Origin of the sequence: Streptomyces sp. 7-21, assembly GCF_016741785.1 — a bacterium.
Classification (GTDB): Bacteria; Actinomycetota; Actinomycetes; order Streptomycetales; family Streptomycetaceae; genus Streptomyces.
This window is the reverse complement of the sequence record NZ_JAERRL010000006.1, coordinates 1-113548: the sequence shown is the minus strand read 5'-3', so window position 1 is coordinate 113548 and position 113548 is coordinate 1. Positions and strand designations below refer to the sequence as shown.

Genomic DNA, 113548 nt, shown 5'->3' with positions numbered 1-113548 from the left:
GGGGACGAGGGCGTCCTCGCCCACACCTACCTCGGCAACTCGCTCACCGGCGTCTGGGTCGACGGCGTCCGCGCCAGCGAAGGGCTGCTCAACTCCCTGGTAGCCGCGGAGTACGGCACGCCCGTCGTCCTGGTCACCGGCGACGACCGCGCCTGCGCCGACGCCCGCGGCTACGCCCCCCGGGCCGAGACCGTCGCCGTGAAGGACTACGTCTCCCGCTACGCCGCCGTCTGCCGCCCGCCCGCCCGCACCGCCGCCGACATCCGCGAGGCCGCGCGCCGCGCCGCCGCCCTGGCCGTGCGCCACGAGCCCGCGCCGCCCCGCCGCCGCACGATCGAGATCGAGTTCGACGCCGAACACCTGGCGGGCGCCGCCGCGGTCGTGCCGGGCGTGTCCCAGACCGGGCCGCGCCGCGTCGCCTACGAGGCGGACGGCATGTACGAGGGAATCCGCTGTTTCAAGACCGTCACCACGATGGTCTCCGCCGCCGTGGAGGAATGGTATGGCTGAGCCGGCCGGCCAGCGCACCGCGCACATCGACGACACCGCCCTGGCCGAGGCCGTGCGGTTCACCTCCGACCTGATCCGCCTCGACACCACCAACCGCGGCCAGGGCGACGCCCGCGAGCGCCCCGCGGCCGAGTACGTCGCCGCCCAGCTGGCGGACGCGGGCGCCGAGCCCCACCTGCTGGAGAAGGCCCCCGGGCGCACCAACGTCGTGGCGCGCCTGCCCGGCACCGACCCGGACGCGGACGCGCTGCTGGTCCACGGCCACCTCGACGTCGTGCCCGCCGACCCGGCCGAGTGGAGCGTCCACCCGTTCTCCGGGGAGGTCCGCGACGGGGTGGTGTGGGGGCGCGGCGCCGTGGACATGAAGAACGCGGACGCCATGGTGCTGGCCGTCGTCCGCGCCTGGGCCCGCGCCGGGATCCGGCCGCGCCGCGACATCGTGCTGGCGTTCACCGCCGATGAGGAGGACACCGCCGCCTACGGCTCGGGCTTCCTCGTCACCGAGCACGCCGGGCTGTTCGACGGCTGCACCGAGGCGCTCGGCGAGTCCGGCGCGTTCACCTTCCACCCCGGCGACGGCCGCCGCCTGTACCCGGTCGCGGCGGGGGAGCGCGGCACCGCCTGGCTGACGCTGACCGCGCGCGGCAGGGCCGGGCACGGCTCCAAGATCAACCGCGAGAACGCCGTCACCCGCCTCGCCGCCGCCGTCGCCCGCATCGGCGCCCACGAGTGGCCGGTGCGGCTGACCCCCACGGTCCGCGCCGCTCTCACCGAACTGGCGGCCGTCTACGGCGAACCGCTGCCCGACCTCGACCAGGACGACCCCAAGGCCCTGACCCGCGCGGTCGACGGCCTGCTGGAGCGCCTCGGCCCGGCCGCTGCCCTGATCGCCCCCACCGTCCGCAACAGCGCCTCCCCCACCATGCTGGACGCCGGGTACAAGGTGAACGTCATCCCCGGCCTGGGCACCGCCGGCGTCGACGGCCGGGTGCTGCCGGGCGGGCAGGAGGAGTTCACCGCCACCCTCGACGCGCTCACCGGCCCGGACGTCGACTGGGACTACGCGCATCACGAGGTCCCGCTCAGCGCCCCGGTCACCGGCCCGGCGTTCGCCGCGCTCCGCGAGGCGCTGCTGCACTTCGACCCCGGCGCGCACGTCATCCCGTACTGCATGTCCGGCGGCACCGACGCCAAGCAGTTCTCCCGCCTCGGCATCGCCGGGTACGGCTTCATGCCGCTGCGGCTGCCCGAGGGCTTCGACTACCAGGCGCTGTTCCACGGCGTGGACGAGCGCGTGCCGGTCGACGCCCTCCACTTCGGCACGCGCGTGCTGGACCGGGCCCTCCGCGCCCTCTAAGCACCCCCGCTGGCACTCTCGTCACCGGCGTCCCGGACCGACCACAGGAGCACACACCATGCCTCAGGCCCCCTACGGCACCTGGCCCTCCGCCATCACCGCCGACATGGTCGCCGCGCACGACGGCAAGCCCGAGTACCTCGGCGCCGTCGGCGACGAGCTGTGGTGGACCGCGCCGCGCCCCGCCGAGGGCGGTCGGCGCACGCTCATGCGCCTGCGTCCCGGCGCGGACGGCGGGGCGGGGACGCCCGAGAGCGTGCTGCCGCCGCCGTGGAACGTCCGCAACCGGGTCATCGAGTACGGCGGGCAGCCCTGGGCCGGCGTCCCCGGCGCCGCCGGGCCGCTGATCGTCTTCACCGACTTCGGCGACCAGCGCCTGTACGCCGTCGAGCCCGACGCCCCCGGCGGGCCGCGGCCGCGCCCGCTCACGCCGGTGTCGCCCACCGGCGGCGGGCTGCGCTGGTGCGACCCGGTCATCCTGCCGGAGCGCGGCGAGGTGTGGTGCGTCCTCGAGGAGTTCACCGGCCCGGCGCCGACGGACGTGCGGCGGGTGCCGGCGGCCGTGCCGCTGGACGGCTCGGCCGCGGACGACCGGACAGCCGTGCGCGAACTGGACGGCGACCGGCACCGCTTCGTCACCGGGCCGCGCCTGTCGCCGGACGGCACCCAGGCGGCGTGGCTGGCGTGGGACCACCCGCGCATGCCGTGGGAGGGCACCGAGCTGAAGCTGGCCCGCGTCACGGCCGGGGCGTTCGAGGACGTCCGCACCGTCGCGGGCGGTCCGGGAGAGTCACTCGTCCAGGCGGAGTGGGCGCCCGACGGCTCGCTGCTGGTGCTCAGCGACCGCGCCGGCTGGTGGCAGCCCTACCGGCTGGACCCCGCCACCGGGAAGGCCGCCGGACTGTGTGACCGGGACGAGGAGTTCGCCGACGCGCTGTGGCGGATCGGGGCCCGCTGGTGCGCCCCGCTCGGCGACGGCACGGTCGCCGTGCTGCACGGCAGGGGCGCGCTGCGCCTGGGGGTCCTGGACCCGGCCACCGGCCGGATCACGGACGCGGCCGGACCGTGGACGGAGTGGGCGCCGTCCCTCGCCGTGCGCGGCACCACCGTCTCCGGCATCGCCGCCGCACCCGACCGGGACTGGGAGATCGTGCGCCTGGAGACGTCCACGGGGCAGTGCCGCGCCGTCGCCGAGCACCACCGGGACGCCGTCGATCCGGCCTGGTACCCGGTGCCGCAGGTCCGCGAGTTCACCGGCCCCGGCGGCCGGGAGATCCACGCGCAGGTGTACCCGCCGCGCCACCCGGAGCTGACCGGGCCCGCGGACCAGGCGCCGCCGTACGTGATCTGGGCGCATGGCGGCCCCACCTCGCGGGCGCCGCTGGTGCTCGACCTGGAGATCGCCTACTTCACCTCGCGCGGCATCGGCGTCGCGGAGGTCAACTACGGCGGCTCCACGGGATACGGCCGCGCCTACCGGGACCGGCTGCGGGAATCCTGGGGGGTCACCGACGTCGAGGACTGCGCGGCCGTGGCGCGGGCCCTGGCCGCCGAGGGCGCGGCCGACCCGGCGCGCCTGGCGATCCGCGGCGGCAGCGCGGGCGGCTGGACCACCGCCGCCTCGCTGGTCTCCCCGGCGGCCGAGGGGCTGTACGCGTGCGGCTGCATCTCGTACCCGATCCTCGACCTGACCGCGTGGAGCGGCGACGACACGCACGACTTCGAGTCGCGCTACCTGGAGTACCTCGTCGGGGACCCGCAGGCGGTGCCCGAGCGCTACCGTGAGCGCTCACCCGTGCACCGTGCCGAGCGGATCACCGCGCCGTTCCTGCTGCTCCAGGGGCTGGACGACGTGATCTGCCCGCCCGAGCAGGCGGAACGGCTGCTGGCGGCCGTCGCGGGGCGGGGCGTGCCGCACGCCTACCTGTCGTTCGCCGGCGAGGGGCACGGCTTCCGCCGGGCGGACACCATCCGGCGCACGGTCGAGGCGGAACTCGCCCTGTACGTGCAGGCGTTCGGGCTGGCGCGGGACGACGTGCCGCCGCTGCCGATGCGCCGGTGACCGGGCCCCGGACCGTGCCCGCGGATCCCGGGGGGCGTGCGTGCATACATCGTCCCGGGCCGGAGACCCGGAACGAGAGCACCGTGACCTCCGAAACGCTCATGCGAGGAGAGATCCCATGACCACGCCCCAGACCACCGCGGCCGACATCATGAACCCCGAGGCGCAGTGGATACCCGAGACCGAGACCCTGGACCGGGCGGCGCAGCTCATGCGCGACCACGACGTCGGCGCCCTGCCGGTCGGCGACGCCGACGAGCGGATGTGCGGCATCGTGACCGACCGTGACATCGTCGTGCGCTGCGTGGCCGCCGGACGCGACCCGTCCCAGGTCACCGCGGGGGAGCTGTGCGAGGGCACACCCCGCTGGACCACCACCGACTCCAGCGTCGGCGACGTGCTGCGCGAGATGGAGTCGCACCAGATCCGGCGCCTGCCGGTCATCGACGAGAACAAGCGCCTGGCCGGCATGATCAGCGAGGCCGACCTGGCGCGGAACCTGTCCGATTCCCAGATCGCCGAGTTCGCCGAGCAGGTGTACGCGCCGTCGTAGGACACCGGGCTCATCCCCGGGCTCATCCCCTCCCAGGCGTCCGTCCCGCGCGCGGGACGGACGCCGCGCGCATGCTGGGACTATGTACGCACGAACGACCCGACCGCGGGGCGAGGGCCCGGCGCCCTTCTTCACGCCGGGACGCGTGGCGCTGCTGGTGATCGCCGCGCTGACCCTCCTCTTCATCTTCGGGAACACCCGCGAAACCAAGATCAGGCTGCTGCTCCCCGAGGTGTCGATGCCGCTGTGGCTGGCGCTGTTCTTCACCGGCCTGATCGGCGTCCTGTGCGGACGCTACCTGGGGCGCCGCCACCGCTGACGCTACGCGTCCCGCGGAGACGCTCGCGCATGCGTCCGAGCCGCCGGCGGATGGCCGCCCGCGGCCCGGGCGGCTTGACTCACCGGCATGACGATCCTTGCCGTGCTCGCCGCCGTGTCGGCGCTGGTGTCCGCCGCCCTGATGGCCGGGGTGTTCTCCGCCTTCTCGGTGGCCGTCATGCCCGGCCTGAACGCCGTGCCGCCCGGCGCGGCCGTGGCCGCGATGCGGTCGGTCAACGAGCGCATCCTCAACCCGGCGTTCCTCGGCCCGTTCGTGCTGGTCCCGCTCGCCGGCGCCGCCGCCGGTGCGCTGCTGCTGGTGCTGGGACACCGCAGGGCCGCCGCCGCGTTCCTCGCGGCGGCGGCCGTGTACCTGCTGGGCGCCTTCCTGCCGACCGCCGCCGTCAACGTGCCGCTGAACGACGCGCTCGCCGCGGCGGGCGATCCGGCCCAGGCCGCCCGCGCGGCGGCGGCCTGGGCCGCCTACGCGCCGCGCTGGACCGCCTGGAACCACGTGCGCGCCGCCGCCAGTGTGCTGAGCCTGCTGCTGGCCGCCGCCGGCCTGGCCGTGTGGGCCCGGGGCCGGTGACGGCGGGCCGGGCGGCCGCGTCAGGCCCGGCAGAGCACCTCGCCGTGGAGGACGGAGAACCAGCCGTCCGGCTCCCGGCCCCAGGCGCGCCACGCCCCGGCGATCCGTGCCAGGTCCGCCTCGGTGGCGTGGCCGCCGCCGGCCGCCAGGCGGGCGTAGCGGGAGGCCGTCGTCCGCTCCGCCCACAGCCCGCTCCACCAGGCGCGCTCCTCGTCCGTGGCGAAGCACCACGCCGAGGCCGACGCGGTGACGTCGGTGAACCCGGCCCGGCGCGCCCAGGCCGCGAGCCGCCGCCCGGCGTCCGGCTCCCCGCCGCTGGCCCGCGCCACGCGGCGGTACAGGGCGAGCCAGGCGTCCAGGCCGTCCGTCTGCGGGTACCAGGTCATGGCGGCGTAGTCGCAGTCCCGGGCCGCCACCACCCCGCCGGGCGCGCACACCCGCCGCATCTCGCGCAGCGCGGCCACCGGGTCGCCGAGGTGCTGGAGCACCTGGTGGGAGTGGACGACGTCGAAGGAGCCGTCCGGCAGCGCCAGGCGCTGGGCGTCGGCCTGCCGGAACCGGATGTTGGTCAGCCCCCGCTCCTCGGCCACGGCGCGCGCCTCCGCGAGCACGCCCGCGTCGGCGTCGACGGCGAGCACCCGGCCCGGCGCCACGCGGGCGGCCAGGTCCGCGGTGAGGGTGCCGGGGCCGCAGCCGATGTCCAGCAGCGACAGGCCGGGCCGCAGCCGGGGGAGCAGATAGGCGGCGGAGTTCCCGGCGGTCCGCCAGCGGTGGGAGCGCAGCACCGCGTCGTGATGCCCATGGGTGTACACGGCGTCCGTCATGCCGCTCACTCTTTCCCGTGGCCGGCGTTCCGCTCAACGCCGTCCCGGGATCCGGATGACCCGGATGACGGGGCCGCGGGCGCGGCCGGCGGGCGCAGGCGGCGCCACACGCCGGGGGCCGCCGCGATCAGCACCGTCAGCGCGACGGCGGCGGCGACGCCCTGCCAGGGGTGCGGGAAGACGGCCCCGCCCAGCAGGCCGATGAGCTGGTACGCCGCCGCCCACCCCAGCGCCGCGGCGGCGGCGCCCCGCAGGTAGAGCCGGGGGGACATCCCCGCCAGCAGGCAGGCGAGCATGACGGGCACCCGGCCCGCCGGCACCAGCCGGGACACCACCAGCAGCGCGGTCCCCCGGTGCGCCAGCCGCTGCCGCGCCCGCGCCAGCTGCTGCGGCGGCACCTGGCCCGAGATCCACGCCAGCCAGCGTGAGCCGCCGCGCGAGCGCACCCCGCGCCGCCCCAGCGCGAACAGCAGCGCGTCCCCGCCGAAGGCGGCACCGGCCGCCACCGCGAACACCAGCAGCGACGACGCCACCGGATCGCTGTGGTGGAACGCCACGGCGGCGGCCGAACTCACCAGCGCGCCCGTGGGCACGACCGGGACCAGCGCCCCCACCAGGACCAGCAGGAACAGCGTGGGATAGCCGATGGCCTGCTGCGTCGCCTCCGGGGCACCGCCGCCCGTGGCCGCCAGCGCGCACGGCGCGCAGGCCAGGCCCGTCATCCGGTCACCGCCAGCCGCACGCTCTCGCCGTGCGCCAGCCGGTGCACCCGCACCTGGGGTGCCAGCCGTGCCGCGTGCCGCACGAACTCGTCACCGGGCGCGTGGAACTCGTGCGGCCGCACCGCCGCCATGCCCACCGGCCAGTACGTTCCGTAGTGCACCGGGACCGCGCCCGCCGGGCGCAGCCGCGCCAGCGCCTCGGCGGCCCGCTCCGCGTTGAGGTGGCCGTGCCCCAGCCGGGGGCCCCAGCCGCCCACCGGCAGCAGCGCCAGGTCCACGGGCCCGGTCTCGCGCGCCATCGACTCGAACAGGTCGGTGTCGCCGGCGTAGTACGTGCGCGCTTCGCCCTCCAGCACGTAGCCGAGCGCCGCGGCGTGCCGCGGGCCGACCGGCAGCCGCCGCCCGTCGTGCGCGGCCGGGACGGCGCGGACCCGCAGCGCCCCCACCGGGAGCGACTCGCCCGGCGCAATCTCCCTGATCTGCAGCCGCCGCGCCAGCCGCCGCAGCCCGGCCACCGCCCGGGGCGCGCCGCGCGGCACCACCAGCAGGGTGCCGGGCGCCAGCCGCGCCAGCGAGCGCAGGTGCAGGTGGTCGGCGTGCAGGTGCGTGACGAGCGCCGCGTCGGGGGCCCAGACCGAGGGCGGCGGCAGCGGGCCGCGCCGCCGCAGCAGGTGGGCGCAGCGGCGCGTCAGCAGCGGGTCCGTCAGCACGGTCGTGCCGGAGTCGCGCACGGTCGCGGTGGCATGCCCCCACCAGGTGATGTCCACCGCCACCGGAACTCCTTCCGCCGTCCGGCCGTTCCCGGCCCCGTACCGCTCACCCCCTGGAAGCCTACGGCGCGTGCCGGGCGGCCGCGCGGAAACCCGGCGGATCTGGAATACGTGGAGAATTGGTACCCGCGGCCCGGCCGCAGGCACGCGCGGCGGGGGCACGCGGAGTCCGCGGGGACCGCAGGGAACACGGGTCACCCCGGCAACGCTGCGGACGCCGGGAAGACCGGAAGCCCCGGGAACGCCCGGAAACCTGGCACACCGGGAACACCCACCGGGAAAGGAGAGATGCGGTTGCGGTGGACGGCCTGGCGCGGTGCGGGCGCCGCCCTGCTGCGGGTGCTCGCGGTGTGGGCGGTGAGCGCCGTCACCATGGTGCTGCTGGCCCTCGTGCTGCCGGACTTCCGCCTCCAGTCCGCCGACGGCGACAGCTTCACGCGCACTGGCCTGACCGCGGCGCTGGTCGCGGCAGCGTTCGGCCTGCTGCACGCCCTGGTCTGGCCGTGGCTGGTGCGGGCCCTGCTGCTCGTCCCGGCCCTGGCGCTGGCGCTGCTGGTGTTCCTGCTCAACGGCTGGCTGCTGTGGCTGGCGCTCAGCGCGGTGCCCCACGGGCGCGGCCAGACGACGCCCCAGACCGCCGTCCTGGTGGCCGCCGCCCTGTCGCTGGCCTCCTCCGCCACGGGCACCTTCCTGGCCGTGCGGGACCGGAACGCCGAGGCCCGCAGGCTGCGGCGGATGGCGGGGCTCGGCCGCCGGCTCCGGAAGGGCCCGCCGCCCGGCGCGCGCACCCCCGGCACCGTCTTCCTCCAGCTGGACGGCGTCGGCTACGACGTGCTCCGCGAGGCGATGGCGGGCGAGCGCCCGGTGATGCCCACGCTGGCGGCCCTGGCCGGGAGCACGCACCGGCTGACGCTGTGGGAGACGGACTGGTCGAGCCAGACCGGCGCCTCCCAGCTGGCGCTGCTGCACGGCAGCAACGAGGACGTGCCCGCCTTCCGCTGGTACGAGAAGGAGACCGGCGAGGTCATCGTCACCAACCGGCCCTCCAGCGCAGCCGAGCTCCAGCGCCGCGCCGCCGCCCGCACCGGCGACCCCGGGCTGCTGGCCGGCGACGGCGCCTCGCGCGGCAACCTCTTCACCGGCGGGGCGGGGCAGGCGGCGCTGGTGCTGTCGGTGGCGGTCCGCCGCCGCCGCGGCGAGCGGTCCCGGGCCGGGTACTTCGCGTACTTCTCCGACCCGGCGCACGCGGGGCGCACCGCGCTGTCGTTCGCCGCCGAGGTCGTCCGGGAGGTGGCCCAGTCGCTGCGGGCGCGGCTGCGGGGGGAGCGGCCGCGGGTGAGCCGGGGCGGACTGTACCCGTTCATCCGGGCGTTCGCGACCGTGGTGCAGCGTGACGTGGTCACCGCCGCCGTGATCGGTGACGTCCTCACCGGCCGCACGGCCGTCTACGCCGACCTGGTCGCCTACGACGAGGTCGCCCACCACAGCGGGCCGCGCAGCCGGGACACCCGGCAGGTCCTGGCCCGGCTGGACCGGTGCGTCGCGCTGATCCTGCGCGCCATGGAGCACGCGCCGCGCCCGTACCGCCTGGTGCTGCTGTCCGACCACGGCCAGAGCTGGGGCGAGACGTTCGAGGCCGCCTACGGGCAGTCGCTGGAGGAGCTGGTCCACGCCGCCTGCGGCCGGCCGGTGCGGCGGCTGCCCAGACGCCCCGAGTCGGGCGCGGAGGCCCGGGGCACCGCCCGGGCCGCGCTGAAGCGCCCGGAGGAGCCGCCGCTGCCGCCGCCCGCCGCCGCGGGGGAGAGCGAGGGCGGCACGGCGGGTGCGGCGGGGCGCCGTACCGCGCCCGTCGTGCTGGCCTCGGGGAACCTGGGTCTGGTCTCCTTCCCCGATCTGCTGGGGCGGGCGAGCCGCCAGGCCATCGAGCACCGCTACCCCGGGCTGCTCGCCGCGCTCGCCGGCCACCCGGGCATCGGTTTCCTGCTGGTGCACGACGAGCGGCACGGCCCGGTCGTGCTGGGCGGGGACGGCGCCGAGCACCGCCTGGAGACCGGTGAGGTCCTGGGCGCTGACCCGCTGGCGCCGTACGGCCCGCACGCGGCGGCGGCCGTCCGCCGGACCGCGCGGTTCCGCCACGCGGCGGACATCATGGTCAACTCGGCGGTCGATCCGGTCACCGGCGAGGTGCACGCCTTCGAGGACCAGATCGGCTCGCACGGGGGCCTGGGCGGCGAGCAGAGCCGCGCCTTCCTGATGTCGCCGCTGCTGCTGTCGGCGCCCGCGCCGGCGGGCGGGACGCTGCGCGGTGCCGAGGCCGTGCACCGGGTGCTGCGGCGCTGGCTGGCGGAGGCCGCGGACGAACCGGCGCCGCGTGAAGGGGCGCCGGCCCCGGCCGCGCCGTAGGGTGGAGCCGGGCGACGACCGGCCGTGAGACGGCGGCTGAGAACGACGGCTGAACGGCGGTTGCGACGACGGTGACACGACGCTGAGAGGAGCGCTCATGGCTGCCCGGCCCCTGAACGAGCTGGAGATCTCCGAGGCCCTCAGCGGCCTGCCGGGCTGGGCCGCGGCCGACAACCGGCTGGTGCGGTCCTACACGCTCGGCGGGCACCTGGCGGCGGTGGCGCTGCTGGTGCACATCGCCACCGTGCAGGAGGAGCTGAACCACCACGCCGATCTGACGCTGGGTTACAACCGGCTCGGCGTCTCGGTGACGACGCACAGCGCCGGCAACCGGATCACCGACTTCGACACCCGGCTCGCGCAGCGCATCGAGGAGCTGGCCGCGGCGCACGGCGCTTCCTGACCGGCGCGGACCGGCGGGGGACGAAGCGCCGTCGTCCCCGCCGGCCCGCCGGTGCCGGTCAGCTCCAGTCGAAGGTGTCGGGGTCGGCGCCGAAGCGGGTGCCCCGGTCGAGGGCCGCGATGGCGTCCATGTCCGACTCATCGAGGTCGAAGCCGAACACGTCGATGTTCTCCCGGATCCGGGACGGCGTGACGGACTTCGGGATCACGACGCTGCCGATGTTCAGGTGCCAGCGCAGCACCACCTGCGCGGGGGTCTTGCCGTGCTTGTCGGCGATCCGCCGCAGCTCGGGGTCGTCCAGCAGGCCCTTGCCCTGGCCCAGCGGCGACCAGTCCTCGGTGACGATGCCGTGCTCGGCGTGGAGCGCGCGGGTCTCGCGCTGCTGGAGGTAGGGGTGCAGCTCGATCTGGTTGACGGCCGGCACCAGCCCGGTCTCCTCGATGGCCCGGCGCAGGTGGGCGGGCTTGAAGTTGGACACGCCCACGGCGCGGGCGCGGCCGCTGCTTCCGATCTCCTTGAACGCCTCAAGGATGCGCAGGTAGTCGTCGCGCATCGGGCGCGGCCAGTGGATCAGGTAGAGGTCCACGTAGTCCAGGCCCAGCCGCGTCAGGGAGGCGTCGAACTCCCGCAGCACGGCGTCGCGGGTCCAGGTCTGGGAGGCGCTGTTCCACAGCTTGGTGGTGATGAACAGCTCCTCGCGGGGCACTCCCGAGGCGCGCAGCGCCCGCCCCACACCCTCCTCGTTGCCGTAGATCTGCGCGGTGTCGATGCTGCGGTACCCGGCCTGCAGCGCCTCGGCGACGGCGGTCTCCGCCTGGTCGTCGGGCACCTGCCAGACGCCGAAGCCCAGCTGGGGCATCTCAGTGCCGCTGTTGAGGGTGACGGTGGGGACCTGGGGAGCGGTGCTCACGTGCGAATCTGTCCTTCTCGTGTCTGAATCTCGTGTGTTCCTGTCCGACAATGGCGAGAAAACGTCTGACGTTCGTCGGCTATTCCATCGTCCATGATCTGCCCCGCCCGCGCACGACCGGGGGCCGGTGGAGAGAATGTCCGGCGTGCGACAGCGTGTCTGGTTCCCCGACCCCTACATCCTGCTGCTGCTCGGGACGGTGGCGGTGGCCGCCCTGCTCCCCGCGCGCGGCGCGGCGGCCGGGGTGGCGGACGGCGCCGCGACCGGCGTCATCGCGGTGCTGTTCTTCCTGTACGGGGCGCGCCTGTCGACCCGGGAGACGCTGGACGGGCTGCGCCACTGGCGGCTCCACCTGACCATCCTCGCCTGCACCTTCGCCGTCTTCCCGCTCTTCGGGCTCGCCGCGCGGGCCCTGGTGCCCTGGCTGGTGACCGAGGACCTGTACGAGGGGCTGCTCTTCCTGTGCGTGGTGCCCTCCACCGTGCAGTCCTCCATCGCGTTCACCTCGCTGGCGAAGGGCAACGTCGCCGCCGCGATCGCCGCCGGGTCCTTCTCCAGCCTGTTCGGTGTCGTGCTCACCCCGCTGCTCGCCGGCGCCCTCATCGGCGCCAGCGGCGGGTTCAGCGCCGACTCGCTGCTGTCCATCGGCGGCCAGCTGCTGCTGCCGTTCCTCCTGGGCCAGCTGCTGCGCCGCTGGATCGGCGGCTTCCTCGCCCGGCACCGCTCCCGGCTGTCGCTGGTGGACCGCGCCTCCATCCTCATCGTCGTCTACGCCGCGTTCAGCGAGGGCATGAACCAGGGCATCTGGGACGAGGTCAGCGCAGGGCGGCTGCTCGCCCTGCTCGGCGTGGAGGGCGTGCTCCTGGCGTTCATGCTGGCGCTCACCGCCACCGGCTCCCGCTGGCTGGGGTTCCCGCCGGCCGACCGCACCGCCATCGTCTTCGCCGGCTCCAAGAAGTCGCTGGCCGCCGGACTGCCCATGGCGGGCGTGCTGTTCGGCGAGCAGACGGCGCTGGCCGTGCTGCCGCTGATGATGTACCACCAGCTCCAGCTGATCGTCTGCGCCGTGCTGGCGCGCCGGTGGTCACGGCGCAAAGGCGGCGGCCAGCCGGCCGGTCAGCCCCCGGCGGGCTGAGCGGGCAGCGGGCCGTCCGGCGCGAGGCGCCACGCCCCCGCGTAGACGTTCATCGACGCGCCGCGCAGGAAACCGATCAGCGTCAGGCCCGCCTCCTCGGCCAGGTCCACCGCCAGCGACGACGGCGCCGACACCGCCGCCAGCACCGGGACGCCGGCCATCACCGCCTTCTGCGCCAGCTCGAACGACGCCCGCCCCGACACCAGCAGCACCCGGTCCGACAGCGGCAGGTCGCCGCGCTCCAGCGCCCGCCCGACGACCTTGTCCACCGCGTTGTGGCGGCCGACGTCCTCCCGGACGTCCAGCAGCTGACCCGACGCCGTGCACAGCGCCGCCGCGTGCAGCCCGCCGGTGCGGTCGAAGACGCGCTGGGCCGCCCGGAGCCGGTCCGGCAGCTGCGCGAGCACGCCCGTGTCCAGCCGCGGCCCGCCCGCCAGCGGCAGCGGCCAGCGGGCCGTGGTGCGCACCGCGTCCAGGCTGGCCTTGCCGCACAGCCCGCACGAGGAGGTCGTGTACACCCGGCGCTCCAGGCCCTCCCAGAACTCCCCGGACGGCTCGGCTCCCGGGGCCAGCCGCACGTCCACCACGTTGTACGCCGCCGCGCCGGCCGGGCCCGTGCCGGTGCAGTACGTCACCCGGGCCACCTCCCCGGGGGCGGCGACCACGCCCTCGCTCACCAGGAAGCCGGTGGCCAGGGCGAAGTCGTCGCCCGGCGTGCGCATCGTCACCGCGAGCCGCCGCCCGTTGACGCGGATCTCCAGCGGCTCCTCCCCGGCCAGCGTGTCCGCGCGCTCGCTGCGCGCCCCGTCCCTGATCCGCAGCACCCTGCGGCGCTCGGTGACACGTCCCATCCGCCTCATCCCTCCCTGACGGCCCCGGACTCACCCAGCCGCGCCACGAGCCGGTGCAGCAGCGCGGCCAGCAGCTCGTCGTCCCCGCCGCCGGGCAGCCGCTCCCAGCTCGCGCGCACCCGGGCGTCCAGCGCCCGCCACCGCTGCAGGCCGCGCGGGGTGAGGAACGCCAGGATCCGGCGGCGGTCCAGCGGATCGACCCGGCGGTGCACCAGCCCGTCGTCCACCAGCTGGTCCATCAGCCGCGTCAGCGTCGGCGGCGGCAGCAGCGCCCACTCGGAGATCGCCGTCATGCCGTGCCCCTCGCCGTCCGCCAGCAGCGACATCACCCGCCACGCGCCCAGCGAACAGCCGGACTCCGCCAGCACGTCCCGCAGCCGGCGGGCCGCCAGCCGTTCGGCGCGCGCCAGCAGGGTCAGCACGTGGTGGGGGCCCGGCTCGGGCGGTTCAGCCATGGTGCTCCGCATCGTGGGACGAACGGCCGGAATTCCCGCCATCCTACGGTCCGCCATCATGGGGCGGTGACCGATGCCAAGCCGCTGACCGCCGAGCCCGGGGTGCTGCACGTCGCGCTCGTGGTGCCGCGGCAGGGCCCCGCCGGCATCTTCGGCCCCGCCTGCGAGCTGTGCGCGCGGCTGGCGGCCGAGGAGGTCAACGCGGCCGGCGGCGTCCTGGGCCGCGAACTGCGCCTGGTCACCGTGGACGGCGGCGCGCCGCCCGCCGCCGTGGCCGCCGAGGTGGAGGCGCTGGTGTCGGCCGGCATCGTCAGCGGCGTCACCGGCTGGCACATCTCCTCGGTCCGCCAGGCCGTGGCGCCGCGCGTGGCGGGCCGCGTGCCGTATGTGTACACGGCCCTGTACGAGGGCGGGGAGGACTCGGCGGGCGTGTTCCTCACCAGCGAGACGCCCGACGGGCAGCTGCGGCCCGCCATGCGGCTGCTGGCCGCCGAGCGGCGGGTGCGCCGCTGGTACGTCGTCGGCAACGACTACGTCTGGCCGCGCCGCACCGCGCTCGCCGCCCGCCGTTACGCCCGCGAGAGCGGGGGCCGCGTCTGCGGCGAGAGCTACCTGCCGCTGGGCACCGGCGACTTCGCGGCCACGCTGCGGCGCGTCATCCAACGGGAGGCAGACGCCGTGCTGATGCTGCTGGTCGGCAGCGACGCGGTGCGCTTCAACCGGGCCTTCGCCGCCGCCGGGCTCGACGCGCGCTGCCTGCGGCTGACCACGCTCATGGACGAGAACATGCTCGCCGCCAGCGGCCCCGACGCCACCCGCGGCCTGTGGGCCACCGCCGGCTTCTTCGAGGCCCTCGCCACCGCCGACACCCTGGACTTCCACGGCCGTTACGCCGCCCGTTTCGGCCTCACCGCGCCCGCACCCAGCGCCCTGGGCGAGTCCTGCTACGAGGGCGTGCTGCTGCTCGCCGCGCTCGTCGGCCGGGCCGGGTCGCTGAGCGTGCCGGCCATCGAGGCGGCCGCCGGGGGAGTCCGCTACGAGGGGGCCAGAGGGCTGCTGGGCCTGTCCGGGCGCCACGTCCGCCAGCGCATCTACCTCGCCGAGGCCGACGGCGCCGACTTCGCCGTCACCGCCGACCTCGACGCCTGGAGCGGCGCCGGCCCGTGAGGACGGCCGCCGATGCTTCCGGACGGAAGTATTAATGGCCGCGAAATCCCGGGGAAACGACGCGAACTGAAGCTGTGGCGTGTTCCTGTCGGGCGGCGCGCGGGCCCGGCACACCCGCTCCAGGAGGTCCCGACATGCCCAGATCCCGGGGACGCCCGCTGCTCGCGTGCCTGCTGGCGTTGGTCACCGCCCTCGCCGCCGCGGGCTGCGGAGCGCGCACCGGCGACCCGCGCCCCGGCGGCGCCGCCCAGGTCGACGTCTCGGCCGGCACCGTCAAGGTCGGCCTGCTCAACTCCCTCTCCGGCACGATGGCCATCAGCGAGGTCACCGTCCGCGACGCCCTGATGCTGGCCATCGAGGAGATCAACGCCGCCGGCGGCGTCCTGGGCCGGCAGATCGAGCCCATCAGCGAGGACGGCGCTTCGGACTGGGCGACGTTCGCCGACAAGGCGGGCAAGCTCATCCAGGAGGACCACGTCGCCGCGGTGTTCGGCTGCTGGACCTCGGCCAGCCGCAAGGCCGTGCAGCCGGTCTTCGAGCAGAACCGCTCCCTGCTGTTCTACCCCGTGCAGTACGAGGGTATGGAGCAGTCGCCGTACATCTTCTACACCGGCGCCACCACCAACCAGCAGATCGTGCCCGCGCTCGACTACCTGCGCGGCCAGGGCGTCGAGTCGCTCTACCTGGTCGGCAGCGACTACGTCTTCCCGCGCGTCGCCAACCGCGTCATCCGCGCCTACGCCGAGGCGCACGGCATGGACATCGCCGGCGAGGACTACGTGCCCCTGGGGTCCACGGAGTTCGCGACCATCGCCAACAAGATCGAGTCCTCCGGCGCCGACGCGGTCTTCAACACCCTCAACGGCGACAGCAACGTCTCCTTCTTCAAGGAGTACACCTCCACCGGCCTGACCGCCGGGACCATGCCGGTGATGTCGGTGTCGATCGCCGAGGAAGAGGTCCGGTCCATCGGCCCGCAGTACCTGGAGGGCCAGCTGACGTCCTGGAACTACTACCAGACCACGGAGGGCCCGGCCAACGAGCGGTTCGTGACCGCCTACCAGGACCGCTACGGCGCCAGCCGCCCCACCTCCGACCCCATGGAGGCCGCCTACACCTCCGTCTACCTGTGGAAGGCGCTGGTGGAGGCCGCCGGCTCCTTCGAGATCGACGACGTCAGGGCCGCCGCGGCCTCCGGCACTGTCACCGTCGAGGCGCCCGAGGGCACCGTCACGGTCGACGGCGACACCCAGCATGTGCACAAGACCGCCCGCATCGGCCGGATCGGCGGCGACGGCGCCATCACCGAGGTGTGGTCCTCGCCCGAACCGATCGAGCCCGATCCGTTCCTGACCGGCTACGACTGGGCGGCGGACCTGTCGGCGGGAGCACGCGCGTGACCGTTCTGCTCAACCAGTCCTTCACCGGCATCAGCATCGGTGCCGTCCTGCTCCTCATCGCCCTGGGCCTGTCCCTGACGTTCGGGCAGATGGGCGTGATCAACATGGCGCACGGCGAGTTCATCATGGCGGGCGCCTACACCGTCTACCTGCTCCAGGGGCCGCTCGGCTCGCCCGGGCTCTCGCTGCTGGCCGCGCTGCCCGTTGCGTTCCTGGTGGCCGGGGCGATGGGCGCGCTGCTGGAATGGCTCCTCATCCGCCGCCTGTACGCCCGGCCGCTGGACACCCTGCTCGTGACCTGGGGCGTGTCGCTGCTGCTCCAGCAGCTGGCGCGCGACCTGTTCGGGGCGCCCAACGTGCAGACGGAGGCGCCCGGCTGGCTCACCGGCCGCGTCACCCTCGCCGGCGGCGACGACCCGCTCACGCTGCCGTACTCCCGGCTGTTCATCCTCGGCCTCGCGGTCGCCGCCGTCGCCGCCGTCACGCTGACGCTGCGGCGCACCCCGCTCGGCCGCCGCATCCGCGCGGTCGTGCAGCACCGGGAGCTGGCGGAGGCGTCCGGCGTGCCCACCGCGCGCGTGGACCGGATGACGTTCTTCCTCGGCTCCGGGCTCGCCGGGATCGCCGGCGTCGCCCTCACCCTGACCGGCCCGATCGGGCCCGCCATGGGCACCAACGTCATCATCGACGCCTTCCTCGTCATCGTCGTCGGCGGCATCGGCCAGCTGCGCGGCGCCGTCGTCGCCGCGTTCGCCCTCGGCGTCCTGCAATCGGTGGCGGAGTACGGCACGACCGTCAGCCTCGCCCGCGTCACCGTGCTGGTCGCGATCGTCGCCTTCCTCCAGTGGCGGCCCCAAGGCATCTACACCCTGCGCACCCGGAGCCTGGCATGACACCTGGCATACCCCCCGCATCCCGCACCGCCCCGCCCGCCGCCGCGCGGTGGCGCGCCCCCGCCGGATACGCCCTCGCCGCCGCGGCCCTGTTCCTGCTCGCGCCCGCCGTGCTGAGCGACTTCCGGCTCGGCCAGCTCTCCCGTTACCTGTGCTTTGCGATCGTCGCGGTCGGCATCTCCCTGGCGTGGGGCAGGGGCGGCATGCTCGTGCTCGGGCAGGGCCTGTTCTTCGGCCTCGGCGGCTACGCCATGGCCATGCACCTCAAGCTCGCCGACGCCGGACCCGGCCAGCTGCCGGACTTCATGGTGCTCTTCGGCGCCAGCGGCGGCCTGCCGTGGTGGTGGGAGCCGTTCCGCTCGCCCGTGGTGACGCTGCTGGCCGTGCCGCTGCTGCCGATGGTGCTCGCCGCCCTCATCGGCTTCCTCGTCTTCCGGCGCGGGGTGCGCGGCGCCTACTTCGCGATCCTCAGCCAGGCGCTCGCCGCCGCCTTCGCGATCCTCCTCACGGGTGCCCAGGCCGCCACCGGCGGCAGCAACGGCCTGACCAACTTCCAGGGCTTCTTCGGCCTGGCGCTGTGGGACCCGGCCAACCGGCGCGTGGTGTACTTCCTCACCGCCGCCGTGCTGCTGGCGCTGATGCTGCTGACCCGCCAGCTGTTCCGCAGCCGCTACGGCGAACTCCTCGTCGCCGTCCGCGACGCCGAGGAACGCGTCCGCTTCCTCGGCTACGACCCGGCCCGGGTCAAGCTCGCCGCCTACGTGGCCGCCGCCGGCATGGCCGGCATCGCGGGCGCCCTGTTCGTGCCGGCGATGGGGATCATCTCGCCCGAGATGGTAGGCATCGTGCCGTCCGTCGAGTTCCTCATCGGCGCGGCCATCGGCGGCCGGGCCAGCCTGGCGGGCGCCGTCCTCGGCGCGGTAGCCGTGTGCGCGGCGCAGACCACGCTGTCGGAGTCGTTCCCCGCGGCCTGGACGTACTTCCAGGCGGGGCTGTTCATCGCCGTCATCGCCTTCCTGCCCGGCGGCCTCGCCTCCGCCGGCCGGCTGCTGCCCTGGCGGCGCGGGAAGAAACCGGAACCGGCCACCGAAGGGGCGGTGCTGACCGCATGACCACCACGGCAACCACTCAGCCGGGCGCGCCCGGAACGGCCGGCCCCGGCGGCGCGGGCGGCGGCGAGCTCGCCGTTGCGGACCTGACCGTCACCTTCGACGGCGTCGCCGCCGTGGACGGCGTCAGCCTGCGCGTGCGCCCCGGCGAGGTGCGTTTCCTCATCGGCCCCAACGGCGCCGGCAAGACCACCCTCGTCGACGCCCTCACCGGCCTCGTCCCCGCCCGCGGCTCCGTCCGCTTCGGCGGCACCGAGCTGCTCGGGCGCCCGGTGCACCGCATCGCCCGGCTCGGCGTCGGCCGGACGTTCCAGACCGCCACGGTCTTCGAGAACCTCAGCGTCCTGGCCAACCTCGACATCGCCGCAGGCGCCGCACGCCCGGCCCGCACCCTGCTGCGGCGGCGCCGGCGCGTCCCCGAAGCCGTCGAACAGGCCCTGGAGACCACCGGGCTGGCGGCCCACCGCGACCGGCCCGCGGGCGCCCTGGCTCACGGCCAGAAGCAGTGGCTGGAGATCGGGATGCTGCTGGTGCAGGACGTCCGGCTGCTGCTGCTCGACGAGCCCGTGGCCGGCATGAGCCACGAGGAACGGGAGACCACCGGCGCGCTGCTGCGGCGCGTCGCGGACGACCGCACCGTCGTCGTCATCGAGCACGACATGGAGTTCATGCGCGCCGTCGCCACCAGCGTCACCGTCCTGCACGCCGGGCGCGTGCTCAGCGAGGGCAGCGTCGCCGACGTCCGCGCCGACCCCCGGGTCCAGGAGGTCTACCTCGGCCACCCCGCCACCGCACAGGAGGAGGCGTGATGCTGCGCATCGAGGGCCTGCGCGCGGGATACGGCCGCGCCACCGTGCTCCACGGCGTCTCGCTGGCCGTGCCCGAGGCCGGCGTCGCCGCCGTCCTCGGCCACAACGGCGCCGGCAAGTCCACGCTGCTGCGCGCCGCGCTCGGCCTGCTGCGGCCCCGCACGGGCCGCGTCCTCTTCGGCGGCGCGGACGTCACCGGCCTGCCGGCGCACGAACGGGTGCGCCGCGGCATGGCCTACGTGCCGCAGGGCCAGCAGAGCTTCCCGCGCCTGACCACCCTGGAGAACCTGCGGCTGGTCGCCGAGGCCCACCACGGCGGCGCGGCCGTGCGGGCCGCCGTGGACGAGGCGCTGGACCGCTTCCCCGCACTGCGCGAGGCCGCCGCCCGCCCCGCCGGGCTGCTGTCCGGCGGCCAGCGGCAGCAGCTCGCGCTCGCCCGCGCCCTGGTGACCCGGCCCCGGCTGCTGCTGCTCGACGAGCCGACCGAGGGCATCCAGCCGTCGGTCGTCGCCCAGATCCAGCGCACGGTCACCGCGCTCGCCGGGGAGGGCCTGGCGGTGCTGCTGGTCGAGCAGCACCTGGACTTCGCGCTGCGGGCCGCCTCCCGTTACTACGTGCTGGCGGCCGGCCGCGTCACCGCCTCCGGAGAGGGCTCCGGCGACGGCTCCGGCGAGGGCGGCGCCGCGGCGCGGGAGGAGGTGAGCCGGGCGCTGCGGGTGTGAAGCCGGCACGCCCGGCCGTCAGCTGGCAGGCCGGGCGTGCGGCGCCTGCGGTCCTCCGCGCGCCGTCAGCCGGCGCGGAGGCTCTCCGGCGGCCCCAGGTAGCTGGGCCGCAGACCGCCGGTGTCGACCACCAGCTTCTGGAGCACCACGGTCGGGTCCACCATCCAGAACCGCAGCACGTGCCTGCCGGGCGCGCCGACGGTGTGGACGGTGGCGGTGACGGTGGCGTTGTCCGAGGTGTTGCGCGCCCACTGCGGGTTCATGTCGGTGTCGTCGGCCCCGGTGACGGCCGTGACGTTGACGGTCACGGGCGCGCCGTCGTCGAGCGAGACCGCGTACCGCAGCCCCTCGGTGGGCAGCACGTTGTTCCGCGGCGACAGGTAGGCCCAGACCGTCACCTCGCCCGCGCGCCACAGCGTCATCGTGTACTCCAGGCGCGGCCCGTCCCCGCCCGGCTCGCGGCTGGGCGCGGTGACGGGGAACGGCGTCATGCCGTCGCCGGTCCGGCCCAGGTCGGGTATCCGCCGCCACGTCACCCCGCCGGAGTCCACCGCGCGCGAGTAGTGGGACGCCTCCATCGACACGTAGCCGTTGGCCTCGACGAAGCCGTCGAGCTGCCGCAGCGGGATGCCCGGGTTGTCCACCTCGGCCAGCACCTCGACGGTGGCGCCCTCCGGGCCGGTCACCGTGATCGGCACGGTCGTGGTGCCGAGGGGCGCACGGTCGAAGTCCACGTGCACCTCGGCGCGGATCTGTGTGGTGACGGTGCCGCGCGCCCGCGTGACGCGCACCCAGTCCTCGGCGGGCTCGATGCGGTAGCGGAACGGTTCGGTGCCCCGGTTGAACACCTCGATGTACTGGGCGGGCTGGCTCTGGTACGGGCTGAACACCGGCAGCCGCGCCGGGCCCTGGGCCTCAGGCCACCACTGGTCGGAGCCGTCCACTGCCACGCCCATCTCCGCGACCGGCGGCAGCTCCAGCCGGCGCACCGGCGGGAACACCTCGTCGGGCAGGGCGACGTGGTCCGGCGTCTGCGGCTGCTGCCAGCCGGCGTCGGGGCCGTACCGCTCGACGTCGCCGTAGCCGATCTTCGGCTGGGTCTGGAAGCCCTCCCATTTTCCGTCCGCCAGGCGGGTGTTGTAGTACTCCGACATCGCCTGGTCGTCGGCGAAGCGGGCGTCGGTCGCGTCGGCCAGCTCGTTCGCGGACGCCCTGCCCTGCCTGGCGTAGTGGAGGTTGGTGAACTCGGCCAGCCGCAGCGCGTAGAGGTTGGCCGTGGCCTCCACCTGGTACTGCACGAGCTGGTAGTACGCGTCGTGCCAGGCGGCCGGCAGCTCCTGGCCGATGCGCTCGGCGCGCGCGTCGAGCCGCTCCCACTCGGCCGTGACCCGCTCGATCTCCCGGTAGTCGGTGAGGCTGAACGGGCTGGCCTCGTCGTCGTACACCACCGCCGCCGGGTCGGTCGCCGGGTCCTTGTCCGGGTCCAGGGTGATGCGCCGGTTCAGCAGCTCGGGCTTGCGGCGGGCCTGGAGCACGCCGTAGGTGTGCAGCACCTCGGCGATGGCCCCGGCGTGGTGCGGGCCGAAGCTCTGCTCGGCGTAGCGCCGCTCCCACTCGCCGAGCCGGTCGATGTCCCACGCCTCGGGGTCCCAGGCGTAGTCCAGGAAGAACTGGAGCGGCATCTCCTCGGACTTCAGGTCACCGCAGTTGACGACCCACAGCCGGTCGATGCCGGTGGCGTACGCCAGGTGCAGCTGCTCCCAGGTGGAGGCGAGGTTGATGGTGTCGACCCACTTGTAGTTGCGGCCGGCGCCCACGTAGTCGAAGTGGTAGTACAGGCCGTAGCCGCCGGACCGCTCGGGGAGCGACGGGTCGGGCACCTTGCGGAGGTTGCCCCAGTTGTCGTCGCAGAAGATGACGGTGACGTCGTCCGGCAGCCGCATGCCGCGGTCCCAGTAGCGCTGCACCTCCTTGTAGAGGGTGAACACCTGCGGGATGTCCGTCAGCGGGGTGTCGCCGGTCTCCTCGTCGAGGATCCGCCGCTGGCTCGCGATGATCGACTCCATCAGCTCGATGCCGTCGCCGTCGGGCAGGCTGACGTCGCCGTTGCCGCGCATGCCGAGGGTGACCACGCCCTCGAAGCCCTCGTCGGCCATGCGGCGCACGCCGTCGCGCCAGTACGCCTCGATGGCCTCCCGGTTGCGGCGGTAGCTCCACTCACCGGTGCCGCCGTAGGGGTCCTCGCCGGGGGTGACGATGGCGCCGTCCTCGTCGCGCTCGGCGGGCACCGCGTGCCGGTTCCACTCCTCGATGCCGCGCATCATCGGCGCCTCGTGGGAGGTGCCGATCACGATGCCGTACGCGGCGGCGGTGGCGTGGTTGGCCGGATCGTCCTCGGCGAAGGCACGGCCCCAGACCGCGGGCCACAGGTAGTTGGCCTTCAGCCGCAGCATGACCTCGAACACCTTCGCGTAGAAGGCGCTGTTGAAGCCCTCGGGATAGCCGGGGGCGTGGCCCTCGCCGAAGAACCCCGGGGCCCAGGTGCCCAGCGCCGGGTTCTCGTCGTTGATGAAGAAGCCGCGGTACTTCACTGCGGGGGTGCCCTGGGTGTACCGGCCGGGCAGCGCGTACACCTCGTCGAGGTGCGGCACCGGCACGTCGTCCCACCAGTACCAGGGGGAGACGCCCATCTGCCGCGACACCTCGTACACCCCGAAGATGGTGCCGCGCTGGTCGCTGCCGGCGATGACGAACGCCCGCTTCACCCCCGGCAGCGGGCTGGTGACGAGCTGCTGGCGGGAGGTCTCCCAGCGCCCGGCGATCCGGTCGGTGTCCAGCCGCCCGTCCTCGGCGATGCGGTCGACCAGCGGGCTGGCGCCGAGCGTGCCGATGAGGATCACCTCGTCCTGCCCGCGCGGCGCCCGGTCGTGGACAACGGGCGGCGCCACGCCGGTCACCCGCTCGATGTCGGCCGCGAGGTCGTCGGCGACGCGCAGCACCCCGGGGTGGTCGCGGGAGCTGACCACGATGGGCAGCGCCGTGCCCCGTCCGGCCAGCCTCAGGCTTCCCGGGCGCCAGGTGGGGGAGATGAAGCGGTCGTGGCGGCTCCGGCCGTTCCCCCGCGGCAGGGCGGGCCGGGCCGGTGCGGCGGCGTCGGCCGGCGTGGCGGCGGTGGTGGCGGTGGTGGCGGCGACGCTCATCGGCAGCAGACCCAGGAACGCGCGGCGGCTCGTCATGTCGGGCTGTCTCCCAGCGAACGGGGGCGGGGACCGGAGCGAGGCTGAAAAGTTTTCGGACGTGTTCCGGAAGCGTGCCGGAAGGCTAATCAGGCGCCCAGGGCAGGTCAATACTCCGGTGGCCCGTCAATTCCCCGCTGTCACCTGCCGTTTCCCCGTCCGTCCGGGGCGCGGTGCCCCCCCGGGCGCACCCGGCGCCCGCCTTCTGGGCCTGGTACGGCACAGCAGACCGCCCGCTGCCGTCGCGTGCGTGACGCGACGGCAGCGGGCGGGGGAGCGAAGGCGAGCGGTGCGGCCCGGCGGCCCTCAGGCGCGCGACGGGGTCACCGCCCACAGCTGGTTCGCGCCGGAGCTGGGCGGCCACACGGAGACCGGGGCGCCGTCGTGAGTGGCCTGCCCGGTGACGTCGAGCACGTGGCCGGTGGCGGCGTTGACGAAGGTGAAGGTGCCGTCGCCGGTGGTCGAGGAGATCCACTGGGCGGCCGCGTCCGGGCGGCCCTGGCGCGGCTGGAGCACCAGCTCCCCGTCGCGCACCGCCAGCTGCCCCAGGCCGGCGCCGCTGGACAGCTCGTAGCGCTGCTGGTTGTCGTGGCCGCGGGTCAGCTTCCGCACCCGCCACGACTGCGAGGGGTCGGCGGGGTCGGCGTCCCGGATGACCACGGTGCCGTCGTCGTCCGCCGCCAGTGCCCGGCCGCTCTGCACGCCGGTCAGCTGGTACTCCTGGCCCGGCTGGAAGGCGGCGGCGTCCGGCGCCACGCCCGCGACACCGTCGATCAGGAACGTCGTCACGGACTCGGCGGGCACGGTGACCGTCGCGGAGCCGCCGGTCACCGGCACGGGAGCCTGCTCGGCGAGCGCGCCGCTGGCGTCGGTGACGACCGGGGTGACGGTGGCGCCGGGCGCCACGCGGCCGAACTTCGACAGGTCCAGCGTGACCTCGCGCGCCTCGTCGGTGCCGTTGACGTGGACGACGGTGGCGCCCCGGCCGTCCGCGGTGACGGCGGCGGTGCTCGACGGCTCGTCCGTCGCGATCAGCCGGTCGCCGGGCTGGATGTAGTGGGTGAAGTTCCGCGCGGTGTCGAACTTGGTGTTGGTGCGGATGGGGCAGGTTTCAAGGGTGTCGCCGGCCGTGCAGTCGAACGGAATCTGGATGGAGCCCCAGTTGCCGCCTTCGGGGAACTCGCCGCCCGGCGCCATGTTGTTGTAGTCCTCGACCGGCTGCCAGAACACCCAGGCGGTGGGCTCCAGTTCGCGCAGGTCGTCGGTGATGTGCTGGGCCAGGCCGAGGCCGGAGGCCATGTCCGTGAAGTCCTGGCCGTCCGGGTCCCAGTCGCCGCCGACCTCGCTCATCCACAGCGGCGCGCCCTGGGCCTTGGCGATGTCGCGCACGGCGGTGCGGCCGCTGGTGCCGTAGGTGTGGACGTTGAGCTGGCCGACCAGGTCACGCACCTCGGCGGGGTACGACTCCCAGTTGGCGGCGAACGTCGCCGGGTTGGTCTCGTCCATCGCCGAGATGACGGCGCCGGTCTCCGAGGCGCGCAGCTCCCCGGCGAGGGCGCGGATGACGCGCTGCTGGAGCTCGGGCCCCATGTGCGCACCCTCCTGCCTGCCGCCTACCGGCTCGCCGTCGGGGCCGAGCTGGGTGCCCCAGTAGTCGGTGTTGGGCTCGTTGAACGGGTCGAGGGTGTCCACCTCGATGCCGTGTGCCTCCTCCAGCCGCTCCACCACGCCGGTGAGGTAGGCGGCGAAGTCCGCCACGGCGTCGGGCCGCAGCTGGTCGGTGCCGGGGTCGAAGCCGCCGGAGACGTAGCCGCTGACGGTCATGAACCACGGCGGCGAGTTGCTGAACGCCTCCCAGTGGTCGATCTCGTCCTTGATGCGCTCCACCCACCAGCGCTGGGTGGCGTCCGCGTCCGGGTTCCAGTCGTCCGGGTCATCCGCGCTCCACCAGTCGGTGTCCTCGCGCGTGGTGCCCTCGGGCGCGCGCCACCAGCCCTCGACGGCGCCGCCGGCGCGCAGGTAGTCGGCGACGTCCGGGGCGTTGCCGCCGCCGATGTTGTACCGGGCGATGTTCAACGCCAGGCCCTCGTCGCTGAAGAGCAGGCGCGCCAGCTCCTCGCGGATCTCGTCGGGGTAGTCGCCGGTGGCGTTGGCGAACCACACCAGGCTGGTGCCCCAGCCCTCGAACGGCTGGCCCTGGTAGGAGGGATCGGGGGTGACGGTGACGCCGTTCGCGGCCCCGGCGCCGGCCGCGGGCTCGGCCGCGCCCGCGCCCGGAAGCGGCCCCGCGGCGAGGAGCCCGGTGGTGGCGAGCGCCGCGGCGGCTGCGGCGGCCAGGCGGGGCGCGGACCGGGGTTTCAGGGGCATGACAGCATCCTTCGCTGAGCGGTTCTGATGGATGTTGACGTAAACATGGGGGAGTCTGCGTGATGTCTACCGGTGCCCCGACCGGGCGTCAAGGGGTGCGGCGCCGCCGGATGGCCCGCCGCACCGGCACGCCGGGCACGCTGGCGCCGGGGCTGCCGGACGCACGGCACGGCCCAACCCGGCAGCGGAAGCGCGGGTTGGGCCGTGCTGGAGCAGCCGCCGCTCGCCGCACCGGCGCGGTGGCCGGGGCCGGCGGTGCGCCGGCGGTAGTCCGGGCCCCCGGTCCCCGGACCGCCGCCGCCCTCCCGCCCGCCGGCCACACGCCGCGCCGGGCCGGTGGCGCGGACCGGTCAGGCGCCCGGCCGGTTCGCCGAGGCACCGGAGGCCGGGCCGAACGCGGGCTCGGGCACCTCGTCTGGCTCCAGCAGCACGCTCTCGCGTCCGTCGGGGCCGACCGCGCGGTCGCCGTCGATCGTCACGCGGCGCAGCACCCGCCGGTGGTCACCGGAGTCGTCCACGCCGTAGTGCTGGGTGGCCCGGTTGTCCCACAGGGCGACGTCGCCGGGCCGCCACTGCCAGCGCACCGTGTTCTCCGGCCGCTCGATGTGACCCTGGAACAGGTCGAACAGCAGCCGCGAGTCGCGCGGCGGCACACCCTCGATCCGGCGCACGAAGTTGCCCAGCAGCAGGCCGCGCTCACCGGTCTCGGGGTGGACGCGCACCACCGGGTGCTCGGTGCGGAACCGGATGGAGGTGAACACCTCGCGGTACCGGGCGAGCTGGTCGGCGCTGGCGTCGGGGTGGAGGGCCGCGTAGTCGAACTCGTTGGAGTGCACGGCCCTAAGCCCGTCGGCCAGGGCGCGCAGCGGCTCGGCCAGCTCCTCGTAGGCGGTGACGGTGTTGGCCCACAGCGTGTTGCCGCCGTAGGGCGGCACCGTGACCGCGCGCAGGACGGAGAAGGCCGGGTAGGCGGGCACGAACGACACGTCGGTGTGCCACTGGTTGGCCCGGCCGCCGACCCCGGAGTCGACGGCGAACGCGTACCGGCCGTCGGCCGAGGGCACGGTGGGGTGCGCGACCGGCGTGCCCAGCAGGCGGGCGAACGCCTCGTGGCGTTCCTCGTTGAGGTGCTCCTGGCCCCGGAAGAACACCACCTTGTAGCGGAGGACGGCGGCGCGGATGGCGGCGACCGTCTCGGCGGGCAGGTCGCCGCCGAGGCGCACCCCCTCGATCACGGCGCCGATGCGGCCGCCGAGGCGGGTGGTGAGCAGGCCGTGGGGCGCGGGCACGGACCCGGCTGAGGACGGAGCGGAGGACGGCGAAGCGGCCGTGGTCATGGCGGTATCCCTTCGCTGCGGCATCGCGGGGAATGCGGTCGCCGCATGGTGCGGCGGACCGCGGCACCGCCCAGGTCACCGCCGGGCGGGTGCCCGCGTCAACCGGAAACGGCCCGGTTCGCCCGATTGTTCACGTGACTGCACAACGCGCACACCCGGCCGCAATGTGACGAACCGTCAGCACGTCAGGTATACAGCCGCTCGATCTCCTCGGCGTACACCTCGGTGACTACCTGCCGCTTGACCTTCAGCGAGGGTGTCAGCATGCCGTTCTCCTCCGTGAACTCGCCGGGCAGCAGCCGGAACGCGCGGATCGATTCCGCCCGGGAGACCGCTTCGTTGGCGTAGTCCACGGCCCGCTGCACGTCCGCCCGCAGTTCGGGGTCCTCGCACAGCTCCTCGAGCGGGGTGTCGCGCGGCCGCTTGCGGACCGCCAGCCAGTGCGCGACCGCGTCGCGTTCCAGGGTGATCAGGGCGGCGACGAACGGCCGGCCTTCGCCGACGACCACGCACTGCCCGACCGGGGGCCGGCTGCGCAGCCGGTCCTCCAGGACAGCGGGGGAGACGTTCTTGCCGCCGGAGGTGATGAGGATGTCCTTCTTGCGCCCGGTCAGGGTGAGATAGCCGTCGTCGTCGAGCCGGCCGAGGTCGCCCGTGGCCAGCCATTCCCCGGTCCGCGCGGGCTGGTTCTCGTAGCCGGCGCTGACGAGCGGGCCGCGCACCAGCACCTCGCCGTCGTCGGCCAGCCGCACCGCCGTGCCGGGCAGCGGGTGGCCGACCGTGCCGGGGCGGGGCGCCAGCGGCGGGACCAGCGTGGCGGCCGAGGTGGTCTCCGTCAGGCCATAGCCCTCGTACACCAGCACGCCGCAGCCCAGGAAGAACAGGCTCAGCCGCCGGTCCAGCGGCGAGCCCCCGCTGATGGCGTAGCGGATGCGGCCGCCGAGCGCCGCCCGGACGCGGCGGTACACCAGCAGGTCGTACAGCCCTCTGGCCAGCCGCAGGCCGAGCGACGGGCCGGGGCCGGTGCCCTCGTACCAGCGCAGCAGCGCCTCGCCGTACGCCACGGCCACGCGGTCGGCCCGGTCGAACGACGCGCCCCGCCCCATGGTCTCGGCCATGGCGCGCGCCGTGTCGTGGATCTTCTCGAACAGGTACGGCACGCCGACGAGGAACGTCGGGCGGAACGAGGCGAGCTGGGGCCGCAGTTCGTCGGGCTTGATGCTGGGGCACTGGCCGGTGACGATGCGGGCGCGCAGGCAGGCGATCTGGATGGTGCGGCCCAGCACGTGCGCCAGCGGCAGGAAGACCAGAGTGGACGGCTGCTGCCGGGAGATCTCCTCGAAGACGGGCTTCAGCAGCGCGGTGAGGGTGGCGGTCTCCGCGTGCAGGTTGGCGTGGGTGATCACGCAGCCCTTGGGGCGCCCGGTGGTGCCGGAGGTGTAGATCAGCGTCGCGGTGTCCTGCGGCGACAGCGCGGCGCGCCGGGCGGTGATCTCGGACTCGGGCACGTTCTCGCCGAGCGCGGAAAGCTCGGCCATGGCGCCGGCATCCAGCTGCCAGGTCCGGGGCGCGGGGCACGCGCCGGCCAGTTCGGCGGCGGCCGCCTTGGCCGTGGCGGCGTGCTCCGCGGTCTCCACGATGAGGAACCGCGCGCCGGAGTCCCGCAGGATCCAGGCGAGCTGCTCGGCCGAGGAAGTGGCATAGACGGGGACGCTCTGCCCGCCCGCCGCCCAGATGGCGAAGTCGAGCACCGTCCACTCGTAGCGGGTGCGGGACATCAGCGCGACGCGGTCGCCCGGTGCCAGGCCCGCCGCGACCAGGCCGCGCGCCGCGGCGGTGACCTCGCGGGCGAAGGCGGCGGCGGTGACGGGCAGCCAGCCGCCGGCCGCGGCGCGGCGGACCACCACCTCGTCCGGCGCCTCGGCCGCGTTGGTGTACGGGACGTCGGCCATGCTGCCCTGAGCCAGCGGCTCGATGAGCGGCCCGGTCCGCACCTCCCGCACCGCGCCGTCCTCGCGTACCACCTCGGTGGTGACGCGGGACGCGAGGTCGCGCCGCCGCTTCGCCCGTTTCAGGTCCTGGCGTATGCCCATCGGTCGCCTCCGGTAGGGGTGTCGGGTGTGGGGGGTGGGGGACCGCCGGGATCGCCGCGCTAGCGCTCCAGGATCGCGGTGACGCCCTGGCCGCCCGCGGCGCAGATGGAGATCAGGCCGCGCGCCGTGACGGTGCCGTCGTCGGCCGGTCCGCCGCGCTCGGTCACGCGCTCGTGCAGCAGCTTGGCGAGGGTGGCCACGATCCGGCCGCCGGTGGCGGCGAACGGATGGCCCGTCGCCAGCGAGGACCCGGTCACGTTCAGGCGCGTGCGGTCCACCGGTCCCAGCGGCCCGGGCAGGCCGAGCCGCTGCTCGCAGAAGCCGGGGTCCTCCCAGGCGGCGAGCGTGGCCAGCACCTGGGAGGCGAACGCCTCGTGGATCTCCACCAGGTCCAGGTCGGCCAGCTTCAGCCCGGCCGCCTCAAGCAGCCGCGGCACGGCGTAGGAGGGCGCCATCAGCAGGCCGTCCTCGCCGCTGGTGAAGTCGACGGCGGCGGTGCGGGCGTGGCTGAGCCAGGCCAGCACCGGCAGGCCGCGCGCCGCCGCCCACTCCTCGCTGGCCAGCAGCACGACCGCGGCGCCGTCGGTGAGCGGGGTGGAGTTGCCCGCCGTCATCGTCGCGTCCTCGCCGCGGCCGAAGACCGGGCGCAGCCGGGCCAGGGTCTCCGGGGTGCAGTCAGGACGGAGGTTCTGGTCGCGCTCCAGGCCGCGGAAGGGCGTGAGGAGGTCGTCGAAGAAGCCGCGTGCGTAGGCGGCGGCCAGGCGCTGGTGGCTGGCCGCCGCCAGCTCGTCCTGCGCCCGCCGCGTCACCCCCCACTCGCGGGCGGTGCGGGCCGCGTGCTCGCCCATGGACAGGCCCGTCCTGGGCTCGGCGTTGCGCGGGATGTCCGGCACCAGGTGGCGCGGCCGCAGGCCGGCGAGCGCGCGCAGCCGCCGCGGCAGGCCGCGGGCGCGGCGGGCGCGCAGCAGCAGGCGGCGCAGGTCGTCGTTGAGCGCCAGCGGGGCGTCGCTCGCGGTGTCCACGCCGCCCGCGACGCCGCAGTCGATCTGGCCCAGCGCGATCTTGTTGGCGACCAGCAGCACGGCCTCAAGCCCCGTGCCGCACGCCATCTGCACGTCGCAGGCGGGCGTGCGGGGGTCGAGCGCGCTGCCGAGCACGGTCTCGCGGGTGAGGTTGAAGTCCCTGCTGTGTTTGAGCACCGCGCCCGCCGCGACCTGTCCGAGGACCTCGCCGCCCAGGCCGAACCGTTCCACCAGGCCCGAAAGCGCGGCGCCGAGCATCTCCTGGTTGGAGGCCGTCGCGTACGGCCCGTCCGCCCGCGCGAACGGCACGCGGTTGCCGCCGACGATCGCCACGCGGCGCGCCGTTCCTGCCATCGCCGTCTCCGTCTCCCTGTGGCTTGTGCCGGCCCGCGCCGGACCGGACACTTAACTTTTCAGTAGACTTACCAATGGGTAAGGAGGAAATCAATGGCCGACCGCTACCAGAGGTTCGTCTCCAGCCGGACCGGCGCCTTCCTCGCGCGCCGCCTGGGCCTGCCGCGTCCCGTGCCGCTGCGCCGCTACCAGCCGGGACAGCCCGTGCTGGCCGGCCCCGTGACGCTCGGCCAGGCCGAGGGCGCCCGCGCGCACAAGGCGCTGCGCGCCGTGCTCGACGCCTGCGGCGCCACGGTCGCCGACGGCGGCGAGCGGCCCGCCGCGCTGGTCTACGACGCCACCGGCATCGAGGAACCCGCCCAGCTCGCCGGCCTCCACGCGTTCTTCCACCCCCGCATCCGGTCGCTGGCCGCCTGCGGCCGGCTCGTCGTCCTCGGCACCCCGCCCGAGGCCGCGGCCACCCCCGGGCAGGCCGCCGCCCAGCGCGCGCTGGAGGGCTTCGTCCGCTCCGCCGGCAAGGAGCTGCGCAACGGCGCCACCGCCCACCTGCTCTACCTCGCCCCCGGCGCCGAGGAGGCGATGGAGTCCACGCTGCGGTTCGTGCTCTCCGCCCGCTCCGCCTATGTCTCCGGGCAGGCGCTGCGGCTGGCGGCGACGGACCACGCCGCCGCGCCCGGCGACTGGGACCGCCCGCTGGCGGGCTCCACCGCCGTCATCACCGGAGCCGCGCGCGGCATCGGCGAGGCCATCGCCACGGTGCTGCGGCGCGACGGCGCGCGGGTGCTGTGCGTCGACGTGCCCGCCCAGGCCGAGGCGCTGCGCCGCGTCGCCGGGCGGCTGGAGGGCGAGCACCTGGAGCTGGACATCACCGCACCCGACGCCGGGTCCCGGCTCGCCGACCGCCTCGGCGCCATGGACGGCGGCCCGGTCACCGTCGTGCACAACGCGGGCATCACCCGCGACAAGACGCTCGGCCGCATGGACGCCGACCGCTTCAACGCGGTCCTCAGCGTCAACCTCCTCGCCGCCCAGCGGCTCACTGACGCCCTGCTCCCGCTGCTCGGCGAGCGGAGCCGGATCGTGGCCGTCTCCTCCATGAACGGCATCGCGGGCGCCGCCGGCCAGACCAACTACGCCGCCAGCAAGGCCGGCCTGATCGGGCTGGTGCAGGCGCTCGCCCCCCGGCTCGCCGACCAGGGCGTCACCGTCAACGCCGTCGCCCCCGGCTTCATCGAGACCGCCATGACCGCCGCCATGCCGCTCATCCCGCGCCAGGCCGGGCGCCGCCTCAACAGCCTCAGCCAGGGCGGCCTGCCCGTGGACGTCGCCGAGGCCGTGGCCTACTTCGCCTCGCCCGGCAGCGCGGGCGTCACCGGCCAGGTGCTGCGGGTCTGCGGCCAGTCGCTGCTGGGAGCGTGAGGCCCGTGGCCACCGTGGAGTTCCGCACCCCGCCCCGGCTCGGGCCGAGCTACGCCCGCGCCCTGCTGCCGCGCCGCCGCACGGGCGGGCCGCTGCCCGGCGACCGGCTGGTGCTGCCGCACGCCGCCGCCGACCCGCGCCGCCTGGCGCGCTACGCCGAGGTCTGCGGCTTCCCCGCCGGCCCGGGCGGGCCGATGCCCGCCACCTATCCGCACGTGATGGCGTTCCCGCTGGCCATGGCGCTGATGGCGCGGCGGGACTTCCCGCACGCCCTGCCCGGGCTGCGGCACATCGCCCTCCGCCTGGAGCAGCGGCGGCCGATCGGCGCGGACGAGCGCCTGGACCTCGCCGTCTACGCCAGCGGCACGCGGCCGCACCACCGCGGCACGGCGTTCGACGTGCACGCCGAGGCGGCCGACGCCTCGGGCACGGCCGTCTGGCGGTCCGTCAGCACCTACCTCGCTCCCGGCGCGCCGCCGCCGGGGACGGCGCCGGCCCCCGCGCCCGGCGGCGGGGCCGACGAGACGCCGGACGGCGGCTGGGTCACCGATGAGGTGTGGGACGTGCCCGCCGCCACCGGCCGCCGGTACGCGGCGGTCTCCGGCGACCGCAACCCGATCCACCTCCACGCCCTGGCGGCGCGCCCGTTCGGCTTCCGCCGCGCCATCGCGCACGGCATGTGGACCGCGGCCCGCTGCCTGGCCGCCCTGGCGCCCCGGCAGCAGGACGCCCTCACGCTCGACGTCCGCTTCCGCGCGCCGGTGATGCTGCCCGGCCGGGTGCGGTTCCTCGCCGCCGCCGGCGCGTTCCAGCTCCGCCCCGCGGACAGTCCGGCCGGCGGCGCCGGGCGCCCGCACCTGTCCGGCACGGTGGGCGCCCCGGCGGACTGAGCGCAGCGGTCAGCCCCGCGGCTGCGCGGCGCCGGAGGGCTCCCAGACCTGGCCGGCCAGCACGTTCCGCATGCCCACCCAGACCATGTTCATCAGCCGCCGCGTCATGGCCTCCGGGGTCTGGCCGGGGTGACGGTCCATCCAGTCCGTGAGCGAGTCGGCCGCCCCCACCAGCGCGTGGGCGACGAACTCCGCGTCCGTGTCGCCGAGGACCACCGGGCCGCCCGACCCGCGCTCGATGCCGTCGCGCACCAGCGCCGTGACCTCGGCCATCACCGACTGCCGGGCCTGTGCCATCGCCGCGGCGATCGCCTCGCCCTGCTGCGGTGCCTGCCGGTGCAGCAGCACCCAGCTGTCGCGGTGCTCGGCGACGAAGGTGAAGAACGCCGTCAGCCCGGCCCGCAGCCGCTGCTCCGGATCGGGGCCGGCCAGGTCCGCCGCCTGCCGGAAGGCCGCGGCCAGCCGCTCCGACTCCCGCCGCACGCAGGCGATGAACAGGCCCTCTTTGGAGCCGAGATACAGGTACACCATCGGTTTGGAGATACCGGCCAGCTCCGCGATCTCCTCGACCACCGCCGCGTGGTACCCGCGCCCGGCGAACACCTGGAGCGCCGCGTCGATGATCTCCTGCTCGCGGACGCTCCGTGGGAGCCGCCGCCGGGGCCTGCCATCACTCACACTTGCCAGCCTAACTGCCCCCGGACTAATCTTACTCGCAGGTAAGTTTACCGACGAGTCAAATGAGTCAGCTGAGGAGACCCGATGGCCGACGCCGTGCCCGATCTGGCGAGCCTCGATTTCGCGAGCGTGACACCCCAGGAGTTCGCCGTCCTGGTCAAGCGGACCCCGGCCAAGGAGCTGGCCGCCTTCCTGCGCGGCGAGCCCCGCGCCCGGGTGCTGGCGGAGGTCTTCGGGCGCATGGAGCGCCAGTTCCGGCCCGAGAACGCCGGCTCGCTGGACACCGTGATCCGCTGGCGCATCACCGGCGCCGACGGCGAGCCGGAGGCCGTGTACGAGACGGCCATCTCAGGCGGCCGCTGCACCGTGCGTGAGGGGGCCTCGGACGCCGAGCCGCGCGTCACCCTGACCATGACCGACACGGAGTTCCTCCGGCTCGTCTCCGGCAACGGCAACCCCGTGACGATGTTCATGACGCGCAAGCTGAAGGTCAGCGGCGACATCGGGCTCGCCTCCGGCCTCACCCGGCTGTTCGACATTCCGAAGGCGTGAGCGGCATGAGTGCGTTTTCCCTTGCCCTGACCGAGGAGCAGCGCGACCTGCGCGACTGGGTGCACGGCTTCGCCGCCGACGTGGTGCGCCCCGCCGCCGCCGAGTGGGACGAGCGCGAGGAGACCCCCTGGCCGGTCATCCAGGAGGCCGCCAAGATCGGCCTGTACGGCTTCGAGTCTCTCGCCGAGATGTTCGGCGACCCCACCGGCATCACCCTCCAGATCGCCAATGAGGAGCTGTTCTGGGGCGACGCGGGCATCGGCATGGCCCTGTTCGGCACCTCCCTCGCCGTCGCGGGCATCTTCGCCGCGGGCACCCCCGAACAGCTCGCCGAGTGGGTGCCGCAGTGCTTCGGCGACGAGTCGTCACCGCAGGTCGCGGCGTTCTGCGTCTCCGAACCCGAGGCCGGGTCCGACGTCTCCGCCATGCGCACCCGCGCCCGCTACGACGAGGCGCGCGACGAGTGGGTGCTCAACGGCCAGAAGGCGTGGATCACCAACGGCGGCATCGCCAACGTGCACGTCGTCGTCGCCTCCGTCGAGCCGGAGCTGGGCGCGCGCGGCCAGGCCGCGTTCATCGTGCCGCCCGGCACGCCGGGGCTTACCGGCGCCCGCAAGATCAAGAAGCTGGGCCTGCGCGCCTCCCACACCGCCGACGTCTTCCTCGACGACGTGCGCGTCCCCGGGCACTGCCTGCTCGGCGGCAAGGAGCGCCTCGACCGCCGCCTCGCCCGCGCCCGCGAGAACGCGCAGGGCAAGGACAGCAGGGACCGCAAGGACGGCAAGGGCGCCAAGGGCGGCCGGCAGGCGGCCATGGCCACGTTCGAGATCAGCCGCCCCACCGTCGGCGCCCAGGCCCTGGGTATCGCCCGCGCCGCCTACGAGTACGCCCTGGAGTACGCCGGGGAGCGGCGGGCGTTCGGCCGGCCCATCATCGACAACCAGGCCATCGCCTTCGCCCTGGCCGACCTGCGCACCGAGATCGACGCCGTGCGCCTGCTGATCTGGCGCGCGGCCTGGATGGCCCGCAACGAGGTGCCGTTCACCGCCGGGGAGGGCTCGATGGCCAAGCTCCGCGCGGGTGAGCTCGCCGTGGCCGCCACCGAGAAGGCCATCCAGATCCTCGGCGGCGCCGGCTACAGCCGCGAGCACCCGGTGGAGCGCATGTACCGCGACGCCAAGATCTACACCATTTTTGAGGGCACCAGCGAGATCCAGCGTCTCGTCATCGCCCGCGCCATCTCGGGCCGCCACATCCCGTGACGTCCGCCGGGTGCCCCGCCGAGCGCGGCGGGGCACCCGGGCCGCGGGATCACTCCCCGCTGTCCGCCGGCTCCGTCGCGGCGCCGCCGTCCTGGCCGGCGGGCCGGCCGGCCGCACCGCCGCGGGGGCGGTTGTCGATGACGATCCGCGTCACGGGCCCCGGGGGATCGTCCGTGGCGGGCGACATCTCCTGGAGCGCCTCGCTGACGCGCTGGTACACCTCGGCGGCCAGGGCCCGCGTCCCGGCCGGTGTGGCCGGCGCGGTCCGCGTCCGCCACAGCGCGCCGATGACGGCGATGAGACTGCGGCCGGACAGGTCTGCCTCGAGGGTGCCGTCCGGTTTCTCCCTGACGTCTCCCGGCAGCCGGAAGTGCTCGTCCCGCGCGGTCTGTTCGACGAGAAATGCCCACGTGTCGCGATGGCAGGCGATCTCCGCGTAGGCGACGCCGGCGGCGAGTTCCAGCAGATCGTCGTGGTCGCCCGGGCCGGACGTCGCCGCCGGCTCTTGGCCGGGCGGCGGAGTCCCGCCGGCACCGGCCTCCTGGCGTCCGGCCGTGAGGGCGTCGGCGCGGGCCTCGGCGGCCTCCTGGCGGAGCACCGCGATCTCCCGCAGCACCTCGCTGGCGTTCGTGCGTTCGCGTGCCAGGAGGCCGTTCATCTCGTTCAGCAGTACGCGCAGTTCCGCGAGGCCGCCCCTGGTCGCCTCCGACAGCTCGTTTCGCTGCTGCCGGTGCTCCTGCCGGAGATCCGCGAACCCCCTCAGGATGAGATCGGTGAGTTCGCTGCGCACCGCGTCGATCTTGCTGTCTAAAGCCGAGCGCAGCCCGTTCACTGCGCGTTCGAGCTGGTCGATCTGCTGCTGGAAGTCCCGCCTCGCCACGAATCGCCCCCTTGGCTGCCGTCGCCGTGTAGCGGTGGCATCTCTTTCCGTGACCGCGCGCGGTAAAGCAGCGTTTTCCAGACGATCCGGTGACGGCCTCATCAACCGCACGCCGCTGCGTGGCACGACGCGGGGACGGCGGCCGGGATGTTCCGGGAAAGACACGCGAAGCGCCCTACGCTCAGCACAGTGGATTCCCTTCAGCAACCGGCGGCCTGGCGGCGGTCCGGGCGGCCCGTGGCCAATGCGGCGCGGGGAGCGGTCAGCCTGCTGCTCGCGTGTCATCCCGGGCCCGTCGCCATCGTCACGCTGCTGTCCGGCGGTCTGGCCGTGGCGGCGGGGGCAGACGGGCCCGGAACGGTGCGGGTTGCCGCGGCAGTGCTGGCCGGCCAGCTGTCGGTCGGCTGGGGCAACGACGCCGTGGACGCGCGGCGCGACCGCGCCGCCGGGCGGCGCGGCAAGCCCGTGGCGGCCGGGGCGGTGAGCGCCCGGGGCGTGGGCCTTGCCGCAGCCGTGGCGCTGTGCCTGTGCGTGCCGCTGTCCCTGGCCTGCGGGGTGCGGGCCGGGCTCATCCATCTCCTCGGCGTCGCTGCCGGGTGGGCCTACAACCTGGGGGTGAAGGCCACCGCGCTGTCGTGGCTGCCGTACGCGGCGGGCTTCGGGGTGCTGCCGGCGTTCGCCGCGCTGGCCGCGCCGGCGGGTGCGTGGCCGGGGTGGTGGGCGGTCACCGCGGCGGCGCTGCTGGGCGTGGCCGCGCACCTGGGCAACGTGCTGCCTGACATCCCCGCCGACCTGGCCACCGGTGTGCGGGGCTGGCCGCAGCGGCTCGGCCCGGCGGCGGCACGGCTGCTGCTGCCCGCGCCGCTGGTCGCGGCCACGGCCGTGCTGGCGCTGGGGCGGCCCGGCCCGGGCGCCCTGGCCGCGCTGGCGCTCGCGGTGCCGGTGTCCTTCGCGGGCGTGGTGGCCGGGCGCCGGCACGACGGGGCGCCCTTCGCCGCCGCGGTCGTCGTGGCGGGCGCCGATGTGATGCTGCTGCTGGGCCGGGGCACCTCGCTCGGCTGACCGGCGGGACCGGTGCCCGGCCCGGCGCCCAGCCGGGCGGCGTTCAGCGCCGCGTGGCGTTCTCCGGCCACGGGGCGACGCGTTCGGGATTGTCCTCCGGCACGGTCCGGCCGCAGGAGGAGCATTCCCACTGCGGATTGTCCATCAGGTAACCGTCGTTGGTGAGATGGACCTCGCGGGCCAGCGTGCCCGTGGCGCACCGGCAGCCGATGGCCTCAACAATCGTGCGCATGCGCCCCACGCTAGTGCGGTGGGCGCCCGCGCGTAAGGGCGCGCGGCGCGTGAGCGCGGAGCGCGCGCTCGTTCCGTGCCGCCGGCCGCGTCCCCGCGGCCCAGCGGAACCGCGGGAACACGGCGCGTAGGGTTACATGACGTCAGGACCGGCCAGCGGTACGGGACTTGCCGCGCACGGCGGCCAGCCAGGCGCGGCGCAGCCGGTCCAGTTCGGCGCGTTCCGCCGCGTTCCACGGGCGGTCGCCGTGGTCGAGCACGTAGCGGCGGATCGCCTCGTTGGCGGCGGCGGCGTCCCGGGTTCCCGGCGCCGTGGGGGCGGCGGTCAGCGGCATGACGGTGTCTCCCCTCCGCTCGGGTCGTCCTCCGGTTGCTCCGGCTTCCCGGGCCGGTCCACGGCCGTCCCGGGGGCATCGGCGGCTCATCCGGGGGCCGCCACCAGAGGTGGCGGCGGGACGCTGGGCCGGTTGTGCCCGCCCGCTGGGTCGCCGGGACGGCGCGGGCACCCCAGGCAGCGGTACGCGGCGGGCCCGCCGTCCCCGGCCTCCCGCACGCGCGGCCGGGAGCCGGGGCCCAACGGCGCGATGCGGTGCAGCCGCCGGCCCAGGCGGCGCTCCACGGCCTCGGCGGACCAGTGCCGCGCCAGCTCGCCGGTGGTCACGCCCATGGCCTCCGCGATCCGCCGCTGCGTCGCCCGCCGGTCCCTGGCCTGGCGCACCAGCACCGCCTGGAGGTCCGTCAGCTCACGGAGCAGGTCCCGGACCAGCCTGAGCGACGTCAGCGGGGTGTCGGCGCAGCACAGGTCGTCGGCCCGCGCGTGCCGGGACACCTCGGTCAGCCGCCGCGCCGCGTCCTCGGCGAGGCGCCCGGCGCAGTCCGCGTACCACTCGTCCCGGGGCGTGGGCGCCGGCCCGGCGCGGTACGCCGCGTCGCGGCAGCGCTTGGTGCAGTACTCCCGGGGGCGGCCCGTGCGGTTGGGCTCGAACTGCGCCCCGCACCGGGGGTTCTTGCAGGTCATCACCGCCGCTCACCCCGCAGTAAGTCACTGGCATAGGACGCGGTGGTTTCACCGGCCGCCCCATGCGGAATACTGCGGGCAGCACGTCGCTGCGGCCGCTCCGCCATGAGCAGCCGCCGTGGCGTTATGCGATCAGGAGGCATCCCAAATCCTTCCTGTTTCGTATGGACATCGCTCAGAAGAGAGCCCGGCTCGGGCGCCAACCGTGGGCCGGGCTCCTTCGTAGCCGGGACGGTACACGCCCACCCTCCGCTGTGCCAGGGTCACCAGACGCAATCAAGCTCTGAGCGTCAGCACAGCGGCGAAAGGTGTCAGAAGTGAAAAAGGGCCGATCAAAGTCGGCCTGAATGCGGCATCTTACGGCCATTCCGGAGCAGGGCTCGACGGCGACCGCAGGGCAGGAAAGGGGAGGGGAGAGGGAGGGGAAGAACGGCCCGCTCCCGGCGGCGGCTCAGCTCTCGTAGCCCTCGACCTCGCGCGGCGAACGCAGCGCCGCCTCGTCCGGATCGCCGCCGTACTCGCTGCGTGCCCGCCGCTGCCGCAGCAGGTCCCAGCACTGGTCGAGCTGCACCTCCAGGCCGTCCAGCCGGCTCCGTTCCTCGGCCGACAGGCCCTGCCCCGTGGCACGGTCCCGCAGCACGCGCTCCTCGGCCACCAGGCCGCCGACGCGGGCGAGGATGTCCTTGTCGTCCATGGTCCCCAGGCTAGGCAGCGGCTCGCCGGGCCGCATCCGCTGCACGGCCCGGCGCACCCCCGGCAGATCCCCCCCGGCAGCCGGGGCCGTGGCCGCGGCGCGCGCACGGCCCCGTCACCGCCGCAACGGCCCACCGGGGCGGTCAGCCCAGCAGGGCCGCCACGTAGGCGTTGCGGAACGTGCCCTCCGGGTCGAGCTCCCCGGTCAGCCGGCGGAAATCCGCCAGGCGCGGGTAGCGCGCCGCGATGTCAGCGGGCGCGGCCGTGGTCAGCTTGCCCCAGTGCGGCCGGGCCCCCAGCGGCAGCAGCCGCGCCTCGACCTCCGCGAGCACCGGCAGCACCGCCGCCGTGTCCTTGACCCAGGTGAAGTGGAAGGCCGCCGAGTCCCGGCCGTACGCGGGGCTCAGCCACTGCTCCTCCGCCGCGATCGTGCGTATCTCCGTGACCTGGAGCACCCCGGCGAACGCCGGCGCCAGCTCCCGCAGGGCCGCCACCGCCTCGGGCGCCGCCTCCCGCGGCACGAAGAGCTCGGACTGCAACTCCTCGCCGTGGCTGGGCGTGAACTCGGACCTGAAGTGCGGCAGCCGCTCGTGCCACGGCCCCGGCACGCCGAGCTGCTGGGTGCAGTACGTGGCCGGCATCCCGGCGATGGGGTGCCACGGCTCGCTGGCCAGCCGCCCGCCGAGCCAGCCCTCGCCCGGGTGGTCCGCGCCGTCCCGGTCGGTGCGCCGCTTCAGCACGACGGTGGCCGTGCCGTCCTCCCACCTGGTGAACGTGCTGACGCTGTAGGCCGCGCCCGACACCGCCGGGAACGACTCCCTCACCGCCTCCAGCGGCACCCCGAGGTACACCCACTGCGCCACCTCGTAGGCGGGCTCGATGTCGAGGGTGAGCGCGGTGACGATGCCCAGCGCGCCCAGGCTGACGACTGCGCCCGGGAACCGGTCCGGGTCGGCCTGGCGGTCCAGCCGCAGCAGCTCCCCGCCCGCGCCGACGATCTCCACGGCCGACACCGCCGACGCCAGGCCCGGCTGCCGGTCGCCCGAGCCGTGCGTGCCGGTCGCGACGGAACCGGCCACCGTGATGTGCGGCAGCGAGGCCATGTTGGCCAGCGCGAAGCCCTCCGCGTGCAGTGCGGCCGCGACCTCCGCGTACCGCATCCCGCCCGCGACGGTCACGCGGCGGCGCGCCGCGTCGATCTCGGCCCGCCGGGGCAGGCCGTCGGTGCGCACCAGGTCGCCGGTGGTGTCCGCGATCAGGTTGAACGAGTGCCCGGTGCCCAGGGCCCGGACCGGGCCGGACGCCTCGGCCACGAGGCGCCGCAGCTCCTCCACGGAGGCGGGACGGTGGACGCGCTTGGCGCCGAAGGTGACGTTTCCCGCCCAGTTGCGTGCGGGGGTACCGCTGTTCAGCATGGGCCCGACCGTAATACAGCCCCGGCCGCCGAGAAAGGGCCGTCCGGCCCGTCGAACCGCTCGTGACCAGGCGTTTCCCTCCGCTTACGCGGCCGTGCAGGCTCCGCCGGGGGCGCCGCGCAGCCAATATCGCTCCGGCGTACGGGCGGCCGGTCCAGCCCGTGGATGTCCATAGCTTTGGAAGCAGATGGTCCTCGGCGGCGTCGATCTCAATGGGCTTGCGAGGATCATTACCGGACTCACGGGCCCACCCGCCGGGGCTAATAGCGAGGTGCCCATGAGGCGCCGGGTGCGGCGAGGGCGCGTTCGACGGCGGTGGCAAAGGCCGCCAAGCCTGCGTCGCGGCGGCGCGGTCGCCATCGAGCGCAGCGGCGTTGACGAGGGTGGCCTGGTAGTAGGCGGTGACTCGCAGGTTGTCCAGGCTGCGGGCGGTGTGCACGCACGCCTACGCACGCCTCGAATGGCCGTCCGGCGGCGGGTGGTCGGTGGCCTGTGGTCTCCAACCGCCAACAGGCGTCAGCCCTGGCATTCCCTGCAACCGCGCCAGACCCTGATGGCGCGGCGCCGCCGTCAGCGCGATGATGCCTGGCTTGCACCGCCGCAAAGGCAGAGCCGCACTGCTGACCGCATCACGCCCGGAGCTAGTCCCTTCGACGCGTGCAACGAACGACATCGGGGGAAATGTGGGCCGGGCCGGTCCCCCGCCCGGCCCGGCGTCTCCCGGCGCTGGCATGGAAGCCCATCCCTAGGGTCACGCGCTGGTGCGCTGGAGAAAGTCCCGGACGACGGCGGTGTCTTGGTGGATGGCGAGCTGACCGCGTAGGTTGGCCAGGGTAGAACTGCCGCGTGCGGAGGCCACGCCGCCGAGCTGGCTGACGGCGCGGTGGGCGGCGTGTACGGCGGCGTCGAGGTCGCCGAGGGCGAGGTGGGCCTCGGCGGTGCGCGCTAGGCGCAGGGCCGCGGCACGGGGATAGGCGTCGTGTTCGTAGCCCTCGGCCTGGTGTGCGGCGGGGATGGCCTCAAAATGCGTCAGCGCGGTTCGGGGGTCGCCGAGATTGATGGCGTTGGTGGCTGCCCAGCTCTCCAGCTCGCCGAGGTTCACCCAGTACACCGCGTCAGGTTCTTCAGCCACATCGTGGTCGCGGGCGCGGTCGTAAGCGGCGAACGCAGCGTTTTGGGCACGGGCGGTGGCGCGGCGGTCGCCGGCCTTGGCGTAGGCGCGGGCGCGGCGCGCATGGAGGACGGCCTCCAGCCGGGGGGAGTCGAAACGCCTGGCGTGCCGGAGGGCTTCCTCAGCGAGGGCGACGGAGGCGCCGGTGCTGGCTTCGGCCACCGCCGCGCTGGACGCCGCGTACCTGGCACCGGTGGCCGGGCGGCGTCTCCATCTGACCGGGCACGGTGGAGACGTCGTTCTGGATGCCTCCAGCGCGGTGTGGCCTGACCTCGTCGCCCGTGGCAGCGCCGCGCCGCCCGCCGAGGCGTCACGGCGACGGCCCGGCGCCGCAATGCCGCCGTCCGCCCTCACTGGCGGCACGCCTGCGCACAGGCCTCCCTTACCTACCCTGAAGCTCTTCACGCCGCTGCCGACCTGGTGCTTGCGGGCAGGACGCCTGCGGCCCCGACCGGGTGGTCGTGGGTGCCACTCAGCGCGGCGTCGACCTGGCTGACCCCCACTGGCCGGGCGGTGGTCGCTGCCCGGCTGCGCCAGGCAGCTGACGCAGCTCCACCCGGGGAACTCCCAGGTGCATGGGACGACGTGACGGCGCTGCGCGTCACGGCCGCCGAGTGCCGCGACCACCACCCGCTCTGCACCGCGCTCGGCGTCAACCCCACGCATCCGTTCCTGGACAACACGGTGGTCCGCGCTGCCTTCGCTATTCCCGCCCGGCACCACCGTGTAGAGGGGCGGCCGAAAGCTTTGCTGCCGGTAGCGCTCCCTGCGCTGCCGCGCTGGCTGACCTCCCGGACGTCGAAGGGGAGTTTCGGCCCGATGCTGATCACGGGCTTGCGTCGGCATCGCGCCGCGCTGCACCGCTTGCTCGCCTCGCATCCGCTCGTGCGGGCCGGGCTGATCGATCCCGGCGCTGCCCGCGCGACGCTGGACGCGGCGGCCGATGGCAGCGCGGGTGGCCAGCTGGCGGACGTCCATCACCTGCTGGCTATCGGGTTGTGGGCTGCCAGCTGCCCGGCGGAGGCGGCCTGACCTTGCACTCGCACCCGCTGATGACCGCCGTCCGCCTTGCGGACGGCACGATCGCCGCGCTGGATGTCGTCCGCGACCGATGGCTGTGGCTTAGCCCGGACGCCGTCCATGTGCTGGACACGGTGCTGTGCCACGGCAGTACCGTCCCGCTGGCAAAGGCCCTTACCGCTCAGGGCCAGGATGAGGTCCGCGTCCGTACCGCGCTGGCCGACGCTGCGGAGGGGCTGGCCGCCGCCGGGCTGCTGCCCGCACCGCCCGGCACGAAGCCGCTCACGGAAGCTGCAACGGTGGCCGGGCCGCCTCCGCTGGCTGGACGGGTGCGGTGGCGTCACCGCCTGGTGGCCGCGGTCGGGCTGGCGGTGGCCGTTGCCGTGGTGAAGGTACTGCCCCTGTGCCGGCTGCTGGCCCTGCTTGCCGCGGTGCGGCATCTGCCGCCGGCGACGGCACGGCAGGCCGCGACGCTGCACGCCGCCGTCCTGGCTGCCCGTCCCGTGTGGTGGCCTGGCCGCTTGGCCTGCCTGGAAGTCGCCACGGCCACGACGGTCGCGGCGGCGCTGACGGGCCGCCGTGTCCACCTGGTGCTCGGCGCCAGGCCGTTGCCGAACGAGGCCCACGCCTGGGTGACTACCCCGGCCGGGAGCGCGGTCGGCGCTTATGCCCCCGACAGGCCCTGGGCCCCGGTCCACGCCGTCCCGCCCCTTCCGGACAATCACGCAAACGAGTGAACATCAGGGCGGCGGTGTTGACGCTGCTGGCTGGTGACCAGCGCCTACACCCTGCCGTGCGCCAAATTGCGTTGCCGCCTCCTCCCGGTTCTCGCGCTGATGGGGTGCATGACCACACCCACGCCCCGCCTGGCCGCCGACGCGCACCATCAGCAGGTCGTGCAGATGACGACGACCGCGGTAGCCGCCCGCTTGCCAGCCACACTCGGCCGCGCCGCGGCTCTCGCCTGGCGAGCCGACCGGCGCGCCGTCCTCGTCGTTCTCGGCGGCCAGGCCCTGGCCGCCGTGGCAGCGGCCATCGGGCTGCTGGCCGTCTCCGGCGCCCTCGGACACCTTCTGCAAGACGGCCCCGCCAGTGAGCGCGCCCGCGCCGCCGCACCGGCGCTGGCCGCCATCGTCGTCGTGCTGCTGGTGCGGTACGCGGCGGACGCGGCCGCCCGGCTCGCCGCCGCCCGCGTCGCCCCCGTATGCGTGCGCGAGGCCGACCTCGCCGTGCTCGCTGCCGCGACCAGCATGGAACTGGCCGCCTACGAGAACCCCGGCGTCGACGACGCTCTGGAAGCCGCTGGCGACGGCGCCCAGGCCATGACCGAACTCGTCGAGGACGCCCAGGCGACCCTGGCCGCGCTCGCGCAGATCGCCGCGGCGGCCACAATTCTGACCGCGCTGCACCCGGTGCTCATCCCGCTACTGGTGGCCGCCGCGCTCCCGCGTGCCGTCGCCGCGGTAGGCGCGGCCCGCACCGAGCACGCCGCCACCCACCGCACCCTGTCCGACCGGCGACTGCGCGGCACCCTGCGCGGCTACATCACCGACCGCAACACCGGCGCCGAGGTGCGCACCAACCTCATGGCGGACTTCCTCACCAGCCGCTACCGGGACATCTCGCTGCGCCTGGAGAACGAGGCCCTGGCCGCCGTCCGCCAGAGCGAACGGGTCCGTGCCGCCGGAGACCTCGCGGCGGCCGGAGCGCAGCTCGCTGCCTGGGCCACACTCGCCGCTCTCGCCGTGACCGGCCGCCTCGGCCTGGCGGCGGCCGGCTCAGCGGTAGTCGCCCTGCGCCTGGCCAACGCCACGCTCACAGCTGCCATGCGCACCGCCGCCCGGCTGTTCCGCACCAGCCTGTACCTGGACGACTGGTGCCACTTCATCGCCCTGGCCAGCCGGCACGCCACCCGCCGGGGCACCATCGCCATCCGTGACCAGGGCCCGAAACGGATCGAGCTGGACCACGTCACCTACACCTACCCCGGTACCACCACGCCAGCCGTAGCAGACGTGTCCCTGACGGCCGAACCCGGCGAAGTCATCGCGCTCGTCGGCGAGAACGGCTCCGGCAAGACCACCCTCACCCGGCTCATCACCGGCCTGTTCCTCCCTGGTACCGGCACCGTCCGCTGGGACGACACGGACCTGGCCGACGCCGACCCGGCAACCGTGTGGCGCCACGTCGCGCTCGTGCCCCAGGACTACACCCGCTGGCCGCTCACCGCCCGGGAGAACATCAACCTTGGTGCCCCGCGTCCGGAGGGCGACGCGGCGGTACACACCGCCGCCACGGCGGCCCGCGCGGACACCGTGCTCGCCGCCCTTCCCCATGGCCTCGACACCTCCCTGGCGCGGTCCTGGTGGGGCGGACACGACCTCTCCGGCGGCCAGTGGCAGCGCATCGCCCTGGCACGGGCCTTCCACCGCGACACCCAGGTCCTCGTCATGGACGAGCCCACCTCCGCCCTCGACGCCCGCGCCGAAGCCGCCCTGTTTGCCTCCCTACGGGTTCTGGCGGCCAACCGGATCACGTTCCTCGTCACCCACCGGCTAGCCAGCACCCGCCACGCCGATCGCATCATCGTGCTCGACCACGGCCGCGTGGCCGAGACCGGTTCCTACGCGCAGCTCACAGCGAAGCCCTCGGTCTTCGCTGAGCTGCTGGCCCTTCAAGAGGGACAGGATGACGCCACCGTCGCTGCCTCGGCGCGCACGGAGTGAAACCGATGCGGACGTCGCGAGCGGATCCACCCTGCCGCCCGGCCCCCAGCGCGTGCATGGCGGGGCGCCCGCTGAGGCAGGTATCCGGCTGCAAGCCCCGCCGGAACGACCGGACGTCACACGGGACCGCACGACAGGACGGACACACGTGACCGCGCACGCCGCCGAACCGGGCGACCGCTGGATCCGCCGGTTCCACCCCCGCCCCGACTGCCGCCTCCGCCTGGTCTGCCTGCCGCACGCGGGCGGCTCCGCCAGCTACTTCCACGCCATGTCCCGCCTGATGCCCCCCGGCGCGGAGCTGCTCGCGGTCCAGTACCCCGGGCGCCAGGACCGCCGCGCCGAGGAGCCCATCGACGTCGTGCAGGACCTGGCCGACGCCGTCTACGCGGCGCTGCTGCCGTTCACCGACCGGCCGGTCGCCCTCTTCGGCCACAGCATGGGCTCGCTCGTCGCCTACGAACTGGCCCGGCGGCTGGAGGCGGACGCCGGCACCGTGCCCGCCGTGCTGGCGGTCTCCGGGCGCCGGGCGCCCACCGTGACGCAGTCGGAGGACGTGCACAAGCGGGACGATGACGGGATCGTCGCCGAACTCCTCGCCCTCGACGGCACCCAGGCGCAGGTGCTGGCCGACCCGGACCTGCGGAGCCTGGTGCTGCCCGCCGTCCGCGCCGACTACCGGGCCGCCGAGACCTACCGGCACCGCCCCGGGCACCAGCTGCGCTGCCCCGTGCTCGCGCTCACCGGTGACCGCGACCCGAAGGCGGCGCCGGAGGAGGTGGCGCAGTGGCGCGAGATGACCAGCGGCCCGTTCGGCCTGCGCGTCTATCCCGGCGGGCACTTCTACCTGGCCGACCACCAGGAGCGGGTCGTGGCGGACCTCACCGGGCCGCTGCTGGCCCGCCCCCCGGCCTGACGCCCTGCCACACCCCCGGCCCTACCGGGACCCGGCGGCGGGCAGCCCGGCCACCGAGACCAGCCCGTCGGGCCAGCGCACCGTGACCTGGTGGCCGCCCGCGTCGCCCGTCACGGCCGTGATCTCGGGCAGCTCCTCCCCGGCGGCGCCGGCGTCCCCGGCCCCCGCTGCCGCTGCGCCGCGGCGCAGCGACACCACCGCCGCCAGCACCTCGCCGAGCGGCACGGTGCCGCCGGTCGCCAGCCACGGCACGGCGGTGTGGGTGCCCAGCGGGCTGGTGTCCCGTTCCACTGCCACGCCCGAGTCGGGGAAGCCGAGCAGCGCCACCACCCGCGAGACCAGCCCGCCGGCGGTGGCGGCCCGCGCCCCGGGGCCGGTGCGCGGCGGCTCGTCGGAGGAGACCGGCCAGCCGCCCAGCCGCACCTCCCGCCAGGCGGGCGGCACGGAGCCCGGGTGGTCCACGCGCGCCAGCCGGACCTCCGTGGTGCCGCGCAGCAGCGACGCGACCGTGAGCACCGGCCCGGGGGTGCTGCGCCCCGGCCTGCCCGAGCCGTGGTCGGGCACGTCCTCCTCGCCGCTGGTGTCCACCCAGCGCACCGGCCCCGACGAAGCGGCCGCCAGCACCCCGCCGTCGAGTTCGCGGGCGTACAGCGGCGTGAACCCGGCGCGGTGCGTGGCCCGTCCCGCCGTGTCGAGGACGACCACCGCGTTGTCGAGCGGATCGGCGACCGTCGGGCCGGTCTGCGGCGGCAGCGTCGCCGTCGAGTAGCCGAGCCGCGCGTACAGCGGCGCGTCGGTCTCCTCGGAGCTGGGCGCGGCGTGGTCGGTGCCGTGATTGAGCACCACCGCCACGCCCTCGTCCCGCCGGGCGCCCACCAGCCAGCCGGGCGCCGCGATCACGCGCGCCACGTCGCCGGTCTCCACCGGCAGCGGCTCCTCCGTGGCGGTCCACACCGGGTGGCCGGCGGGCAGGGCCAGACCGAGCATGCCCTTGGCGGCCCAGTACGGCGACGCGGGGCCCGAGTACGACTGCCGCATCGCGGGCCACGCCCGGTGCCAGCCCAGCGTCAGCAGGCCGTCGCCGTCCGGCGCGCCGCGGTCCGCGAAGTGCCGCAGCATGCCGCTGGCCGCCCGGCGCACCAGCCCCGGCGCGGGCCCGCCGGCGCCGGTGTAGGCGGCGGTCCACAGCGGGGCCGCGGCGGCGAAGCGGTACACCAGGCTGCGGCCCTGGAGCAGCGGTGAGCCGTCCGCGCCGACCAGGCACACCGCGTCGGCCAGGTAGCGGCGCAGGTCCGCGGCCCACGTCGCGCGCAGCTCCGGGCTGATCAGCGATCCGGTGACGTCGAACAGATCCGCCCACAGCAGCGGGTACAGGTGCAGCGCCCAGCCCGTGTAGTGGTCGTAGGCGCGCAGGCCGTCGCCGTCCGTCAGCCAGCCGTCCGCGCGCCGCAGCGAGGCGTGGACCGCCAGGTCCTCCTCGATGTCCGCGGCCGACCACGGGCCGCCCGCCTCGCGCAGGAACGACTCGACGACGATACGGAACCACACCCAGTTGATCGGCGGGTACTCCTGCCCGATCACGGTCGCCAGCCAGGCCACGGTCCGCTCGCGCACGCCCTCGTCCAGCCGGTCCCACAGCCAGGGCCGCGTCATCTGGAGCACCAGCGCGACCGAGGCGGCCTCGACCTTGGCCTGGCCGAGCACGTCGGGGCGCGGCCAGTACTCGGGCGAGCCCGGGTCGGTGCCCGCCGCCAGCCCAGCCGCGTACGTCTCCAGCAGGCGGGTCGCGACCGCGCCCTCGCCGCGTTCGCCGGTGATCCGGAAGCCCGCCAGCAGGAACGACCGGGCGTAGCCCTCCAGCGCGTCCGAGTCCGGCCCCGACCGGCTGGCGGGCCCCGGCAGCACCACGCGCGCGCCGCCGGGGGAGCGGTAGGGCTCCAGCGCGGCCAGCATCCGGTCGGCCAGCGCGGTCCAGTGCGCCCGCGTCCAGCCGGTGTACGGCGAAAGCGTCCGGTCCTCAGGCGCCGGGTCCGTGCCGTCTGTCATGCCGTCTCCGTCCTCGTGTTGCCGTGGTCGCTGTCCTTGCCGCGGTCTGCTGCGGCCGTGGGCGCGCGGTTTGTCACGCCCATACCGCCATAGCCTCCCTGGGAACCGGGTCCAGCGGCGGCAGCCCGGCCGCGTAGCGCTCCAGTTCGGTCAGCGCGGCCGCCGCCATGCGGCGCGTCTCCGAGCCGAGCGACCCGGCGATGTGCGGCGTGATCACCACGTTCGGCAGGTCGTACAGCGGGGACCCGGCGGGCAGCGGCTCGGGATCCGTGACGTCGAGGATGGCGTGCAGCCGCCCGTCCTGGCACGCCGCTTCGAGCGCGGCGGTGTCCACCAGCGCGCCGCGCGCGGTGTTGATCAGCACGGCGCCGGGCGGCAGCGCCGCCAGCTCGGCCGCGCCGATCAGGTGCCGGGTCTCCGGCAGGGCCGGGGCGTGCAGGCTGAGCACGTCGGCCTGCGGCAGCGCCTCGGCCAGCGCCACCGGCTCGGCGCCGGCCGCCCGGACCGCCGCCGGGTCGGCCACCGGGTCGACGACGAGCACGCGCGCCAGGCCGCCGTCGACCAGCAGCCGCGTCACGCGCCGGCCGATCCGGGAGAAGCCGACGAGCACCACCGTCCGGTCCACGGCGGACAGTTCGCCGCGCCGCTCCCGGTAGGACCAGTCCTCGCGGTGGCGCCGGGCGTCGGCGGCGAGGAACGGCACCTTCTTGAACGCCCACAGCACCGCCGCGAGCGTGTACTGCGCGACGGGCACCGCGTTGGCCTCCGCCGCCGTCGTCACGAGGATCCCGCGGTCGAACACCGCCGGTGAGACGTGCGCGCGCACCGATCCCGCCGCGTGCAGCACCGCCCGCAGCCGCGGGGCGCGGCCGAGCACCTCTTCGTCGAGCGCCGGGCAGCCCCAGGAGGTCAGCAGCACCTCCGCCCCGGCCAGCGCCCGCCGCGCGGCGGGGGAGTGCAGCTCGTGCACGGCCAGCGGCTCGCCGAGCGTGGCGGCCGCCCGCAGCCGGGCCAGCTCCGCCTCGCCGAACTGCGTGCGCAGCGTGGGCTCGTCCATCGCCAGCAGCGTGCGCGGCCGCCGCCCGCCCGTCACTTCACGCTCCCGGCGGCCAGGCCGGACCGCCACTGCCGCTGGAGCACGACGAACGCGGCGATCAGCGGCACCACCGCGAGCAGCGAACCGGTGATGACGAGCGGGTTGTACTGGGGGAACTGGCTCACGCGGGTGCTCCACTGGAACAGGCCGAGGGTGACGGGGAACAGGTCCGGATCGGTGAGCATCACCAGCGGCAGGAAGAAGTTGTTCCAGATGCCGACGAACTGGAACAGCAGGACGGTGACCACGCCCGGCACCATCATCGGCAGTGCCACGGTGAAGAACGTCCGCAGCTCGCCCGCGCCGTCCATCCGCGCGGCCTCCAGCACCTCGTCCGGCACGGCCGCCTCGGCGTAGGCGCGGGCCAGGTACACGCCGAACGGGTTGGTCAGCAGCGGCAGGAAGACCGCCCAGAAGGTGTCCACCAGCCGCAGGTCCGTCGCCAGCAGGTACAGCGGCAGCGCCAGCGCCGTGGTCGGCACGAGCACGCCGGTCAGCGTCACGGCGAACAGCAGCCGCCGGCCCGGGAAGTCGAGCTTGGCGATGGCGTAGCCGCAGGCGGCGCAGACCAGCGCCCCGAGCACGGCGCCGACGCCCGCGTACAGCAGGGAGTTGCGCACCCATGCCAGGAAGACGCCGTCCTCCTCGGCGAACAGGTCGCCGATGTTGGCGAAGAGATTCCAGTCGCCCAGCTCGAAGGCGCTGGTGGTGGAGAAGTCGCCCATGGACTTCGTGGCGGATGTGACCAGCCACACCAGCGGCAGCACGCTGTACAGCGCCGCCAGCACCAGCAACAGGTGGACAGCCCCCCGCGACGTCCAGCGCGAGGCGGAGGCGGGCCGCCCTCGGGCCGGGGCGGTGCGTGCCGTGCTCATCGTGACCTCCGGGCGGACAGGCGCATCACCAGCGCGGACAGCAGGGCCGAGGCCAGCGCCAGCAGGATGGATGCGGCGGCGGCGCGGCCGTAGTCGTTGCTGATGAACGCCGACTGGTAGACGTACAGGCTGGGCGTCCAGGTCGTGGTGACCGAGCTGGTGAAGTTGCCCAGCACCAGCGGCTCGGTGAACAGCTGGAGCGAGCCGATGACGGTGAACACCAGCGCCACGAACACGCTGGGCCGGATCACCGGCACCTTCACGGACAGCGCGGTGCGCACCGGGCCCGCGCCGTCCACGCGCGCCGCCTCGACCAGCTCGCGCGGCACCGTCCGCAGCGCCGTGTAGAAGATGATCATGTTGTAGCCGACCCACTGCCAGGTGCCCATGTTCACCAGCGAGAACAGCACGCCGCCGCTGCTGAACGGGTCGAACCACAGCAGGCCGGTGACCGGCCCGATGTCCGGGCTGTACAGGTAGGCCCAGATCAGGCCTGCGATGACGCCGGGCACCGCGTACGGCAGGAACACCGCGAGCGACCACACCTGCCGCAGCCGCACCACCGCGCTGTCGAGCAGCAGCGCCAGCACCAGCGCCGCGCCCAGCATCACCGGCACGTGCACCAGCGCGTACCGGGCGACGTTGGCCACGCTCTCCCGGAAGGCCGCGTCGCCCAGCACGTCGGCGTAGTTGCCGAACCACACGAACACCTCGCGCGGCCCGTCGAAGCCGAGCCCCGACAGCCGCTCGGTGAACAGGCTCAGGTAGAGCGCGTAGCCGACCGGCACCAGCACGGTGCCCGTCAGCAGCAGCGCGAACGGCCCGGCCAGCAGCGCGGCGGCGAGCGCGGGGCGCCGCCCGCTCCGCCGCCGCGGCGGCTCGGGGCTGCCGCCCGTCTCGTCAGTCCCGGCGCGCGCCGGGGACACCACGGTCACGCGGTCCTCCCTTCCGTGGCGGCATCGCGCACCGCGAGGCCGCGTTCCCGCATGTCGGACACCGCGGCGTCGTGCACCCGCCGCACGGCCGCCGGGATCGAACCGCTGCCGGCGGCCACCCGGCCCAGCTCGTCGGCGGTGACGGAGAACATCCCGAGCGCGTTCGGCCCCCAGGTCCACTCCGGCACCCGCTCAGCCGCCTCGTCCAGCACGTCGTAGACCGGCTCGCCGACGAAGTAGTCGCTGGTGAACGCCTCCCGGGCCACCTCGCGGCTCGGCAGGTAGGCGGGGAACGGCGAGGTGAACGTCGAACCCACGCGCGGCACTTCGGGATCGGTGCTCAGCCAGCGCAGGAACGTCAGCGCCTCCTCGGCCACCCCCGACTCGGCCGAGATGCCGAAGGCCGTGCCGCCCTGGATGCCGTTGGCGGGCTCACCGCCCCACGTCGGCATCGTCGTGACCGCCCACCGTCCGGTGTCGTCGGGGATGGACTTGTTCAGCGTCCCCACGCTCCACGACGCGCCCAGCAGCCCCCACAGCCGGCCCTGGTGCACCGCGCCGATCCACTCCTGGGTGCCGGTGGGCATGGAACGCACGAGGCCGGAGGAGATCATCTCCTGCCAGAACTCGGCGGTCCGCAGCGTGCCCTCGCTGGCGATGTCCACGACCCACGTCTCGTCCTCGATGCGCCACCACTGCTGGCCGGTCTGCCAGCACATCCCGGCAAAGAACGACCCGTCGTTGAGCGGGAACGTCGTGATGCGCGCGTCCGGGTCGGCCTCGCGCACCGCCTGCGCGGCGTCGCGGAACTCGTCCCAGGTCTGCGGCACCGGAATGCCGTGCTCGTCGAAGAGATCCTTGCGGTAGTAGAACGCCATCGGCGCCAGGTCCATCGGCACCGCCCACGTCCGGCCGTCCGGCCGGACCCCGCGCCAGGCCGCCTCGGAGTAGCCGCTGGCCAGGTCGGCCATGTCCGCGGTGAGTTCGCGCAGGCCGCCGCTGACCATGATCTGCACCAGGCCCTGGTACTCGACGTGCAGGATGTCGGGCGCGTTGTGCGCCTTGATGGCGTTGGTCTGCTGGGCGTAGCCGCCCGACAGACCCGCCGCGATGACGCTCAGCTCGACGTGGATGTCGCGCTGCGCGGCGTTGAACGCGGCGACGTACTGATCCATACCGGTCATCCACGACCAGATCCGAACGGTCGTGGCCCCGGACGCGGCCTGCGACGAACAGCCCGCGAGCCCTGTGCCGCCCGCCGCGAGGGCCGCCGCCCCCGCCGAGGCGCGCAGGAACGTCCGGCGCGAAACGCCGGTACGACGTGCCATGGCTGCCTGCCTCCCCTCTCTTCTCGTCCCGGTACGGGTGGTGCAGGCAACTCCAACCTGTGCGAGAGTGCGTGGTCAATCAGTCCGAAGCGCATCGATCAGAATCGATCGGAAACGATACGAGCGGAGGGTGACCGACCATGCTCGCCTCGCGACGGCACGAGATCATCCTGGCCGAGGTGCGACGGCACGGCACCGTGCGGCTGGCCGATCTGGTCGAGCGGCTCGGCGTCTCGGCCGTGACCGTGCGCCGCGACGTCACCGCCCTCGCCGACCGCGGCCTCGTGGTGCGGGTGCACGGCGGGATCACGCTGCCCTACACCGCCGACCAGCGCGCTCCCGTCCCCGGCGGCACGCTCGTCGGCATGGTCGTCCCCTCGGTCGAGTACTACTGGCCGCACGTCGTCCAGGGCGCCCAGGCCGCCGTCGCCGCCGCCGGGGGCCGCCTGGTGCTGCGCGCCTCCAGCTACGACCCCGCCGAGGACCGCCGCCAGATCACCAAGCTGCTGGAGCGCGGCGTGCGGACCGTGCTCGCCGCGCCCACGGTCGCCGGGTCCGCCGGAGCCGACCTGCTGCGGTGGCTGGGCGGCCTGCCCGTCCCCGTCGTGCTCGTCGAGCGCCTGCCGCCGCCCGAGCTGCCCACGCTCGCCCTGGACGCCGTCACCACCGCGCACAGCCTGGGCGCCGGCCTGGCCGTGCGCCACCTCGTCACGCTGGGGCACCGCTCCATCGCGCTGGTCACCACCCGCTCCAGCCCCACCACCCGCGCCCTGCGCGCGGGCTGGCGCGAGACCACGGCCGAGCTGGGCCTGGTGCCCCCGGAGGGCATGGCGGCCCTCGATCACGAGGTCCCCTCCTACGGTTCCCCCGGCTGGGCCGCCGCCTACGACGACGTCCTCGACCGCTGCCAGGACCAGGGCACGGCGGCGCTGCTGGTCCACTCCGACCGCGAGGCGATCGGCATGGTCGAGCGCGCCCTGGACCGCGGCATCGCCGTGCCCGGCGAACTGGCCGTCGTCTCCTACGACGACGAGGTCGCCGCCGCCTCCGACCCGCCGCTGACCGCCGTGCGCCCCGACAAGCACCGCCTCGGCACGGTCGCCGCCGACCTGGCCCTCACCCGGGCCGCCACCACCTCGGTCCACCCCGTCCACCGCGTCCAGATCTGGCCGACCCTCGCGGTGCGCGACTCCTGCGGCGCCTCCCGGCCCTCTCTCTGACCACCGGGGCGGCCGGCCTGCCCGCAGGCTTGGTATGGTGGGGTCATACCGCTGTCCGGGTGGCGGAATGGCAGACGCGCTAGCTTGAGGTGCTAGTGCCCGTTTAAGGGCGTGGGGGTTCAAGTCCCCCTCCGGACACTCGAAAGACCGTGTCTGGCCCGCGGTTTCTCTCTCGGTGAGGGTTCTAAGAGGCCCTTACATGGCCAACCGCGTGGCCAACGGATGATCTTGCTGGATCAGGCGACCGTGGCCAGCCCCGATGCGGGCGGCGCTCACGGTGGCCAGCTTCTTCGCTGAGTCGGCCCGGCGGCAACCTCATCAAGGGTGAGCATCGTGGGCAGGGCTGGCTCCTCTCAGCGTCTCGGACCAGACTTCCGCTCCGTCGCGCCACACGACGCGGGTCACTCCGGCTGCTTCGAGCCGTGGCAGGCACCGGCAGCAGGTTTCGCGGGTGACGTAGACGGTGCCGCCGCCGAGGTCTTCGCGGCGGGCGTGGAGCAGTGGGGAGGCGCCTGCGGAGTACCGGACCTCGACCGCGGCGTTGTGTGCGCAGATCCATGCATCGCCCAGGGGCGTTCTTACGTCATCGGCGACCTTGGACAGGCCGGGCAGTCGGCGAGGCCGGCTTTGGTGAGCTTGTGGACTCGGGTGGCGAAGGAGGTCACCGGGATGGGCGGTCGGACGAGCCAGGTGCCGGCTGCCCCGGCGTCGAGGCTTCCGTCTCGGATGGGGGGGAGGACCGTGACCTCTGCCAGGTCGGGAGGGATCGCCCCGTTGCCTTCGACGTCAACGGCCAACAACCGGGGCCATGCGTTGCATGTCATAAGTATGTTTGTCCCGATAGGGTGCGAAAGTCACCAGCCATGCACGGAGAAGGGTTCGCCCTTCAGGTAGTGAGCAATTCCGAGCGCGTTGTACGGCTCGGTGTTCCCCGGGAGATGGTCAGCGGGGTGCCATGCGATTCCTGCGCACTTGTGCGGCTCGGCATTGATCGGCGTCCCTGCCCACACCCTGGTGGCGAAGAACCACCCGATCCGTGGTTGACCTTCGCGGTTGCGGTAGTGCGAGACATGCACGGGCCGCAAGGCGTCGGGCCGGATAGTCACACCGACTTCCTCCCGTGCTTCGCGCACGGCAGCGTCAAGGACGCTTTCCCCTGGGTCAACCTTTCCACTGGGAAGGTTGAGGAGTCCGTCTGCGTAGCCGGTACCGGAGCGTTCAGCGAGCAGAATGTGCCTGTCGCGCTCCAGAATGATCAATGCGTCGATGATGGTGTGGGGCTGCATGGGTCCCTCCGGCGTGGTGAATGGGGCGGCAGCCTAGCAGCTGAGCGGCAGTCAGTTGTCGAGGAGTCCCCGGTGATTAACCTGGTCCGCTGTCCAGCGGACACGTTCTGCGGTGCCGAGGCCGGTGGGAAGTTCGGTCAGGGGGACGTGGCTCTCCTGGCACGCTTGATAGACGGCGTGGTCCGCGTCGTCCTGGAGACCGAGCACCTTGTCTCGGAAGCGGTCGCCGCCGGCCCGTTGGCCGAAGTGGTCGCGGCAGCAGACCACCAGGTCGTAGGCGGCCGGCATCCACGCCCGGCGCAGATCCTTCATAGCGGCGGGAGTGTCCGCGGTGCTGGGGTCGGTGCTGTCGAGAACCAGGCGGGCCAGGGCGAGGACGTTGGCCGGGGTCTTACTCAGTGATGAGGAGGCGCTGGTTGCGCGCGGCGCGCAGGGGGGTGGTGAGCTGGAGGGCGAAGAGGCCGAGTGCGGCGGGGGGGGGTCGAAGGTGCCCGTGCCGTGGAGGACGATCGTTTCCAGGTATGGGCTTTCGCGGGCGGGCTCGCCGGTGCATGCGACGTTGACGGAATGTTCGCGGAAGTGGGCCGTTAAGGCGTGGACCAGGGTGGTCTTTCCAGCGGCCTGAGTGCCGTCGATAGCGATCACGGCACAGTCGCGGATGGGCACGGGGCTCCTACGGAATTGTGGAAGGTGGGCGAGTCGGGCCAGGACCAGGCCCCGGTGATGCCGCTGGCGAGGATGCGGTTAACGTTCACACCGCTGGTGTCCCAGCGGCCGAGCCCGGAGGCGAGCGTACCCGGGGGTCGTTTTCGAACCGACGCATTCCGTGCATTACAAGTGCATCCGATCTTCCGCTGGCGTACCCGGGCTATCTGGACGTGCAATCAGTGCTCGCCCAGTTTCTTCTTGCTCCCTCCGCGGCCTCGAAAGGTCATCCCGTTCCAGGCAGGCGAAAACGGCGCATCTCCGGGACCATTCACACTCTTCGGAGTTGGGAACGATACGGATGCGGACGTAGCCTTCATGGAGTCGGTCGCAGGCACGACCTTCAATGACGACGCCCTCACCCTCCGTCGCCTGAACCGCTTGCACAGGAATCTTGCTGAGGCTGCTCTTTCGCAGGAAGATAGCCTTGAGCTGGTCGAACGCATCCAGAGAGACGATCTGAGATGAACACACGGGCCGACCTGTACGCGGCCGACCTCCGGACCGCCAACTGGAGGAAGAGTTCGTACACGGCGAACAACGGCAACTGCGTCGAGGTGACCGAGATCCCCGGCGTCGCTGGCATGGCCGTCCGCGACTCGAAGAACGTGGACATCCCAGCCGCCCGCGTCTCCCGGGGCGCGTGGGCCCAGTTCCTCAGCGCCGTCGCTGGCGAGAGCTTCGTGCCAGTGGAGATGTGATCGTGCAGCGGAGCAAGGGAGACCTCTACGCTCTCGACCTCAGCGATGCCGTCTGGCTCAGTGCGCCTGGGAGCACTGCGGAGGACCGATTCGGGATCGCCAAGCTGCCAGGAGGAGCCGTTGCGTTGCGTAACCCTGCTGACTCTCATGGCACGGTGCTCCGCTACACGGCAGCCGAGTGGGAGGCGTTCGAGCGCGGAGTCCGAGACGGTGAGTTCGGACCGACCACCTGACCAGCGGTTCACCGTCGGCACGTTCGTGTGCGGCCTGCACCGGCCACCGGTGTGGGCCGCCGCTGTCTTTGGGGGACGGCTCCTCCCGCCGGTTGCCTCCGCCGCAGTGAATGAATGAATCATTGTTCGGCGACTGACGGTGGGCTCCTGCCCGCCTCGCGTGGCCAACGCGTGGCCAACAGCGGTCCGCATTCGTAAAGACCCAGGTAGAGGCCATGAAGACCAGCCTTGCTGCATCCGCTGTGTGTTCGAGGAACCGCAGGTCAGGGGCCTGGTGGCCTACTACCCGGGGTGGCAGTTCAAGTCCCCCTCCGGACACCACGGGTGGTGCGGGTACCGCCCGAGCCGAACGTGTGCTCCGTAAGGACCTGGAGTAGGGGTTCGTCGCGCACGGTGAGGGGGAGCGCGCCGCTGCCGCGCCGCGCGGGCTGATGCGGTGTCTGGCCAGCCCCTTCCCCCGCTCCGCGAGGGAAGGAGTCCGATGCCCTCCTCTTCATCGACATCGTCGGCTTCGCCGATCGCCTCGGTCCTGTTCGTCTGCGTGCACAACGCCGGTCACCCGGCCCGTGCAGGCCGCAACGCTGCGGGGCGTTCTGAGCGAGACGGTGCTGAGGAGGCCAGCCGGCGGTCACGACGTCATGGTCAGGCAGCTCACGCGGATGGTCGAAATGTCGGAGCGGCGAACGTACACCTTCGGGTTGTGCCCTTTCATGCCGGGTCCATCAAGGGGTACTCACAGGTCAGTTCGGCATCCTGCGGTTTCCGGAGACGGGGACTGGCGCGGAGTCCGAACCTCCTGCCGTCTATGCCGATGGCTGCACTGGGGATCTGTACCTGGACAAACGAAGGAGGTAACCCGTTACGACGGTGCGTTCGCCGGCATCTGGCGCACGGCGCTCAAAGAGACAAGCAGCCGAGGTCTTCTCTCGCACGCGGTAGGGAGCTATGCCTCACATGACGGACGGTGGCGGAAGCCGAGCTACAGCAACGGGCAGTCAGTGTGTGTGGAGGTAGCGGAACGGTGCCTTCGGTGCTGTCCCTGTCCGGGACAGCAAGGCGCCGGCCCGTGGCCATGTGGGCGGTCCGGGCGGACGCCCGGCAGGCGTTCATCGCTGCCCTGGAGGCCGGTAAATGGCGTCTGATCATCACATGCCCCCGCCGGCCAGGCGGGCGGGGGCTTCGGGCAGTGCGGGCCCTGCGGACCGGTCCGCCGCGTACCGTACGTGACGTACGGGCGGGCCCACGGCGGTCTTCCCCCGCTCGTGACCTCCTCGCGCTGGCCTCGTTGTCCGAGCAGAGGCCATTCACCCGCCGTGTCAATGGATGCCCGGTCAGTGACGGCTGAGCCGGCACCAGGACGGGCGGGCCTGCCAACTGGGGGCGAGGGGAGGAGCGATGACGAACGGCTCGCGTACCGTGCTCATGTCCCGGGTCACCCTGGGCCGGGCCCTGCGGCGGCTGCGCGACGAGGAGCACGGACTGACGCTGGCGGAAGCCGCCAAGGCGCTGGGCTGCGACGATTCCCTGCTGAGCCGGATCGAGAACGGCAAGCGGGCCTGCTCCCCGCAGACGTTCGGCAAGCTGATGGACCTCTACCGCGTGCCGCAGGAGCAGCGGGAGGAACTGGCCCGGCTCCAGGCGTCGTCGAACACGAGAAAGGCGCCGTGGTGGGCGCGGTACCGCGACGCCCTCACGTCCTCCTACGAGCAGTACCTCGCCTTCGAGGACGCCGCGCACAGCGTCTTCGAGTTCCAGCTGGCTCTGCTGCCCGGCCTGGTGCAGACCGAGGACTACGCCAGGGCCGTGACCGCGAACCGCTTCTCGTCGCTGGGACCGGACCAGGTCGACAGCCTGGTCGAGGTCCGCATGGAGCGCCAGCGGCGCCGGCTGCACGAGACCGCCGAGCCGCTCCAGTGCGACTACGTCCTCACCCAGGCGGCGCTGGAGTTCCGCGTCGGCGGGCCGGCCGCGTACCGCCGGCAGCTCGACCGGCTCCTGGAGGTGTCGGACCACCCCAGCGTGACCGTGCGCGTCATTCCCTATGCCAAGGGCGAAGAAGGAAGCCAGACCGCCCCGTTCAGCATCTTCCGGTTCCCCGGTGACCTCCCGGACGTGGCCTTCGGCGAGTTTGTCGCTGGCAGTCTCACGATGGACGATCCACGCGATCTGCGCCGCTTGCACCGCCTGTTCCGCGGGGTCGCCGGTGCCGCGCTCAGTCCCGCCGCGACACGCGATCTCGTGGCAGGCATCAGGGACAGGGGAGAGTGATGGACAAGCACGAGCTGTACGCGATCGACCCGGCCACGCTCGTCTGGCAGAAGAGCGGCCTGACGGCTGACAGCGGTCAGTGCTTCGAGCTGGCGCCCCTCCCGGACGGCGGCGTGGCGGTCCGGGACGATGAAGCACCCCTCCCGGGGCCACCTGTGTTTCACGGCGGGGGAGCGGGCCGCCTTCCAGGGCGGTGTGCTGCACGGCGACTTCGGCAGCCTGTGATGCGCCAGCGGCCAGCGGCAGGCGCGGCGGGGTGAGATCCCGCGCGATCTCACCCCGCCGCCTTCCGGTGCGGCCCGGGCCGTTGACCGGCCCGGCCGCCCGGGTCAGTGGGCGGGCCGGGACCCGGGCTCCGCGCCCGGATCCGTGCCCGTGCCGCAGCCGGACTCGCTCACCCCGGCCGCGTAGCGGATGCCGCCGAGCAGATGGGCGAGGAAGTCCTCGTCGGCGAAGGACTCGGCGGTGTGCCCCAGCCCGGTGTAGAACGACCGGCCGCCCTCGTACTCCTGGCACCAGGCGATCGGGTGGTCGCCGTTCATCGTGCCGCCGCTGTAGCTCTCCTCGTCCAGCGAGGCCAGGACATGGACGCTGTCCCGCGGATTGGAGCGGTAGTTGTACCACTCGTCCATGCGCTCCCAGGCGTCCGGCAGATGCGCGGTGGCCTCGTGCTCGTGGTCCTCGACCACCACGGTGGCGGTCTGGATCTCCGGGTGCGAGGCGAAGTACGCGCCGACCAGTTCGCCGTAGAACGGCCAGTCGTACTCGGTGTCGGCAGCGGCGTGGACGCCGGCGTAGCCGCCGCCCTGCGCGATGTACTGCTCGAACGCCGCCTGCTGGTCGTCGTTGAGGACGTCGCCGGTGGTGGACAGGAACACGACGGCGTCGTACTGGGCGAGGTTGCCGGCCGTGAAGGCGCCCGCGTCCTCCGTGGCGGTCACGGCCAGGCCGCTGGCCTCGCCGGCCTCCTCGATCGCGGCGACTCCCGCCTCGATGGAGTCGTGGCGGAAGCCCGCCGTCGCCGAGAAGACGAGGACGCTGGCCTCGGCGTCATCCTCCTGCGCCAATCCGGCGCCGTGGGCGGGCAGGGCGGGCAGCGCGGCGGCGCACAGCGCCGTTCCCGCCGCCAGCCCGGCCAGCCGCCTCGCGCGTGGCGTCATGACGGTCACTCCTCTCCGCCGGTGGTGAACGTGAAGTCGTCCAGCGTGAACAGGGTCGCGTCCGTGTCGCCGGTGAAGACCAGGCAGAGCGTCGTCGTGCCCTCCGGAGCGCCCGACAGCTCGGTGCTCACCTCCTGGAACGACCCGTCACCGCCAGCGGGCACGTCCACGGTGCCCAGCAGCGTGCCGTCGGGGCCGCCGGCGCGGACCTCGATCGTGCCGCCGGCGTCGTCGCCGCCGGCCGCGGCCCGGGCCGTGAACGCGGTGGCGTCCGCGAGCACGTACGGCTCGAACGCGATCCAGTCGCCGTCGTGGATGCCGCCCACGGCCTGGCCGCCGTGCGCGCCGTCCGGGTAGGTGACCTCGACGCCGCTGGCGTCACCGAAGTGCTCGGCCTGCCGCTGGCTGGTCTGCGTCAGGTGCTGATCGTGGCCGGTCAGCCCGCCGCTGTCGGTGTACTGCGCGTCCCACACCCCGAAAATGTTGGCGTTGGGGTCGTGCTCGCCGTCGGACAGCGTCTGGAGCGTGCCGGAGCAGCCGGTGGCGGACGTCAGCTCGTGGCCGTGGTCGTCGTGGCCGAGGATGAACCGCAGGGTGACCCGGGAGCAGTCGATGTCGTCGCCGTCCTCGGGGTCGGTGACGGTGATCTCAAACGGCACCTCGTCGCCGAAGTCGACGATCTGGCCGTCGGCCGGCAGGTTGAGCTCAACGGTCGGCGCGGTGTTCCCGACGGTGAGGTACACGGAGGCGCTGGCGGTCAGGCCGGTGGTGTCCTCGACCGTCAGGGTGGCGGTGTACTCGCCCTCCTCGGTGTAGGTGTGCGTCGGGTTGGCCTCGGTGGAGGTGGCGCCGTCGCCGAAGTCCCAGCTGTAGCTCAGCTCGTCGCCGTCGGGGTCGCTGCTGCCCTCGGAGGAGAACGCGACCTCCAGCGGCGCCGGACCCGAGGTCACGTCGGCCGACGCCCGGGCCACGGGGGAGCGGCCCTCACCGCCGACCGCCTCGATGCGGTACAGCGCGCTGAACTCGTTGCCTGAGCCCCAGCCGGTGCCGTAGTCCAGCACGTACAGCGCGCCGTCCGGGCCGAAGGCGGCGTCCATCACCTGCGTGCCCGACCACGGGAAGTCCTCGATGGCGCCGGGGCTGCCGTCCTCGCCGACCTCGATGGTCTTGATCCACTGCCGCCCGAACTCCATGGCGAAGAAGTCGCCGTCGTACTCCTCGGGGAACTTCACCGGCGAGTCCAGGTCCGGGTCGTAGTTGTAGACCGGGCCGGCCGTGGGCGACTCGGAGCCGTCGCCGAACTCGGGGACGGACCCGCCGTCGTAGACGATCCACCCGGGCTGGGACGGCGGCAGCTCGGTCAGGCCGGTGTTGTGCCGCGACTCGTTGACCGGGCCGTTCTCGCAGTCGAAGGCGTCGCCCGACTCGCCGGTGGCGAAGTCGTACTCGACGTACGGCGAGTTGTCGGCGGCGCAGAACGGCCAGCCGAAGTTGCCGGGCCCGGTCACGCGGACGAACTCCACCATGCCGGCGGGGCCCCGGTCGGGGTCGGCGGTGCCGGCGTCCGGGCCGTACTCGCCGACGTACACCGCGCCCGTCGCGTCGTCGACGGAGATGGTGAACGGGTTGCGGAAGCCCATGGCGTAGATCTCGGGCCGGGTTCCCGGCGTGCCGGGCTCGAAGAGGTTGCCCTCGGGGATGTCGTACGAGCCGTCGTCGTTGACCGAGATCCGCAGGATCTTGCCGCGCAGGTCGTTGGTGTTGCCGGACGAGCGCCGCGCGTCGTAGACGGGGCTGCGGCCGTCGCGCTCGTCGATGGGCGTGTAGCCGTCCGAGGCGAACGGGTTGGAGTCGTCGCCCGTGGACAGGTACAGGTTGCCCTCGGCGTCGAAGTCGATGTCGCCGCCGACGTGGCAGCACTGGCCGCGGTCGGTCTCCACCTCCAGGATGGGGACCTCACTGTCCAGGTCGAGGGTGTTGTCCTCGTTCAGGGTGAAGCGGGAGAGCTGGTTGTAGCCCCGCCACGCCTCGAAGTCCTCCTCGCTGCCCTGGCTCGGGGCGTCGCCGGGCGGGGTGTCCAGCTCGGGCGAGTAGTAGAGGTAGATGTAGCGGTTGGTGGCGAAGTCGGGGTCGACGCCGACGCTCTGGAGGCCCTCCTCGTCGTGGGTGTAGACGTCCAGCTCGCCGGCGACGCTCGTGTTGCCGTCGGCGTCGGTGACGAAGAGCCTGCCGTCCCGCGAGGTGTGCAGCACCGAGCCGTCGGGCAGCACGGCCATGTGCATCGGCTCGCCCACCTCGTTGACGCCCTGGGCGAGCGTCACCTGCTGGAACTCCGCCTGCCGCGTGTCCGCGGCCGGCGCGGACCCCGCCGGCGTCGCCGACAGGGCCGTGACGGTGCCCGCCGTGGCGAGCAGCGTGCCGGTCGCGGCCGCGGCCAGTCGTATCAGTCTCCTGCGCATGTGTCTGTCTTCTCCATCGGATTGACCGGGTGGCTGCGGGGTGCTGGGCTGCTACACCCCGTCGGACTCCCAGGTGGTGGTGGCCGAGCTGGCCCCGCCCGGGAGACGGTCGCGGGCGGCGGTGTCGCCGTACAGGCTCCACCGGAACCAGTCCAGGAAGGTGTTCTCGGTCTGCGGGTACGAGGGGAAGTCCGGCACCAGGTAGGCGCCGTGGTCCGCTCCGACGTGGGTGAGGAACGCCTTGGGAGCAGGCATCTCCTCGTAGGCGGCGCGGGCGGAGCCGTAGTCGCAGGTCGGGTCCTGGTCGCCGTGGATGAACAGCACGTTGGCGGCGAGCCCGGCCGGGTTGCCCATGTCCACGCAGGCGATGGGCACGGCAGCGGCGATGCGGTCGTCGGGCCAGTTGGTGAGCAGGCCGTGGGTGGTCATGCCGCCCATGGAGTGGCCGGCGACGCCGACCCCGGCGGCGGTGTCGATGTGCCCGGCGAACGGATCGCCCGGGGCGTCGTTCAGCGCCAGGGTCTGCGTGATCACCTCGGAGACGTCCCGGGACCACTCGCCGCCGTAGACGCTGCCGATGTTGGTGTTGTCGGAGAACGACGGCGCGGGGCAGATGAAGCCCGCCGCCGCCAGGCCGTGGGTCTGGGAGGAGTAGCAGTCGGAGTTGCAGCCCATGCCGTGGCTGAACTCGGCCACGGGGAAGACGCCGTCGGCAAGGGGCGCGTCGGGGACGGGTGAGCCGCCGGGGGTGCCGGCGGCCGGGTAGAAGATCTTGGTGAACAGCGGGCGGCCGTCGCGGCTCCAGGCGAACTCCCGGACGCCGACCGCGAACGGTTCGGCCGGCGCCTGACGGGGTAAGGCCGCTGCGCGCGGGGAGGCGGCCGCGGTGCTGGCGGGCAGGGCTCCCAGGGCCGCCGCTCCGGCTCCCGCGGCGGCGAGGCTCAGCAGGGAGCGTCGTCCGATCGGCATGGCTGGCTCCTTGTGGGGGTCGGGTGTGGGGGGATGCGGGCGCGGGCCGGCCAGGCGCGGCTCAAATGAGGAGGTCATGACAATCAAGTCGGCCCCTGGCGCCTGGTCCAGCCCTCCGGGGGTGACGGAAACGCGGTCGGTGGCGTGTGCTGCCGAAGTGTCGCATCGTTCGTGATGTCGAACGATGAACGGGTCGTCAGACACGGATCATAGGCGAGCTGAGGCGGGAGTCAACGCGTCGCGACGCATTTTTTCGAGCGCGGGACCGAATCTGCGCGCCGTGTGCACGTCTGGGGTGCCCGCGGCTGAGGCGGGGCGTGCCGCCTTACCGGCGCAGCCGCTCCGGGCCGCCCGGCGCCGACCGTCGGGCCACCCACGCCTCGGTGATGTGCGTGAACATCGCCTCGGCCGCGCCGGCCGGGTCCCGGGCCGCGATGCGCTCGCAGATCCGGCGGTGGCCCTGGTTCGACGCCGCGCACAGGGCGCGCTCGGTCCTGCCGACGTACCGGGCGGTGTGGAGGACCTGGTTCTCCAGGGAACGCACCACGGCGCGGGCGATGCGGTTCCCCGAGGCCCGCATGATCACGTCGTGGAACGCCCGGTCGTGGTCGGCGTAGGTAGCGGGATCGTCCAGCAGGCCGTCCATCTCGCTGACCAGCAGACGCAGTTGCGCGACCGTCTCCTCGGTGGCGAGCTGGGCGGCCTGGTTGGCCATGTCCGACTCCAGCAGGCGCCGCGTGACGACGAGGTCGTCGAGGATCTGGAGGCTCTCGTCCTGCTCGATGCTCGCCGCGAGCACCATCTCGTCGAGCATGTTCCACCGGGACGGCGGGGTGACCACGGTGCCGGAGCCCTGGCGGACCCGCACCAGCCCCTTCTCCTGCAGAAGTTTCACCGCCTCGCGGACGACCGTGCGGCTCACCGCGAACGCTTCGCAGAGCGCGGGCTCGGGCGGCAGTGAGGAACCCGGCGGATGCGCACCCCGGACGATGCGCTCCACCAGCTCGGCCGTGACCGCCCGGACCAGGCTGGCCGGCCGCCGGGCCCAGGCCGGCGGTGCGATGGCACCGGTGCTGTCCTGCCGTGGTGCCTGCCGTGATGCCGTCATCGTCCCTCCGGTGGCCCGCGAACGGACGGCGCGGCGCACCTCACCCAGGATTATACGAAAGCCTTGACATGATACGTCATACGAATTACGTTCCGCTGGGCCGGGTCCGGGACACCCGACCGCCCGCGGCCGTCCGCGCCGCGCCCGCCGCCGCGTTCACACCTCTTCACGAAGCTCCACGCCGTCCGCTCGCCTCCGCTGACGGCGGCTTTCCGCCGCCCGTCTCTGTCGAAGGGCTGACTGAACCCGCATGCGCATCACCGGACTTCGCACCCTGACGGCCATGCACGACTGGGGCCGCCCCATCGGCGACGCCAACGGTGTCTTCGCCGACGGCATCGTCCCGGTGCCCCTCGTCCTCGTCGACACCGACGACGGCATCACTGGCGTCGGCATCGGCTCCCACGCCGAGGCGGAGACCCTCTTCGAGGCCCTCGAGGGCGAGGACCCGCGCGCCGTGCCCGCGCTGTACGACCGGATGCTCCGTCAGGTCTTCAAAGCCGGCCACACCGGCGTGGTATCCGCGACCATCGGCGCGCTCGACACCGCCCTGTGGGACATCAAGGCCAAGTCGGCCGGGGAACCCCTGTGGCGTCTTCTCGGCGGCCGCGACCGCACGGTGCCCGCCTATGCCTCGGGCCTCGACATCGACCTGAAAGACGACCAGCTCGTCGCGCTCTACCAGGAGTACGCCGACCGCGGACTGCGGGCGGCGAAGCTCAAGGGCGGCATCGACGTCGACCTCGACCGCCACCGCCTGACCCTGGTGGAGCAGGTGCTGACCGACGCCGCGCATGGCGTGCGGCCGAGCCTGATGCTGGACGCCAACGAGTTCTGGACCCGCAAGCAGGCCGTCCGCCACGTCGCGGAGCTCGAACGCACCCTGGACCTCACCTGGGTTGAGGAGCCGGTGCGGCGCTGGGACGCCGAGGGCCTGGCCGTGGTCCAGCGCGGCATCCGCGCCTCGGTCGCCAGCGGCGAGAACCTCGCCGGCCTGGAGCAGTACCGCCCGCTGCTGTCGGCGGGCGCGCTCGACGTCGTGCAGACCGCGGCGGTCCACGGCGTGACCCACTTCCTGCGGGTCGCCGCCCTCGCCCACGCCCACGACCTGCCCGTCAGCCCGATCGGCAGCACCCCGCTGGGGCTGCTCCACGCCGCGACGGCCGTGCCCAACCACCTCGTCAGCGAACTCCAGGACCTTACCCCGCCGACCGGGCTCTCGGTCGACGTAACCGTCGAGGACGGCGCCTTCGTCCTCGGCGACACCCCGGGCGTCGGCATCCACGTCGACGTCGAACGCGTCGCCGCGTCCCGCCAGCTGCGCACCGTCACCCCGGACGGACCCCACGTCCGCCCGGAGGGCGCGGGACGGCGGCTGCACACGGCGGCCGGCCCGCGCAGCGCACCGCCCAGTGCCCCGCACCCCGATGAGGAAAGGACGTGACCGTGCATTCCCGACCCCCGTTCCGCCCGCGGCTGCCGCTCGCGGCGGCGGCCCTGGCGGCCCTGGCCGCCGGGACGATAGCCGCCGCGCCGGCACAGGACACCGGCGTCACCCTCTACGTGGCGCCCACCGGCGCCGCAGACGCCGACGACGACGGCCCCGGCACGGCCGACGAGCCGCTCGCGACCCTCGGCGAGGCCCAGCGCCGCGCCCGCGACGCCGCCCAGGACGGCGGCGACGTGACCGTCAGCCTGCTGGACGGGACCTACCGCCTCAGCGAACCCCTGCGCTTCGACGCCGCCGACTCCGGCCGTGACGGCGCCACCGTCACCTGGCAGGCCGCCCCCGGCGCGTCCCCGGTGCTCACCGGCGCCGAACCCGTCACGGGCTGGGAGCTCGACGACCCCGGCACCGGCGTGTACCGGGCCGACGTCGGCACCGGCTTCGACACCCGGCAGCTGTACGTCGACGGGGAGCTGGCGCAGCGCGCGCGGCAGGACCTGCCGGCCTCCGCCATCGAGCTGAACGAGGACGGCTTCACGCTCACCGACCCGCAGTTCGCCTACCTGGCGGACCTGCCGGACCAGGAGCGCATGGAGCTCCAGGCCATGCTGTCGTTCACCAACCGCTTCGCCCCCGTGGCACGCGTCGACGGCATGACGGTGACCATGGAGCAGCCGGCCTGGGACAACAACACCTTCGGCTACGACACCATCCAGTCGCCGTTCCGCAGCCCCACGTTCTGGCTGCTGAACTCCCGGGCCTTCCTCAACGAGCCCGGCGAGTGGTACCTGGACACCGACGCGGGCACGCTGTACTACAAGCCGCTCGACGGGCAGGACCTGGACCAGGCCAGCGTGGAGCTGCCGCGGCTGGAGACGCTGGTCGAGGTCGGCGGCACCTACGACGAGCCGGTGCAGAACCTGACGTTCCGCGGCCTGACCTTCACCGGCACCACCTGGCTGCATCCCAGCTCGCCCAACGGGTACGCCAACCAGCAGACCGGCACGTTCCTCACCGGCGAGCAGGAGCACCGGCCTGACGACGCCTTCACCTCCTGCGCCACCGGCTGCCGCGGCTTCGAGGGCGCCCGCAACAACTGGGCCCAGGCGCCTGGTGCCGTGCAGGTCTCCGCGGCCGACGGCATCGCATTCGAGGACAACACGTTCGTCAATCTCGGCTCGGTCGGCCTGGGCATCGGCAACGACGCCAACGCCCACGCCACCGGCGTCGGTCTGGGGGCGCAGCACATCTCCGTGACGGGCAACACGTTCACCGCCAGCGCCGGGGGCGGCATCGTCGTCGGCGGGGTGCGTCCGGACGCCCACCACCCCTCGGACCCCCGCATGACCAACAGCGACATCACCATCAGCGACAACCGCATCTACACCACGGCGCTGGAGTACCTCGACCAGGACGGCATCTTCGCCAGCTACGTCACGCGGCTGACCATCGCACACAACGAGGTGGCGGACATGCCGTACACCGGCATCGGCGTCGGCTTCGGCTGGGGCGCCAACGACCCGGGCGGCAGCCCGGAGTACGTCGACCGCGGGCTGTACGACTTCCAGCCGGTCTACGACACGCCGACCACGCTGGCCGACGTCCAGATCGTCGGCAACCGCGTCAGCGACGTGGTGCACACCATGTTCGACGCGGGCTGCTACTACACGCTCTCCGCGATGCCGGGCAGCACCATCGAGGGGAACGTCTGCGAGCGCAGCGGGCAGCTGGGCCTGTACTTCGACGAGGGCTCCCGCTACCTCACCGCCGCCGGCAACGTCTTCTACCAGACCGCCGCGCAGTGGGCGCACGCCAACAACCAGAACGGCAACCTCACCGGCGACATGACGCTGACCGGGAACTACACCACCAACCCGGACATCACCGGCCTGGTCGACGGCGAGCGCGGCAACACCGTCCGGGACACGGTCGTCTTCGATCCCGGCGCCGTCCCGGCGGAGGCGGCGGACATCATCGCCGCCTCCGGCCCGCGCGACGACCGGTCATGACCCGCTGGCGGCTGGCCTCGGCGTGAGGAGATAGGTGGTGCCCGCGGTGGCGGCGAACGCCGTCACCGCGTCCTCACCCGCGGCCGCCGGATCCGGCTCGGCGGCGACCCGGCCGCCGCCGGCGACGCTCACCGTCACCGGCACGCCGGCCGCCACCCGCAGCGTGCGGGTGCGGCCGGCGTGCACGGCGGCGCGGGTGAGCTGCCCGTCCCGCCAGGTGAGGTCGACGGTCTCGCCGCCGCGCGCCCGCAAACCCGTTACCTGCCCCTCGGGCAGCTCGGGCGGCAGCGCGGGCAGCAGCCGCAGCACGTCGGTGTGGGACTGCACCAGCCACTCGGTGATGCCCGCGGTGGCGCCGAAGTTGCCGTCGATCTGGAACGGCGGGTGCAGGCAGAACAGGTTGGGGGCGGTGCGGTCGGGGGTGAGCTGATCGCGCAGCAGCTGGAACGACCGGGCGCCGTCCCACAGCCGCGCCCAGAAGTTGATCTTCCACGCCAGCGACCAGCCGGTGCCGGCGTCGCCGCGCTGTTCGAGCGTGACGCGGGCCGCCTCGGCCAGCTCCGGAGTGCCCTCCGGGGTGATCTGGTTGCTGGGGTGGAGCCCGTACAGGTGGGAGACGTGGCGGTGGTTCTGCTCGGGGGCGCCGGCGTCCCAGTCCTCCTGCCACTCCTGGATCTGGCCCTGGCTGCCGATCCGGGTGGGCGGCAGCCGGCGGGCCAGCTCCCGCACGGTGGCGCGGAACTCCGCGTCGGTCTCCAGCAGTTCGGAGGCGGCGGCGACGGCCGTGAACAGGTCCCGCAGGATCTGGGCGTCCATGGTGGGCCCGGCGCATATCGACACGTCGGGATGGTGCGCGTTCTCCGGGGAGCTGGAGGGGCAGGTCACCAGGTAGCCGGTGTTCGGGTCCGTCACCAGGGTGTCGGCGAAGAACTGCGCCGCGCCCCGCAGCGCGGGGTACCGGGCGCGCAGCGCGCCGAGGTCGCCGGTGAAGCGGTAGTGCTCCCAGATCTGGAGAGCCAGCCAGGCGCCGCCGGTCGGCCACATGCCCCAGAACGCGCCGTCCACGGGTGCGGTGCCGCGCCAGGCGTCGGTGTTGTGGTGGCAGACCCAGCCGCCCGCGCCGTACTGCGTCGCGGCGGTGCGCGCGCCGGTCACGGCCAGCTCGTCGACCATGTCCAGCAGCGGCTCCATGGTCTCGATGAGGTTGGCCGGGCCGGCCGGCCAGTAGTTCATCTCGGTGTTGATGTTGACCGTGTACTTCGAGTCCCAGTCCGGGCTGAGCGAGTCGTTCCACAGGCCCTGGAGGTTGGCGGGCTGGGTGCCGGGCCGGGAGGAGGAGATGAGCAGGTAGCGGCCGAACTGGAAGAACAGCGTGACGAGCTGCGGGTCGTCGCCGCTGGCGAAGCCGGCCACCCGCTCGTCGGTGGGCAGCGCGGCCGCGCCGGAGGTGCCCACGTCCAGGGAGACCCGGTGGAACAGCTCCTGGTAGTCGGCGACGTGGCGCGCGCGCAGCTCCTCGTACTCCCGGTCGGCGGCCGCCGCCAGGGGCGCGGCGGCGCGGGCGTTCTGGTCGCCGGTCACGTCCTGGTAGGAGGTGTAGCTGCTGCCGACCGAGACCAGCAGCGTGACGGCGTCGGCGCCGGTGACCGTCAGGGTGCCGCCCTCGCTGGTGACCGTGCCGCCGTCGGCGCGGGCGGTCACCAGGGCGCGGAAGGCGACCTGGCCGGGGACGCCCTCCCAGTCCTCGGTCGTCCCGTCCAGGCCGGCCGTCAGCGGGTCGGGGGAGTGGACGGTGCTGGCCTGCGGGCTGCTGAAGGCCGCGGAGAACGAGACGCTGCCGGGGGCGTCCGCCGTCAGCCGCACGACGATCACCTGGTCGGGCGCGCTGGCGAAGACTTCCCGGGTGTGGGTGACGCCGTCGCGGGTGTAGCGGGTCAGGGCGGTGGCGGTGGTCAGGTCCAGTTCACGGTAGTAGTCGCTGGCCTCCCCGCCGCCGGGGAAGGTGAGCACGAGGTCGCCGACGGTCTGGTAGGGCAGCTCGCCGAGCGGGGTGCCCATGAAGGTGCGGTCGACCAGCTCCTGGGCCGCGGCGTACTCGCCGGCGAACACCAGCTCCCTGATGCGTTCCAGGTTGTCCAGGCCGCTGGGGTTCGCCGGGTCGTAGGGCCCGCCGGCCCAGACGGTGTCCTCGTTGAGCTGGAGGGTTTCACTGGCCACGCCGCCGTGGACCATGGCGCCCAGCCGGCCGTTGCCGACGGGCAGCGCCTGGAGCCACTCGCTGGCCGGGCGCGGGTACCACAGCCGCAGCTGGTGGTCTTGTGCGGGCCGGCCGGCCGCCGCCGCCTGGGGGGCGGCGGCGGTCCGGGCGGCGCCCGCGGCGGCGACGCCGGTGGCGGACAGGGCGAGGAACGTTCTGCGGTTGGTGCGGGGGGACATCGGCGGCTCCGTGGGGCCCCGGCCCGGGTCAGGCCGGGCTCGTGGACCAGTAGACGGTGTAGTTCTCGTAGTTGTCGTAGAACGGGATGAGGGTGACGTCGGCGCCGTTGGCCGTGGCGGTGAACGTCAGCGGCGCGTCGGCGGGCGTGACCGAGCCGGTGGCCAGGACGGGGAGCTGGCCGCCGAGGTCGCTGTCGCCGTAGGCGCCGGAGAGCACCACCGGGCCGTAGGCGAGGGCCTGGACCCGCTCGTCGTCGGGGGCCGGGATGGCCCGCAGGCTCATGGGGAGCCGGACGGTGACGGTGTCGCCCGGCTGCCAGGTCCGCGTGAGGACGGCGTAGTCGCCGGGGCCGGCGCCGGTGTCCTGCGGTTCGCCGTTGACGCTGATGCCGGCGCCGCTGGTCCAGCCGGGGATGCGGATCCGCAGGGCCCACTCGCCCGCGGTGCCGCCGATGGTGAGGGTCGTGGTGTCCGAGGCCGGGAAGTCCGTCGTCTGCTCGACGGTGACGCCGCGTTCGGCCCAGTCCAGCGTGGAGGGGGTGAACAGGTTGACGTACAGCCCGTCGTCGTCCTCGAAGTAGACGGCGTTCATCAGGCTGGTGTGCGTCTCCAGCCCGGTGCCCTGGCAGCACCAGAAGCTGTCGTAGTCGGTGCTCCAGGTGCCGCCGCCCCACGCCGGGCCGACGCCGCGCCGGCCGCCGGGGCTGAGGGGGGTGAAGTAGGTGATGTGGCCGTGGGGGTCGTCGGGCCGCTGCGAGCCGAGCAGGTGGTTGAGCAGCGCGTTCTCGTAGTAGTCGGCGTAGGCGGCCCGCGGGTCGAGCGTGAACAGCTCGCGGGTGAGCTTGAGCATGTTGTAGGTGTTGCAGCCCTCGCAGGTGTCCTCGGCGAGGTAGGCCGCGATGGCGTAGGGCTCGCGGAAGTGCTCCGCCTGGCTGTTGCCGCCGATGGCGTAGGTGTGCGCGCCGGTGACGAACTCCCAGAAGTTGGTGGCGATATCGAGGTAGCGCTGGGTGCCGGTGCCCTGGTACTGGCTGACGCAGCCGACGATCTTGGGGACCTGGGTGTTGGCGTGCAGCCCGTTCAGCTCGTCCCGGCCGGCGGCCAGCGGCCCGAGGACGGCGGCGTGGTCGAAGCGCTCGGCGACGGTGAGCCACCGCGCGTCGCCAGTGTGGTGGTACAGGTCGGCCAGCGCGGCGTTCATGCCGCCGAACTCCGTGGCCAGCGTGGTCTGCATCTGCTCGTACGTCAGCCGGCCGGTGCGCCAGTCGACCCACTCCGCCAGCGCCAGCAGCACCTCGCCGGCCCGCTGGTCGCCGATCAGCCGCCATACGTCGAGCAGCCCGGCGAGCGTCTTGTGCAGGGCGTAGTACGACACGGCGACGGGCTGGCCGGCCTCCACGGCGTCGAAGTCCGACTCGGGGAAGCCGGCGAGGTAGCCGGGGTTGAACCCGGCCTGCGGGGACGCGGCCTGACAGTCCGCCAGCTCCGCGACCAGGTACGCCGCCTTCTCGGCGAAGACGGCCTCGCCGGTGGCGGCCCACGCCTGGGCCCAGGCGCTCAGGAAATGGCCCTGGCTGTGGGTGCGGAAGGGGAAGTCGGGGGCTTCCCAGCCGCCGAGCGGCTGCGCGCCGCGGGTGTCCAGGCCGTGGTTGCGCCGGAAGTTGTACAGCAGCCGGTCGGCGTCGACGAACCGCAGGTACTCCAGCGTGCGGTCCATGTTCTCCTGCCACCGGCCGGCCCCCAGCCGGACCCGGCCAGGGGCGAACGCCCGTACCGGGGTGCGGGCTTGAGCAGGTGAGGCGGCGTGGGCGCGCGGGGCGAGCGGAACGTGGGGGGACGCGGCGGCCAGGGCCGCCGCTCCGGCGGCGGTCAGCAGCACCTGCCTGCGGTTCGGGCGGGGAACGGTCATCGGGGACTCCGTGACGGCTCGGCCGGCGGGCCCCTGGGACACGGACGTCACCGGCGCGGTGCGGTCCGGCACGGTGGGCGGGCGTGTGGGGGAGCCTCACCGGAACTGGACGGATGGTGGGGGACGGCGGGGGACGGCTTCGGGAACGCGGTGGAACGAGCGGTGGTGTTCGTGATATCGAACAATGGCCGGTAGTTCAGACATGACGGATCCTAGACGGACCGCGCCGGGCGTCAATGCCCCCTGCGCGCCTCTTTTTTCGTGCCGTCAGCCGAAAAGGACGCGGCGGCCGGCTCACCGCGCGGCGCGTGCCCCGCGCGCCGGCTCGGCCGCCGGATAGCGGACCCGGCCCCACTCCATCACCGACCACGGCGGCGCCAGCTGGTCCAGCGCGGTGATCTCGTGCGGCTTGAGGGTGCGCGGGTCCGGTGCCTCGCGGTGGCGGGCGAACGCCGCCTCGGCGTAGCGGTGGCCGGTGTCGGCGCCGATGAGCAGGCAGGTCCGCCCCGGGCGGCGGGCGGCCTCCCAGGACCCGGCGAGGTACGCGGCACCGGTGGACAGGCCCGCGAAGACGGCGTGGTCGCGCAGCAGCGCGGTCGCGCCCGCCACGGCGTGCCGGAAGTCCAGCCAGTGCACGGCGTCGTAGAGGTGGTGGCGCACGTTGCCGAACGGGATCGCGCTGCCGATCCCGGCGATGATCGCCTCGGGGTCGCTGAGGTGCGCGCTGCCGAAGGTGACGCTGCCGAAGGGCTGGAGCCCCACCAGCCGGACGTCGAGTCCCCGGCGGCGCAGCGGCAGCACCAGGCCGCCGGTGGACGCGCCGGTGCCGACGGCGCCGACGACGGTGAGGTCGCGCCCGGGCAGGGCGGCGGCGACCAGATCGGCGAACTCCCGGTAGCCGGCGTAGTGGACGGCGTCGTGGTACTGCCGCATCCAGTGCGAGCCCGGCTGCCGCGCCAGCAGCTCGCGCACCCGGCGTACGCGCCGCTCCTGGTCCAGCCGCAGGTCCTGCGAGGGCGGCATCTGGTCCACGGTGGCGCCCAGGATCTCCAGCTGCACGCGGAGGGTGGCGTCCACGGTGGTGGAGGCCACGATGTGGCAGCGCAGGCCGTAGCGGTGACAGGCCATCGCCAGCGCGAGGGCGTAGATCCCGCTGGAGCTGTCGATGAGGGTCTGCCCGGGGGAGATGACGCCCCGCCGCAGCAGGGTGCGGACGGCGCCGAGGGCGGCGTAGACCTTCAGCGTCTCGAACCGCGCCAGGACGGTGTGGGGCGACAGCCGGACCAGATCGGGAGCCTTGATGGCGTCGGTGATGTGCTCGTGCACGACGGCGGTCACGGCGCCGCCACCGCCGGATAAGAGGAGGCGGAGGCAGCCGCGGGAACGAAACCGTGTCTTCCGGCGCGCCGGACGGGAAACGCCGCGTGAGGGGAAACGGGCCGCCGGGAGCCGGCGTCATGCGCGTGCATGCGGAAGGCACCTCTCTTTCGTCCCGAACGAGGCGAGGGCGCTCTTTGCCGACCGGCAACGGTACTTGCCGTGCGACAGCCGCGGCAAGGCGCGTGACCTTTTCTCTTTTCCCGGGAACCAGCGGGCCGCCGCGGCCGACTCATGGGGGACGGAAGTGTGCCCTTTTCCGGGCCGCCGGCCCCTGGCACGCGGCCGGGAAACCGCGGGGGAACGACGGCTTCCGCTGCCCGGAGAACGTGGCTAGTCTGCTTGGCCGGGAGCGCGAGACCAGCATCTTTGCCGCGGGCCGCCGCCGGGTTTTCCGTCACTGCCCGGCCCGCGGGCACGCCCTACGAAAACGGAGTTGTGTGATGGCAGAGGTCTCCGGAACCGCGGTGCGCGCGGCGCGGCGCGGAAAGAAACGCCCGGAGGGTTTTGACTGGGCCGGGCTGCGCGCCGATCTGCGGGGCGCGCTTCCCGATGCCTCGCTGGCTCTGGTGGTCACGGGGCTGATCTACTGGCTGCTGTATGTGCGCATCCAGAACGGCTCGTCGGCGACGGTCGAAATCATGCCGATGCTCGCCGACGGGGAATTCTGGATGTACTGGCTGTGCCAGGCGTTCGGCTGGTCGGCGCTGCTGTGGGCCTACTTGACCGTGGTATTCGGGCTGATGCGCTCCGGGCCGCGCCCCCGCTGGCGCTGGCTGCCCGCCGCGCGGCTGGAGAAGTGGCACCGCACCACGAGCCTGACCACCATCGGGCTGATGTTCATGCACGCGTTCTTCTTCTTCGCCGACCAGCTGCGCACCAACCAGGACACCTGGTCGTTCGGGCGCAGCCTGTGGACCGCGTTCGTGGACGTCTTCGTGCCCGGCGGCTACGCCACCGGAACCGGCCGCGTCGCCGTCTTCGTCGGCCTGCTCGCCTTCTACCTGGCCATTCCGCTCGGTCTGGCGTTCTACCTGCGCCACCGGACCGGCTCCCGGCTGTGGCTGGCGCTGCACCGCTTCGTCATCGCCGTCTACGTGCTGAGCGCCTGGCACACCCTGCTGTACAGCACCCAGGCATGGTTCGACGGCCCCTTCCGCACGTTCCTGTGGGCGATGCAGATCCCCCTCGCTGCCCTGCTGCTGGCGCGGCTGCTGGCGCCGGCCCGTCCCGGGGAGCGGCTGCGCGCCCGGGGGCCGGGCGGGCGCGGCCACGCGGTGCCGTTCGGCGCGCGGCTGGCGGCCCGGATCGCCGCCGGGGCCACCGTCGTGGGGCTGGTGGCGGTGGTCGTCACCGGCGTGGACGGCGGGCGCCCGCACGACGGCGCGGCCGCGGCGCCCTGGCCGCACAAGTGGGTGATCTGGGCCGGGCTCGCCGTCTTCCTGCTGGCCGTCGCCGCCGTCGTGGTCCGGCTCCGGCGCCGGGCACGGGACGGGAACGGGCACGGCGGCCAGGACAGCAACGGGGACGTGCCGGGCGCCCGGGCCGCCGGGGATCTCACGGCCGCTCCAGCCGACCGGAACTGACCGTTTGCGCGCGCCGGCTGCCCGGCGACTTTCCCCGCCACCGGCCGCCGGCCGGTGGCGGGGTTCTCTGCTGCCCGCGGCGGGCCGGAACACTGTTGAAAAATTTTCGGAGCTGAGTGATCGGCTTGGTCTCCGCTTTAGGTTGAGCGCGCCAGCGGGTTGATCGGGATTGCAGCAGACGAGCGGACGACCAGTGGTGTTGACAGCCGGTGAGGGAAACGAGGCGACCGAGAGCTTCCGGAATTCTTGCGAGAACTGTTGACAACTCAAGGACCCCGCATGAACCTTGTCATGGCTTCGACAGGGCAGCGCCGCTGTCGAACCGGGTCGTCACTTCCGTGACGGGCGCTCGTCGGCCGCTGAGCGTACGCGTCACGGGCACGCCGCCCAAGGGGGGCGGCGGCAACCCCCCACCGACAGGCCGCTGGAGCCGCCCCACGGTCCAGGCTCGCGGCGGCCACCCCCAGGAGGAAGCATGAAGAAGAACAACATGCCCATGCCCTCGCTCAGCCGGCGCGGCTTCATCGGCGGCGCGGGAGCCCTGGCGCTGGCGGGCTCCGCGACCATGCTGACCAGTGGCACCGCCCACGCCCAGCAGGTCATCTGGGACAACCAGGAAGGCACCCACGACGGGTACTACTACTCGTTCTGGACCGACGCGCCGGGCACGGTCTCCATGACCCTCAACGGCGGCGGCAGCTACAGCACCCAGTGGAGCAACACCGGCAACTTCGTCTGCGGCAAGGGCTGGGCCAACGGCGGCCGCCGGACCGTGACCTACTCGGGCGACTTCTGGCCCTCCGGCAACGGCTACCTGTGCCTCTACGGCTGGACCACCAACCCGCTCGTCGAGTACTACATCGTCGAGGCCTACGGGACCTACCGGCCGACGGGCGAGTACCGGGGTTCGGTGAGCAGCGACGGCGCCACCTACGACCTGTACCACACCATGCGGTACAACGCTCCCTCCGTCGAGGGCACCGCCACCTTCCCGCAGTACTGGAGCGTCAACCAGGGGACGCGGACCAGCGGCACCATCAACACCGGCACCCACTTCGACGCCTGGGCCAACGCCGGCATGAACCTCGGCAGCTTCGCCTACTACATGATCATGGCGACCGAGGGCTACCAGAGCTCCGGCAGCTCCAACATCACGGTCTACTGACCTTCCTCCCGCGGCGTCCCGGACGCTCGCACCAGGGCGCGGCGGCCACCGGCCGCCGCGCCCCTCGCGTTCCCGGGCACGCCGCTCAGTCCTCCAGCAGCCGCCACGTGGTCAGGGCCAGCCGGGCGCGCAGCAGGCCCGACGGCTCGGACAGATCGACACGAAGCACCTCACCGATGTGCTCCAGCCGCCGCGCGACGCTGCTGTGGTGCAGGTGGAGAAGGCCGGCGGCCCGGCGCAGCGAGCCGGTCGCGCAGTAGGCGTCCAGGGTCCGCACGTCCTCCGGGTCCGCGGCCAGCCGGGCGACGGCGGCCACGTCCGCGTTCTCCCGCGCGGCGTCCGGCGGGATCCGGTCGAGCAGCGCCAGCGCGCCCAGCGCGTCGTGGTGGACCACCGGCTGGCTGGGCGTGGCGAACCGGAGGGCGGTGCGGGCCTGCTGCCAGGAGGCGTCCACGGCCCCGGCGCCGCCGATGCCCGCCCGCACACCCGCCGGGAACCGGCCGGCGTCCACGGCGGCCGCCAGGATGACGCCGGTCCCGGTCAGCGGCGCCGCCTTCGCCAGGCGGCCGCAGCAGACCGCGGCGGCGACCTGGTCCAGCGGCTGCCGCGCCCGCACGGCCACCACGCGGACCGGCACGCCGGCGCCGAACCCCAGCAGCCGCAGCGCGCGGGCCCTGGCCGCCTCGTCGCTGCCCGGACTGACGGCCAGCTCGACCAGCGCCGGGTCGGCCATGGTGGTACGGGCGGGGCCGTACCGCTCGACCACGGCCGCCACCGCCAGGGCCAGCCGCTCCAGCAGCAGATCGTCCAGGGAACTGGGCCGGCCGGCGCGCTCCAGCCAGACCGTGCCGATCTCCTCCTCGTCCAGCGTGACCGGCACCGCGGTCGACGGAGCCGGCAGCGGGTCGGCGGCGGGCGCGGGACGGCCGTCGGGGCCCACCCGCGTCACGTGCCCCGTGCCGTGGAGGCGGATGCCCGTCACACACTCGGCCAGGGCCGCCGAGGCGCGGCCGAGCGCGCCGAGATCCACCCGCCGGCGCATCAGCGTGTCGTAGAACATGATGACGCGCAGCGCGCCTTCGGCCTGGCTGTCCAGGTGCGACAGCCGCTGGGCGATTGCCTCCATAAAGCGCGAGGATAGGCGACGCCCGTCGCGCGGCCCGCGGCGCATGCGCGACGGGCGGCGGATGACCCCGGCCGGCGCTGCCGGTGAGGATGGGCGCCATGGATCCCGAACTGGAAGCCTTTCTGCCCCTGTTTCCCCGCGCCGACCTGTCCGACCCGGTGACCGCGCGCAAGCACCTGGCCGAGCTGTCCGCCGCCGTCCCGGCACCGGACACCTCCGGCATGGAGATCGAGGACCGCACGGTCCCCGCCGACCCCGCCGTGCCGGTGCGGGTCTACCGCCCGCACCAGGCCCAGGGCGCCATCATCTGGCTGCACGGCGGCGGCTGGGTCATGGGCGACCTCGACACCGAGCACCCGTGGGCCGCCCGGCTCGCGCAGTACGCCGGCGCGGTCGTCATCTCGGTCGGCTACCGCCTGGCCCCCGAGCACCCGTACCCCGCCGCACTCGACGACTCCTACGCCGCGCTGGCCTGGGCGGCCGAGCACGCCGCCGAACTCGGCTTCGACGCCGGGCGGATCGCGGTCGGCGGCCACAGCGCGGGCGCCGGCATCGCCGCCGGGCTGGCGCTGCGCGCCCGCGACGAGCGGGGGCCGGCCATCTGCTTCCAGCTGCTCAACCAGCCCGGCCTGGACGACCGGCAGGAGACCTGGTCGCAGCGGAACTTCACCGACACCCCCTGGATGACCCGCGACAAGACCACCGACGCCTGGCGCCACTACCTCGGCGGCGCGCCGGCTACCCCCTACGCCGCCCCGGCCCGCGCCACCGACCTGGCCGGCCTGCCGCCCGCCTACCTGGCGACCGCCGAGTTCTGCCCGGCCCGCGACGAGGGCATCGACTACGCGCTCCGCATGCTCCAGGCAGGCGTCTCCGTGGAACTCCACCAGTGGCCCGGCACCTTCCACGGCTCGCAGGCGATCCTGTCCGCCGAGGTGTCCCAGCGGCAGATCACCGAGCTCGGCGACGTGCTGCGCCGGGCGCTGGCCGCCTGACGGGCAGGCCGCGCGATGGGTACTACCGACTCCGCCGGAACGGCGGCGGCCGGCAGCGGCTCCGGGACCACCACCGGGAACACGGCTGGGAGCACCGCCGGGCTGCTGCGCCCCTACGCCGGGACGTTCGCCGCCGTGATGGCCCTGCAAGTGACCGGTGCGGTCGCGGGCCTGGCTCCGCTGCTGGCGGTCGCGGAGGTGGGGCGTGCCCTGCTGGCACCCGGGCCGCCCGACGAGGGCCGCGTCTGGCTCGCCGTGGCCATAGGCGCGGCCGGGCTGTTCGTCCGGCTGCTGGCCACGGCCGCCTCCTCGGGCCTGGGGCACCTGCTCGACACCCGCGTCCAGCTGGCGTTCCGGCGCCAGCTGGCCGCGCGGCTGGGGCGGGTCCCGCTGGGCTGGCTCTCCCGCCGCCGCACCGGCGAACTCGCCAAGGTGGTCGGCGACGACGTCAGCGCCGTGCACCCGTTCATCGCCCACAGCCCCGGCGAACTGGCCGCCGCCTTCGCCGTGCCGCTGGTCTCCCTGGTCTACCTGCTGACCGTCGACTGGCGGCTGACGCTGATCACGCTGATCCCGGTCGTGCTCGCGATGGCAATGGTCCCGCTGATGATGACCCCGGCGCGGCAGCGCGAGCAGGAGGAGTTCGACGGCGCCATGGGGGACATCGCCAGCGCCGCCGTCGAGTTCGTGCGGGGCATCGCCGTGGTCAAGGCGTTCGGCGGGGGAGAGCGCGCCTACCGCCGCTTCCGGTCCGCCGCCGACGACTTCGTCACCGTCTTCACCCGCTGGGTGCGCGGCATGGCCCCGATCGCCGCCGCGATGCAGCTGGTGCTGTCGCCGCCGTTCGTGCTGCTGACCGTGCTCACCGGCGGCACCGCGCTGATCACCTCCGGCGGCATGCCCCCCGCCGACCTGCTGCCGTTCCTGCTGCTCGGGCTGGGGCTGACCGCCCCCGTCGCCGCGCTGGGCCACGGCTTCGACGAGGCCCGCGCCGCCTGGCACGCCGCCGGCCGCATCCGCGAGGTGCTCGCCGTGCCGCCGCTGCCCGAGCCCGCGCACCCGCGTGCACCCCAGGGCCACCGGATCGAGCTGCGCGGCGTCCGCTTCGGGTACGAATCCGGGCACGAGGTGCTGCGGGGCATCGACCTGACGCTCGAACCGGGCACGGTCACCGCGCTCGTCGGCCCGTCCGGCAGCGGGAAGTCGACGCTGGTGCGGCTGCTGCCGAGGTTCTTCGACCCCACCGAGGGCTCGGTCACGCTCGGCGGCGTCGACCTGCGCGACCTCAGCAGCCGCGAGCTGTACCGGACGGTCTCCTTCGTCTTCCAGGACGTGCGGCTGCTGCGCGCCTCCGTCGCCGACAACATCGCCCTGGCCGTGCCGGACGCCAGCCGCGAGGAGGTGGTCCGCGCCGCCCAGCGGGCGCAGATCCACGAGCGCATCCTCAGCCTGCCGCGCGGCTACGACACCGTGATCGGCGAGGAGGCCGGGCTGTCGGGCGGCGAGGCGCAGCGGGTGGCGCTGGCGCGCGCCCTGCTCGCGGACACGCCCGTGCTCGTGCTCGACGAGGCGACCGCGTTCGCCGACCCGCCGACCGAACGGGCCGTGCGCCGCGCCCTGACCGAGCTGCCGGGCCGGGAGCGGACGGTCCTGGTGATCGCCCACCGACCGGAGACGGTCGCCGGCGCCGACACCCTCGTGATGCTGGAGCACGGCAGGGTCGCCGAGCGCGGCAGCCCGGACGAGCTGCTGGCCCGCAACGGTACGTTCGCCGCCTTCTGGCGGTCCCACCACCCGGCCGGCGGCGTGGTCAGTACCGCCGCCGCCCCGCAAGGAGACGATCCGCGATGATCCGCCTGCTGCTGCGCGTGCTCGGCCGTGAGCACGCCCGACCGGTCCGCCGCGCCGTGGCCCTGATGACGGCGGCTGCGATCGCCGAGGGCCTGGCCTGCGCGCTGCTGGTTCCCGTGCTGCGGGCGCTGTTCGGCGACGACCCCGGCGACGCCTGGCCCTGGGTGTGGGCGTTCGCCGCCGCCGTCGCGGTGTGCGCGGTGCTGCGCTACGCCAGCGACCTGGCGGGCTTCCGCGTCGGGGGCGCGCTGCTGCGCGGGGTGTACCACCGCCTCGGCGACCACCTGGCACGGCTGCCGATCGGCTGGTACGAGGGCGACCGCGTCGGTGAGGTGTCCGTCCTGGCCAGCCGCGGCGTGCTGGGTGCGATGAGCGTGCTCGCCCACCTGCTGGCGCCGTTCGTCACCGCCTGCGTCACGCCGCTGACGACCGCCGTGGTGATGCTCGCCTTCCAGTGGCAGCTGGGGCTGGCCGCGCTGGCCGCCGCGCCCGTCGTGGCGCTGGTGCACGCGGGCACCGGCCGGGCGATGGCCGCCGCCGACGCGGAGCGCGCCGCGCGCGAACGGGAGGCCAGCGGGCGCGTCATCGAGTACCTCCAGGCCCAGCCGGTGCTGCGGGCCGGGGGCCGGACCACCGAACGCTTCCGGCTGCTGGACGACGCGCTGCGCGGAGTGCAGCGCGCCTCCCGCCGCACGGCACTGTCGGCGCTGCCCGGTGTGCTGGGCCTGACCCTCATCGTGCAGGCAGTGTTCACGGCGCTGCTGGTGCTGGGCGCCTGCCTGGCGCTGGGCGGGCAGGCGGGCGCGGCGGAGACGCTGGCGGTCCTCGTGCTCGCCGCGCGCTGCGCCGACCCGCTGCTGTCGCTGGCCGAGGCCGGCGGCAAGCTGCGCGCCGGGCGCGCCGAGCTGGCCCGGCTCGACGAGGTGCTGCGCACCGAGCCGCTGCCGCGGCCGAGCGAGCCGGCCGAGCCCACGGGGCACGACCTGCGGTGGGATGCGGTCGTCTTCCGGCGCGGAGACCGCACCGTGCTGGACGGCCTGGACCTGTCCGTGCCGCAGGGGCAGCGGCTGGCCGTCGTCGGCCCCTCGGGCGCCGGCAAGAGCACCCTGCTGCATCTGCTGGCGCGGTTCCACGACGTGGACGCGGGCGCGGTGCGCATCGGCGGCGTGGACGTGCGCCAGCTGAGCACCGAGACGCTGATGGCGCGGATCGCCCTGGTCTTCCAGGACGTGTACCTCTTCGACGGCACGATCGAGGAGAACGTGCGGCTGGGCCGGCCCGGCGCCACCCCGGAGGAGGTGCGGGCCGCCGCGGCCGCCGCCCGGCTGGACGAGGTGGTCGAGCGGCTGCCCGGCGGCTGGCAGGCCCGGGTCGGGGAGGGCGGCGCGCGGCTGTCGGGCGGGGAGCGGCAGCGCGTCGCGATCGCGCGGGCGCTGCTGAAGGACGCGCCCATCGTGCTGCTGGACGAGGTGACCTCCGCGCTGGACCCGGTCAGCGAGGCGGCCGTCCACGAGGGCATTGAGCGCCTGATGGCGGGCCGCACGGTGGTGATGGTGGCGCACCGGCCGCGCACCGCCCGCCGCGCCGACCGCGTGGTCTTCCTGGCGGGCGGCCGGATCGCGGAGGACGGCCGGCACGACGAACTGCTGCGCCGCAGCAGCCGTTACGCCGCCTTCTGGGAGTCGTTCGCGGCCCCGGCGGCGGGCGGCTGAGACCGCCGCGGGCGCCGGCCCCGCCGCCCGCGCCGTCGCGGGCGGCGGCCCCGGCGCCGGGTGCCGTGCGGGCTGTGTCCGCGTCAGAACTGCACGTCCGAGCAGGCGTAGAAGGCGTTGCCCGTGTCGGCGATGTCCCACACGGCCAGCACCAGGTGCCGGCCGGACTTGCCCGCGGGCAGCGTGCCGGTGTGCGTCTCGGTCTCACCGGGCTGTGCGCCGTCCATCGACACCGTCAGGAACGGCTCGGGTTCCAGGTCGGCGCGGGTGAGCGGCTGGCTGGGGTCGTAGGAGTCGTTGGTCAGGTAGTACCGGAAGTCGCTGGTGCTGTGCGACGCCGTGAACGTCCAGGTGAACGAGATGCTCTGGCCCGCGCTGACGTCGGTCGCCGGCCAGGCGCCGCCGCGCGGGTCGTCGAGCTGCGAGAACCGGGAGTTTCCGCCCGAGCAGATCGCCCCGTCCGCGGGCCCGGCCGAGGGGAACCCCTTGGGGCCCTCCACGCTCTGCGGCTCCCAGACGATCTCGCCGCAGTCGCTCACCGCGCCCTGCGCGCAGAACGCCTGACGGCTCGTGGGGCTGGTCGTGTATCCGTGCGCCTCGGCGCTGCCGGCCGTGGCGAGGGCCGAGAGCATGGCGAGCCCGGCCCCCGCCGCGGCGGCGGTGATCTTCCTGTGCAAAGTTGCCTCCCGAGAGGTGTGGGGGTGGGGGAGGTGCGGGTGCGGTGGCGGGCGCCGTCACCGCACCGCCTTCTGCTGGGAAACCTGTCCGCGCCCAGGCCGGTGTGAACCGCCCGGTAACCGTGAACTGGTGGACTTTGACGCTCTGTTGAGTCGTCTAGACCATATTCCGCGGTTGGTCTAGTCCAAAGTCTTGACGCGGCGGCCCGGGCCCTTGTTAATGGCCGTTTGACGCAGTCATGTCATCGACGAATGGATGGCTCTCATGACACCCCCACAGCGCACCGGACGGGCCCGCCGGATCGGCGTGCTCGTCGCCGCACTGCTCTCCCTGGGCGCGGCGGCCACCCCGTCCTCGCCGGCCGCGGCGGCTGAGGAACCCGCACCCGCCGCCTCGGCCATGCCGTTCGCCCCCTACTTCTACAACGGCTGGGGCGACCCGCCCGACCCGCTGGCCGTGATGGAGGCCACCGGCGTGCGGCACTTCACCCTCGCCTTCATCCTCTCCAACGGCTACTGCGACCCGCAGTGGGACGGCGCCCGCCCGCTGACCGGCGGCGCCGATGAACAGCTCATCAGCCAGATCCGGGCGGCGGGCGGCGACGTCGTGCCGTCCTTCGGCGGCTGGAGCGGCAACAAGCTGGAGAGCTCCTGCGCCACGGCCGAGGAACTCGCGGCCGCCTACCAGGCGGTCATCGACGCCTACGGCCTGACCGCCATCGACATCGACCTGGAGGCCGAGGCGTACGACGACCCGGCCACGCAGCAGCGGACGGTGGACGCGCTCGCCGCCGTCAAGGCCGCCAACCCCGGCCTGGAGGTGTACGTCACCATCGGTTCCTACCAGTCCGGCCCCGACACCAGCCTGATCGACCGCGCCGCCGCGGCCGGCCTGACCGTGGACGCCTGGACCATCATGCCGTTCAACTTCGGCGGCACCGGCCAGGACATGGGGCAGCTGACCATCACCGCCGCCGAGGGCCTCAACGCCGCCCTGCGCTCCGCCTACGGCTACACCCAGCAGGAGGCGTACCAGGTGATGGGCATCTCCTCCATGAACGGCCTCACCGACGTCGGCGAGACGGTCACCGTCGCCGACTTCGAGACCATCCTCGGCTACGCCCAGCAGAACGGCCTGGCGCGCCTGGCGTTCTGGTCGGTCAACCGCGACCGGAACTGCACCGGCGGCTCCTCGGCCTCCTGCTCCGGCGTCTCGCAGTCCGACTGGGAGTACACCCGGGTCTTCGCCCAGTTCACCGGCTGACCGGGGCCCGCCCGGCGGGCGGCCCGCGGTTTGACAGCCGTCCGCCCGCGCTTGATCCTTACGGTGACTCATCGTGAAGGGACAGTGACATGGCCGGACGCGGCACCGACCGGGACAGCGGCGCCTGCCGCCGCCCGGCGGGCCGCACCGGGCCCGCGGCGCCCTGGCGGCACCGGCCGGCGGGCATACGCCGCGCGCCGCAGCACCCGCGCCCGCGTCACGCGGCGCCGGACGGGGCACCCGCCCCGGTCCGGCGCCGCACAGCGCCGTCCGCGGGGGCAGGCGCGCCCCGCGTTCCCCGTTCCGCCCGCGTCACGGAGACTCCCTCATGCCCGCCGGCACCTCCCCCCAGCAGAAGCTCACCCGCAACCGCTCCCGCCTCGGCCACAAGATCGGCTACGCCCTGCGCCACCCGGGCCGCGTCCCGCCCTACCTGCGGCGCGCCGCCCGCGACGCCTGGCTGCGCTGGCAGCACCGCCAGGACCACGTCGGCTACTACCGGGCCGTCATGGCCTCCGACACCCGCCGCAGCCCCGAGGCCGCCGTCGGCAGCCAGACCCACGACCGCTGGCTGGCGCTGGGCAAGATGCAGTTCGACTACCTCCTGGAGCACGGCCTGCGCCCCAGCCACCGGATGCTCGACATCGGCTGCGGCAACCTGCGCGGCGGCTGGTGGTTCATCGACTACCTCGACGCGGGCAACTACTACGGCATCGACATCTCCCCCGACATCCTGATCGCCGCGAAGAAGACGCTCACCGAGCGCGGGCTCCAGGACAAGCTGCCGCACCTGACCCTCACCGGCGACCTCACCCTGGACTTCCTGCCCGGCGACTACTTCGACGTCGTGCATGCCCACAGCGTCTTCTCGCACTCCCCGCTGCCCGTCATCGAGGAGTGCCTGTCCCACGTGGGACGCGTGCTGACCAAGGACGGCTTCTTCGACTTCACCTTCGACCGCACCGAGGGAGCCGAACACCAGGTGCTGCGCGAGGACTTCTACTACCGCACCGAGACGCTGCTGCGGCTCGCCCGCAAGCACGGCCTGCACGCGCGGTTCATGGACGACTGGGAGAAGCGGCCCCACGGCCAGTCCAAGATCCGCGTCAGCCGTTCCCCGCTCCCGGAGAGCGCCGGGTAGCCGACGGCCGGGACCTGGGGCGGGCACGCAGGTGCGCGCGCTCGCCCTGCCTGCCGAACAGGCTCAGGATCTCGACCGGTTCGCCGTCCGCCGTGCCGAACCAGTGCGGCAGGCGGGTGTCGAACTCGGCGGCCTCCCCGGGCGCCATCACCAGGTCGTGCTCGCCCAGGATCAGCCGCAGCCGCCCGTTGAGGACGTACAGCCACTCATAGCCCTCATGGGTCTGCGGATCCGGCTCCCGCCCCGGGGCAGGCGGGATCACCAGCTTGTACGCCTGGATGCCCCCGGCGCGGCGGGTCAGCGGCAGCATGGTCATCCCGCCGCGGGTCACCGGGCGCAGGTGGACCCGCGGGTCCCCGGTGGGAGGCGCGCCGACCAGCTCGTCCAGCGTGACGCCGTACGCCTTGGCCAGCGGCAGCAGCAGCTCCAGCGTCGGGCGCCGCGAGCCCGACTCCAGCCGCGACAGCGTGCTGACCGAGATGCCGGTCGCCGCCGACAGCTCCGCCAGGGTGCGCTCGCGCTGGCGGCGCAGCGCGCGCAGCCGGGGACCGACCGCGCTGAGCGCCTGATCGAGCTCGTCGTCCATACCTGCCAGCTTGTCATAACAGCAACAGAGATTGCCTTCCCGGCCTGCGAGGGCGCATGGTCGCCGCGGAGGTGGTCAGCGTGCCGGAAGAGCACAGCGGCAGGGAATTCGGCCCGGCGTACTGGGAGGAGCGGTACCGTGCGGCTCCGGCCGGGGCCGGCGCCGAGGCCAGCTTGTACCTGCGGGAGACGGCCGGGGACCTGCCGCCCGGCACGGCGCTGGACGCGGGCTGCGGCGAGGGCGCTGACACGGTGTGGCTCGCCGCGCGCGGCTGGCGGGTGACGGCGGCCGACGTCTCACCCACCGCGCTGGACCGGGCCCGCGGCCGCGCTGCCCGCGTCCTGGGCCCGGAGGCGGCGCGCCGGATCGCGTGGGTCCGCGCCGACCTGACCGACTGGACCCCGCCGGCGGGCGGCTTCGCCCTGGTCACCAGCCACTACGTCCACGCTCCCGGCGGAACGGCGGCCCTGGTCCGCCGCCTCGCCGCCGCCGTGGCCCCCGGCGGCACGCTGCTCGTCGTCGGCCACCACCACACGGAGCCCCACGGCTCGCTGCCGCATGCCCGCGTCACCGCCGCGGACCTCGCGGCCTCTCTCGGCCCGGCCGGCGGCTGGGAGGTGACCACCGGAACCCGCACGCGCACCGTCACCGCCCGCGGCGGCCGGACCATCCTGCGCGACGCGGTCCTGACCGGCCGACGGCGGCTCTGACGGCTCCCGGCGTTCCGCAGGAAGCGGGCCCACCGGGCCCGCGCGGCGACGGCCGCCTCGACGCAGCTGTCGCCCTGGGGGCCGCGGCCCAGCTCCACTACCCGACGGGGTGTGCGGAAAGCGGACGAGCCGGCCGAGCTGTGTCCTGCCCAATCCGGCGTGTGCGCGGAGAGCCTGGACCACGGCGCCGGACGTCCGCAGGCTGCCGGAAGGATCCGGTTCGCGCTCGTCCTCGCCGCACCCCTGGACAGCGGCCCGGTGCTGTGCTGTCCTACCTGTCGCCCGCGATGTACATCGTTGGAAATGGCGTGCCGGGACGCCCGTTCCGCGCCGGCGGCGGGCCCGGCCGGGCGCCCGGCGCCGTGCCAGAACCGGGAGCCGCCGATGCCTCCGCCCCCGTCCCAGGACCCGTCTGTGTCCCCGGCCCCGTCGCGCCGCACCCGCCGCGGCTGCGGCCCGCTGCGGGCGGCCGCCGTCGGTCTCGCCGCGCTGACCGCGCTGTGCGCCACCACGCCGGCCGCCTCAGGCGCGGGCGGCGACCCGGACCCGGCCGGGCCGCGCCTGGTCATCGATGCCGACTTCCCCGACCCCGACGTCCTGGTCGACGGCGGCACCTACTACGCCTACGCCACCAACGTCTCCGGCACCAACGTCCAGCTGGCGCGCGCCACCGCCGTCGGCGGGCCGTGGGAGCGCCTCGGCGACGCCCTGCCGGTGCTGGGGGAGTGGGCCAGGACCGGGCTGACGTGGGCGCCTGACGTCTCCCGGCGCCCGGACGGCACGTACCTGATGTACTACACCGCCCGCGACACCGCCTCCGGCCGGCAGTGCATCGGCACCGCCGTGTCCGGCACCCCCGAGGGGCCGTTCACCCCGGTCGGCGACGGGCCGCTGGTCTGCCCCGCCGAGGAGGGCGGCGCCATCGACGCGGCGACGTTCACCGACACCGACGGTTCGCACTACCTGCTGTACAAGAACGACGGCAACGCCATCGGCGCGGACACCTGGCTGTACGCGCAGCGCGTGACCCCCGACGGCCTGACGCTGCTGGGCGAGCCGGTCCGGCTGCTGAAGCAGGACCGGCCGGAGGAACAGGGCCTCATCGAGGCGCCCACGCTGGTGCACCGCGACGGCAGGTACGTACTGCTGTACTCGGCCGGGTTCTTCGGCGACGGCAGCTACTTCACCGGCTACGCCACCGCCCCGTCGCTGACCGGCCCCTACACCAAGTCCGGTACGCCCCTGCTGACCACCGAGAGCAGCGGCATCACCGGCCCCGGCGGGCAGGACGTCGTCAGCGGCGACGGCGGCGACTGGCTGGTGTTCCACGGCGTCCTCAGCGAGGACCCGCTGGTGCGGGGGATGTACGCCGCGCCGCTCAGCTGGGAGGACGGCGTCCCGTCGGTCGGCTGACGACGGCGGGCGGCGCGCCCGGCGGGTGCGCCCCGGCCCCGCCTACGGGCGGGCCGGGGGCTGCCCGACCAGCTCGGCCAGGACGTCCTCCATGGTGACGAAGCCGACCAGCCGCCCGGCCTCGGTGGTCACGGCCGCCAGGTGCGTGGAGGACGCCCGCATGGCCGTGAGCGCGTCGTCCAGCGGGACCCCCGGGCGGACGCGGACGACCGGGCGCAGCGCCTGCCGGGGGAAGGGCCGGTCCCGGTGCTCGGCGGCCAGGGCGTCCTTGATGTGGAGGAAACCCAGCACCGTGGTGCCGGGGCCGGTGACGGGGAACCGCGAGTAGCCGGTCGCGGCGGCGGTGCGCTCCAGCTGGCGGGGCGTGATCCGGTGGCCGACCGTCACCATGCGGCTGAGCGGCACCGTGATCTCCGCGACGGTCCTGGTGCCCAGGGCCAGGGCGTCGCGCAGCCGCTCGCTCTCGGCGCTCTCCAGCAGGCCGGCGTGCGTGGAGTCCTCGACGATGCGGGCGAGTTCCTCGTCGGTGAAGACCGAGGCCACCTCGTCCCGGGGCTCGACCCGCAGCAGCCGCAGCAGCGCGTTGGCGAAGGCGTTGATGCCGAAGATCACCGGCCGCAGGGCGCGGGTCAGCGCGACGAGCGCCGGGCCGAGCGCCAGCGCCGTGCGCTCGGGGGCAGCGAGCGCGACGTTCTTGGGGACCATCTCGCCGACCAGCATGTGCAGGTAGGTCGCCAGCGTCAGCGCGACGGCGAACGCGATGGGGTGGACCAGCGCCTGCGGCACGTGCGCGGCGTCGAGGGCGGGCTCCAGCAGGTGGGCGATGGCCGGCTCCGCGACGGCGCCGAGCACCAGCGAGGAGACGGTGATGCCCAGCTGGGCCGTGGCCAGCATGGGCGAGAGATGCTCCAGCGCCCACAGCACCGTCCGCGCCCGCCGCTGCCCGGACTCGGCGTGCGGCTCGATCTGGTCGCGGCGCACGGAGATCAGGGCGAACTCGGCGGCGACGAAGAAGGCGTTGGTCACCAGAGTCAGGGCGCCCAGCGCCAGCTGCAGGACGGTCACGGGGCGTCTCCTTCCGGTGCGTCGGGCGGGTGCGGGCACGCGGCGGGCAGGTGAGCAGCCCTGGCCAGCGTCTCATGGGCCCCCGGGAACGGCCGTGCCGGGCGCGGCCGGGTCACCCGTGCGCAGCTGGCGGCCGGCCTGGCAGACCTCGCGGACGCGGCAGGCCGGGGAGTGCGCCCGCCGGCGAGCCGGTCGCGCCGTGCCGCCCGGTGCAGGCAGGGCAGCACGGGACGCGTTCCAGCCGTTTTTCTGCCGGCCGCGGGGCGCGAAGCCGGCCGGGGCGGGCCGCTCGGCCGTCTATGGTTCTGCATGCGTGCAGCGGAACGGCGCAGTCCCCTGCCCGCCGCCCGCCTGGGCACACGCCTTCACCGAGCTGGAGGGCGGCCGGGCCCGCGGCGGGCGCCGTCGGCGGACTGGTCGCTGCCGGGCTGCTCGACGTCGATGACAGGGACGGCGACGAGTCCTGACGGCCTGATGACGGGCCCTCACCAGGCGAGTTCTACGCTGCTGTAGAAGTTCCCCCGATCATCCGGAGCAGTTCATGCCTTTGTGGGACCGCATCAAGGAGTCGGCCGCGTCGATGCAGGCGCAGCTGACCGCCAAGAAGAACGAGCTGACCAGCGGGGCCTTCCGCGATGCCAGCATGGCCATATGCGCGCTCGTCGCCGCCGCCGACGGCTCGGTCGACGCGGCCGAACGGCGGCGCGTGGCCCAGCTCATCGCGACCAACGAGGTGCTGGCCAACTTCCCGCCCGACGACCTTACGCGCCGCTTCGAGGAGCATCTCGCCACGCTGACCGCCGACTTCGAGCTCGGCAAGGTGAGCGTGCTGCAGCAGGTCGCCAAGGCGAAGAAAAAGCCCGCCGAGGCGCGCGCGGTCATCCAGATCGGCATCGTCATCGGCGGCGCCGACGGCCACTTCGACGACACCGAGAAGGCCGTGGTCCGCGAGGCGTGCTTCGCGCTCGGGCTGCCGCCCGCCGAGTTCGACCTCTGAGGGCGGCCGGCCCGGCCGGCGCTCAGGACGCGGCCGCCGTGCGCAGGATGACGGACAGCGCGGCGGCCGCGTTCAGCGACGACAGGGCGGACGCGGCGGCCCCGCCCGCCGCCGCCCAGGCCGCCAGCCCCGCGCGCGTGAGCGCCGGCGGCCACCGGCGTGACGGCGGCGGCGGTCCCAGCAGCGCGGCCACGCGGCGCGGCACCGGACCCGGGCCGGCCAGCGCCAGCAGCGGTGCTCCCGGCCCGCCGCGGGCGACCAGCGCGGCCTTGCCCACCGCCCGGGCCACCACCCGCCGGCTCCCGACGACGCGCGCCGCGTGCTCGTCCGCCCACCTCTCGGCGCTGTACGCCACGGCGGTGCGCAGCGGGCGCAGCAGCGGATGGGCCCGCGCCGCCAGTTCCACGACGAGCAGGCAGCGGTGGTGACGGCCCGTCAGGTGTGCCCGCTCGTGCGCGAACAGCGCCCGCCGCTCCCCGCTCGTCAGGCGGCGCAGCAGCGCCGTCGACACCACGATGCGGTCCCGGCCGCCGCCCCGCCTCCGGCCGCGGGCGTGCCCCGCGGCGGCGGGCAGCGCGTAGGCGTACGCCTCGTCGTCGGGCAGCACCGCCACCGGCGAGGGCCCCAGCCCCGCCAGCGCCCGGCGCGCCGCCCGGCCCACCCGCCAGTGCCGCCACAGCGCCTGCCCGCAGGCCGCGGCCGCGGCCAGCAGCGCCGGGATGGCCAGCCACCCGGCCACGCCGTCGAAGGGCACGGCCGCGCGCACCTGTGGGTCGGACCAGCCGTCGGGCAGCGGGTTCCCGGGCACCTGGGCCGTGCCCACGATCACCAGCAGCGCCACGCACAGCGTGGCGCACAGCGCCAGCACGGCCGCCACCGCCGTCAGCAGCCGCGTCGCCGCCCGGGGATGCAGGTGCTGCCCGGCCAGCCGCGCGATCGGCCAGGCCGTCAGCGGCAGCACCAAAGGCAGGAAGACGAAAACGCCCACCGCGTCACTCCTCGCGGTCCTCCGCCGGGCCCTGTGCCGGGTCCTCGGCGCCCAGCAGATCCCGCAGCAGGCGCTCGTCGCCCGGCGAGAGCGCGGAGACGAAGCTGGTGAGCACCGCCTCCCGGTCGGCCTGCCCGTCCAGCACCCGCCGCATCCGCAGCGCGGCCAGCCCTGCCACGTCCACCGTGGGCCGCCACAGGTAGGCGCGGCCTTCGCGCTGCCGGGCGACGGCGCCCTTGGCCAGCAGCCGGGACAGTATGGTCAGCACGGTCGTGTAGGCCAGGTCGCCGCCGCACGCGCGCTGCACCCACTGCGCGCTCACCGGGCCCGGCGCGGTGCGCAGCGCCGACAGCACCAGCGCCTCCAGCTCGCCCTGTCCCCGCCGCCGCGGCGTCGCGTCCCGGTCCGGCACATCCGCTCCCTTCCCCGCCCGGCGACCGCCCATGGTACGTACGGCCCGGCGCCCGGGCGGTCACCCCCGGTCGGAGGACGGCCATACGTACGGCAGGTCGTCCGGCACGCCGGGGAAGAACCGCCCGTAGTGCGCCGGGTCCTTGCGCAGCAGCGCCGACTGGTGGGAGCGGTGGAAGTCAGGGTCGCCCAGCCACGGCGGCAGCTCGCCCGCGCGTGCCAGCGCCTGCTGGCCGCGCGGCTCGCGCGTGCCCGTGGCCTGGCACAGGCCGGACTTGAGCGACTCCTCGCAGGTGTCGCGGAACCCGGCGCGGACCCACTGGCGGCAGACCGCCACCCCGTAGCAGACCAGGGCCTCCTCGTAGCCCCGCCACATCCGCACCGCCGGGTGGTGGCGCCAGCCGTAGCCGGGGACGGTCAGGCCGCGCAGCACCTGGAGGGCCTCCACCCGCTGCTTGCCCAGGCGCCGCTGGTCCAGCAGCCGGGCGCTGCGGTCGAAGGCGGGACAGGGCAGGAACGTCTGCACGCCCGCAGTGTCGCAGCCGCCGCCCGCCCGGCGCCGGATCTGACACACGGCCGCCGGGCACCCGCCCCGGTCGGGCGCACGGCGGCCGTGTGCGGACGCGCGGCCGGGGGAGCGGCCGCGCGCGGCGCGGGGCTATCCGACGTGGAGCAGCAGGTTGGGGGAGCCGGTGGGCGAGCTGACGGCGCCGGGCACGGCGGCGCTGGTCAGCGCCTCCTCGACGTCGGCGGGCGTGGCGGACGGGTGGTCCGCCAGGTACAGCGCGGCGGCGCCGGCGACGTGCGGGGTGGCCATCGAGGTGCCGGAGAGGGTGTTCGTCGCGGTGTCGCTGGTGTTCCACGCCGAGGTGATCTCCGAGCCCGGCGCGAACAGGTCGAGGACGCTGCCGTAGTTGGAGAATATGGACCGCGCGTCCGCGCTGTTGGTCGCGCCGACCGTGATGGCCTCGGGCACGCGCGCCGGCGAGTAGGCCGAGGCGTCCCGGTTGTCGTTGCCCGCCGCGACGGCGTAGGTGACGCCCGCGGCGATGGAGTTGGACACCGCCTCGTCCAGCACGGTGTCGAGGCCGCCGCCCAGGCTCATGTTGGCGACGGCGGGCAGCTGGGCGTTCCGCGTCACCCAGTCGATGCCCGCGACGACCTCGGCGGTGGTGCCGTACCCGGTGTCGTCGAGCACGCGCACGCCGACGATCTCCGCGTTCTTGGCCACGCCGTGGGAGGCGCCCGCGACTGTGGCGGCGACGTGGGTGCCGTGGCCGTGGCCGTCCTGGGCGACGTCGTCGTCCTCGATGGCGTCGTAGCCGTCGCTCGCCCGGCCGCCGAAGTCCTCGTGCGTCACCCGGACGCCGGTGTCCAGGACGTAGACGGTGACGCCCTCCCCGGCGGAGTCCGGGTAGGTGTAGCTGTCGTCCAGCGGCAGCGTGGTCTGGTCGAGCCGGTCGAGCCCCCACGAGGGCGGCTCGGACTGGGTCTCCGCGAGGGAGAGCGTGCGGTTCTGGGAGACGGAGCGGACCGCCGGGTCGGCGGCGAGGCGGGCGGCGTCCGCCTCGGACGCCTCGATGGCGTAGCCGTTGAGCGCCGCCGTGTAGGTGTGGGTGATCTCCGCGTCGTACTCGGCGGCGAGCGTGTCGGCGGCGTCGGACCCGGCCCGCAGCAGGCTGGGGTGGAGGGTCACGAGGTAGCTGCCGGGCACGGCGTCGGGGGAGTCCGCGTACTGGATCGTGCCGGCCGGCTGGTCCGCCGCGGCGGCGGGCAGTGCCGGGAACATGCCCAGGACCAGCGCCGCGGCGGCGGCGCCGAGCGTGGCGCGCCGTCCGCGGGCGCGTCGGTTGACTGCCATCTGAGGGGCCTCCTCATCGATGGGGTGGGGGGACTGGCGCGGCACGGAGCCCGCTCCCCGCTGGCGTGCCAGCGCGCCGCGTCCTTCCACGCTGGCCCCGCCGGGGCGGCGGCACAAGGCCACCTGAGCCGCGTTGCCGGAGATGTGACGAGGGTTCACGGCCCCGTTACCCCGGGTGCCGCCCGGCGGTGCTCCCCGGCCCACCCCTCCTTCGGGCCGGGGAGCGGGGGTCAGGCGCCGGCCAGCGGGACGGCGGGGCGCAGCGTGCTGACGTGGATCAGCAGGTCGTGCCCGGCCGCCAGGGAGTAGGGGTAGTAGGCGCCGCCGGGCGGGCCGACGTCGCGGGTGGGGCGGGTGCGGTGCAGCCACCGCCGGGCGGGCGGCTCGGTCTCGCGCGGGTCGAGCAGGTACAGGTGGTGGGGGACCTGGTCCAGGGTGTGCTCGCTGCTGCCCTCGCGGGGCGGGCCGAAGCGGTGGGTGACCCACTCGCCGGTGCTGTCGTCCGGCTCGGTGGTGGCGCCCTGCCCGAAGGTGGTGCCGAGGGACAGGTAGTCCGGGCCCAGCAGCTGCCGCAGGAAGGCGCCCTGGGTGACGGGGTACAGGTCCGGGACGTAGGTCTCGTACCCGGTGTGGCCGGCGTGCGCGGACAGCAGCACCTTCTGGCCGGTGTGGCGGTGCCACCAGGCGGTGTTCTCGGCCATCAGCTCGTCGCGGTAGCGCATCGACTCCGGGATCTCCGCGGGGTCGGTGAGGTCGTAGGCCAGCAGCGTGGCGGTCTGGGCGAGGACGCGGGCGTGCTGCACCGCCCACGCGAACGCCTCCGGCTCGCGGCGGTCCGGCCCCGCTTCCGCCAGCAGCTGGTGCGCGCGGCGGGCGTCCGCCGCGAGGCGGCGGCGCTCCGGCTGCGGCAGGGCGAGGAGCTCCTCGGTCGCCGGGTGGGCGCGCAGCCCGCCGTAGCGGCCGGCGAGTTCCCGGGCCAGCCCGGGGCGGCGGCGCTCGGCGTAGCCGGTGACGCGGTCGAACAGCCAGCCGGGGAGGCGCGGGTGTGCGGTGTCGTTGCCGGCGAAGGTGACGGGGTCACCGGGGTGGCGCACGTTGTAGGCGCGCATCCACCGCAGCAGGTCCAGGTACTCGTGCACGCCCCACGGCCAGGCGCCGCCGCCGAACTCCGCGGCCATGATGGCGCGCGGGTCGCCCCTGCCGTCGCGCACGTAGGCGTTGAGCAGCAGCCCGGACGTCCAGCTGGTCTCCAGCACGAACACGCGGAAGCCCAGCTCCTCCACGAGGTACCGGAAGACGCGGTGCTTGAGCGCGTACAGCTCGTGCGCGCCGTGCGCCACCTCGCCGAGCCCGACGACCGGGGTGCGGCCGATCGCGGCGCCGAGCGGCCGCAGGTCGGCCAGGTCGCCGTCCGGCCGCGTCGTGCGCAGCGGGCGGGCGGCACGGGTGAGCGCGGGCAGCACGGCGCCGGCGGAGGCCGCTGCCGGGGGCGCGCCGGCCAGGGCGGCGAGGCCCACAGCGGGCAGAGCGGCGAGCAGCGAGCGGCGTGACGGTGAGGGCATCGGGTGCGGTTCCTTACGGTCCTGGGCCTCGGTGGCCTCGTTCGTGACGTGCTGTCAGGTTCCGCGGGCAGGGCTTCTTGCGCCATCCGGGCGGCCCCCGGCACGGGGGTGGGGACAGCCCCACCGGGACGCCGCCGCGCACCGCTTCCCTACTTTTCCCATCGAATTTGTAGGAAAGTATTGACGCAGGCCAGAGGGGTCACGAGGATGAGACGCATGTTCGGGAAGCAGAGGAACCCCGGCTGCTGCCGCGGAGTCAGCGGCGGCTGCCGCCGCATCTGAGATGCGATAAGCCGGCCGTCATCCGCCACGGGCGGGCGGCCCGTGTGTGCCGGAACGGACGGCGGCGGGCCCGCCCTTCTGGCCCGTTCTCTGACGCCACCACCGTCCGCGCAGCCCTCACCGTTCCACCGTTTCCGCGTTCCACCGGTTCGCCGTTCCACCCGCTCGCAGTTCCACCGTTCCACCTCACTGAGGAGACGCATGTCTTCGCTGCCCTCCCGCCGTGCCTTCGGCGGGCTCCTCGGCGCCACGGCCGCGGCCTCGGCCCTGGGCCACACCAGCGCCGCCGCCGCGCCCGCCGAGCGGCCGTTCCGGGCCGCCACCGACCGTGAGTCCGCCCGGCCCAACATCCTCGTCATCCTCGGCGACGACCTCGGCTGGGCCGATCTGTCGTGCTACGGCTCTCCCGACATCCACACCCCGCACCTGGACCGGCTGGCCCGCCAGGGCGTGCGCTTCACCCAGGCGTACTCGGGCTCGGCGACCTGCTCGCCCACCCGCTTCGCCCTCTACACCGGGCGGTACCCCGGGCGTACCGAGGGCGGCCTCGCCGAGCCGATCGCCGACCGGTCGGTGGGCCTGGAGCCCGGCCACCCCACGCTCGCCTCGCTGCTGCGGGACGCCGGCTACGACACCGCGCTCATCGGCAAGTGGCACTGCGGCTACCTGCCTGACTACAGCCCCACCAAGTCCGGCTGGAACACCTTCTTCGGCAACTTCGGCGGCGCCCTGGAGTACTACTCCAAGCTCGGGCTCGCCGGCGAGTACGACCTGTACGAGGGCGACGCCACCTACCAGGACCTGCGCTACTACACCCGCGTGCTCACCGAGCGCGCCGTCGAGCACATCCGCTCGCGCCGCCGCGGCACACCCTGGCTGCTGAACCTCAACTACACGACGCCGCACTGGCCGTGGATAGCCGAAGGCGACGAGGAGGAGGCCGCCGAGATCGCCCGCCGGATACGCGCTGGCGACCAGGGGGCGCTGCGGCACCGGGACGGCGGCTCCCTGGAGAAGTATGCGCAGATGGTCCGTGACCTGGACCGCTCCGTCGGCCAGGTCATCGACGCCCTGGACCACAGCGGCCAGGGCCGGGACACCCTGGTGATCTTCGCCAGCGACAACGGCGGCGAGCGCTGGTCGTACCAGTGGCCGCTGTCGGGCCAGAAGGCCAGCCTGCTCGAGGGCGGCATCCGCGTCCCGCAGATCGTGCGGTGGCCCGCCCGCCTCGACGGCGGCCAGGTCAGCCACGTCCCGATGTACTCGCCGGACTGGACGGCCACGCTGCTGGAGGTGGGCGGCGCCCGCCCCGCCCCCTCCCACCCGCTGGACGGCGCGAGCTTCGCGGGCTACCTGCTGCGCGGCGAGGAGCCGCCGGAGCGCGACCTGTTCTGGCGTGTGCGCGGCGAACGGGCCCTGCGCCGCGGCGACTGGAAGTACTACCAGGACCAGGACGGCACCGACCACCTGTACCAGCTGGAGAACGACCCGCGTGAGCAGGCCGACCAGGCCACCGTGCGCCCCGGCCTGCTGGCGGAGCTGCGCGCCGCCTGGGAGGAGGTCGACGCCACCCTGCTGCCCTACCCCGCCTGACGCGGTGCCAGCCGCGGGCCCGCGGCCGGCGGCCCGGGGGAGGGCCGCGGCGCGGGCCCGGCGGGGCGGAAGGGCTACCGGCCTCCGCCCCGCAGCCCCGCCAGGAAGCGCCACAGGCGCGAGCGCGGCGGCCGCGCTGCCCGGGGCGGCGCCCCGCCCGCCGCGCCCGGCGCCTCCCCGGCGGCCGGGGGCGGGTACGCTGGCGCCGCCGCGGCGGCGGCCGGGCGCTCCGGCTGCCGGATACGGAACCGCACCGGCAGCGCCTTGACGCCCTTGACGTAGTACGGCGACCGCCACGGGATCTGGTCGGGCGGCAGCCCCAGTTCGAGGTCGCACCGGTCGAACAGGCGGCTGATGGCCGTCACCGTCACCATCTCCGCCAGCTCCTGGGCCGGGCAGCGGTGCGCGCCCGCCCCCCACGCCAGGTGACCGCGCGAGCTGGCGACCGCGTCGTCGCCCAGCCCTTTGCGGAACTCCGGGTCGGCGTGCGCGGCGGCGATCGACGGCAGGACGGCGTCGCCCGCCGCGATCCGGTAGCCGCCGAGCACGGTGTCGGTGACCGGGTACCGGTGGGTGCCGTTGGTCCAGGTCGGAGACGCGATGAGCACCCGGTTGACCAGCTCGTGGTACGTGCCGACCGACAGGCTGGCCCGCGCCTGCGGATTGGCCGTCAGCACCTCCAGCACGCTGTTCGCGATGGCGTGGTTGATCTGGTCGGATATGACGAGCACCGAGTACAGCTCCAGGCCGATCTGCTCGGGCGGCAGCGACGGCGCCGCCTCGATCAGCCGCGTCGTCAGGTCGTCGCCCGGGTGCTCCTTCTTGTGCCGCGCCAGCTGCGTCGTCGCGGCCAGCAGCCGCTCGATCGCCGCGGCCGCGTCCGGCCCGGAGTCGACCATCCGCCAGGCGTCCATGAACACGTCGTCGCCCTGCTCGACCGGGAAGCCGAACATCTGGTTGATCACCAGCAGCGGCAGCGGGCGGGAGAACTGGGCGCACAGGTCCACCCAGCCGCTGCCCGAGCCGTCGGCGAAGACCGTGATGAGCTCGTCCACGTGCCGCGCCACCGCCGTCTCGAGCTCGGCGGCCTGCGGCTGGCCCGGGTCCTGGTAGGGGCGCAGCGCCGCGTCCAGGGCCGCCCGGACGGCCGCGCGGTCCTCCCCGTCCTTCAGCAGCAGGTGGCTGACCTGGTACCCCGGCAGCATCGGCCAGTCCGGGGGCACCCGGCCCTCCCGCAGCGCACGCCAGTTGGCCGGGTCCTTCCGCCACAGCTGGTCGTCCCGCAACACGCTGAAGACTTCCTGGTAACCCAGCACGAGCCACATCGGCACGCCGTGCACGGTTACCGGTGCCACGGGCCCGTACCGGTTGCGCAGCCGCTCGTAGACGACGGCAGGCCGCTGGTCGAATTCCCTGGTCATCAGCGGCTCGGTGGCGAGCGCCTCCAGCCGCGGCGCGGCGGAGTCCTGGGCGTGGGGGTCGGGGCGTTCCATTGACTCGTCCTTGTCTGTCCTCGTCCATGCTGCCGAGGCAGCGCAGCCTACTCGCGGTGATCGTTTGGCAACACCCGTCGCGGAAAGGGTAGTTGGGATGGAACTGTCAAGGCGGGTTCCGGCCACGACGGAACGCGCGCGGTTCTTCGCGGTCTCTTCGCGGTCTCCGCGCGGTCTCCGTGAGGTGTCCCGCTTCTTTGCACGCCGCCAGTGCCCGGGAGGGCTGCCTCAGCGTCGTGAACCCGCCAGGCGGCGGCCGGGCGGTTCCGGGCGGCGCCGGCCTACGCTCGGCTGTCATGGCGCCCGACGACTGTGCTGGATGGGACCCTTCGGCCCCCGGGGTGATGCCGCTGCCCTCCGGCCGGCTGGTGCGCGGGCGGGGACTGCGCCATCCGCTGCCCGACGGCCCGCGGCCCGCCTTCGGGCTGTACCTGCTGGGCCGTCAGCCGCCCGGCCTGCCGTGGCAGGCGCGGTGGGTGCGCTGGCCCGACTTCCGGCTCCCGGCCGACCGCGGCGCCGCCCGCGAGGCGCTGCGCGAGGCGTGGGAGCGGGCGGCGGACGAACGCGTCGAGATCGCCTGCGGCGGCGGCCGGGGGCGCACCGGCACGGCCCTGGCCTGCCTCGCCGTCCTCGACGGCGTCCCCGGTGACGAGGCCGTCGCCTACGTTCGCCGCCACTACCACCCCGGGCCGTCGAGACGCCCTGGCAGCGCCGGTACGCGGCCCGGTTCCGCTGAGAGACGGATCCGGCCGGCGGCGCGTGCCCGGCGGGCGGGCGCCGGGCACGGGTCAGCCGCCGTCCGGGGCGGGGGCTGCGGCCCGCACGCCCGTCGAGTCACGCACGACCAGGCGGCACGGCAGGGTCTGCACGCCCTGCGACGGGCGGCCGTCGATGGCCTCCATCAGCCGCAGCGCCGCCGTCCGCCCCAGCTCGGCCAGGTTCATGTCCACGGTGGTCAGCGGCGGCCGGGTCGCCTGGGCCATGACCTCCCAGTTGTCGTAGCCGGCCAGGGCGATGTCCTCCGGGACCCGGCGGCCCGCCTCCCGCAGCGCGTCGGCGGCGCCCCGCGCGATCTGGTCGCTGCCGCAGAAGAACGCGTCGACGTCCGGGTCGGCGCGCAGCGCCACGTGCACCGCCTGCCGCCCCCACGCCTCGCTCCACTCGCCGTACAGCACCTGCCCGCCGGACAGTTCGGCCCCGGCCTGGGCCAGCGCGCGGACCGTCTCCTCGGCGCGGACGGCGGCGGCGGTGTGGTGCGCCGGCCCCGTGATATGGGCGATGCGCCGCCGGCCCGTGGCCAGCAGGTGCTCGACCATCAGCCGCGCGCCGCCCGCGTCGTCCGGCACCAGCGACAGGTCGCGGGGGTCGGTGGACGGCCCGAGCGCGTACACCACCGGCACCGGCGCGGGCAGGTCCACCGGCGGGCGCGGGTCGGTGCGGCGGCCGGTGACGATAAGGCCGTCGATGCGGCGGTCGAGCAGGGTGCGGACGTAGTGCTGCTCGCGGATGGCGTCGCCGCGCGTGTCGCACAGGAACACGGCGATGCGGCCGGCGCCGAGCGCGTCCTCCGCTCCCAGCAGCACCGGGATGCTGAACCGGCCGATGCTGTCGGTGGTGATCAGCCCCACCGTGTAGCTGCGGCCCGACAGCAGGCTGCGCGCCGCGGCGTTGGGCCGGAAACCGAGCTTGCGGGCGGCCTCGGCCACGCGCTCCCGGGTCTCGGCGCGCAGGTTCCCCCGGCCGTTGAGCGCCTTGGACGCGGTGCCGGGGGAAACCCCGGCCAGAGCGGCGACGTCACCGATCGTCGCGGCGCGCCGGCGCTCGGTGCCACGCGCCGTCTCCGTCATGAGAAACCCTTTTCCTCCTTCTGGGCGCCCGCAGCCACCCGGGCGCCGGGTCATGATGCCACGGCAGGGGAGTACCTGGCTAGATCGTCAGGAAAACGGTGTGCGTAAACGGCGGCACTGTTGACGCTTTCTCGCAGGCACTTTTAGCATTCCCGGCTAGGAAAAGCATTTCCTCACGTTTCTGAGACCCGCTAACGGAGCCGTGCATGTCCGCACCCTCGCCCGCCCCCGCTCCCGCTCCCGCCCCCGGCACCGCCGGCCCGGTCCGCCTCGGCCCCGGCGCCCACGCCGCGCTGCGGCCGTCCGCCCGTACCACCGTGACCGGCGGCTTCTGGGCCGAACGCCGCCGCGTCAACGCGGAGGTCAGCATCGCCCAGGGCCCCGCGCGCCTGGAGGAGGCCGGGAACCTGGAGAACTTCCGCCGTGCCGCCGCGGGCGAACGGGGCGGCTTCCAGGGCGGGTTCCCCTTCCAGGACTCCGACGTCCACAAGTGGCTGGAGGCCGCCGCCTGGCAGCTGGGCGATCCCGGCACCAGTGACGAGCAGGCCCGCGAACTGACCCGGCACCTCCGCGAGATGACCGAGCTGCTGGCCCGGGCGCAGGACGGGACCGGCTACCTGAACACCTACTACCAGGTGGCCAAGCCCGACGTTCCGCGCTTCAGCGAGCTGCACTGGGGCCACGAGCTGTACACGGCCGGCCATCTCATCCAGGCCGCGGTCGCGCACCACCGCGCTACCGGCGAGCGCGCGCTGCTGGACGTGGCGCGGAAGTTCGCCGACCTCATCACCGGGACCTTCGGGCCCGAGGGCTCCGGCAAGCCCGTCGACGGCGTCGACGGCCATCCGGAGATCGAGACCGCGCTGGCCGAACTGGCCCGCGAGACCGGAGAGCGGCGCTACGCCGAGGCCGCCCAGTACTTCGTCGACCGGCACGGCGGCGCGCTGCCGGTGCGGACCACCAAGGGCGCCGGCCGGCCCGGGTACTACCAGGACCACATGCCCGTCCGCGAGGCGCGGGCCGTCACCGGCCACGCCGTACGCCAGCTGTACCTGCTCGCGGGCGCCGCCGACGTGGCGACCGAGACCGGCGAGGCTGAGCTGCGCGAGGCCGTCACGCGGCTGTGGGAGGAGATGGCCGCCCGCCAGACCTACGTCACCGGCGGCATCGGCGCCCACCACAGCGACGAGGGCTTCGGCCAGCCGTATGAGCTGCCCACCGAGCGGGCCTACTGCGAGACGTGCGCCGCTATCGCCTCGGTCCAGTTCAGCTGGCGGATGGCGCTGCTGACCGGCGAGGCCCGCTACTCGGACCTCATCGAGCGCACCCTCTACAACGCTGTGCTGTGCGGCGTCTCCCTCAGCGGCGACCGCTACCTGTACGACAACCCGCTGCACGTCAGGGACGGCCACGCCGACCAGGAGGGGGCCGAGCCGCCCCGGGTGCCGTGGTTCAAGTGCGCCTGCTGCCCGCCCAATGTCATGCGGCTGCTGGCCTCCCTGCCGCACTACCTGGCCTCCGTGTCCGCTGACGGCAGCGCGCTCCAGCTGCACCAGTACGCCTCCGGCACCGTCACGGCGGACGTCGGCGGCGGCGAGGCGGTGCTGCGTGTGGAGACCGGCTACCCGTGGCACGGCCGCATCGCCGTGACCGTCGAGTCGGCCGGCGCCGGGCCGTGGACGCTCGCGCTGCGCGTGCCGCACTGGTCGGCCGCCACCTGGTCGGTCACGCTGGACGGCGCGCCGCTGCCCGAGGCGGAGCAGGCGTACGAGGGCGGCTGGCTGCGGCTGACCCGCGCCTGGCGGCCGGGCGAGACGGTCGTGCTCTCGCTCGACCTCACGCCCCGGTTCACCCTGGCCGATCCGCGCGTGGACGCCGTCCGCGGCTGCGCCGCCATCGAGCGCGGCCCGCTGGTGTACTGCGTCGAGTCCCTGGACCAGCCCGGCCTGCCCCCGGGCACGGGGCTGGACGATCTCGTCGTCGACCTCGGCGCCGGGCTCGGCGAGGAGGAACGCCCCGGCCTCCTCGGCGGCGTCACCGCCGTCACCGCTACGGCCCGCCTGCGGCCCCGCCCGGCCGCCGGTGACGCCGCGCCGTGGTGGCCCTACCGCCCCGCTGCGGAGGGGGTCCCGGCGCCCGCGGGTGACCCGGTGACGCTGACGGCGATCCCCTATTACGCCTGGGCCAACCGGGACGTCTCCAGCATGCGGGTCTGGCTGCCCGCCGAGGGCTGAGACGGCGCGCGCCGGCCCCCGTCCGCGCGGACGGGGGCCGGCGCGCATGCAACGGACCCAACGCCGCGTTCCGCCGCGGGCTGTCTGGCGTGCGGATCCGGCCGGCGGCGTCCTCGCCGCCGGCCAGCGGGCGTCGAAACGGGTGCCGAAACGGGTATGGGAAAGGGGCGGAGCAGACCGCGGGACTGCCTCCGCCCCCGTTGGGCCGCGCCGGTGACGGGCGCGTCACCCGGCGCGTTCAGCCGTCGTGTCCCCGCTCTCTTCTCCGTCCCCGTCTCCGTCTCCGGCGAGCAGGCGGTTGCGTTCGGACATCACCCGCATCAGGTGCACGCGGGAAGCGCGCCGCGCCTCCTCGGGATCGCGCGCCTCGATCGCCGCCAGTATGGCGCCGTGCTCCTCCAGCGTCTGGGGCAGGCTCGCGAGGTAGCGGAACGCGTCCTTGTATGACTGGCGCAGGCAGGTGTTGACCGGGTCCATGAACCACGAGAAGAACGGGTTGCCGCTGGCGCGCGTGACGACCTCGTGGAAGCGGATGTCCGCCTCCAGGCAGACCGTGTAGTCGCCGGGATGCTGCCGCGCGCGGTCGACGCAGGCCCGCAGTTCGCGCAGGTCCTCTTCGCTGCGGCGCTCGGCGGCGAGTGCCGCCACCTCTACCTCGACCAGCAGGCGGGTCTCCATCAGCTGCTGGAACGTCGCCACGTTCATGCCCAGCATCAGGGCGTAGTGGCGCGCCACCGCGGAGCCGTCGGGCTGGGCGACGACCATGCCCCGGCCGGGGCGGATGTCGACGAGACCGCGCTGGTCCAGGATGCGGCCCGCTTCCCTGATCACCGTTCTGCTGACCCCGTAGCGCTCGACGAGCTGCGGTTCCGTCGGCAGCCGGTCGCCGGGCTTCATGCCCTGGGAGAGCAGATCGCGCTGTATCTGCTCGGCTACCACCTCGGAGAGGCGGGGCGGCCGGGCGGCCTGCCGTTTTCCTGTGTTGTGCCGGTTCCGTGAAACAGGGTCTTGCGATGCCTGCATGGCCGAAGTATGGTCCGATCATCATACGAAGTCAATGAACGGGGGCCGTGCCCCAGCGGGGTCCACGCGGCCGGCCCGCAACGCCACCGGCCGCCGTCCGCGAGCCGCGGCCAGGACGGACCGCTCCGCACCGCAGCCCCGCAGCAGCACACGACCACGCACCCCCTGGGGTACCGCGTCCCGCGCGAACCGGCCGCACGGCGGCCCGCGGCGGTGCGCCCCCGCAGACACCCATACCCGACGAAACCCGCGTACAGAAAGGGCGGCTGAGCCGAATGGCCCTCCTCCGCAGCGACCTCTCCTCCGCGCCCGCCGACATCCTCCCCAGCGGCGGCGGCGCGCTCCTCGCTGGCCGCGTCCTCGACCCCGCCGTCGGCGGACCCAGCCTCGTGGCGGTACGCGGGGACGAGCTGGCCGACATCACCGCCCACGGCCCCACCATGTCCGACCTGCTGGAACGCCCCGACGCCGCCGACATCGTGCGCCAGGCGCCCGCCGCCCGCACCTGGCCGCTCGCCGAGGTGCTCGACGCCACCGCAGCCCAGGACACCACCCGGACCCGGCTGCTGGCCCCCGTGGACCTCCAGGTGCTCAAGGCCGCGGGCGTCACGTTCGCCGACAGCATGCTGGAGCGCGTCATCGAGGAGCGCGCCGGCGGCGCCCCGGAGGCCGCCGAGCGGATACGCACCCAGCTCGCCGAGCGCGTCGGGGCGCGCCTGGAGTCGGTGAAGGCCGGCAGCCCGGAGGCCGTCGAACTCCTCGCCTGGCTGCGCGAGGAGGGCCTGTGGTCCCAGTACCTGGAGGTCGGGCTCGGCCCCGACGCCGAAGTGTTCACCAAGGGCCCGGTGCTCTCCGCCGTCGGCTACGGCGCGCCGGTCGGCGTCGCCGAGGTCTCGAAGTGGAACAACCCCGAGCCCGAACTCGTCCTCGCCGTCACCTCCGACGGCCGCATCGTCGCCGCGACCCTCGGCAACGACGTCAACCTCCGCGACATCGAGGGCCGCAGCGCGCTGCTGCTGCCGCAGGCCAAGGACAACAACGCCTCCACCTCCCTGGGCCCCTTCCTCCGCCTCTTCGGCGACGGCTTCAGCCTCGACGACCTGCGCGAGGCCCGCATCAGCCTCACCATCACCGGCCGCGACGACGGCTTCGTGCTGCGCGACGCCTCCGACATGTCCCGCATCAGCCGCCCGCTGGAGACCCTCGTCGCCCAGGCCGTCAACCGGCGCCACCCCTACCCCGACGGGCTGGTCCTGTTCACCGGCACCCTCTTCGCCCCCACCCAGGACCGCGGCGAGCCCGGCAGCGGCTTCACCCACCGCGAGGGCGACCTCGTCGAGATCTCCACCCCCCACCTGGGGACCCTGCGCAACCCCGTCACCACCAGCGAGCGCGCCCCCGCCTGGCAGACCGGCATCCGCGACCTGTACGCCAGCCTGGCCCGCCGCGGCCTGCTCGCCTCGCGCGAAGACAGCGGCAACGGCGAGGAGGCTTCCTCGTGAGCACCGCCCGTCTCGTCGTGACCGACATGACGTTCCCCGACGACGCCGCGGAGCGCCGCGCCGCCGCCGAGGCGGGCGCCAGCTATGAGCGGTTCAACTGCGTGACCGAGGCGGAGACCGCCGAGGCGGTGCGCGGCGCCACCGTCGCCCTGGTCAACTTCGCCCCGGTCACCGACACCGTCCTGGCCGCCATGGCGCCCGGCGCGACCGTCGTGCGCTACGGCATCGGCACCGACAACATCGACCTCGCCGCCGCGGCCGCGCGCGGCGTGCGGGTCGCCAACGTCACCGACTACGGCTCCGACACGGTCGCCGACCACGCCGCGGCCATGCTGCTCGCGCTGCTGCGCAAGCTCCCCGGCTACCACGCTGCCGTGGCCCGCGACGGCTGGGGCACCCCCTCCGACCTGGCGCCCGTCCGCGCCCTGTCCGACACCACCGTCGGGCTCATCGGCACCGGACGCATCGGCCGCGCGCTCGCCGCCCGGCTCGCTCCGTTCGGCATGACCGTGCTCGGCTACGACCCCTACGCCAGCGCGGACGCGCTCGCCGAGGCGGGCATCACCGCCTGTTCCCTGCCCGACCTGCTGCGCCGCTCCCACGCGGTGTCGCTGCACGCCCCCGCCACCGAGGAGACGTACCACCTGATCAACCGGGAGACCCTCGCCCTCCTTCCGCCGGGCGCCGTCCTGATCAACACCGCCCGCGGCGCGCTCGTCGACACCGAGGCCGTCACCGAGGCCCTGCAGTCGGGCCGCCTCGGCGGCGCCGGGCTCGACGTCCTGGAGGAGGAGCCGCTGCCCGACGGCAGCCCGCTGCGCGCCATGGACAACGTCCTGCTGAGCCCGCACGCCGCCTTCTACTCCGAGAAGTCCGTCCGGCTCCTGCAAGAGCTGGCGGCGCAGGAAGCCCAGCGCGCCCTGCTCGGGCAGCCCCTGCGCAGCCCGGTCAGCCTGCCCTGAAGCACCACGAAAGCAGATCCGCGATGCCAGACCACACCACGCTCACCTGCCGTAACTTCATCGGCGGCGACTGGGAGGCCGCCTCCGGCGGCACCCTGGAGCGGCACAACCCCGCGACCGGCGCGCTCGCCGCCGTCGCCCCCCGCGCCACCGCGGCCGATGTCGACCGGGCCGTGGCCGCCGCCACCGCCGCGTTCCGCGACTGGCGCCGTACCCTGCCCGCCGAGCGCGCGGCCCTGCTCCACCAGCTCGCCGGCGTCTGCGCCGGCCGCGTGGACGACATGGCCGCCGCCATCACCCGCGAGCAGGGCAAGCCGCTGGACGAAGCCAGGGGAGAGGTGCGCAAGTTCGTCACCGCCCTGCACTACTACGCCGAGGAGGCCACCCGCGTCTGCGGCCGCACCGTGCCCAACGACGCCCACGGCTTCACCAGCATCGTCGAGTACGAACCCGTCGGCCCGGTCGCCGGCATCGTGCCGTGGAACTACCCGGTGGAACTCATCGGCTGGAAGCTGGCCGGCGCCACCGCCGCGGGCTGCACCATCGTCATCAAGCCCTCCGAGTACACCCCCGGCAGCGCCCAGGTGCTGTCCGAGTGCGTCGCCGAGGTCATGCCGCCCGGCGTCGTCAACTTCGTCTACGGCGACGGCGAGACCGGCCGCGCCCTGGCCGCCCACCCGGACATCGCCAAGGTCGCCTTCACCGGCTCGATGCGCACCGGGCAGGCGCTGTACCGGACCGTCAGCGGCATCACCGCCCTCTCGCTCGAACTCGGCGGCAGCTGCCCGATGATCGTCACCGCCACCGCCGACATCGACGCCGCTGTCGCGGGCGCCGCCCGCCGCTCCTTCCGCAACGCGGGGCAGATCTGCATCGCCATCAACCGGATCTACGTCCAGGACACCGTCTACGACGAGTTCACCAGCAAGCTCGCCGCCGCCGCCGACGCGCTGCGGGTCGCCGACGGCCTGCGGGAGCCCGCCGCCGACATCGGCGCCCTGACCATGGACGAGACCTACCAGCGCACCCTCGCGCACATCGCCGACGCCCGCGACCGCGGCGCCGCCGTCGTCGCCGGCGGCGGACCCGTCGAGGAGCTGGCGCCCGGGCTGTTCCTGCGCCCCACCGTGGTCGCGGACGCCCCCGACGACTCCCTCGTCATGCACGAGGAGACCTTCGGCCCGCTGGTGGGCGTCGCCCCGTTCGCCTCGCTCAGCGACGCCATTGACCGCGCCAATGGCGCCCCCGGCGGCCTGGCCGCCTACGCCTACACCACCGACACCCACGAGACCTTCACCCTCGCCCGCGCCCTGGATTTCGGCAACGTCGCGGTCAACAACGTCGACGCCGGCATCATGAACGCCCCCTACGGCGGGCGCCGGGAGAGCGGCTTCGGTTCCGAACACGGCCCCGAGGGGCTGACTTCCTACCTCCAGCCCAAACACATCCGACTCCGTCACGACGCGCGATGAGGCGCGTCGAAGGGAGAGCACCATGCTGATCGGCATTGACCTCGGCACCTCCGCCTGCAAGGCGATCGCGGTTGACAAGGCCGGTGACGTCGTCGCCACCGAATCCCGCGGCTACCCGATGACCAACCTCCGCCAGGGCTGGGCCGAACAGGACCCCGCCGACTGGTGGGACGCCACGGACGAGGCCGTCCGCGCCCTCACCGCCCGCCTTCCCGAAGGCGGCCGCGAGGTCACCGCCATCGGCCTGTGCGGCCAGATGCACGGGCTCACCGCCCTGGCCGCCGACGGCACCCCGCTGCGCCGTGCCATCCTGTGGAACGACCAGCGCTCCGCCCCGCAGTGCGACTGGATCACCGACCGCGCCGGCGGCCTCGACGGGCTGCTGCGCATGACCCAGAACCGCATGCTCCCCGGCTTCACCGGCGGCAAGATCATCTGGCTGCGGGAGAACGAGCCGGACGTCTACGAGCGCACCGCCCGCATCCTCAACCCCAAGGACTACCTGCGGCTGCGGATGACGGGGAACTACGTCACCGACGTCTCCGACGCCTCCGGCACCGGCCTGTTCCACGTCGCCAAGCGGGTCTGGTCCGGTGAACTCCTCAGCCTGACCGGCATCGACCAGGCCCTGCTGCCCGACGTCGTCGAGTCCACCGAGCCCACCGGCCGCCTGCTGCCCGACCTCGCCGAGCGCTGGGGCGTGCCCGCCGCCACCGAGGTGTACGGCGGGGGCGGCGACGCCGTCCTCCAGACCACCGCCATGGGCCTGGTCGACCCCGGCGCCGTCGGCTTCACCATCGGCACCGCGGGCATCGTCGCCGGCGGCACCTCCCAGTGCCCCGAGGCACCCAGCGGCCGGGTCCAGGTCTCCTGCGGCAACGCGCCGGGCCGCTGGCACATCATGGGCGTCTCCCTGGCCGCCGGCGGCGCGTTCCACTGGCTGCGCGACGCCCTCGCCCCCGCGCACGAGGACGCGCCCGTGTCCTTCGAGCGCCTCGTCGCCCTCGCCCGCGAGGTCGAACCCGGCTCCCGGGGGCTGATGTTCCTGCCCTATCTGCTCGGCGAGCGCTCCCCGCACCTGGCCCCCGAGGCCACGGCCGCGTGGCTGGGGCTCACGCCCATGCACGACCTGGGCCACCTCGCCCGCAGCGTCATGGAGGGCGTGCTGCTCAACCTCCGCGAGATCCTGGAGATATGCCGCCAGTCCGGCGTCGTGGCCGACCGCGTCGTCGCCTCCGGCGGCGCCGCCAACGAGCCGCTGTGGCTCCAGATGCTCGCTGACGTCCTCGGCCGCGAAACCGTCACCGTCACCGGCGCCGCCGAGGGCGGCGCCTACGGGGCCGCCCTGGTCGCCGGTGTCGGCTCCGGCCAGTGGGCCAACCTGGAGGAGGCGCTCGGCGCCGTGCGGGTCGAGCAGACCTATCAGCCCGCCGCCGAGGCGGCCGCCGCCTACGACACCCTCTTCGGCGAGCACCGCCAGCTCTACCCGCGCCTGGCCAGCGCGTTCGCCGCCCCCGTCCCGGCGGGTGCGCAGTGACCCCGCTGCCGCGCGCCGCCAGGGCCGTCGTGCTCGACCTCGACGGCACCCTGGTGGACAGCGCCCCGGACATCGCGGACGCCCTGGCGGAGGCGATGGCCCCGCACGGGCTGCCCCGCGTCCCCGAGGACACCGTCCGCGGCCTGCTCGGCGGCGGCGCGAGGGAACTCGTCGCCGGCGCCCTGCGCGCCGCCGGCGCGGACCCCGCGCTGCTCGACACCGTGCACGCGGACTACTCACGCGCCTACGCCCGCACGCCCGCCGCCCGCACCACCGTGCACCCCGGCGCGCACGCGGCGCTGCGCCGCCTGCGGGAGGCCGGCCTGGCCATCGGCGTGTGCACCAACAAGCGCACCGCGCTGGCCCACGCCGTGCTGGCCGCGACCGGGCTCGCCCCGCTGGTCGACCACGTCACCGGCTACGACGCCGTGCCCGCGCCGAAGCCCGACCCGGGCCACCTGCGCGCCGCGCTGTCCGCCCTCGGCACAGACCCCGAGGACGCCGTGTACGTGGGCGACACCGCCATCGACGCGCGCACCGCGGCGAGCGCCGGCGTCGCCTACTGGCACGTGCCGTGGGGCGCGCCCCTCACCGATCCCGTCCGCACCGGTGGCTTCGCCGCGCTCGCGGCCGCGGTCACCGGATCCCCGACACCCCCACCCGCACCAGGAGACAACCGCATGCACCCGCAGACCGCCCAGGACAAGGCCAAGTGGGCCGCCGGAAAGGCCGCCATCGACCGCTACGTCCGCGACGGGATGAAGCTCGGTCTCGGCTCGGGCACCACCTCGCACTGGTTCGTCCGTGCCCTCGGCGAGGCCGTCGCCCAGGGGCTCGACGTCGTCGGCGTTCCCACCTCCACCGGCACCCGTGACCTCGCCCTTGAGGTCGGCGTGCCGCTCACCACCCTCGCCGAGACCGAGCGGCTCGACCTGACCGTCGACGGCGCCGACGAGATTGACCGCGCGGGCAACATGACCAAGGGCGGCGGCGCCTGCCTGCTGTGGGAGCGCATCGTCGCCGACGCCTCCGACCGGATGGTCGCCGTCGTCGACGACTCCAAGGTCGTGGACACGCTCGGCGCCTTCCCGCTGCCCATCGAGGTGGTCCCGTACGCCTGGGAGTCCACCCGCCGCTCCGTCGCCCGCCTGCTCACCAGCCTCGGCTACGACGATCCGGAGCTGCCGCTGCGCGAGCGCGACGGCGCGCCCGTCACCACCGACAGCGGCAACTACCTCCTCGACGCCCACCTCGGCGTCATCAAGGACCCGCTGGCCCTGGACGCCCAGCTCAACTGGATCCCCGGCGTTGTCGAGAACGGCCTGTTCACCGGCATCGCCGACGAGATGGTCATCGGCCGCCCCGACGGCGGCCACGACGTCGCCGACGTCTCCGCCTCCCCGACGGCCCGTCCGTCCACCACGCGCCGCGGCGCGCGCTGAACCGGCCCGCCCCCCAGCGGCCCGCACGGGCCGGGCGGAAGAGGACCCCTGCCCTTGACCGCCCGGCCCCCCAGGCAGCGTCCGGCTGCCGCCTCCCCTTCCCCCTCCACGCCTGGGAACCACCATGCCCGTCCCGCTCACTGACCTGTTCATATCCGAGTTCACCGGAACCGCCCTGCTCGTGCTGCTCGGTACCGGCGTCGTCGCCAACATCTCGCTGGCCCGCTCCAAGGGTTTCGAGGGCGGCTGGCTGCTCGTTACCTTCGGCTGGGGCCTCGGTGTCTTCGCCGGCGTGTACGCCGCAGCCGCCTCCGGTGCCCACCTCAACCCGGCCGTCACGCTGGGCCTGTGGGTCGCCGACCAGGACTTCGCGCCGGACACCCCGCCCTCCGTCTCCCGCTTCGCCATCTACCTCCTCGCCCAGCTGCTGGGCGCCGTCCTCGGCGCGCTGCTGACCTACCTCACCTACAAGAAGCACTTCGACGCCGAGAAGGACGAGGCGACCCGCCTCGGGGTCTTCGCCACGGGCCCGGCGATCCGCACCCCCGGCTGGAACGCCGTCACCGAGGCCATCGCCACCTTCGTCCTGGTCTACGTCGTGCTGTCCTTCGGCCACACCCCCAGCGGGCTCGGCCCGCTGGCGGTCGCGCTGCTGGTCGTCGGCATCGGCGCCTCGCTCGGCGGCCCCACCGGCTACGCGCTGAACCCGGCGCGTGACGCCGGGCCCCGCCTGTTCCACACGCTGGCCCTGGGCCGCGGCGGGGCGTCCTCGGACTGGTCCTACGCCTGGGTGCCCATCGTCGGCCCGATGGCCGGCGGCGTCCTGGCCGCGCTCGCCTACCACCTCACCGACGGGGTCTTCCCCGCCGTCTGAGGTCTGTCTGAGGGCTGCCTGACGGCCGCCTGGCCAGCGGCCGCGCCGGCCCGGACGGGTACAGGGGGGACACGTCCGGGCCGGGTGGGGCGCGTGACACGGAAGAGAAATGCGGGTACCCCGGCCGGTGACGCGAGAAAACGGCGGCGTGCCGCCCGGCCCGGCCGGGTGCCCTGCCATCCCGAGCCGCACCCCGCGAAGGAGGCCCCATGACCGCGAGCACGGACCTGCTCACCGACGGCTTCGGCCGCGTCCGGGAGGCCGTCCACGAGGCGGTCTCCGGCCTGGACCCCGAGGAGCTGGCGGCCCGGCTCGACCCGGACGCCAACTCCATCGGCTGGCTCGTGTGGCACCTCGCGCGGGTCCAGGACAGCCACCTGGCCGAGCTGCGCGAGGACGAGGAGGTGTGGACGGCGGACGGCTTCCACGAGCGCTTCGCCCTGCCGTTCCCCGCCGACGCCACCGGCTATGCCCACTCCAGCGCGGACGTGGCCGCCGTCCGCAATCTGACGCCGGAGCTGCTGACCGGGTACTACGACGCGGTGCACGAGCGCACCCTCGCCTACGTCGCCGGGCTCAGCGACGGTGACCTGGGCCGTGTCGTCGACGAGTCGTGGACCCCGCCGGTCACGCTCGGCGTGCGGCTCATCAGCGTGATCGCCGACGACCTCCAGCACGCGGGCCAGGCCGCCTTCATCCGCGGCGTCCTGCAGCGCCGCCGCGGCTAGCCGCACGTGCCGTCGCCCCGGGCGCGCTCCCCCGCAGTGCGCCCGGGGCGACGCTGTGACACGTCCCGCCGCTCCGCCGCCTCTAGCCGGCGGCCGGGGCGCTGCTGCTGGTGCCGCCGGCCGAGGCGCCGAGCGCCTTCAGCCAGGACGGTCCGCTGAGCAGTTCGAGCAGCAGGAGCAGCCGGGTCAGCGGCTCCCAGTCGGCGTCGGCCGGTCCCACGGCGCTTCCCGCCGTGTCCTCGGCCTCCTTGGCGGCGAGCAGCGCCCACACCGCCTTGCCGTGCCGGTCGGGCGTGGTCCAGCCCCAGCTGTCCACGAGCGAGGCGAGCACGTGCAGTCCGCGCCCGGTCTCCTGGAAGTAGTCCGGCTCCTTGACCACCGGCACGTCCTGGCCGGGGTCGAAGACGGCGCACAGCACGGCGCCCCCGTGGTGCACCAGGCTGAGCAGGATCGGTTCGTCCTCCGTGGCGGGCGGCAGCGGCCGGGGACGCGAGGCCGGGGCGGGGGTGCCGTAGCGCAGGGCGTTGGTGACCAGCTCGGAGACCACCACGCAGGCGTCGTCGGCCAGGTCAGCCAGCCCCCAGCCGCACAGCGTGCTGCGGGTCAGGCCGCGCGCGGCGCTGGGCGCCGTTGCCTCGCTGGCCAGCGGGAAGGTCGCGAACCCGGCGGCGTCCGCCTCCCCGGGCACGGCGGACGTCTCCGCGCCGCGCTGCCGTGGCGCGGGCTGCCGCGCCACGGCGGAGAACGGGAGGCGGCCGGCGGGCGGCAGCGGCGGGAACGCCGACGACCCCGCGAGAACACCGCCGTCCATCTCCTCACTCATCCACCACGCGGGGTGAGTTGTCATCACGACCTCCGCTGCGTTCCTAGCCCGGGCATGCGGGAGCGACGGCTCCAACGGACCCCCATCCTCGGGGAACGAGGCGCGCTGCTGCAAGTACGTCTGAAAGAACAGATGTAAGAACCTTTGCAAGAACGGATGCAAGAACAGATGCAAGAACACCCACTCTCGGGGCACAATCTCCTCAGACGCCGCCCGGGCCCGGGACGGGCCTAGGGTGGCATGTGCACAACAAGAACGTAGGAGTAGAAATGCCGCAGTTCATCAACGGCATCCCGGCTGGCCAGCTCGAGGGGGCAGTCTGGAGGAAGAGCCGGCGGAGCAACCCGAACGGGAACTGCGTGGAACTCGCCGGTCTGCCCGGCGGTGAGGTCGCCGTGCGGAACTCCCGTGATCCGCAGGGCCCGGCGCTCATCTACACACGCGCGGAGATGACGGCCTTCCTGCGTGGCGCGAAGGACGGCGACTTCGACGACCTGATCGGCAACGACTGACCAAGTCCCCCTGCATGATGGGGGGCTGACTGTACGTCGTGCCGATTCGGTGAAAGACTGGGTGGCATATTCCATCACGCAGGGGACACACATATGGCGCCAGCACAGACAGGGACCGCAGCCTCGGTGACAGACCTCTTGTCGCAGCCGAGAGGCGGCCCCACCGTGCTGCGGATCGTGCTCGGCACGCACCTGCGGCGGCTGCGTGAGTCCCGGGGCATCAGCCGCGAGGCGGCCGGTGAC

The 113548-nt window shown here is 74.2% G+C and carries 95 protein-coding genes, 2 tRNA genes and 5 pseudogenes (1 of these 102 cut by a window edge); 55 read left to right on the top strand and 47 right to left on the bottom strand.

What is annotated here, in order from left to right; genetic code table 11:
* The 6 genes from JK356_RS09840 to JK356_RS09815 all read left to right on the top strand — a co-directional run.
* Positions 1 to 510 carry the 3' portion of a M55 family metallopeptidase gene (locus tag JK356_RS09840; protein ID WP_201867240.1) on the top strand. It extends 324 nt beyond the left edge of the window, so only the last 510 of its 834 coding nucleotides appear in the window; its start codon lies off the left edge, out of view; its stop codon occupies positions 508 to 510.
* Entirely contained in the window at positions 503 to 1867 is a 1365-nt protein-coding gene (locus JK356_RS09835; protein ID WP_201867239.1) for a M20/M25/M40 family metallo-hydrolase, read from the top strand. Before JK356_RS09840 ends, JK356_RS09835 begins: the two co-directional genes overlap by 8 nt.
* A 58-nt stretch (positions 1868 to 1925) precedes the next feature.
* Positions 1926 to 3929, top strand: coding sequence for a prolyl oligopeptidase family serine peptidase (locus JK356_RS09830; protein ID WP_201867238.1), 2004 nt, complete (start codon positions 1926 to 1928; stop codon positions 3927 to 3929).
* Positions 3930 to 4047: 118 nt separating this feature from the next.
* The gene (locus JK356_RS09825; RefSeq protein ID WP_201867237.1) at positions 4048 to 4482 is read left to right on the top strand and encodes a CBS domain-containing protein; all 435 of its coding nucleotides are present in this window, start codon (positions 4048 to 4050) and stop codon (positions 4480 to 4482) included.
* Between the two features lie 82 nt (positions 4483 to 4564).
* Complete coding sequence (locus JK356_RS09820) at positions 4565 to 4801, top strand: hypothetical protein (RefSeq protein ID WP_201867236.1); 237 nt, start codon at positions 4565 to 4567, stop codon at positions 4799 to 4801.
* Between the two features lie 87 nt (positions 4802 to 4888).
* Complete coding sequence (locus tag JK356_RS09815) at positions 4889 to 5389, top strand: anthrone oxygenase family protein (RefSeq protein ID WP_201867235.1); 501 nt, start codon at positions 4889 to 4891, stop codon at positions 5387 to 5389.
* Positions 5390 to 5409: 20 nt separating this feature from the next.
* Here JK356_RS09815 and JK356_RS09810 read toward each other — a convergent pair whose 3' ends face one another.
* Genes JK356_RS09810 through JK356_RS09800 form a run of 3 tightly spaced genes read right to left on the bottom strand, consistent with a single transcriptional unit; the run spans position 5410 to position 7708 of the window.
* Positions 5410 to 6213 carry a class I SAM-dependent methyltransferase gene (locus JK356_RS09810; RefSeq protein WP_201867234.1) on the bottom strand — a complete coding sequence of 268 codons (804 nt, stop codon included), beginning with the start codon at positions 6211 to 6213 and terminating at the stop codon, positions 5410 to 5412.
* 5 nt (positions 6214 to 6218) lie between these two features.
* A complete protein-coding gene (locus JK356_RS09805; RefSeq protein WP_201867233.1) occupies positions 6219 to 6935 on the bottom strand; it encodes a VTT domain-containing protein in 717 nt (238 codons plus the stop codon).
* Positions 6932 to 7708, bottom strand: a complete 777-nt coding sequence (locus tag JK356_RS09800; protein WP_201867232.1) for an MBL fold metallo-hydrolase — start codon at positions 7706 to 7708, stop codon at positions 6932 to 6934. The genes JK356_RS09805 and JK356_RS09800 overlap by 4 nt, the downstream gene beginning before the upstream one ends.
* Before the next feature lie 285 nt (positions 7709 to 7993).
* On the opposite strand from JK356_RS09800, the gene JK356_RS09795 reads away from it, so the two are divergent.
* Together JK356_RS09795 and JK356_RS09790 are read left to right on the top strand one after the other, a co-directional pair.
* Entirely contained in the window at positions 7994 to 10108 is a 2115-nt protein-coding gene (locus JK356_RS09795) for a phage holin family protein (RefSeq protein ID WP_201867231.1), read from the top strand.
* A 97-nt stretch (positions 10109 to 10205) separates the two neighbouring features.
* Positions 10206 to 10511 carry a 4a-hydroxytetrahydrobiopterin dehydratase gene (locus JK356_RS09790; protein ID WP_201867230.1) on the top strand — a complete coding sequence of 102 codons (306 nt, stop codon included), beginning with the start codon at positions 10206 to 10208 and terminating at the stop codon, positions 10509 to 10511.
* A 58-nt stretch (positions 10512 to 10569) separates the two neighbouring features.
* Here JK356_RS09790 and JK356_RS09785 read toward each other — a convergent pair whose 3' ends face one another.
* A complete protein-coding gene (locus JK356_RS09785; RefSeq protein ID WP_201867405.1) occupies positions 10570 to 11370 on the bottom strand; it encodes an aldo/keto reductase in 801 nt (266 codons plus the stop codon).
* Between the two features lie 187 nt (positions 11371 to 11557).
* Between JK356_RS09785 and JK356_RS09780 the strand changes: the two genes are divergently transcribed.
* Entirely contained in the window at positions 11558 to 12556 is a 999-nt protein-coding gene (locus tag JK356_RS09780) for a bile acid:sodium symporter family protein (RefSeq protein WP_201867229.1), read from the top strand.
* Here JK356_RS09780 and fdhD read toward each other — a convergent pair.
* Positions 12538 to 13407 carry a formate dehydrogenase accessory sulfurtransferase FdhD gene (gene fdhD, locus JK356_RS09775; protein ID WP_201867228.1) on the bottom strand — a complete coding sequence of 290 codons (870 nt, stop codon included), beginning with the start codon at positions 13405 to 13407 and terminating at the stop codon, positions 12538 to 12540. The two genes, JK356_RS09780 and fdhD, sit on opposite strands and share 19 nt — an antisense overlap.
* 5 nt (positions 13408 to 13412) lie before the next feature.
* Entirely contained in the window at positions 13413 to 13862 is a 450-nt protein-coding gene (locus JK356_RS09770) for a MarR family winged helix-turn-helix transcriptional regulator (protein ID WP_236671066.1), read from the bottom strand.
* 66 nt (positions 13863 to 13928) lie between these two features.
* Here JK356_RS09770 and JK356_RS09765 point away from each other — a divergent pair, with 66 nt between their 5' ends.
* The 6 genes from JK356_RS09765 (at position 13929) to JK356_RS09740 (ending at position 19962) form a co-directional block, all read left to right on the top strand.
* On the top strand, positions 13929 to 15029 hold the full coding sequence (locus tag JK356_RS09765) for a substrate-binding domain-containing protein (protein ID WP_201867226.1): 1101 nt from the start codon (positions 13929 to 13931) through the stop codon (positions 15027 to 15029).
* A 134-nt stretch (positions 15030 to 15163) separates the two neighbouring features.
* The gene (gene urtA, locus JK356_RS09760; RefSeq protein WP_201867225.1) at positions 15164 to 16429 is read left to right on the top strand and encodes an urea ABC transporter substrate-binding protein; all 1266 of its coding nucleotides are present in this window, start codon (positions 15164 to 15166) and stop codon (positions 16427 to 16429) included.
* Complete coding sequence (gene urtB, locus JK356_RS09755; RefSeq protein ID WP_201867224.1) at positions 16426 to 17322, top strand: urea ABC transporter permease subunit UrtB; 897 nt, start codon at positions 16426 to 16428, stop codon at positions 17320 to 17322. The genes urtA and urtB overlap by 4 nt, the downstream gene beginning before the upstream one ends.
* On the top strand, positions 17319 to 18434 hold the full coding sequence (urtC, locus tag JK356_RS09750; RefSeq protein WP_201867223.1) for an urea ABC transporter permease subunit UrtC: 1116 nt from the start codon (positions 17319 to 17321) through the stop codon (positions 18432 to 18434). Before urtB ends, urtC begins: the two co-directional genes overlap by 4 nt.
* The gene (gene urtD / locus JK356_RS09745; RefSeq protein ID WP_201867222.1) at positions 18431 to 19240 is read left to right on the top strand and encodes an urea ABC transporter ATP-binding protein UrtD; all 810 of its coding nucleotides are present in this window, start codon (positions 18431 to 18433) and stop codon (positions 19238 to 19240) included. Before urtC ends, urtD begins: the two co-directional genes overlap by 4 nt.
* On the top strand, positions 19240 to 19962 hold the full coding sequence (locus tag JK356_RS09740; protein ID WP_201867221.1) for an ATP-binding cassette domain-containing protein: 723 nt from the start codon (positions 19240 to 19242) through the stop codon (positions 19960 to 19962). Before urtD ends, JK356_RS09740 begins: the two co-directional genes overlap by 1 nt.
* Positions 19963 to 20027: 65 nt before the next feature.
* Here JK356_RS09740 and JK356_RS09735 read toward each other — a convergent pair whose 3' ends face one another.
* From JK356_RS09735 to JK356_RS09715, 5 genes are all read right to left on the bottom strand, one after another.
* On the bottom strand, positions 20028 to 23198 hold the full coding sequence (locus tag JK356_RS09735) for a glycosyl hydrolase 115 family protein (RefSeq protein ID WP_201867220.1): 3171 nt from the start codon (positions 23196 to 23198) through the stop codon (positions 20028 to 20030).
* 306 nt (positions 23199 to 23504) lie between these two features.
* Complete coding sequence (locus tag JK356_RS09730; protein WP_201867219.1) at positions 23505 to 25565, bottom strand: glycoside hydrolase; 2061 nt, start codon at positions 25563 to 25565, stop codon at positions 23505 to 23507.
* A 350-nt stretch (positions 25566 to 25915) separates the two neighbouring features.
* Complete coding sequence (locus tag JK356_RS09725; RefSeq protein WP_201867218.1) at positions 25916 to 26902, bottom strand: TauD/TfdA family dioxygenase; 987 nt, start codon at positions 26900 to 26902, stop codon at positions 25916 to 25918.
* 185 nt (positions 26903 to 27087) lie between these two features.
* Positions 27088 to 28995 carry a long-chain fatty acid--CoA ligase gene (locus JK356_RS09720; RefSeq protein WP_201867217.1) on the bottom strand — a complete coding sequence of 636 codons (1908 nt, stop codon included), beginning with the start codon at positions 28993 to 28995 and terminating at the stop codon, positions 27088 to 27090.
* 59 nt (positions 28996 to 29054) lie between these two features.
* Positions 29055 to 30371: an acetyl-CoA C-acetyltransferase gene (locus JK356_RS09715; RefSeq protein WP_201867216.1), complete on the bottom strand. Its 1317-nt coding sequence runs from the start codon at positions 30369 to 30371 to the stop codon at positions 29055 to 29057.
* Positions 30372 to 30464: 93 nt separating this feature from the next.
* On the opposite strand from JK356_RS09715, the gene JK356_RS09710 reads away from it, so the two are divergent.
* Positions 30465 to 31790 (top strand): 3-oxoacyl-ACP reductase, encoded by a 1326-nt coding sequence (locus tag JK356_RS09710; RefSeq protein WP_201867215.1) that lies wholly within the window; start codon positions 30465 to 30467, stop codon positions 31788 to 31790.
* 5 nt (positions 31791 to 31795) lie between these two features.
* The gene (locus tag JK356_RS22180; protein WP_307815504.1) at positions 31796 to 32680 is read left to right on the top strand and encodes a MaoC/PaaZ C-terminal domain-containing protein; all 885 of its coding nucleotides are present in this window, start codon (positions 31796 to 31798) and stop codon (positions 32678 to 32680) included.
* A 9-nt stretch (positions 32681 to 32689) separates the two neighbouring features.
* Here JK356_RS22180 and JK356_RS09700 read toward each other — a convergent pair whose 3' ends face one another.
* Complete coding sequence (locus JK356_RS09700; RefSeq protein ID WP_201867214.1) at positions 32690 to 33358, bottom strand: TetR/AcrR family transcriptional regulator; 669 nt, start codon at positions 33356 to 33358, stop codon at positions 32690 to 32692.
* A gap of 84 nt (positions 33359 to 33442) precedes the next feature.
* On the opposite strand from JK356_RS09700, the gene JK356_RS09695 reads away from it, so the two are divergent.
* Both JK356_RS09695 and JK356_RS09690 read left to right on the top strand, forming a co-directional pair.
* Positions 33443 to 33910: an SCP2 sterol-binding domain-containing protein gene (locus JK356_RS09695; protein ID WP_201867213.1), complete on the top strand. Its 468-nt coding sequence runs from the start codon at positions 33443 to 33445 to the stop codon at positions 33908 to 33910.
* 5 nt (positions 33911 to 33915) lie between these two features.
* Complete coding sequence (locus JK356_RS09690) at positions 33916 to 35172, top strand: acyl-CoA dehydrogenase family protein (protein ID WP_201867212.1); 1257 nt, start codon at positions 33916 to 33918, stop codon at positions 35170 to 35172.
* Between the two features lie 49 nt (positions 35173 to 35221).
* Here JK356_RS09690 and JK356_RS09685 read toward each other — a convergent pair whose 3' ends face one another.
* Positions 35222 to 36052, bottom strand: coding sequence for a hypothetical protein (locus tag JK356_RS09685; protein WP_201867211.1), 831 nt, complete (start codon positions 36050 to 36052; stop codon positions 35222 to 35224).
* Positions 36053 to 36241: 189 nt separating this feature from the next.
* Between JK356_RS09685 and JK356_RS09680 the strand changes: the two genes are divergently transcribed.
* On the top strand, positions 36242 to 37114 hold the full coding sequence (locus JK356_RS09680; RefSeq protein ID WP_374100634.1) for a UbiA family prenyltransferase: 873 nt from the start codon (positions 36242 to 36244) through the stop codon (positions 37112 to 37114).
* Positions 37115 to 37157: 43 nt separating this feature from the next.
* Here JK356_RS09680 and JK356_RS09675 read toward each other — a convergent pair whose 3' ends face one another.
* The 6 genes from JK356_RS09675 to JK356_RS09650 form a co-directional block, all read right to left on the bottom strand.
* Entirely contained in the window at positions 37158 to 37346 is a 189-nt protein-coding gene (locus tag JK356_RS09675; protein WP_201867209.1) for a hypothetical protein, read from the bottom strand.
* A gap of 142 nt (positions 37347 to 37488) precedes the next feature.
* Positions 37489 to 37680 carry a hypothetical protein gene (locus tag JK356_RS09670; protein WP_201867208.1) on the bottom strand — a complete coding sequence of 64 codons (192 nt, stop codon included), beginning with the start codon at positions 37678 to 37680 and terminating at the stop codon, positions 37489 to 37491.
* A gap of 86 nt (positions 37681 to 37766) precedes the next feature.
* Positions 37767 to 38363 (bottom strand): hypothetical protein, encoded by a 597-nt coding sequence (locus JK356_RS09665; protein WP_201867207.1) that lies wholly within the window; start codon positions 38361 to 38363, stop codon positions 37767 to 37769.
* Between the two features lie 451 nt (positions 38364 to 38814).
* The gene (locus JK356_RS09660) at positions 38815 to 39057 is read right to left on the bottom strand and encodes a DUF2630 family protein (protein ID WP_201867206.1); all 243 of its coding nucleotides are present in this window, start codon (positions 39055 to 39057) and stop codon (positions 38815 to 38817) included.
* Positions 39058 to 39199: 142 nt separating this feature from the next.
* Positions 39200 to 40471 carry an FAD-binding protein gene (locus tag JK356_RS09655; protein ID WP_201867205.1) on the bottom strand — a complete coding sequence of 424 codons (1272 nt, stop codon included), beginning with the start codon at positions 40469 to 40471 and terminating at the stop codon, positions 39200 to 39202.
* A gap of 751 nt (positions 40472 to 41222) precedes the next feature.
* Positions 41223 to 41804, bottom strand: a complete 582-nt coding sequence (locus tag JK356_RS09650) for a hypothetical protein (protein ID WP_201867204.1) — start codon at positions 41802 to 41804, stop codon at positions 41223 to 41225.
* Positions 41805 to 42227: 423 nt separating this feature from the next.
* Between JK356_RS09650 and JK356_RS09645 the strand changes: the two genes are divergently transcribed.
* The 4 genes from JK356_RS09645 to JK356_RS09630 all read left to right on the top strand — a co-directional run bounded on the left by JK356_RS09645 (position 42228) and on the right by JK356_RS09630 (position 46304).
* Positions 42228 to 42674 carry an asparagine synthase-related protein gene (locus JK356_RS09645; RefSeq protein ID WP_201867203.1) on the top strand — a complete coding sequence of 149 codons (447 nt, stop codon included), beginning with the start codon at positions 42228 to 42230 and terminating at the stop codon, positions 42672 to 42674.
* Positions 42675 to 42694: 20 nt separating this feature from the next.
* On the top strand, positions 42695 to 43399 hold the full coding sequence (locus tag JK356_RS09640) for a lasso peptide biosynthesis B2 protein (RefSeq protein WP_201867202.1): 705 nt from the start codon (positions 42695 to 42697) through the stop codon (positions 43397 to 43399).
* A 108-nt stretch (positions 43400 to 43507) separates the two neighbouring features.
* On the top strand, positions 43508 to 45388 hold the full coding sequence (locus JK356_RS09635; RefSeq protein ID WP_201867201.1) for an ATP-binding cassette domain-containing protein: 1881 nt from the start codon (positions 43508 to 43510) through the stop codon (positions 45386 to 45388).
* Positions 45389 to 45536: 148 nt separating this feature from the next.
* Positions 45537 to 46304, top strand: a complete 768-nt coding sequence (locus JK356_RS09630) for an alpha/beta fold hydrolase (RefSeq protein ID WP_307815503.1) — start codon at positions 45537 to 45539, stop codon at positions 46302 to 46304.
* A gap of 21 nt (positions 46305 to 46325) precedes the next feature.
* Here JK356_RS09630 and JK356_RS09625 read toward each other — a convergent pair whose 3' ends face one another.
* From JK356_RS09625 to JK356_RS09605, 5 genes are all read right to left on the bottom strand, one after another.
* On the bottom strand, positions 46326 to 48350 hold the full coding sequence (locus JK356_RS09625; RefSeq protein WP_201867199.1) for a DUF2264 domain-containing protein: 2025 nt from the start codon (positions 48348 to 48350) through the stop codon (positions 46326 to 46328).
* A 73-nt stretch (positions 48351 to 48423) separates the two neighbouring features.
* A complete protein-coding gene (locus JK356_RS09620; RefSeq protein ID WP_201867198.1) occupies positions 48424 to 49407 on the bottom strand; it encodes a hydroxyacid dehydrogenase in 984 nt (327 codons plus the stop codon).
* Positions 49408 to 49439: 32 nt separating this feature from the next.
* Complete coding sequence (locus JK356_RS09615) at positions 49440 to 50321, bottom strand: carbohydrate ABC transporter permease (protein WP_201867197.1); 882 nt, start codon at positions 50319 to 50321, stop codon at positions 49440 to 49442.
* A complete protein-coding gene (locus JK356_RS09610; RefSeq protein ID WP_201867403.1) occupies positions 50318 to 51247 on the bottom strand; it encodes a carbohydrate ABC transporter permease in 930 nt (309 codons plus the stop codon). The genes JK356_RS09615 and JK356_RS09610 overlap by 4 nt, the downstream gene beginning before the upstream one ends.
* A gap of 5 nt (positions 51248 to 51252) precedes the next feature.
* Complete coding sequence (locus tag JK356_RS09605; RefSeq protein ID WP_201867196.1) at positions 51253 to 52584, bottom strand: ABC transporter substrate-binding protein; 1332 nt, start codon at positions 52582 to 52584, stop codon at positions 51253 to 51255.
* Positions 52585 to 52724: 140 nt separating this feature from the next.
* Here JK356_RS09605 and JK356_RS09600 point away from each other — a divergent pair, with 140 nt between their 5' ends.
* Positions 52725 to 53804 carry a substrate-binding domain-containing protein gene (locus tag JK356_RS09600; RefSeq protein WP_201867195.1) on the top strand — a complete coding sequence of 360 codons (1080 nt, stop codon included), beginning with the start codon at positions 52725 to 52727 and terminating at the stop codon, positions 53802 to 53804.
* A gap of 53 nt (positions 53805 to 53857) precedes the next feature.
* A tRNA-Leu gene (locus tag JK356_RS09595) sits at positions 53858 to 53942 on the top strand.
* A 716-nt stretch (positions 53943 to 54658) separates the two neighbouring features.
* Here the strand turns inward: JK356_RS09595 and JK356_RS09590 are convergent.
* The 3 genes from JK356_RS09590 to JK356_RS09580 all read right to left on the bottom strand — a co-directional run bounded on the left by JK356_RS09590 (position 54659) and on the right by JK356_RS09580 (position 55959).
* Complete coding sequence (locus JK356_RS09590) at positions 54659 to 55090, bottom strand: NUDIX domain-containing protein (protein ID WP_201867194.1); 432 nt, start codon at positions 55088 to 55090, stop codon at positions 54659 to 54661.
* Positions 55091 to 55141: 51 nt separating this feature from the next.
* Positions 55142 to 55756 carry a hypothetical protein gene (locus JK356_RS09585; RefSeq protein ID WP_201867193.1) on the bottom strand — a complete coding sequence of 205 codons (615 nt, stop codon included), beginning with the start codon at positions 55754 to 55756 and terminating at the stop codon, positions 55142 to 55144.
* 127 nt (positions 55757 to 55883) lie between these two features.
* Positions 55884 to 55959: transfer RNA gene (locus tag JK356_RS09580), tRNA-Thr, on the bottom strand.
* On the opposite strand from JK356_RS09580, the gene JK356_RS21800 reads away from it, so the two are divergent.
* The 5 genes from JK356_RS21800 to JK356_RS09560 all read left to right on the top strand — a co-directional run bounded on the left by JK356_RS21800 (position 55928) and on the right by JK356_RS09560 (position 58997).
* Complete coding sequence (locus JK356_RS21800) at positions 55928 to 56263, top strand: Scr1 family TA system antitoxin-like transcriptional regulator (RefSeq protein WP_307815501.1); 336 nt, start codon at positions 55928 to 55930, stop codon at positions 56261 to 56263. The two genes, JK356_RS09580 and JK356_RS21800, sit on opposite strands and share 32 nt — an antisense overlap.
* Positions 56260 to 56496, top strand: a complete 237-nt coding sequence (locus JK356_RS09575; protein WP_201867192.1) for a DUF397 domain-containing protein — start codon at positions 56260 to 56262, stop codon at positions 56494 to 56496. Before JK356_RS21800 ends, JK356_RS09575 begins: the two co-directional genes overlap by 4 nt.
* On the top strand, positions 56439 to 56729 hold the full coding sequence (locus tag JK356_RS22540; protein WP_374100633.1) for a DUF397 domain-containing protein: 291 nt from the start codon (positions 56439 to 56441) through the stop codon (positions 56727 to 56729). Before JK356_RS09575 ends, JK356_RS22540 begins: the two co-directional genes overlap by 58 nt.
* Positions 56730 to 57160: 431 nt before the next feature.
* Complete coding sequence (locus tag JK356_RS22535) at positions 57161 to 57871, top strand: Scr1 family TA system antitoxin-like transcriptional regulator (RefSeq protein WP_374100632.1); 711 nt, start codon at positions 57161 to 57163, stop codon at positions 57869 to 57871.
* A gap of 253 nt (positions 57872 to 58124) precedes the next feature.
* Positions 58125 to 58997 carry a helix-turn-helix transcriptional regulator gene (locus JK356_RS09560; RefSeq protein ID WP_201867189.1) on the top strand — a complete coding sequence of 291 codons (873 nt, stop codon included), beginning with the start codon at positions 58125 to 58127 and terminating at the stop codon, positions 58995 to 58997.
* Positions 58998 to 59371: 374 nt separating this feature from the next.
* Here the strand turns inward: JK356_RS09560 and JK356_RS09550 are convergent.
* The 4 genes and pseudogenes from JK356_RS09550 to JK356_RS09535 all read right to left on the bottom strand — a co-directional run.
* Positions 59372 to 60157, bottom strand: a pseudogene (locus tag JK356_RS09550) (ThuA domain-containing protein); the annotation flags it as partial.
* 5 nt (positions 60158 to 60162) lie between these two features.
* A complete protein-coding gene (locus tag JK356_RS09545; RefSeq protein WP_201867187.1) occupies positions 60163 to 62616 on the bottom strand; it encodes a PQQ-dependent sugar dehydrogenase in 2454 nt (817 codons plus the stop codon).
* Between the two features lie 51 nt (positions 62617 to 62667).
* On the bottom strand, positions 62668 to 63585 hold the full coding sequence (locus JK356_RS09540) for an alpha/beta hydrolase (protein ID WP_201867186.1): 918 nt from the start codon (positions 63583 to 63585) through the stop codon (positions 62668 to 62670).
* Positions 63586 to 63910: 325 nt separating this feature from the next.
* Complete coding sequence (locus JK356_RS09535; RefSeq protein WP_201867185.1) at positions 63911 to 64693, bottom strand: FadR/GntR family transcriptional regulator; 783 nt, start codon at positions 64691 to 64693, stop codon at positions 63911 to 63913.
* Positions 64694 to 64943: 250 nt separating this feature from the next.
* On the opposite strand from JK356_RS09535, the gene JK356_RS09530 reads away from it, so the two are divergent.
* Positions 64944 to 66137: a mandelate racemase/muconate lactonizing enzyme family protein gene (locus JK356_RS09530; protein WP_201867184.1), complete on the top strand. Its 1194-nt coding sequence runs from the start codon at positions 64944 to 64946 to the stop codon at positions 66135 to 66137.
* A 2-nt stretch (positions 66138 to 66139) separates the two neighbouring features.
* Complete coding sequence (locus JK356_RS09525) at positions 66140 to 68149, top strand: right-handed parallel beta-helix repeat-containing protein (RefSeq protein WP_201867183.1); 2010 nt, start codon at positions 66140 to 66142, stop codon at positions 68147 to 68149.
* Here the strand turns inward: JK356_RS09525 and JK356_RS09520 are convergent.
* From JK356_RS09520 to JK356_RS09510, 3 genes and pseudogenes are all read right to left on the bottom strand, one after another.
* Entirely contained in the window at positions 68144 to 70585 is a 2442-nt protein-coding gene (locus JK356_RS09520; protein ID WP_201867182.1) for a glycoside hydrolase N-terminal domain-containing protein, read from the bottom strand. The two genes, JK356_RS09525 and JK356_RS09520, sit on opposite strands and share 6 nt — an antisense overlap.
* Positions 70586 to 70622: 37 nt before the next feature.
* Positions 70623 to 72494, bottom strand: a pseudogene (locus JK356_RS09515) (glycoside hydrolase family 127 protein); the annotation flags it as partial.
* 294 nt (positions 72495 to 72788) lie between these two features.
* Positions 72789 to 73832 (bottom strand): pyridoxal-phosphate dependent enzyme, encoded by a 1044-nt coding sequence (locus tag JK356_RS09510; RefSeq protein ID WP_201867180.1) that lies wholly within the window; start codon positions 73830 to 73832, stop codon positions 72789 to 72791.
* Positions 73833 to 74314: 482 nt separating this feature from the next.
* On the opposite strand from JK356_RS09510, the gene JK356_RS09505 reads away from it, so the two are divergent.
* Positions 74315 to 75457, top strand: a complete 1143-nt coding sequence (locus JK356_RS09505; RefSeq protein ID WP_201867179.1) for a ferric reductase-like transmembrane domain-containing protein — start codon at positions 74315 to 74317, stop codon at positions 75455 to 75457.
* A gap of 475 nt (positions 75458 to 75932) precedes the next feature.
* Positions 75933 to 76622 carry a glycoside hydrolase family 11 protein gene (locus JK356_RS09500; protein ID WP_201867178.1) on the top strand — a complete coding sequence of 230 codons (690 nt, stop codon included), beginning with the start codon at positions 75933 to 75935 and terminating at the stop codon, positions 76620 to 76622.
* An 85-nt stretch (positions 76623 to 76707) separates the two neighbouring features.
* Here the strand turns inward: JK356_RS09500 and JK356_RS09495 are convergent, their stop codons facing one another.
* Positions 76708 to 77748 carry a helix-turn-helix domain-containing protein gene (locus tag JK356_RS09495; RefSeq protein WP_201867177.1) on the bottom strand — a complete coding sequence of 347 codons (1041 nt, stop codon included), beginning with the start codon at positions 77746 to 77748 and terminating at the stop codon, positions 76708 to 76710.
* Between the two features lie 98 nt (positions 77749 to 77846).
* On the opposite strand from JK356_RS09495, the gene JK356_RS09490 reads away from it, so the two are divergent.
* The 3 genes from JK356_RS09490 to JK356_RS09480 are packed head-to-tail and all read left to right on the top strand — an operon-like array spanning position 77847 to position 82306.
* Positions 77847 to 78743, top strand: coding sequence for an alpha/beta hydrolase (locus JK356_RS09490; RefSeq protein WP_201867176.1), 897 nt, complete (start codon positions 77847 to 77849; stop codon positions 78741 to 78743).
* A 15-nt stretch (positions 78744 to 78758) separates the two neighbouring features.
* Positions 78759 to 80594, top strand: coding sequence for an ABC transporter ATP-binding protein (locus JK356_RS09485; protein ID WP_201867175.1), 1836 nt, complete (start codon positions 78759 to 78761; stop codon positions 80592 to 80594).
* Positions 80591 to 82306, top strand: coding sequence for an ABC transporter ATP-binding protein (locus JK356_RS09480; protein ID WP_201867174.1), 1716 nt, complete (start codon positions 80591 to 80593; stop codon positions 82304 to 82306). Before JK356_RS09485 ends, JK356_RS09480 begins: the two co-directional genes overlap by 4 nt.
* Before the next feature lie 83 nt (positions 82307 to 82389).
* On the opposite strand, the gene JK356_RS09475 is transcribed toward JK356_RS09480, so the two are convergent.
* Positions 82390 to 82983, bottom strand: a complete 594-nt coding sequence (locus tag JK356_RS09475) for a lytic polysaccharide monooxygenase (RefSeq protein ID WP_201867173.1) — start codon at positions 82981 to 82983, stop codon at positions 82390 to 82392.
* A 397-nt stretch (positions 82984 to 83380) separates the two neighbouring features.
* Between JK356_RS09475 and JK356_RS09470 the strand changes: the two are divergent.
* Both JK356_RS09470 and JK356_RS09465 read left to right on the top strand, forming a co-directional pair.
* A pseudogene (locus tag JK356_RS09470) lies at positions 83381 to 84247 on the top strand (chitinase); the annotation flags it as partial.
* Between the two features lie 328 nt (positions 84248 to 84575).
* Positions 84576 to 85388 (top strand): class I SAM-dependent methyltransferase, encoded by an 813-nt coding sequence (locus JK356_RS09465; RefSeq protein ID WP_201867171.1) that lies wholly within the window; start codon positions 84576 to 84578, stop codon positions 85386 to 85388.
* Here JK356_RS09465 and JK356_RS09460 read toward each other — a convergent pair.
* A complete protein-coding gene (locus tag JK356_RS09460) occupies positions 85354 to 85974 on the bottom strand; it encodes a helix-turn-helix domain-containing protein (protein ID WP_201867170.1) in 621 nt (206 codons plus the stop codon). The genes JK356_RS09465 and JK356_RS09460 overlap by 35 nt on opposite strands.
* Positions 85975 to 86054: 80 nt before the next feature.
* On the opposite strand from JK356_RS09460, the gene JK356_RS09455 reads away from it, so the two are divergent.
* Both JK356_RS09455 and JK356_RS09450 read left to right on the top strand, forming a co-directional pair.
* On the top strand, positions 86055 to 86684 hold the full coding sequence (locus JK356_RS09455; protein ID WP_307815500.1) for a class I SAM-dependent methyltransferase: 630 nt from the start codon (positions 86055 to 86057) through the stop codon (positions 86682 to 86684).
* Between the two features lie 414 nt (positions 86685 to 87098).
* Positions 87099 to 88097 carry a glycoside hydrolase family 43 protein gene (locus JK356_RS09450; protein ID WP_201867168.1) on the top strand — a complete coding sequence of 333 codons (999 nt, stop codon included), beginning with the start codon at positions 87099 to 87101 and terminating at the stop codon, positions 88095 to 88097.
* 42 nt (positions 88098 to 88139) lie between these two features.
* Here the strand turns inward: JK356_RS09450 and JK356_RS09445 are convergent, their stop codons facing one another.
* Positions 88140 to 89162: a hemolysin family protein gene (locus tag JK356_RS09445; protein ID WP_201867167.1), complete on the bottom strand. Its 1023-nt coding sequence runs from the start codon at positions 89160 to 89162 to the stop codon at positions 88140 to 88142.
* A 541-nt stretch (positions 89163 to 89703) separates the two neighbouring features.
* On the opposite strand from JK356_RS09445, the gene JK356_RS09440 reads away from it, so the two are divergent.
* Positions 89704 to 90159, top strand: coding sequence for a tellurite resistance TerB family protein (locus JK356_RS09440; protein WP_201867166.1), 456 nt, complete (start codon positions 89704 to 89706; stop codon positions 90157 to 90159).
* A 22-nt stretch (positions 90160 to 90181) separates the two neighbouring features.
* Here the strand turns inward: JK356_RS09440 and JK356_RS09435 are convergent, their stop codons facing one another.
* From JK356_RS09435 to JK356_RS09415, 5 genes are all read right to left on the bottom strand, one after another.
* Positions 90182 to 91147, bottom strand: coding sequence for a M56 family metallopeptidase (locus JK356_RS09435; protein WP_201867165.1), 966 nt, complete (start codon positions 91145 to 91147; stop codon positions 90182 to 90184).
* Between the two features lie 4 nt (positions 91148 to 91151).
* Positions 91152 to 91592 (bottom strand): BlaI/MecI/CopY family transcriptional regulator, encoded by a 441-nt coding sequence (locus tag JK356_RS09430; protein ID WP_201867164.1) that lies wholly within the window; start codon positions 91590 to 91592, stop codon positions 91152 to 91154.
* A gap of 27 nt (positions 91593 to 91619) precedes the next feature.
* The gene (locus JK356_RS09425; RefSeq protein WP_201867163.1) at positions 91620 to 92084 is read right to left on the bottom strand and encodes an MSMEG_6728 family protein; all 465 of its coding nucleotides are present in this window, start codon (positions 92082 to 92084) and stop codon (positions 91620 to 91622) included.
* Positions 92085 to 92216: 132 nt separating this feature from the next.
* Entirely contained in the window at positions 92217 to 93419 is a 1203-nt protein-coding gene (locus JK356_RS09420) for a S8 family peptidase (protein WP_201867162.1), read from the bottom strand.
* Positions 93420 to 93649: 230 nt separating this feature from the next.
* Positions 93650 to 94981: an erythromycin esterase family protein gene (locus tag JK356_RS09415; protein WP_201867161.1), complete on the bottom strand. Its 1332-nt coding sequence runs from the start codon at positions 94979 to 94981 to the stop codon at positions 93650 to 93652.
* A gap of 483 nt (positions 94982 to 95464) precedes the next feature.
* Between JK356_RS09415 and JK356_RS09410 the strand changes: the two genes are divergently transcribed.
* Entirely contained in the window at positions 95465 to 96856 is a 1392-nt protein-coding gene (locus tag JK356_RS09410) for a sulfatase (protein ID WP_201867160.1), read from the top strand.
* Between the two features lie 74 nt (positions 96857 to 96930).
* Here JK356_RS09410 and JK356_RS09405 read toward each other — a convergent pair whose 3' ends face one another.
* On the bottom strand, positions 96931 to 98349 hold the full coding sequence (locus JK356_RS09405; RefSeq protein WP_201867159.1) for a cytochrome P450: 1419 nt from the start codon (positions 98347 to 98349) through the stop codon (positions 96931 to 96933).
* 296 nt (positions 98350 to 98645) lie between these two features.
* Here JK356_RS09405 and JK356_RS21790 point away from each other — a divergent pair.
* Positions 98646 to 99085: pseudogene (locus tag JK356_RS21790) on the top strand (protein phosphatase).
* A 52-nt stretch (positions 99086 to 99137) separates the two neighbouring features.
* Here JK356_RS21790 and JK356_RS09400 read toward each other — a convergent pair.
* Positions 99138 to 100196: a LacI family DNA-binding transcriptional regulator gene (locus tag JK356_RS09400; protein ID WP_201867158.1), complete on the bottom strand. Its 1059-nt coding sequence runs from the start codon at positions 100194 to 100196 to the stop codon at positions 99138 to 99140.
* Between the two features lie 206 nt (positions 100197 to 100402).
* On the opposite strand from JK356_RS09400, the gene JK356_RS09395 reads away from it, so the two are divergent.
* Positions 100403 to 102430 carry a glycoside hydrolase family 127 protein gene (locus JK356_RS09395; RefSeq protein WP_201867157.1) on the top strand — a complete coding sequence of 676 codons (2028 nt, stop codon included), beginning with the start codon at positions 100403 to 100405 and terminating at the stop codon, positions 102428 to 102430.
* 225 nt (positions 102431 to 102655) lie between these two features.
* On the opposite strand, the gene JK356_RS09390 is transcribed toward JK356_RS09395, so the two are convergent.
* Positions 102656 to 103453 carry a FadR/GntR family transcriptional regulator gene (locus tag JK356_RS09390; RefSeq protein WP_201867156.1) on the bottom strand — a complete coding sequence of 266 codons (798 nt, stop codon included), beginning with the start codon at positions 103451 to 103453 and terminating at the stop codon, positions 102656 to 102658.
* A 275-nt stretch (positions 103454 to 103728) separates the two neighbouring features.
* Between JK356_RS09390 and JK356_RS09385 the strand changes: the two genes are divergently transcribed.
* The 7 genes from JK356_RS09385 (at position 103729) to JK356_RS09355 (ending at position 111970) form a co-directional block, all read left to right on the top strand.
* The gene (locus JK356_RS09385; RefSeq protein ID WP_201867155.1) at positions 103729 to 104955 is read left to right on the top strand and encodes a fumarylacetoacetate hydrolase family protein; all 1227 of its coding nucleotides are present in this window, start codon (positions 103729 to 103731) and stop codon (positions 104953 to 104955) included.
* Positions 104952 to 105917, top strand: a complete 966-nt coding sequence (locus JK356_RS09380; RefSeq protein WP_201867154.1) for a C-terminal binding protein — start codon at positions 104952 to 104954, stop codon at positions 105915 to 105917. Before JK356_RS09385 ends, JK356_RS09380 begins: the two co-directional genes overlap by 4 nt.
* Before the next feature lie 23 nt (positions 105918 to 105940).
* Positions 105941 to 107389, top strand: coding sequence for an aldehyde dehydrogenase (locus JK356_RS09375; RefSeq protein ID WP_201867153.1), 1449 nt, complete (start codon positions 105941 to 105943; stop codon positions 107387 to 107389).
* Positions 107390 to 107411: 22 nt separating this feature from the next.
* Positions 107412 to 108926, top strand: coding sequence for a xylulokinase (xylB, locus tag JK356_RS09370; protein ID WP_201867152.1), 1515 nt, complete (start codon positions 107412 to 107414; stop codon positions 108924 to 108926).
* Positions 108923 to 110368, top strand: a complete 1446-nt coding sequence (rpiA, locus tag JK356_RS09365) for a ribose-5-phosphate isomerase RpiA (RefSeq protein WP_201867151.1) — start codon at positions 108923 to 108925, stop codon at positions 110366 to 110368. Before xylB ends, rpiA begins: the two co-directional genes overlap by 4 nt.
* 124 nt (positions 110369 to 110492) lie before the next feature.
* Positions 110493 to 111242, top strand: a complete 750-nt coding sequence (locus JK356_RS09360; RefSeq protein ID WP_201867150.1) for an MIP/aquaporin family protein — start codon at positions 110493 to 110495, stop codon at positions 111240 to 111242.
* Positions 111243 to 111451: 209 nt separating this feature from the next.
* A complete protein-coding gene (locus tag JK356_RS09355; protein ID WP_201867149.1) occupies positions 111452 to 111970 on the top strand; it encodes a DUF664 domain-containing protein in 519 nt (172 codons plus the stop codon).
* An 82-nt stretch (positions 111971 to 112052) separates the two neighbouring features.
* On the opposite strand, the gene JK356_RS09350 is transcribed toward JK356_RS09355, so the two are convergent.
* The gene (locus JK356_RS09350) at positions 112053 to 112817 is read right to left on the bottom strand and encodes an ATP-binding protein (RefSeq protein ID WP_201867148.1); all 765 of its coding nucleotides are present in this window, start codon (positions 112815 to 112817) and stop codon (positions 112053 to 112055) included.
* A 245-nt stretch (positions 112818 to 113062) separates the two neighbouring features.
* Between JK356_RS09350 and JK356_RS09345 the strand changes: the two genes are divergently transcribed.
* Positions 113063 to 113305, top strand: a complete 243-nt coding sequence (locus JK356_RS09345) for a DUF397 domain-containing protein (protein ID WP_201867147.1) — start codon at positions 113063 to 113065, stop codon at positions 113303 to 113305.
* Positions 113306 to 113398: 93 nt separating this feature from the next.
* Positions 113399 to 113548, top strand: a pseudogene (locus tag JK356_RS09340) (transcriptional regulator); the annotation flags it as partial.

Excerpts from the sequence above, each read along its gene's own strand:
- JK356_RS09835 (WP_201867239.1), top strand. The coding sequence starts at position 503 with ATGGCTGAGCCGGCCGGCCAGCGCACCGCGCACATCGACGACACCGCC.
- JK356_RS09830 (WP_201867238.1), top strand. The coding sequence starts at position 1,926 with ATGCCTCAGGCCCCCTACGGCACCTGGCCCTCCGCCATCACCGCCGAC.
- JK356_RS09825 (WP_201867237.1), top strand. The coding sequence starts at position 4,048 with ATGACCACGCCCCAGACCACCGCGGCCGACATCATGAACCCCGAGGCG.
- JK356_RS09820 (WP_201867236.1), top strand. The coding sequence starts at position 4,565 with ATGTACGCACGAACGACCCGACCGCGGGGCGAGGGCCCGGCGCCCTTC.
- JK356_RS09815 (WP_201867235.1), top strand. The coding sequence starts at position 4,889 with ATGACGATCCTTGCCGTGCTCGCCGCCGTGTCGGCGCTGGTGTCCGCC.
- JK356_RS09810 (WP_201867234.1), bottom strand. The coding sequence starts at position 6,213 with ATGACGGACGCCGTGTACACCCATGGGCATCACGACGCGGTGCTGCGC.
- JK356_RS09805 (WP_201867233.1), bottom strand. The coding sequence starts at position 6,935 with ATGACGGGCCTGGCCTGCGCGCCGTGCGCGCTGGCGGCCACGGGCGGC.
- JK356_RS09795 (WP_201867231.1), top strand. The coding sequence starts at position 7,994 with ATGCGGTTGCGGTGGACGGCCTGGCGCGGTGCGGGCGCCGCCCTGCTG.
- JK356_RS09790 (WP_201867230.1), top strand. The coding sequence starts at position 10,206 with ATGGCTGCCCGGCCCCTGAACGAGCTGGAGATCTCCGAGGCCCTCAGC.
- JK356_RS09785 (WP_201867405.1), bottom strand. The coding sequence starts at position 11,370 with ATGCCCCAGCTGGGCTTCGGCGTCTGGCAGGTGCCCGACGACCAGGCG.
- JK356_RS09780 (WP_201867229.1), top strand. The coding sequence starts at position 11,558 with ATGTCCGGCGTGCGACAGCGTGTCTGGTTCCCCGACCCCTACATCCTG.
- fdhD (WP_201867228.1), bottom strand. The coding sequence starts at position 13,407 with ATGGGACGTGTCACCGAGCGCCGCAGGGTGCTGCGGATCAGGGACGGG.
- JK356_RS09770 (WP_236671066.1), bottom strand. The coding sequence starts at position 13,862 with ATGGCTGAACCGCCCGAGCCGGGCCCCCACCACGTGCTGACCCTGCTG.
- urtA (WP_201867225.1), top strand. The coding sequence starts at position 15,164 with ATGCCCAGATCCCGGGGACGCCCGCTGCTCGCGTGCCTGCTGGCGTTG.
- urtC (WP_201867223.1), top strand. The coding sequence starts at position 17,319 with ATGACACCTGGCATACCCCCCGCATCCCGCACCGCCCCGCCCGCCGCC.
- urtD (WP_201867222.1), top strand. The coding sequence starts at position 18,431 with ATGACCACCACGGCAACCACTCAGCCGGGCGCGCCCGGAACGGCCGGC.
- JK356_RS09740 (WP_201867221.1), top strand. The coding sequence starts at position 19,240 with ATGCTGCGCATCGAGGGCCTGCGCGCGGGATACGGCCGCGCCACCGTG.
- JK356_RS09735 (WP_201867220.1), bottom strand. The coding sequence starts at position 23,198 with ATGACGAGCCGCCGCGCGTTCCTGGGTCTGCTGCCGATGAGCGTCGCC.
- JK356_RS09730 (WP_201867219.1), bottom strand. The coding sequence starts at position 25,565 with ATGCCCCTGAAACCCCGGTCCGCGCCCCGCCTGGCCGCCGCAGCCGCC.
- JK356_RS09725 (WP_201867218.1), bottom strand. The coding sequence starts at position 26,902 with ATGACCACGGCCGCTTCGCCGTCCTCCGCTCCGTCCTCAGCCGGGTCC.
- JK356_RS09720 (WP_201867217.1), bottom strand. The coding sequence starts at position 28,995 with ATGGGCATACGCCAGGACCTGAAACGGGCGAAGCGGCGGCGCGACCTC.
- JK356_RS09715 (WP_201867216.1), bottom strand. The coding sequence starts at position 30,371 with ATGGCAGGAACGGCGCGCCGCGTGGCGATCGTCGGCGGCAACCGCGTG.
- JK356_RS09710 (WP_201867215.1), top strand. The coding sequence starts at position 30,465 with ATGGCCGACCGCTACCAGAGGTTCGTCTCCAGCCGGACCGGCGCCTTC.
- JK356_RS09695 (WP_201867213.1), top strand. The coding sequence starts at position 33,443 with ATGGCCGACGCCGTGCCCGATCTGGCGAGCCTCGATTTCGCGAGCGTG.
- JK356_RS09690 (WP_201867212.1), top strand. The coding sequence starts at position 33,916 with ATGAGTGCGTTTTCCCTTGCCCTGACCGAGGAGCAGCGCGACCTGCGC.
- JK356_RS09675 (WP_201867209.1), bottom strand. The coding sequence starts at position 37,346 with ATGCGCACGATTGTTGAGGCCATCGGCTGCCGGTGCGCCACGGGCACG.
- JK356_RS09670 (WP_201867208.1), bottom strand. The coding sequence starts at position 37,680 with ATGCCGCTGACCGCCGCCCCCACGGCGCCGGGAACCCGGGACGCCGCC.
- JK356_RS09665 (WP_201867207.1), bottom strand. The coding sequence starts at position 38,363 with ATGACCTGCAAGAACCCCCGGTGCGGGGCGCAGTTCGAGCCCAACCGC.
- JK356_RS09660 (WP_201867206.1), bottom strand. The coding sequence starts at position 39,057 with ATGGACGACAAGGACATCCTCGCCCGCGTCGGCGGCCTGGTGGCCGAG.
- JK356_RS09655 (WP_201867205.1), bottom strand. The coding sequence starts at position 40,471 with ATGCTGAACAGCGGTACCCCCGCACGCAACTGGGCGGGAAACGTCACC.
- JK356_RS09640 (WP_201867202.1), top strand. The coding sequence starts at position 42,695 with ATGACCGCCGTCCGCCTTGCGGACGGCACGATCGCCGCGCTGGATGTC.
- JK356_RS09635 (WP_201867201.1), top strand. The coding sequence starts at position 43,508 with ATGACCACACCCACGCCCCGCCTGGCCGCCGACGCGCACCATCAGCAG.
- JK356_RS09625 (WP_201867199.1), bottom strand. The coding sequence starts at position 48,350 with ATGACAGACGGCACGGACCCGGCGCCTGAGGACCGGACGCTTTCGCCG.
- JK356_RS09620 (WP_201867198.1), bottom strand. The coding sequence starts at position 49,407 with ATGGACGAGCCCACGCTGCGCACGCAGTTCGGCGAGGCGGAGCTGGCC.
- JK356_RS09615 (WP_201867197.1), bottom strand. The coding sequence starts at position 50,321 with ATGAGCACGGCACGCACCGCCCCGGCCCGAGGGCGGCCCGCCTCCGCC.
- JK356_RS09605 (WP_201867196.1), bottom strand. The coding sequence starts at position 52,584 with ATGGCACGTCGTACCGGCGTTTCGCGCCGGACGTTCCTGCGCGCCTCG.
- JK356_RS09600 (WP_201867195.1), top strand. The coding sequence starts at position 52,725 with ATGCTCGCCTCGCGACGGCACGAGATCATCCTGGCCGAGGTGCGACGG.
- JK356_RS09590 (WP_201867194.1), bottom strand. The coding sequence starts at position 55,090 with ATGCAGCCCCACACCATCATCGACGCATTGATCATTCTGGAGCGCGAC.
- JK356_RS09575 (WP_201867192.1), top strand. The coding sequence starts at position 56,260 with ATGAACACACGGGCCGACCTGTACGCGGCCGACCTCCGGACCGCCAAC.
- JK356_RS22535 (WP_374100632.1), top strand. The coding sequence starts at position 57,161 with ATGCGGTGTCTGGCCAGCCCCTTCCCCCGCTCCGCGAGGGAAGGAGTC.
- JK356_RS09560 (WP_201867189.1), top strand. The coding sequence starts at position 58,125 with ATGACGAACGGCTCGCGTACCGTGCTCATGTCCCGGGTCACCCTGGGC.
- JK356_RS09545 (WP_201867187.1), bottom strand. The coding sequence starts at position 62,616 with ATGCGCAGGAGACTGATACGACTGGCCGCGGCCGCGACCGGCACGCTG.
- JK356_RS09540 (WP_201867186.1), bottom strand. The coding sequence starts at position 63,585 with ATGCCGATCGGACGACGCTCCCTGCTGAGCCTCGCCGCCGCGGGAGCC.
- JK356_RS09535 (WP_201867185.1), bottom strand. The coding sequence starts at position 64,693 with ATGACGGCATCACGGCAGGCACCACGGCAGGACAGCACCGGTGCCATC.
- JK356_RS09530 (WP_201867184.1), top strand. The coding sequence starts at position 64,944 with ATGCGCATCACCGGACTTCGCACCCTGACGGCCATGCACGACTGGGGC.
- JK356_RS09520 (WP_201867182.1), bottom strand. The coding sequence starts at position 70,585 with ATGTCCCCCCGCACCAACCGCAGAACGTTCCTCGCCCTGTCCGCCACC.
- JK356_RS09505 (WP_201867179.1), top strand. The coding sequence starts at position 74,315 with ATGGCAGAGGTCTCCGGAACCGCGGTGCGCGCGGCGCGGCGCGGAAAG.
- JK356_RS09500 (WP_201867178.1), top strand. The coding sequence starts at position 75,933 with ATGAAGAAGAACAACATGCCCATGCCCTCGCTCAGCCGGCGCGGCTTC.
- JK356_RS09495 (WP_201867177.1), bottom strand. The coding sequence starts at position 77,748 with ATGGAGGCAATCGCCCAGCGGCTGTCGCACCTGGACAGCCAGGCCGAA.
- JK356_RS09490 (WP_201867176.1), top strand. The coding sequence starts at position 77,847 with ATGGATCCCGAACTGGAAGCCTTTCTGCCCCTGTTTCCCCGCGCCGAC.
- JK356_RS09485 (WP_201867175.1), top strand. The coding sequence starts at position 78,759 with ATGGGTACTACCGACTCCGCCGGAACGGCGGCGGCCGGCAGCGGCTCC.
- JK356_RS09480 (WP_201867174.1), top strand. The coding sequence starts at position 80,591 with ATGATCCGCCTGCTGCTGCGCGTGCTCGGCCGTGAGCACGCCCGACCG.
- JK356_RS09465 (WP_201867171.1), top strand. The coding sequence starts at position 84,576 with ATGCCCGCCGGCACCTCCCCCCAGCAGAAGCTCACCCGCAACCGCTCC.
- JK356_RS09460 (WP_201867170.1), bottom strand. The coding sequence starts at position 85,974 with ATGGACGACGAGCTCGATCAGGCGCTCAGCGCGGTCGGTCCCCGGCTG.
- JK356_RS09440 (WP_201867166.1), top strand. The coding sequence starts at position 89,704 with ATGCCTTTGTGGGACCGCATCAAGGAGTCGGCCGCGTCGATGCAGGCG.
- JK356_RS09430 (WP_201867164.1), bottom strand. The coding sequence starts at position 91,592 with ATGGGCGGTCGCCGGGCGGGGAAGGGAGCGGATGTGCCGGACCGGGAC.
- JK356_RS09420 (WP_201867162.1), bottom strand. The coding sequence starts at position 93,419 with ATGGCAGTCAACCGACGCGCCCGCGGACGGCGCGCCACGCTCGGCGCC.
- JK356_RS09415 (WP_201867161.1), bottom strand. The coding sequence starts at position 94,981 with ATGCCCTCACCGTCACGCCGCTCGCTGCTCGCCGCTCTGCCCGCTGTG.
- JK356_RS09410 (WP_201867160.1), top strand. The coding sequence starts at position 95,465 with ATGTCTTCGCTGCCCTCCCGCCGTGCCTTCGGCGGGCTCCTCGGCGCC.
- JK356_RS09405 (WP_201867159.1), bottom strand. The coding sequence starts at position 98,349 with ATGGAACGCCCCGACCCCCACGCCCAGGACTCCGCCGCGCCGCGGCTG.
- JK356_RS09400 (WP_201867158.1), bottom strand. The coding sequence starts at position 100,196 with ATGACGGAGACGGCGCGTGGCACCGAGCGCCGGCGCGCCGCGACGATC.
- JK356_RS09395 (WP_201867157.1), top strand. The coding sequence starts at position 100,403 with ATGTCCGCACCCTCGCCCGCCCCCGCTCCCGCTCCCGCCCCCGGCACC.
- JK356_RS09390 (WP_201867156.1), bottom strand. The coding sequence starts at position 103,453 with ATGCAGGCATCGCAAGACCCTGTTTCACGGAACCGGCACAACACAGGA.
- JK356_RS09385 (WP_201867155.1), top strand. The coding sequence starts at position 103,729 with ATGGCCCTCCTCCGCAGCGACCTCTCCTCCGCGCCCGCCGACATCCTC.
- JK356_RS09375 (WP_201867153.1), top strand. The coding sequence starts at position 105,941 with ATGCCAGACCACACCACGCTCACCTGCCGTAACTTCATCGGCGGCGAC.
- xylB (WP_201867152.1), top strand. The coding sequence starts at position 107,412 with ATGCTGATCGGCATTGACCTCGGCACCTCCGCCTGCAAGGCGATCGCG.
- JK356_RS09360 (WP_201867150.1), top strand. The coding sequence starts at position 110,493 with ATGCCCGTCCCGCTCACTGACCTGTTCATATCCGAGTTCACCGGAACC.
- JK356_RS09355 (WP_201867149.1), top strand. The coding sequence starts at position 111,452 with ATGACCGCGAGCACGGACCTGCTCACCGACGGCTTCGGCCGCGTCCGG.
- JK356_RS09350 (WP_201867148.1), bottom strand. The coding sequence starts at position 112,817 with ATGACAACTCACCCCGCGTGGTGGATGAGTGAGGAGATGGACGGCGGT.
- JK356_RS09345 (WP_201867147.1), top strand. The coding sequence starts at position 113,063 with ATGCCGCAGTTCATCAACGGCATCCCGGCTGGCCAGCTCGAGGGGGCA.